This window comes from Microbacterium sp. NPDC057659, from assembly GCF_042799915.1.
GTDB lineage: Bacteria > Actinomycetota > Actinomycetes > Actinomycetales > Microbacteriaceae > Microbacterium.
In genome coordinates, this window is sequence record NZ_JBHVHU010000001.1 from 1,369,595 (window position 1) to 1,484,497 (window position 114,903).

The window sequence follows — 114,903 nt, forward strand, 5'->3', positions numbered from 1 at the left end:
TCAGGGCGCTCTCACTGCGCGAGTCGATGGCCGAGACGTGGCCGACCATGCGCTCGCTGCCGGCAGCGGTGAGCGGCCGCCGCGAGCTGGTACGGATGTTCGGCAAGGGCCTCGTACCGTCGACGCCGATGCTGCCGCTCCGCGGCGACCTGACGATCTTCCCCGTTCCTCGCGACCTGCAGGGGCCGGACGACCGGCTGGACGACACGTGCGTGTTCGTCGGGCCGACGGCCGATGCCGGTGCCCCGGCCGACCTGGACGACGGGCTGCGCGCCTTCATCGAGGGGCCCGATCCGATGATCCTCGTCTCGCTCGGCACGCTGCATGCCGCCGGCGAGGAGTTCTTCGAGGCCTGCGCCGCGGCACTCGGCGACCTGCCGGTGCGCGTCGTGCTTGCGACGGGGCGCGGCGATCTGGCGACCGCGCTGCCCGCCAACGTCCTGGCCCTGCCGCGCGTGCCGCAGACCGACCTTCTGGCTCGCGCCGACGTGTTCGTCACTCACGGCGGTATGAACAGCGCGCTGGAGGGCATCGCCGCCGGCGTGCCGCTGGTGGTCGTGCCGCAGCAGGTCGAGCAGTTCCTGATCGGGCAGGCGTTCGCCGATCGGCACGCGGCCCTGGTGCTGCGCGAGAACCTCTCCGGGCGCCCGGTTCCGGCCGACGAGCTGCGCGTGGCCGTGCGCACCGCACTCGACGTGCCGCGCTTCCGAGAGGCCGCCGCCGAGCTCGCCGAGCGCATGCGGGAGGAGGGCGGCGCCGACCGGGCCGCCGAGCTCATCAGGGCTTTCCTCACATCTAACCTATGAACATGGCGGCCCCTTCCGCCCATCCGCTCACTGACGATCGAGGAGCATCCATGGCACTGCAGCTCGCCCCCACCTTCCGCGCGCGACTCAACGGGAGCGATCGCGCCCTCGTCGGCATGTGGGCGTGCACCGGCTCGCCGCTGGTGACGGAGATCGCGGCCGGATCGGGGCTCGACTGGCTGCTGATCGACATGGAGCACTCCGCCAACACGCTGGACTCGGTGCTCGTGCAGCTGCAGGTCACCGCCGGCTACCCGATCACGCCCGTCGTGCGCGTGCCGGCAGGCGACACGGTGATGATCAAGCAGGTCCTCGACCTCGGCGCGCAGAACCTGATCGTGCCGATGGTGTCCTCCGCCGAGGAGGCGCAGGCCGCGGTGCGCGCGGTGCGGTACCCGCCGGCCGGCGTGCGCGGCGTGGGCAGCGCGCTGGCGCGCAGCGCACGCTGGAACCGCGTCGACGGCTACCTGCAGAATGCCGATGCGCACACCACTCTGGTGGTGCAGATCGAGACCGCCGCCGGGGTGGATGCGGCGGAGGAGATCGCCGCCGTCGACGGCGTCGACGCCGTGTTCGTCGGTCCCAGCGACCTGGCCGCGTCGATGGGCCACCTCGGTCAGCAGACGCACCCCGACGTGCTCGCCGCCGTCGCCCGCGCGTTCGCCGCAGTGAAGGGCGCCGGCAAGCCGGTGGGTGTGAACGCCTTCGACCCGGTGGCCGCCGAGGAGTACATCGCGCACGGCACCGACTTCATCGCGGTCGGCGCCGACGTCGCACTGCTCGCCAGGGCGTCCGAGGCGCTCGCGACGCGCTTCATCCCGGCATCCGACTCCGCGCAGCGCGCGTCGTACTGACGCGCGCGGCGCGTGTCAGAATCGACGGATGCCCCTCCTGAGACCCGCCCGATGAGCCGCGGCCTCGCGGCGCTGGGCGACCGCAACTTCCGCTGGTTCTTCCTCGCCCGCGCGATCACGCTGATCACCGGATCGATGTCGTCGATCGCGCTCGCGTTCGCGGTGCTCGCCATCGACAACCACCCGGAGAGCCTCTCCTACGTGCTCGCCGCTTTCACGATCGCCAACATCGTGTTCGTGTTGTTCGGCGGAGTGGTCGCCGACCGCCTGCCGCGAGCCCTGGTGATCCAGGTCTGCTACGTGCTGGACATCCTCTCGATCGGCACGGTCGCGGTGCTCCTGTTCACCGGCACCGCGAGCATCCCCGCGATGGTCGCCCTGGCTGCGGTCAACGGCGCATCGACCGCCTTCGTGCTGCCCGCGATGCAGGGGCTCATCCCGCGGCTGACCACGCCGGCGCACCTGCAGCAGGCCAACGCGATGCTGTCGTTCGTGCGCTCGGCGGTGACCATCGGCGGCCCGGTGATCGCCGGTGTGCTGGTCGCGACGGTCGGGCCGGCCTGGGCGATGGTCGTGCAGGTCGTCGGGTGGCTCGCCGCGATCCCGATCCTCGCGATGGTGAAGCTGCCGCCGCCGTCCGGCTCCGGCGAGTTCTCCCTGTTCGCCGATCTGCGCACGGGCTGGACCGAGTTCTGGAGCCGCTCCTGGCTGTGGACCATCGTGCTCGCGTTCATGATCATGAATGCGATCCACGTGGGGGCATGGGGCGTCGTCGGGCCGTACATCGCGAAGAACGACGACCGCCTCGGAATCTCCGGCTGGGGCTGGGTGGTCAGCGCCGAGGGGCTCGGCGTGCTCCTGATGACACTGATCCTGATGCGGTTCCCGCTGCGCCGGCCGCTGCGGCTCGGCATGGTCGGCATGGCGGTCTTCGCCATCCCGCTCACCGTGCTCGGGGTGCATCCCGTCGTCGTGCTGCTCGCGATCGCTGCGTTCCTCGCCGGCGCCGGCGGCGAGATCTTCAGCACCGGCTGGAGCGTCGCGATGATGGAGAACATCCCCGGCGACAAGCTCTCCCGGGTGTCCAGCTACGACATGCTCGGCAGTTTCGTGGTCATGCCCGTCGGGACGCTGATCTACGGCTGGCTGATCACACGCGCCGACCCGGCGACGGTGCTCGTGACCTCCGGCATCCTGTACGCGGTGATCGCGCTCTCGGCCCTCGCGGTGCCGAGCGTCTGGCGGATGGGACGCGCCGATGGCGCGATCGCGCCGCATTCATAGCGGGTACCGGGCACGTTCAAAGGCGCACAGGGTGCGATTCATAGCGTCCAGGCGCACACTGAGTGCATGACCTTCGATGCCCTGCGCCCGCTCGCCGCCCGGGCGGCACTCTTCTCCGCACTCCGCCAGGACCAGTTCGTGATGGCCGTCGACGCTCTCGGCGAGCACCGGTGGGACGCCGACCTGAATGCGGGGACGATCACCTTCACCTCGGTCGCCGATCCGTCGCGCCGCATCGCCGCGACCGCGCACCTCATCGCCTCGGTCGCGCCCGAGGCCCGGTCGGTGCTGTGGGGCTGGGCGCACCCGATGGGCGCGCCGGACGGCATCGCCGTGAAGCTGCGCGACTACGGCTCGCAGTACGGCCTGCCCGCGCTCGCCGAGGGCGAGACGCCGTTCCCCGAGGGCATCGCCGACGTCGACGCCTGGGTGATCGACGCCGCGCACGTCGTGGGCGGCGTGGCGGGCGAGCTCACCGGTCGCGCTCCCTACTTCGCCGCGGATGCCGGTGCCGGCACGCGCGTGGTCTTCGTGCTCGACGGGGTGCTCGGCCCGCTCACGGTCGCCGACGCAGTCATCGCACTCCCCCGCATCCTCGCGTCGACTGAGCTGCCCGACCCGCGCACCTCGGTGTGGGATCTCGCGCGGCTCGCCGCCTGGAACCTGCAGTGGACCGATGACGCGTTCACCGGCGCGACCGTGACGGATGCCACGGGCTCTGCGACGTTCCGCTTCGACGAGCGCGCACGCATCGCCGGGATCGAGAGCTCCCTCGTCGCGGCCTGAACCGCTCCCTCCGCGGGGTCCTGTGTGCGAAGCTGGGCGCATGCGAAACGCCATCGTCCGCTTCGCGGCGCTCTACGTGTTCAACGTCGCCGTGCTGCTCGTGCTCGGCCTGGTGCTGCCGTCGGTGCAGGTCGGCTGGAACGCGCTCTGGGCGTCCGTCATCCTCACCGTCGCGGCCCTCGCGCTGAAGCCCTGGCTGCTCAGGCGCTTCCGCTCCTCTGCCGCGAAGTCCGCCGATGAACGGTCCGGCTTCGGCGAGAAGCTCGTGCAGTATGCGATCGTCTTCCTCGTCGAGCTGATCGTCTGGGTGGCGACCGTCCTGCTCAGCGGCGTGTCCGTGCGCGGATTCTTCTGGGGCTGGGTGCTGCCGCCGGTCGTGCTGCTGATCGGCTGGGTCATCTACGACCGCTTCGACGACCGTCTTCGGGCGAAGGCCGGCGAGGTCTACGACGCCACCTCGGCGAAGATCACCGGCAAGTCCGCCCCCGCAGCGCCGACGGCGCCGGACTCGCCCGCCACGAAGGCCGGCCGGGCGGAGCTCGACGACGGGCTCACCCCTGAGCAGCGCCGGATGCTCGAGGACCTCTGAGCCCGGCGGCCGCCACGCCGCCCTCACCGGACGCCCGTCCCAGTCGTTGACGCGCGGTCTTCATCCCGGGTCCGACCGGCACGTGCGCCGTCGCTGCCGCGAGGCCGAACGCCGGCATGTCGACGTAGACGGCCTCGAGGTCGGCGACGGGAACCTGGTAGGTCTCGTGCCAGACGCCCACGCTTCCCGTGCCCTGCAGAGTGCGCATGAAGTCGCGCCAGGGCTGCAGGTGCGGTGCATCGCGGTCTGCGGCGAAACGCTGCAGGTGCTCCGGGCTCTCCCAATACGACAGCAGCAGGGTGGTCCGCCCGAACCAGCTGTGCGCACCGAGCATGCCGGCATCGGGATGCGTGGCGAGATGACGCAGCATGGGCGCCATCCTGCTCGCCGTCCACCCGACCCTCCCGACCTGCCACCAGCGGTTGGCGCGCATGCCGATGAGGAACACTGTGATGTCGGTGCGATCCGGCGCCGCGGTGAATCGTCCGGGGTACACGTGCTGAGCCATGATCTCTCCTCTTCCACAAGTTGTGTAACGCTGTTATGCAACAACGTTACGATAGGATGTCGTCCATGGCAAGACCGATCGCGCACACCGCGGAGCTCCGTGACCGCCTGCTCGACGTCACCGCCGACATGGTCGACGCGAAGGGCCCCGAGCGCATCAGCCTGCGCGAGATCGCACAGGCGGCCGACACCTCGACCTCGGCCGTCTACGCCCTGTTCGGCGGCAAGACGCAGCTGCTCGTCGCGGTGATCGATCACGGCTTCACGTCGTTCGGCATCGCCCAGGCGGAGAGCGAGTCCTCCGGACTCCGCGCTCTCGGGCGGGCCTATCGCTCCTGGGCGAAGGCGAATCCCGCGCTGTACCGGCTGATGTTCGGCGGAGCGATCACCGCCGCAGCGGACTGCGACACCGACAAGGACGCCACCGCCGGCGCGATGGCCCCCCTGGTTCGCACGCTCGCCCTGCGGGTCCCCGAAGCGCAGGTGATGCCTGCCGCGATGACCGTGTGGGCGCAGGTGCACGGTGCGGTCAGCCTCGAGCTCGCCGCCGTCGCGCCCGAGGTGGATGATTGGGACGCCGTGTACGACGCCGTGCTCGACGCCGTCGAGCGAGCGTTCCCTCCCACGGCGCCGTCCGCCTGACAGCCCGCGCCCGCTGGTCGTAGAGTGACGCCATGAGCACTCTGGATCTCATCCCCGCCGGCCGGACGTTCACCGAGGACGACATCGTCGTCTACGCCGATCGCGAGAACCGCTCGCTCGACGAGGCGATCCGCGACGCCGATCTGCTCATCAGCGCCCCGCACGCGGGGGCGGCGATCCCCGAGGAGATCGCCGAGTTCCTCTCCCCCGCTCTCACCCGTCGGCTGCAGTACGACTTCACGGATGTCGCGACCGATGCGATCGTCCGGCGCTGGGCTTCGCAGGATCCCCGTGTGGTGGCCGTGCTCAACCCGCATCCGCGCCTGGTGCGCGACCCGAACCGCGCGAAGCCCGCCGACGTCGCAGCCGACCTGTCCGCGGCCATCGCCCGCACCGCGGAGGCCGGCGCCTGGCAGCGCGTGGACCTGACCGGCGTCGACGCGATCCGCCCTGTGACGTTCTCGTTCTTCCCGATCCTCGAGGTGCCGAGCACCGAGGCCGAGCTGCATCGTCTGGTCGGCACCTTCGTCGAGGTCGCCGAGCGCGGTCTCGGCGTCTACGAGCGCATCCGCGACGACCTCACCGAACGGTTCCTCGCCCGCGGCCTCGAAGGCGGCGGGCGCTTCACACGGCTGTCGTTCCACGACACCATGAACACCACGACAACGCGGGACGGCGCGGTGAACGTCGCGCGCGACGAGAAGGATCGGCTGCCGCAGGTCGTGGCGCTCTCGAACCGCGGCGACGGCCGCGGCGAGGAGCGCACCCCCGACGACCCGCCCACGATGGACCCCGCGCGCCTGCGCCGGCTGGCGGAGGCGCACCGCGCGGGGTTCGGGGTGGCCGACCCTGCCGATGTCGCCCTGAACAAGCCCTACCTCGGCAGCCAGGAGATCCTCGCCGCCGGCGCCCGCTTCCGCGAGGTGGGCGAGCAGGCCCGCGCCGCGGGTCTCGAGCTCGACGCCGTGCAGGCCGAGTTCCTGCGCGAGTACCTGCTCGGCGACGCGGCCGTCGGCGAACTGCACCGGCCCGGCACGGAGTGGATCGCAGAGGACCCCGCTCACGTCGACGCCGTCGCGACATCCTGCCGGCGGGCGTGGGACCTCTACCGCGACGCGTGACCCGAGGCGTTCACCCGCCCCAGAGCAGCCCGAACAGAGAACCGGCCGCGATCGTCGTCACCGCGAGGATGAGCGACGGCAGGAAGAACGAGTGGTCGACGAGCTTGGTGCCGAGCTTGGTCGTGCCCGAAGTGTCGAAGTTCGCCGCCGCGATCTGCGAGCCGTTCGTCGGCAGCACGTAGATGCCCGCGAAGGCGCCGGCCCACATACCCGACAGCACGCCGAGCGGGATGCCTGCGGCCAGGCCGATCGGCACGATGGTGCGCGTCGCAGTGGACTGGCTGGTGGTGAGCACGCAGACCAGGAAGACGCCGAGCGCGAAGACCCACGGGGCTGCGGCGACGAGTCCGCCGACCGTGTCGGCGATCAGCTCCGCGTGCGCAGTGAGGAAGGTGTCGGTCAGCCAGGCCAGACCGAACAGCGCGATCGCCGAGACCATGCCGGCCCGGAACACCGTGGCCATCGGCACCTCGGCGACCTTGGGCCGTGACACCAGCAGGATGACGGTACCGGCGAGCAGCATGACGATCTCGATGATGGGGGTCATGCCGATCGGCGCACCGTCCGCGTCGACCGGGCGGAGTCCCTTGAACAGACCGAAGACGACGATCACCAGCACACCGGTCAGGAAGATGATCGCGGCGTTCCGGCCGGCCTTGGTCACGGTGACCTGCGCCTTGACCTCTGCTGCGTCTCCGCTCGGCGGGGCGAGTGTGCCTGCGGCGATCTTCGCCTGCACCTCGGGGTCGTCCGCGAGGTCCTTGCCGAGCCTGTTCACGACCAGAGACGAGAGCACGATGCCGACGACGGCTGCGGGGATCGTCACCTTGAGGATGTCGATGAGCTCGAAGTCGTAGGGCGCGACATCCGTCAGCGTGACCATCGCCGCCATCGCCGCCGAGACGGGGCTGCAGGCGAGCGCGACGCCGGTCGCGACGACCGAGAGCGACAGCGGACGCGACGGGCGGATGCCGTTGCGGTAGGACAGGTCCTGGATGACGGGCAGCAGCGGATAGAGGATGTTCGAGGTGCCTGCGCCGACCGAGAACAGGAACGACACCAGCGGGGCGACCAGCGTGATCTGCTTCGGGTTGCGGGCGATGAGCTTGGCTGCGACCGAGACCATCCAGTCGATGCCGCCGGCGACCTGCATCATCGACGCGGCCACGACGACCGCGAGCACGATGAGCAGCGCGTCGACGGGCGGCGAGCCGGGCACGAGCCGGAACCCGAACACCAGGATCGCGACGCCCGCGCCGCCCCACAGGCCCAGACCCACACCGCTGGAGCGGGTGCCCATCACGATGCATCCCAGCACGACCAGCAGCTGGGCGATGAAAAGGACGACCTCCATGACGGCTCCCCCCGACGCGAACGGCGTGATTCGGGGTCAGCCTAGCGGTGCGGGCCCCGTCCGCACACGCATACGAGGCGCTCAGCCCTCGGCGGCTGCCCGCTCCGCCGCCTCGACGACGTTCGTCATGAGCAGCGCGACGGTCATCGGGCCGACGCCGCCGGGGTTCGGCGAGATGAAGCCGGCGACGCCGGCGACATCCGGATGCACGTCGCCGTAGACCTTGGACTTCCCGGTCTCGGCATCCGTCTCGCGTGTGACGCCCACGTCGAGCACGGCGGCGCCGGGCTTGACGTCCTCGGCCCTGATGAGGTGCTTCACCCCTGCGCCTGCGACGATCACGTCGGCCATGCGGAGGTACGGCGACATGTCGGGGGTGCCCGTGTGCACCTGCGTGACGGTCGCGTTGATGACGCGGCGCGTCAGCAACAGCCCCATCGGGCGGCCGATGGTGACGCCGCGGCCGACGACGACGACGTGCTTGCCGTTCAGGTCGTAGTCGTTGCGCAGCAGCAGTTCGATCACGCCGCGGGGCGTGCACGGCAGCGGAGTGTGGATCGGCCCGTTGACGTTCAGCACCAGGCGCCCGAGGTTGGTCGGGTGCAGGCCGTCGGCGTCCTTGGCCGGGTCGATCCGCTCCAGGATCGCGTCGGTGTCGAGGTGCTTCGGCAGCGGCAGCTGCACGATGTAGCCGTGGCAGGCGGGGTCGGCGTTGAGGTCGTCGATCAGTGCCTCGACCTGCTCCTGCGTGGCGTCCGCCGGCAGCTCGCGCTGGATCGAGTTCATGCCGATCGCCTCGGACTGCCGGTGCTTCATCCCGACGTACAGCTGGGATGCCGGATCGGCGCCCACCAGCACGGTAGCGATGCCCGGAACGACGCCGCGCTCGCGCAGCGCCGCCACCCGCTCCGCCAGCTCGTTCTTGATCGCCGCCGATGCGGCCTTGCCGTCGAGGATCTTCGCGGTCATGGTGCGTCCTTTCCCGGTGGGCGTCCTTCGTCTCGTCGCTTCGCTCCTCGCTCAGGAGCCGGTTGACGGCCGGCTCCTGAGCGAGCGGAGCGAGACGAAGGGCGTCCGCTACGTATGCGAGAGGTCTTACTGCTGCAGGTCGGGGTACAGCGGGAAGGCTGCGGCGAGCGCGTCGATGCGGGCGCGCAGGGCGTCCACGTCGGCACCGGGCTGCAGCGCGAGCGCGATCACATCGGCGACCTCGGTGAACTCGGCGTCGCCGAATCCGCGGGTCGCGAGCGCCGGGGTGCCGATGCGCAGGCCGGAGGTCACCATCGGCGGGCGCGGGTCGTTCGGCACCGCGTTGCGGTTCACGGTGATGTGGATGTCGTGCAGCAGGTCCTCGGCCTGCTTGCCGTCGATCTCGGCGTCGCGCAGGTCGACCAGCACCAGGTGCACGTCGGTGCCGCCGGAGCGCACGGCGATGCCGGCATCCTTCACGTCCTGCTGCGAGAGGCGGTCGGCGATGATCGCGGCGCCGCGCAGCACGCGCTCCTGACGCTCCTTGAACTCCGGCGTGCCGGCGATCTTGAACGCCGTCGCCTTCGCGGCGATCACGTGCATGAGCGGTCCGCCCTGCTGGCCGGGGAACACGGCCGAGTTGATCTTCTTCGCGATGTCGGCGTCATTGGTGAGGATGAAGCCGGAGCGCGGGCCGCCGATGGTCTTGTGCACGGTCGACGATACGACGTGGGCGTGCGGCACGGGGTTCGGGTGCAGGCCCGCGGCGACGAGACCGGCGAAGTGCGCCATGTCGACCCAGAGCAGAGCACCCACTTCGTCGGCGATCGCACGGAACGCGGCGAAGTCGAGAGTGCGCGGGTACGCCGACCAGCCGGCGATGATGACCTTCGGCTTGTGCTCGATGGCCAGGCGGCGCACCTCGTCCATGTCGATGGTCGAGGTCTCGGGGTTCACGCCGTAGGCGACGATGTCGTAGAGACGGCCCGAGAAGTTGATCTTCATGCCGTGGGTGAGGTGCCCGCCCTGGTCGAGAGAGAGGCCCAGCAGGGTGTCGCCGGGGCGGGCGATCGCGTGCAGCACGGCGGCGTTCGCGGTGGCGCCGGAGTGCGGCTGGACGTTGGCGAACTCGGCGCCGAACAGCTCCTTGGCGCGGGCGATCGCCAGCTCCTCGGCGACGTCGACCTCTTCGCAGCCGCCGTAGTAGCGACGACCGGGGTAACCCTCGGCGTACTTGTTGGTCAGCACCGAGCCCTGCGACTGCAGCACGGAGACCGGCACGAAGTTCTCGGACGCGATCATCTCGAGGTAGGTCTGCTGGCGCTTCAGCTCACGGTCGAGGACCTGGGCGATCTCGGGGTCGACCTCCGAGAGAGGCGCGTTGAAGAAGCGGTCGGTCATGGCGTATTCCTGCTTTCTCACGGGAAAAGGGGATGGTTTCGCATCGGCCCAGGCGCGCGGTCGATTCCCATGAGAAGTCGCTCCCCGGTGGTGACCCACCCAGACGCCAGTCGCGACGAGGAAGAGCCTACCGGATGGGCGCGTCGGAGGATGTCGGAATTCCGTGGAATACGCACCGCCTGGGGCTCCCCCTGCGACGCGCCGTCAGGATAGATTTTGTTCATGGCCCTTCCTGATTCCCTGCCGCTCGTCCCGTACCCCTCAGACGTCCGCAGAGAGGAGGGCGTCTTCCCCCTGGCATCCGCACGCATCGCCGGCGACTCCGTCATCGCCGGGCAGCTGCGCGACGGCGTCGTCACGCGCACCGGCATCCGTTCGCAGGTGGTCGGCGAGGGAACGGACGCCGAGATCGTGCTGTCCCTGGATCCCTCCGCGGGCGGGGCCGAGGCCTACATCCTCGATTCGCTGGGGAGCAGCATCCGCGTCACGGGCGCCGATGCGGCCGGCCTCTTCTACGGCACTCGCACCCTGCTGCAGCTGCTGCACGAGTCGGATGCCGGGTGGGCGGTGCCGCGGGTGCGCATCGAGGACGCCCCGCGCTTCGCCTACCGCGGCGTGATGCTCGATGTCGCACGCCACTTCTTCGGGGTGGAGGACGTGAAGTCCTACATCGACCGTGCAGTGGACCTGAAGTACAACCACCTGCACCTTCACCTGACCGACGACCAGGGCTGGCGCCTCGAGATCGACGCCTGGCCGCTGCTCACCGAGCGCGCGTCCGGCAGCGACACCACCGGCGGCACCGGCGGTTTCTTCACGAAGGACCAGTACCGCGAGATCCTCGCCTACGCCGCTGACCGGCACGTGACGGTGGTGCCCGAGATCGACCTGCCGGGGCACACGCACGCGGTGGGCATCGCCTACCCCGATCTGGTCGAGGAGCCCTGGCTCAGCGAGCAGTCCATCGCCGAACAGGCGGCGCTCGGCATTCCGCTGCCGGTGCACGGCGAGTTCTACCGCGGTGCCGCGGTGGGGCACTCCTCGGTGCGCATCCACGAGGAGCGCACCTACGACTTCATCACCGACGTGCTGCGCGAGGTCGCCGAGATCACCCCCGGCCCGTACCTGCACATCGGCGGCGACGAGTGCCTCGGCACGCCCGCGGCCGACTTCGCCCTGTTCTTCGAGCGCGTCAGCCGCATCGCGGCCGACACCGGCAAGACTCCCGTCGCCTGGCACGAGGCCGGCGCCGTCGCCGGCATCGCGGAGGGGACGATCGGTCAGTACTGGGGCAGCGTCGAGCCGAAGGGATCGCATGCAGCGGAGGCCACCCACTTCGTGGAGCGCGGCGGCGCACTGATCATGTCGCCCTCGGACCGCACCTACCTCGACATGAAGCCGACACCGGACTTCCCGCTGGGGCTGGTCTGGGCGGGCATCGTGCCGGTGCGGACCGCGTACGAGTGGGAGCCGACCGCGGTCGTGCCCGGACTGGCCGACGACGCGATCCTCGGCGTCGAGGCCCCGCTGTGGACCGAGACCGTGACCACCATCGCCGCCGCCGACACTCTGGTGTTCCCGCGCATCGCCGCGCACGCAGAGACCGCCTGGTCGCCGAAGGAGGGCACGGAGCGCACCTGGGAGTCGTTCCGCACCAGGGTCGCGGGCCTCGCCCCCGCGTGGGAGGCTTCGGGTATCGAGTTCACCCGTTCGGAGGAGATCGCATGGGCATGACCGAGAGCTCCGCACAGGGTTCGCTGCTGATCCACTCCGCGCGGCTGGTGAACGACGGCCTCATCGCCGATGACGCCTGGGTGCTCATCGAGGACGGCCTGGTCGCCGAGCTGGGCATCGGCTCGGACCGGCCCGACGCCGAGAGGATCGTCGACGCGAGCGAGGTCGCCGGCCCCGGTGCGATCCTCACGCCGGGGTTCATCGACATCCACGGCCACGGCGGCGCCGGCGCGACGTTCGACGACGGCATCGCCGCCATCCGCACCGGCCGCGACATGCACCGCTCGCATGGCACCACCCGTGCCGTCATCTCGCTGGTGACCGGATCTCTCGACTCGCTCGCGGCTCGGGTGGGCGAGATCGCCGACCTGCGCGAGACGGACGCCGACATCCTCGGCAGCCATCTGGAGGGGCCGTTCCTGGACCCCGGCCACAAGGGCGCGCACGACCCCGAGCTGCTGCGCGAGCCGACCGCCGGCGATGTGCAGCGACTGCTCGACGCGGGCCGCGGCACCGTGCGGCAGATGACGATCGCACCGGAGCTGCCCGGCGGGCTCGACGCGGTGCGCGTCGTGGTCGCGAGTGGAGCGGCCGCCGCGATCGGCCACACCGATGCCGACGACGACACCGTGCGGGCGGCGATCGACGCCGGTGCGTCGATCCTCACCCACGCCTTCAACGCGATGCGTCCGATCCACCACCGCGAACCGGGTCCGGTGCTGACGGCGGCGGCAGACCACCGTGTGACGATCGAGGCCATCGTCGACAACATCCATCTGCACCCGAGCGTGACGAAGCTGATCTTCGACGAGGCGCCGGGCAGAGTCGCGCTGATCACCGACTCGATGGCCGCGGCAGGCTCCGTCGACGGCGAGTACTCGCTCGGAGGGCTGCACGTCACCGTGCTCGACGGCGTCGCGCGCGTGGACTCCGGCTCGATCGCCGGCTCGACACTGACGCAGGATGCTGCGCTGCGCAACGCCGTCGCGGCGGGTGCGACGCTCTCCGAGGCGGTGCGCGCGCTCACCGAGACTCCGGCAGCGGCCATCGGCTTCGACGAGGAGCTCGGCGCGCTGCGCCCGGGGATGCTCGGCGACGCGGTGCTCCTGGATGCCGACCTGCAGGTCGTGCGGGTGTGGACCGGAGCGCGCACCGCGCGCTGACCCCGGAGACGGAGCAGGCCGTCGCACCCCAGATGCGACGGCCTCAGTCCCTGTTCGGGCCAGGTCCCCAAAGTGAGAGCCGGTGGGGCCCGGGAGCTCCTCCCCCGAGGACCCCGAGCCCACCGACCGGCGCATTACCCCTGCACCGGCTGCCGTCCGCACCGCCCCCCGGTGGCACGTGCGACATGCTCTATGGATGAGACGACGGTCCACGCGTTTCATTACGCGGGTTCTGCAGAAACTTTTCCGGGAGATCGATCAGCAGTTCCCGGGAGTTCTCCCCAGGGCTTTCCGAATCGCGGAGTTGGGGTCAGAATGGATGAGGCGCGTGACGATTCCGGAGTTCACGCGTCTCTTCCTGTGAGACCGCTCCCGCGGACCGGGAAGCCCGACAGCCTTGGAAAGATCTGTGCACGACGACACCACTGACGATCTGACGGCAGATGCCGACCTCGTCCTCCGCACCCGCTCGGGTGACGCCGAAGCGTTCGGCGAACTCTGGCGTCGGCATTACCCCTCCGGCATGGCGGTCGCCCGCTCGATCACGTCCACGATCGATGCCGACGACCTCGTGCAGGAGTCCTACGCGCGCATCTACCAGGCGATCCTCAAGGGCGGCGGGCCGAACGGCTCATTCCGCGCCTACCTCTTCACGAGCATCCGCAACACCGCCGCGGCCTGGGGGCGTTCCCGTCGCGAGACGGCGATCGACGAGCTCGACACCGTCGTCGACCCTGCCAGCACCGACCAGGCCGCCGAGGAGGCGCTCGACCGGGGTCTCACCGCGCAGGCGTTCCGCAGCCTCCCCTCGCGCTGGCAGGAGGTGCTGTGGTACTCCGAGATCGAGCAGATGAAGCCGGGAGAGATCGCCCCGCTGCTCGGCATGAAGGCCGGCGCCGTCTCGCAGCTCGCGTTCCGCGCCCGTGAGGGTCTGCGCGAGGCCTGGATCCAGGCGCATCTGCGCAGCGCCGAGCCCGGTTCGGACTGCCAGTGGACGATCGAGCACCTCGGCGCCTACTCTCGCGGAAACCTCGGAGTGCGCGACCGCAAGCGCCTCGAGGCGCATCTGGACGACTGCGCACGCTGCATGATCGTCGCCGCCGAGGCGAAGGACGTGTCGAGCCGACTGGCCCTCGTGCTGCTCCCGCTCGTGCTCGGCATCGCCGGTGCAGGCGGCTACCTCGCCTCGCTGCAGGGTGGCGGAACCCCGATCGTGGCGCTCGCCGCGATGCCCTCCGGCGTCGTCGAGGGAGCGGTCGTCGCCGGTGGCACAGCGGCCGGTGCAGGCACAGCCGTCGCCGGCTCCGGTCAGGCCGGCGGAGCAGCCGGTTCCTCAGCGTCCGGCGGATCGCTCACCGGCATCGGTGCGCTCGTCGGTGCGGGCTCCGCGGCGCTGATCGTCGCCGGGGTCGTCGCCGCGGTCGCTGTCGTCCCCGGCATGCTGAACGGCTCCCCCGCGACCTCGCAGCCCTCGGCCGGCGACAACGATCCGTCGTCCATCTCGTCGGAGGTCGCCCCAGACAGGTCGGTGCTCGACCAGCAGCCCGTCGTCATCGAGGTCGAGGACCAGGCACAGCCGGTCGAGCCGCCCGCGCAGGATGTCGACGCTCCGACCGCTCCGTCCCCGGATGCGTCTTCTGCTCCCGCGCCGACGCCGCCGGCCGCGCCCGCGGAACCCGCTCCGCCGGTCGGCCCCACCCATCCCGGGCCTAAGCCGGGAACGGATCCCGGAACCGACCCCGGCACAAACCCCGGAACAGACCCGGGCACAGACCCCGGCACCGACCCCGGCACCGATCCTGGAACAGACCCCGGCACCGATCCTGGAACAGACCCCGGCACCGATCCTGGAACAGACCCCGGCACCGATCCTGGAACAGACCCCGGAACCGATCCTGGAACCACCGACCCGGCCCCCATCGTCCGCGGTGATGTCTCGGTCTGGTACGAGGGGACGAAGATCCACTACAGCGTTGCGATCACCGGCACGCCGAACGCGGTCGTCCAGGCCTGGATGGACGGCAAACAGCGCGGTGGAGACGAGATCACGCTCGACGCGCAGGGCAACGGGACGGTCGACCTCCGGCCGAATCTGCGGCAGGCGCTGGCCGGAGTGAGTCTCGACCTGCGGTATCTGGTCGCCGGGGTGCCCGGTGAGTGGTCGTCCAGCCGCCTGTCGCCGGGAGTCATCCCGACCGACGCCCCTGTCGCTGCACCGGCCGCAACGGACGCCACGGCAGAGACGGCCAAGGTGCTCGAGACCGCCGCCCCCGCAGCGGGAGCCTCGGTGCCGGCGCCTCCCGTGCCACCGACTGCGCCGACGGAGGCGACGGCGACACCCATCGCGCCGATCGAGGAAGCGCCTGCGGCTCTGCCTGCTTCGGCACCGGCCGCGGCAGCACCTGCCCCCGCACCCGCACCCGCACCGGCACCGGCTGCGGCAGCACCGACGGACGATGCCTCTCGGCCGGCTGCGCAGGCGCCCGCCGAGCCCGATATCGCTGCGGAGCAGGCGCCCGCCGTCGACGCCCCTGCCGCGCCCTGAGCCCTCGGTCCCGTCGGGACGACGCACCGACGAGAACGAACAGTGACGACGCATAGACTTGAGGCATGCCCCAGGACTCCGCCGCCGTTCCGGGCGTGAACCGCCCGAGCTTCACTCCCCTCGACGTCGTCCGCGCCATCGTGCTCGTTGTCGCCCTGTTCTCGCTCGGGCTGTGGGGCTTCGTGTCCTGGCCGGTGCCGATCAACATCGTGTTCGGCATCGTCCTGCCCGTGGTCGTGCTGCTGGTGTGGGCGCTGTTCCTCTCGCCGAAGCCCGTGCTGCGGCTGCATCCGTTCCTGCGAGCGATCGTCGAACTGCTGATCTACGTCGGCGTGACGCTCGCCTGGTGGGCGATGGGCCAGGGATGGGCGGGCATCGCCTTCGCCGTGGTCGCCGTCGGCGCAGGCCTGATCGCGGGGCGCCGCTCTCTGTCATGACGCCCCTGGAGCTGCTCCTGGAGGCGCTGGGCGGACTGGTCGACACCGATCCCGCCGCACTCGAGGCCGCCCGCTCCGACCGCTCCGGCCATGCCGCCGAGGGCACGCCGCTCGCCATCGTGCACGCCGAGACCGTCGAGCACGTGCAGCAGACGCTGCGCATCGCCTCCGCGACCGGCACGCACGTGGTCGTCCGCGGCGCCGGCACAGGCCTCGCCGGTGCGGCGAATGCCGGCACCGGCGAGATCGTGCTCTCCACGTCCCGGATGACGCGCATCCTCGACGTGCGCCCCGACGACCTGCTGGCGGTCGTGGAGCCCGGCATCCTGAACGCCGATCTGAACGCCGAGCTCGACCGGTACGGCCTGTGGTGGGCGCCTGACCCCGCCAGCCGGGAGATCTCCACTGTCGGCGGCAACATCGCCACCGGCGCGGGTGGCCTGCTGTGCGCCAAGTACGGCGTCGTACGCGATGCCGTCCTCGGCATCGACCTGGTGCTGGCCGACGGACGCCTGCTGAACCTCGGCCACCGCTCCGTCAAGGGCGTCACGGGCCTCGACCTCACCTCGCTGGTGATCGGCTCCGAGGGCACCCTCGGCGTGATCGTCGGCGCCACCCTGCGACTGCGCAGGCGCGTCGAGGGCGAGGTCTGCACACTCGCGGCGACCTTCCCGGACGTGCGTTCCGCAGCCTCGGCCTCGGCCGCGGTGACCGCCGCCGGTGTGCAGCCGGCGATCATGGAACTGATGGATGCCGCGAGCCTCGAGGCCGTGCATGCCCTGCTCGCCCTCCCCGCACCGCTGCCCGGCGCCGCGCAGCTGACGATCCGCACCGACGGACCCGCCGCCCGGGCCGAGGCCGAACGGATCGCAGAAGTGCTCCGCAGCGCCGGCGGCGGCGTGAGCTGGAGCGCAGACGCCGAGGAGGGCGACCGGCTGCTCGCGATCCGCCGTTCGATGCACGCGGCGATGGCGAGCCTGGGCACCACGCTGATCGAGGACGTCTCGGTTCCGCGCAGCGCGATGCCCGAGATGTTCGACGAGATCGCCCGCATCGAGCAGGCATTCGGAATCCGCATCCCCACCGTGGCCCATGCGGGCGATGGCAACCTGCATCCGAACTTCATCGTCGACGGCGACGAGGTGCCGCCTCGCATCTGGGACGCCGCGGGCGAGCTGTTCCGCGCCGCGCTGCGTCTGGGCGGCACGCTGACCGGCGAACACGGCATCGGCACGCTGAAGGCCCGCTGGCTGGCCGAGGAGCTCGGAGACGACCAGTGGGAGCTGCAGAGGCAGATCGTCCGCGTCTTCGACCCGCAGGGCATTCTCAACCCAGGAAAGGTGTTCGCTCCCCATGACTGACATCCACGTGAGCGCGGCCGTCATCACCGACAGCGAAGGGCGCGCCCTGCTGGTGCGCAAGACCGGCACCGAGCGCTTCATGCAGCCTGGCGGCAAGCCCGAGGCCGGAGAGACCGCCGCCGAGACGCTGGTGCGGGAGCTGCGCGAAGAGCTCGGTCTCGTCGTCTTCCAGGACCAGCTGCGGCCGCTCGGCACGTTCGTGTCGGCTGCCGCGAACGAGCCGGGACACCGCGTCGTCGCGACCGCGTTCGCCATGAGCGCCGAGCCCGAGGACGTCGTCGTGCAGGCCGAGCTCGCCGAGCTGCGCTGGATCACCGCGGCCGAGCAGGACTCGCTGCTGCTGGCGCCGCTCAGCTCCGAGCATCTGCTCCCCCTCGCCTGGGGCTGATCCCCCGACGGAACGGAAGTGGCCGCCTCCCCGGTCGGGAAGCGGCCACGGCAGCCTCAGTCGTGCAGGTCAGATGCCCTGCCAGGCGGGCTTGTTCTCGTACGTGTAGCGGTAGTAGTCGGCGAGCCTGAGCTTCGAGGCCGCGGCCTCGTCGACGACGACCGTCGCGTGCTCGTGCAGCTGGATGGCGGATGCCGGAAGGATGGCCGACACCGGCCCCTCGACGGCATCCGCGATCGCCTGTGCCTTGCCCTCGCCGAAGGCGAGCAGCACGAGGTGCCTGGCGCGCAGGATCGTCCCGAGGCCCTGCGTGATGCAGTGCCTCGGCACCTGATCGATCGAGTCGAAGAAGCGCGCGTTGTCCTCGCGGGTCTGCTCGGTGAGCGTCTTCACGCGGGTGCGCGAAGCGAACGACGAGCCGGGCTCGTTGAAGCCGATGTGCCCGTCGGTGCCGATGCCGAGGATCTGCAGGTCCACACCGCCGGCGGCATCGATCGCGGCCTCGTAGTCGGCGCCCGCGTGCTGGATGGTCTCGTCCGCGCCGTTCGGCACCTGCACGCGTGCCGGATCGAGGCCGAGCGGCTCGACGACCTCGCGGGTGATGACCGATCGATAGCTCTCGGGGTGCGCAGGATCAAGTCCGACGTACTCGTCGAGTGCGAAGCCGCGCACCTGCGACAGGTCGCGTCCGGCGACCCGCTGCGCGAGCGCCTGGTACACGCCCAGCGGCGTGGAGCCCGTCGCCAGGCCCAGCACGGCGTCGGTCTTGCGATCGAGCAGCTCGACGATCTCCTGGGCGACCAGCGCACCGGCGGCGGCGGCGTTCTCGACGATGACGACTTCAGCCATGAGCGGCGGTCTCCTTCACGGGGGTGGGGCACTCGGCCGGTGCCGCGTCGAGCAGTGCGGCGCCGAGGGCCGCGACCGGCGATCCGGTCGGCAGCAGTTCGATTCTCTCATCGAGGTGCAGCGAGCGCATGAAGGCCGAGTTCTCGGCATCCGCGCGCAGCGCCTGCTCGAGATCGCTCTGCAGTCGCGCGCCCAGCGCGGTCAGGCCGCCGCCGATGACGACGGTCTCCACGTCGACCGAGAGCACGAGGATCCGCACCGCAGCGGCCGCTCCCCTTGCCAGGTCCGCACGGAGGCCGGCTGCCACCGGGTCGCCGGCCTCGGCTGCGTCGAAGATGTCGAGGACGGGCAGCTCGCCAGGGCGTCCCCACGCCCGAGCCAGTGCTCCGCCGCCGCACAGCGTCTCGACGCAGCCGCGCTGGCCGCAGCCGCACACCCGGCCGTTGGGGTCGACCGAGATGTGTCCGACCTCGCCGGCGCTGCCGTGCTTGCCGCGCCAGATCCGGCCGTCGGTGATGACGCCGGCGGCGACGCCGGTGCCGAGGTTCAGGTAGGCCATCGAATCGTCGCCGGGCCGCAGTGACGCCGCTCCGAGCGCGGCCGCCTTGACATCGTTCTCGACGGCGAACGGCGCGTCGATCACGCCGCGGGCGCGCTCGGAGATGTCGAGCGACTCGACCCCGAGGTTCACGGCGTGCAGCACGCGGCCGGTCTCGCTGTCGACCATGCCGGGGATGCCCACGCCGACGGATCGGATGTCAGCGGCTTCGAAGCCCGCCTCTTCGGCGAGCGCGAAGGTGGTGTCCAGGATGCCCCGCACGACGGCGTCGGCGCCCCAGCCCGTGGGCCGGCGCACGCGTCCGAGGATCTCCCCCGAGTCGTCGATCGCGACGGCATCCGTCTTCGTGCCGCCGACATCCAGGCCCACTCGTATGGCCCGGCCGTCCAGCCGGGCGATTCCTGCCACCATCTACGAGACTCCCAGCTGACCTGACAGGACCATCACAGCGGCACCGCGCAGCACGATGTCGTCCTGATGGGTGAGACGGATGGCGACATCTTCGAAGATCCCCTCCAGGGTGCGGGCGCGCAGAGTGTCGATCGCCGAGTCGATGAAGACGTCGGCGAGCAGCTCCGGCGGGCCGGACAGCACGATGTCGGACAGATCGAGGGCGGCGACGATCGGGGCGATGCCGATGGCCATGCGGGCGCCGGCGTCGCGGAGGACCTCGTCGCGGGCGGAGGGGTTCTCCTCGATCGCGGCCGTGAGGCGGGTGACGTTCAGCCACGCCTCCAGGCAGCCCTCTTTGCCGCAGACGCAGCGCGGGCCGCCGTCGGTGCCGACCACGACGTGGCCGATCTCGCCTGCGGCGAAGCGGCTGCCGAGCAGCGGCTGACTGCCGGTGATCAGCCCGGCGCCCACGCCGCGGCCGATCTTGATGAGCATGAAGTCGCTGCGCTCCTCGCCGAACGTGTACTCGGCGAGGACGGCGGCGTTGGCGTCGTTGCGGACGATGACCGGCAGATCGAGGTCGAGACCGAGGCGCGCCTCGAGCGGGAAGTCGTGCCAGCCGATGTTCGGCGAACTGAGCACGACGCCGTCGGGGCGCACGATGCCCTGGGCGCCGATGCCGACGCCGAGCAGCGGGCGGTCGGATGCCGCGACGAGGTCACGGGCGATCTGGAGCGTGGCGGCGTAGGAGGCGTCACCGTCCTCCTCGCCGGGGCGGGCGATCGTGCGGCGCTCGATCACATCGCCGTCGAGGCTCATCACGGCACCCTCGAAGTGCGTGGGCCCGGAGAGGTCGATTCCGATGATCTGATGCCCGCCACGGTCGATGTCGACGAGGATCGGGGGCTTGCCCGGACCGAAGGTCTCGCGCACGCCGATCTCGACGACGATGCCGTCGGCGATGAACTCCGCGACCAGGTCGGAGATGGTCACCCGGGTCAGACCGGTCTCCCTGGACAGGTCCGCACGGCTCATCGCTCCGGAGTGGTAGAGCGTCTGCAGGACGAGGGCGCGGTTGTGTCCTCGGGCGTGCTCAGGGAGAACCTTGGCGCGGGAGCGGAGCCGCCGCACGGGTCCGAAGGCGTGCGCCGGTGCGCCGAGGTGATCCATCGACGTCGGTGTACGCAGTTCATCCGATTCGGACATGTTTGTTAGTAGACCTTACGAACAAAATTTATGCAAGCTTTGGCCCCCGCGAGCACAATCAGGGTTACCGAAACGTTACTTTACTCCGGCTGCCCGCCACCAGCGTCGGATCCACCAGAAAGATCCGCCACGAGATCCGCCACGATCGCCTCCCGCTGGGCGAGGGTCATCGGCTTGCCGGGGATGCCGGGTCGCCGCTGCGCGAGCGTCGGACCGTCCAGCGGACGATACTGCACGCCGGCCACGGCCAGCCGGCGCAGGTGCACCGGCAGCCGACGCGCGAAGTCGTCGTAGGACGGAGCTTCTCCCCCGTCCCAGAGCCGCTCCGCTATCGCCGAGAGCCGTGGGAAGACCGCGAAGTCCACGCGGTCGCGGGTGGGCAGGTGCTCGCTCCACACGTTCGCCTGCCCGCCCACGGCACGGTCCGGCACACGCAGCGTGTAGGCCCGCTCGATCGGCAGCGGAGGACCCACCCGGATCGGCTCGTCCTCGGAATCCGCCTGCGGGTAGTCCAGGTAGACCTCGAGGTCGGGGCAGGCGACCACCGGGATGTCGCGGCGCAGCGCGTCCGCCATCGCCACCGGGCCGCGCCAGGCCAGCAGCCGCACGCCCTCGGGCACATCGCCTGCGAGCACCTCATCCCAGGCCAGCGCGGTGCGCCCCCGCGAACGGACGTGGGCGACGAAGGCGCGCGTGAACCACGGCTGGACCTCCCGCGGCGACGAGAGCCCGACCTCGCGCATCCGCTCCTGCGCGGCCGGGCTCGCGGCCCACTCGTCGGTGGGAACCTCGTCACCGCCGATGCCGATCCACTCCGCGTCGAACTGATCGCAGAGGGCGTCGATGGCGGCACGGCCGAAGGCCAGCGACGCCTCCGTCGGCGCCAGCACGCGCCGGTTCACGCCGAAGCGCTCCCACGGACCCTCCGGCGCCGGCGACACGTCGGTGTTGCCGAGCTCGGGGTACGCGGCGAGCGCGGCCTGCACATGTCCGGGCAGCTCGACCTCGGGCACCACCGTCACGAACCGCTCGGCAGCGTAGGCCACCAGCTGTCGGATCTCGTCGGGGCGGTAGAAGCCCGCGTGCTCGCCCGGCTCCACGGTCGCCAGCGGGCCGTGCCCGCGCTGCGTGGCCTGCCGCACCGCGCCGATCGCGGTCAGGCGGGGATACCCGGGCACCTCGAACCGCCATCCCTGGTCATCGGAGAGGTGCAGATGCAGCACGTTCAACTGGTGCGCGGCGAGCAGGTCGATGATCCGCCGGACGTCCGCCACCGGCCGGAAGTGCCGCGCGACGTCGAGCATGAGACCGCGCCAGCCGAACGCCGGCTCGCCCCGCCACGTTCCTGCCGGGATGCGGCTGTCCAGAGGATGCTCCGGATCGCAGATCTGCCGCAGGATCGTCGCGCCCCGGAACACGCCCTCGGCCGAGCCGCCGGCGATGTCGACGCCGGACGCGCCCACGCGGATGCGGAAGGCCTCCGGGCCCCCGACCTCGGAGTCGACGCGCAGCGCGACGGCGGGCAGCGAGACGTCCGCATCCCGCAGGCCGAGAGTCTCGCGCAGCAGTGCTGCGACCGGCTCCAGCCCGTCCTGCGGGCGGATGGCGGTGCCCTGCTGCAGCACGAACGGCGGCGCATCGGCGTCGATCTCGTGCGCCGTGCGCGGCACGGTGGCGCGATGCGGCGGCGGCATCCTGCGCAGCATCCGTCCGGGGGCCGCCCCGGTCGGCTGGCCGTCTGCGAGCACGGGCACGCCCGCCACCAGCACCTCCCGGATGCCCGCGGCGAGGGCTCGCGGATCATCGAGCGGATCGGGGCCGATGAGGCCTGAAGGATCGAGCAGCACCAGGTCGGCGGCCGCGCCCTCGCGGATCACACCGAGAGGACGATCGCCGAGATGCAGGCCGAGCAGCTCCGCCGGCTCGCCGGTGCGGCGGTGCACGGCCTGCTCCAGCGTCAGCGCGGCGGTCGAGTGCTCCTCACGCACGCCCGGCATCCAGATCGCGCCGCGCTCCGCGACGACCCGGCGCAGTGCGTCGGACTCTGCCGTGGAGGCGGCCTCACCGGCGACACCGGCCGCGCCGGCGTCCAGCGCCTCGCCGAGCATCCGCTGCATGTCCGCGATCTCGGCGGATGGCACCGCGCGCTCCTGCGCCCGGAGCACGCGCCCGCGAAGAGCGCTCAGCGACACCAGCCCGACGAGATTGCCCGCACCGGTCTCCCCTTCGCCGAAGAGGGATGCGTCCTGCTCGACGACCTCGGTCGTCACGCCGCGGCGAAGGCCCGCGTGCGCGGCGCCGGACGACACGTCCGGATCGATGAAGCCGGGCGCGAGCACCAGGCCCGTGGCATCCGTCTCGGCAGCTCCCTCGGGCAGCACGAACGGGTCATCCCCCACCCTGCGAATGCCGACGATCCGCGGCCCCTCGACAGCGACATCGGCGACGTAGCGCGGCGCGCCGGTGCCGTCGACGACCGTGACGGCGCGGAGCACACGGACTTCACCGGCGGCGGACAGCACGGCGCTCAGAGTGAGAGGAGGCATCCGTCCACGCTACTGGCATCTTCGGTTCCGACTCATCGCACGAGGTGTGATTGACTTGGCGCCGTTCGTTTGCGCGGGGAGGTTCCCCGCGCGGGAGGGAAACGCACTCATGAACCGTCGTATCGCCGCCATCGCCATCGCCGCCGTCGCCGTCCTGGGTCTGACCGCGTGCTCGGGCGCCCCCGCATCCGACGACGCGTCCACGTCGGACAAGTCGAGCTCCGCCTCCAAGGAGGCCCCCAAGTCGAACGACCAGTCGGTCGCCGACGCCTGCAACATCATCCTGCCTGCGCTCCAGGAAGCCGGTAAGGACAGCCAGTCGGCCATGCAGGACGCCGCCTCCGACCCGAAGGGCACCGTCGAGAAGTTCTCCGCCGCGATCGGCAAGGTCGAGGATGCTGCGGCGAAGGTCACGAACCCCGAGGTGAAGAAGCCCACCGACGCCATCACCACGGCGTACGGCACGCTGCGCGACGCCGTCACCAAGGCGTTCGGCGAGCAGGACGCTTCGGCGATGGGCGACGTCAGCACGGTCATGAGCGACGTCACCGACGCCGCGAAGGAGCTGTCGACGGTCTGCACCGCCGGCTGACCCGGAACGACCCACGAGGGCGGGTGTCGCATCACGCGGCACCCGCCCTCGACCGTTGCCCCCTCGTTATCTTCCTTCCTTTATCATTGATGCCGGAGGGTTGTCCGAAGACACGGGGGGTGAGTTCGTGACCGATCTTGTTTCTGCACCGAACACTGGCGCGCAGGACGTCGTGGCCGAGGGGGCCGCGCCGACTGTTCCGCTGACCGGTGCACTGCCGCCGTCCGACGGCTCCGCGCACGTCGAATGGGCGCCGAACGAGCCTGCGCCGAAGAAGCGCCGGCTCGGACTGTGGATCGGAATCGGTGCGGGCGCACTGCTGCTCGCCGCCGCCGGCGCGTCGACGATCCTCATCGCACCGGGCACCACCGTCGCCGGCATCCCGGTCGGCGGGATGACGGTGGGCATGGCGGCTGACGCGATCAGCTCGCACCTCGCCGACACCGAGATCGTGCTCACCGGCTCCGGAGCTGATGCCACCGTCAACGGCGCATCGCTCGGAGTGGAGGCCGACGCGAAGGCCCTCGCCGACCAGGCCTTCTCCGCGCACCCGATGTGGAACCTCGGCTCCTGGGCAGGAGAGCCGATCAAGGCGGACATCACCCTCGACCCCACCGCGGCCGACCGCTCGCTGCGCGCCGCCGTGCCCGCTGCTTTCAAGGACGGGTCCGACGCCGTCGTCGCCTTCGACGCCAAGACCGGCAAGTACACCGTCACCGCTGCGGTCGACGGCAGCGGCATCGACCTCGATGCCCTGAGCAAGGCCTTCGTCGCTGCGGTCGCCGACGGCAAGACCTCCACGGACTTCGAGGCCGCCAGCATCCCGGTCGCGGCCGACATCACCACCGACGAGGCGAACGCGGCTGCCGAGAAGCTCAACAAGATGCTCGGCACGATCGGCTTCTACGTGGGCAAGGAGCGCACAGTCCCGGTCGCACCGGCGGTCGCTGCCACCTGGCTCACCGTCACCCCTGTCGACGGCGACCTCGTGATCGACGCCGATGCCGGCGCCATCCAGAAGACCGTCGCCACGCTGCCGAAGTCGGTCGACCGCGCCGCGGTCAATGCCACGACCGTGGTGGACTCGAACGGCAAGGTGCTGCGATCCCTGACCAAGGGACAGACCGGTCGCGCCCTCGGCGACACTGCCGGTATCGCGGCAGCCTTCGCCGCACAGCTCGGCCAGGGCAACAGCGCCTATGCGTTGACGGTCAACGAGACGCCCTTCGAGACCACGCCGCTGTACCGCCACGCGGTCGTCGACCTGTCGCAGCAGCACGCCTACTTCTACGAGAACGGCAAGCTCGTCCGCGACTGGGCCGTCTCGACCGGCCGCCCCGGCCACGAGACCGAGACCGGCAGCTTCCGGATCCGCGCCCACGTCGCGAAGCAGGACATGGGCAGCGCCAGTGCCGGCTACCTCACCCCGGACGTGCCCTGGGTCACGTACTTCAACGGCGACCAGGCCTTCCACGGCACGTACTGGCACAACAACTTCGGGCACGTCATGAGCCACGGCTGCGTGAACATGCCGATCTCGGCCGCGAAGTGGGTCTACGAGTGGGCGCCGGACGGGTTCCAGGTCACGGTCCAGCCGTAGCTTCCGCACATCACAGAAACGCTGCGGCCCGGCATCCTCTCGGATGCCGGGCCGCAGCGTTTCTGCTGTGCGGTGCTCAGATCGCGTCGATCACGGCGTTCAGCGTGGCGGAGGGACGCATCACCGCTGCCACCTTCGCAGCGTCCGGGCGGTAGTAGCCGCCGATGTCGGCAGCCGCACCCTGCGCGCCGTTCAGCTCGGCGACGATGGTCTGCTCGTCGGCCGCCAGCTTCTCGGCGACCGGAGCGAACGCGGCCGCCAGCTCGGCATCCTTCGTCTGCTTCGCCAGCTCCTGTGCCCAGTACAGGGCCAGGTAGAAGTGGCTGCCGCGGTTGTCGATCGTGCCGAGCGCGCGACCGGGCGAACGGTCCTCCTCGAGGAACGTGCCGGTGGCGGCATCCAGCGTCTCGGCCAGGATGCGGGCCTTCTCGTTGCCCTCGGCATCAGCGAAGTGCTCGAGCGAGGCGGCCAGGGCGAAGAACTCGCCCAGCGAGTCCCAGCGCAGGTAGTTCTCCTGCACCAGCTGCTGGACGTGCTTCGGGGCCGAGCCGCCCGCACCGGTCTCGAACAGACCGCCACCGGCGAGCAGCGGCACGATCGAGAGCATCTTGGCGCTGGTGCCGACCTCGAGGATCGGGAACAGGTCGGTCAGGTAGTCGCGCAGCACGTTGCCGGTCACCGAGATGGTGTCCAGGCCGTGACGCATGCGGGCCAGCGTGTAGCGGGTCGCCTCCTCGGGAGCGAGGATCGTCAGCGTCAGGCCGTGCGTGTCGAGCGTCGCGAGCCCCTGGTGCACCTTGGCGATGATCTGCGCGTCGTGCGAGCGGTTCGCGTCGAGCCAGAACACGGCCGGAACGCCGGTCGCGCGGGCACGGGTGACGGCGAGCTTGACCCAGTCCATGACCGGGATGTGCTTGGTCTGCGTGGCACGCCAGATGTCGCCCTTGCCGACCTCGTGCTCGATGAGCACGGTGCCCTCGCTGTCAAGCACCTGCACGATGCCGTCCGCGGCGATCTCGAAGGTCTTGTCGTGGCTGCCGTACTCCTCGGCCGCCTGAGCCATCAGACCCACGTTCGGCACGGTGCCGATGGTGGCCGGGTCGAGCGGGCCGTTGGCGATGACGTCGTCGATCACGGCCTGGTAGACACCGGCGTAGGACGAGTCCGGAATGACGGCCAGAGTGTCGGCCTCGCCACCGTCCTTGCCCCAGAGCTTGCCGCCGTTGCGGACCAGCGCCGGCATCGAGGCATCCACGATGACGTCGCTGGGGACGTGCAGGTTGGTGATGCCCTTGTCGGAGTTCACGTACGACAGGCGCGGGCCCTCGGCGATCGCCCTGTCGAAGGCGGCGGCGATCTCGTCGCCGCCGGCGACAGCGGACAGACCGTTCAGGATTGAGCCGAGGCCGTCGTTGGCGCTGAGGCCGGCGGCGGCGAGCTGCTCGCCGTACTGCGCGAAGACGTCCTTGAAGAACGCCTTGACGACGTGGCCGAAGATGATCGGGTCACTGACCTTCATCATCGTGGCCTTGAGGTGCACCGAGTAGAGCACGTCGTCGGTCTTCGCCGCCTCGAGCGTCTCGGCGAGGAACGCGTCGAGCGCCTTCGCCGACAGGAACGTGGCGTCGATGATCTCGCGCGGCAGGACCTTCAGGCCCTCCTTGAGCACGGTGACGGTGCCGTCTGCCGCCGTGTGGCGGAAGCTGAGGACGTCGTCGTGGGCGGCGACCCAGGAGCGCTCGTTGTTCTTGAAGTCGTCGTGTCCCATGGTCGCGACTCGGGTCTTCGAGCCGTCCGCGAACGGCTTGTTGCGGTGCGGGTGCTTCTTGGCGTAGTTCTTCACCGCGAGCGGGGCGCGGCGGTCGCTGTTGCCCTCACGCAGCACCGGGTTCACGGCGGAGCCCTTGATGCGGTCGTAGCGGGCGCGCACGTCCTTCTCCTCGAGCGAGGACGGCTCGTCCGGGTAGTCCGGCACGTCGTAGCCCTGCTGCTGCAGCTCGGCGATCGCGGCCTTCAGCTGCGGGATCGAGGCCGAGATGTTCGGCAGCTTGATGATGTTCGCCTCGGGCAGCGTGGCGAGTCCGCCGAGCTCGGCGAGCGCGTCGCCGACCTGCTGCTCGGGCGTGAGCTTCTGCGGGAAAGCCGCCAGGATGCGGCCGGCCAGCGAGATGTCGCGCGTCTCGACCTCGATGCCGGCCTTGCCGGTGAAGGCGGAGATGATCGGCAGGAACGATGCGGTGGCAAGTGCCGGCGCCTCGTCCGTGTACGTGTAGATGATGGTGGAGTCAGTCACCGCATGCCTCTTCGTTCGTCACGGGTATGGGTCGATTCAGCTTACCCTGCGCGCGGAGATATCTTGATATCGAGATATCTTCATCTGCCGGGCGGAACGCGAAAGGGACTAGCCTGGGTTCATGTCGGAACTGAGCCTGGTCGAACTCTCCGCCGCGACGATCGTCGCGGTCAACAACCTGTCCCTCAAGCCCGGACAGGAGCAGTTCCTCGCGCCTGTCTCGTACGGCATCGCAGCCACCGTCATCAACCCGCAGACCTCGTGGCAGCGCGTGGTCCTCGATGACGATCAGGTCGTCGGTTTCGTGAGCGCGAGCTTCGACCCGGACGCTCCCGAGGAGCACTTCCGCAGCATCCTGTGGCGGATCAACGTCGACGCCGACGACCAGGGTCGCGGCGTCGGACGATTCGCCGTCGAAGCACTCCTCGCAGAAGCGCGGAACCGTGGCGTGGATCACCTCGACGTGATCTATGAAGCCGGATCGGAGGGCCCCGAGGCGTTCTTCCGCCGCGTGGGCTTCGTCCCTGTCGGTGAGACCGAGTACTCCGAGGTCATCGCCGAGATCCGGATCGCCGACTAGAACGGCGGCGGGGCCTCGAATCCCCTCCCCCATCGAGGCCTCGTCGCCCCCTTTCTCTGAGAGCGCTCCCGCGCGCCCGGAATCAGGGGACAGCAGTGTCAGGGAGGGCGGGGTCAGCGAGGATCCTCGCGGCGTCGCGAGGTGCGATCGGTGACCGAGCGGATCGCCTCGGCACCCAGTTCGATCACCTGGTGGGCCGTCTCCTGCCAGGCCGGCCGCGGCTCGCGCACAGCGCCCGCCGCGCGCTCGGCGTCGACGAACGCGCGCTCCAGCTCGGTGACCGCGTCGCGATAGGCCGCGAACTCGGCGGGTGTCACGCGTTTCGCATCCGCGGAAGGACGCGCGTCGCGCGCGTGCCGCTGTGCAGCGAAGAACGCCGAGGTCGCCGGCGCCTTGACGTCGCTCATCTGCGGGAACGCGATCGCCCGTGCCGGGTCGGTCTCGTACTCCATCCATCGCACGTTGAGCGCATCATGGGCGGCCCAGAGCCGCTCCAGCGGATCACCGGGTGCGGCGAGCTCGGCGCGGGATGCTGCGACGCGGGCCCGCCGGGCGCGCACCAGAGCGGACGCCGCCTTCGCGCGCTGCTCGGCCTCGCGCAGCGCCCGTCTGGCACGGGTGACCTCGACGTCGGAGGCGCGCCCCGCGCCGCGCTCGGCGGTCGCGTGCGCGAGCTCGGCCCTGGCCGCCTTCAGCGCGGCGGTCGTCGCGACGGCACTGGTGCGGGCCTCGGCCAGCTGCATCCGCGCCGCGTCGAAGCCGAGGCGCTTGCGGCGGCGCCCGCCGCTGCGCGCACCGATCACGGCCGCCGTCGTCCCGCCTGCCGCCACCGGCACCACCCACCAGAGCTCGAGGAGCATGTCCACTCCTTCATGCTATGCCGCGCGGTCGATTCAGTGCCTGTCGGATGCGACACGGGGTGGGTGTGCGCCCACCCCGTGTCGAGCATCAGACCAGCGTCTCCTGCCAGGCCGCGTGCAGCTGGGCGAACTTGCCCGTGCCGCCGATGAGGGCGGCGGGAGTGTCGTCCTCGATGATGCGGCCGTGCTCCATCACCAGCACGCGGTCCGCGATCGCGACCGTCGACAGGCGGTGCGCGATGATGATCGCGGTGCGGTCGGCGAGCAGAGTCTGCAGGGCGTCCTGGATCAGGCGCTCCGACGGGATGTCCAGCGAGGCGGTCGCCTCGTCGAGGATCAGCACCGCCGGGTCGGCGAGGAAGGCGCGCGCGAACGAGATCAGCTGGCGCTGCCCCGCCGACACGCGTCCGCCGCGCTTGTTCACGTCGGTGGCGTAGCCGTCGGGCAGCGACTCGATGAAGCCGTCCGCGCCCACGGCCCGCGCCGCGGCGCGGATCTCATCGAGCGTGGCGTCCGGCTTGCCGAGCGCGATGTTGTCGGCGACCGTGCCGCTGAACAGGTAGGCCTCCTGCGTGACCATCACGATCGCGCGGCGGAGATCCTTCGGGTGCAGCATCCGCAGGTCCACGCCGTCGAGCGTGACCTGCCCCTTGGTCGGGTCGTAGAACCGCGACACCAGCTTGGCCAGCGTCGACTTGCCGGCACCGGTGGTGCCGACCAGCGCGATCGTCTGCCCGGCGGGGATGTCCAACGAGAAGTTCGGCAGGATCGTCTTCTCGCCGTTGTACCCGAAGGTCACCTCGTCGAAGCGGATGCCGCCGCGCGACTCCCACAGGTCGACCGGCTTCTCGGGGTCGGGCACCGTGGGCACCTCTTCGAGCACGCCGGACACCTTCTCCAGCGCCGCAGTGGCGGACTGGTAGGAGTTCAGGAACATCGCGATCTCCTGCATCGGCGCGAAGAAGTTGCGCACGTAGAGCACCGCGCTCAGCAGCACGCCGACGCCGATCGCGCCCGTGGACACCCGGATGCCGCCCCACAGCACCACGAACGTGGTGGTGAGCGCCGCGACCGCCATCAGCCCGGGCTCGAAGGTGCCGAACAGCACCATCGACCGGCGGTTCACGTCGCGGTAGTCGCCGGCGAGCTTCTGGAACGTCTTGTCGTTGCGAGGCTCCTTGCGGAACGACTTCACGGCGCGGATGCCGGTCATCGTCTCGACGAACTGCACGATCACCTTCGCGCTGATCACGCGCGACTCGCGGTACACCAACTGCGAGCGCCGGTAGAACCAGCGCATCAGGAACGCCAGCGGGATGCCGCCGAGCAGCAGAATCAGGCCGGACTGCCAGTCCGCGATCACCAGCGCGATGAACGTGAAGACGCCGAACAGCACACCGGAGACGAGGTTGTTCAGACCGCCGTCGAGCAGCTCGCGGATCGAGTCCAGGTCGCTGGTCTGCCGCGAGATGATGCGGCCCGACGTGTACGACTCGTGGAACTCGAGGCTGAGCCTCTGTGTGTGCAGGAAGATGCGCTTGCGCAGGTCGAGCAGCACCGCCTGGGTGATGCGCGCGGCGACGACGACGTACCAGCCGATCAGCGCGGCGGCTGTCGCGCCGGCAAGCAGGTACACGCCGCTGACCATCAGCGCCGGCATCCAGTCGTTCTGTTCGAGCAGCACCGGCAGCGCCTTGTCGATCGCGACCCCGATGAGGATGGGGCCCGCGACCTGCAGCGCCGTCGAGATGACCAGCACGGTCGCGGCGAGCGCGATCTGAGCGCGCAGCGGCGAGATCAGCGAGCCGAGCAGTCGCAGCGAACGCTGCCGGATGACACGGCTCTCCTCGCGGGTGTAGTTCGAGCGATCCTCGCCCTGGGTTCCCGTGATGGTCATGCCTGCACCTCCTCTTCCTCGGTTGCGGATGCTCTGTCTTCGACCATCTCCTCGGTGATGACCGGGATCGTCCCCGTGCGCGCCGCCTGTTCGGCCTCGAGGCTCGAGATCACGTGGCGGTAGTGCGCGCTGGTCTTCAGCAGTTCGGCATGGGTGCCGACCGCCGTGACCTTTCCGGCCTCGAGCAGCGCGACGCGGTCGGCGAGCGCGACCGTGGACGGCCGGTGCGCGACGATCAGCGCCGTGGTCTCGGCGAGCACGTGCCGCAGGGCCTCCTCGACGAGGGCCTCGGTGTCGACGTCGAGCGCCGACAGCGGGTCGTCGAGCACGAGCACCTTCGGGGCGGCGGCGACCGCGCGGGCCAGCGCCAGCCGCTGCCGCTGACCGCCGGAGAGGCTCAGCCCCTCCTCGCCGATGATGGTCTCGGTGCCCTCGGGCAGCGAGTCGACGAAGCCGGCCTGCGCCACGTCGAGGGCCTCGCGCATGACGCGCTCGCCCTCTTCGCTGTGCGGGTCGAGATCGGCGCGGCCGAGCAGCACGTTCTCGCGCACGGATGCCGAGAACAGGGTGGCGTCCTCGAAGGCCATGGCGATGTGCCGGCGCAGCTCCGCCAGCGGCAGATCGCGCACGTCGACGCCGTCGAGCGTGACCCGGCCGCCGGTGACGTCGTAGAGGCGTGCCGGGAGGGTGGTGAGCGTGGTCTTGCCGCTGCCGGTCAGGCCGACGAGCGCCATGGTCTCGCCCGGCTTGAGCACGAGGTCGATGCCGTCCAGCAGATCGCGCTCGGAGGCGCCGGCGTCCTGGTACCGGAAGTGCGTGCCCTCGAAGGCGAGCTCTCCGCGCGGCTGCTCGATGTGCGCGGGCTGCTCGGGATCGGTGATCGTGTTCGTCTCCTGGAAGATGTCGAACACGCGATCGGTCGCGGTGCGGGCGTCCAGCATGAACGAGAACAGGAATCCGATCGACTCGATCGGCCACCGCAGCACCGTGGCCATCGCGAAGAATGCGAACAGCTGCGCGGCGTCGATCTGGCCCTGCCAGATCAGCCAGATGCCTGTGAGCAGGCTGAGGCCGAAGGCGATCTGCGGCATGAGGTCGAGCCAGAACCAGATGGTTCCGACCGCGCGAGCCTTGCTGAGCTCGGTCTCGCGCAGGGTCTCGGCCTGCGAGCTGAAGCGGCGCAGGGCGTGCTTGCCGCGACCGAAGGCCTTGAGCACGCGGATGCCGTGCACGCTCTCCTCGACGCTGGTGGCGAGGTCGCCGGCCTGATCCTGGCTCTGCCGGGCGAGCACGCCGTAGCGCTTCTCGAACAGGAAGCCCTGGATCCACATCGGCACGCCGGTGACGAGGAAGATCGTGCCCAGCAGCCAGTGCCACTGGAACAGCAGCACGGCGCCGATGATGATGGTCAGCACGTTGACGACGAGCAGGATCAGGCCGAAGGCGATCCAGCGACGGATCAGGCCGATGTCCTGCATCATGCGGCTGAGCAGCTGCCCCGAACCCCAGCGGTCGTGGAACGCGACCGGCAGGGTCTGCAGTCGTGCGTAGATGTCGGCGCGCATGCGGTACTCGACCTCGGTGGCCGGGGTGAGCACGAACCAGCGGCGCAGCCAGACCATGGCGGCCTCACCGAGGCCGAGCAGCAGCACGATCGCGGCGCCGCCGACGATCGCCGCCACATTGCCGGTCGCGATCGGTCCGCGGATGATCTGCTCGAGCACGATCGGCACCATCAGTGCCAGCACGGCGGCGGCGAGCGCGCTTGCGGCGCCACCTGCCAGTCGGCCGATGATCGGCTGGATGAACGGCTTCAGACGCCAGAGCGCAGCCGGAGTGGACAGCGAGGAGGAAGGAGAAGGAGGGAGGGAAGACGCAGACATGTGACGTATCGATGATTCTGAGAGGAGGCGGAACGGCGACGATGAGGAGGCGGATGCCAAGGGGCATCCGCCGGTCGGTAGACGGTGACTGCGGAGGGTGCTAGCTCAGACGAGGAGCGTAGACCGAGCCGGGGACATCCGTGACGGCCGGCGAAGCGGTGGTCGTGAACATGGTGTCCTCCTCGAAACTCGGCGATGTCGGCCGATCGGCGCGACAGCCCTCCAGCGTATGCCTGTGAACTTGCTGATGCAAGCGTATTCCCGAACTCGCCTCTGCGTCGCCGCCCGTGCACGCAGAAGCCCCTCTGCTGCTGTCAGCAGAGGGGCCCCGGCGATTCAGGCGGACGCCTCCCTGGCGAGCAGCGCTCGCTTCACCTCGACGCCCCAGGCGAACCCGCCCATGCTGCCGTCGCCGCGCAGCACCCGGTGGCAGGGCACGAACAGCGCGGGCGCATTGCGCGCGCACACCGATGCGGCGGCCCGCGCCGCCTGCGGGTTGCCGAGCTCGATCGCGAACTCGGTGTAGGTCAGCGGCTCCCCCGGCGTGATGCGGCGCAGTGCGTCCCAGCCGCTGTGCTGCCGATCGGTGCCGAACTGCCGCACCGGCACGGTGTCGATCGCCGCGAGGTCTCCGTCGTAGTAGGCGCGGACCGCGACTGCGGCATCCGTCTCGCCCTCGGCGATCTCCGAAGGGCGGTGCGCCGGCGCCAGCCGCGCGAGGATCTCGTCGCGGGAGTCGGTCCAGCCGGATGCCAGCACGCGCTGCTCGTCGTCGGCGAGGATCGTGAACGGTCCGTCCGGGGTCTGGACGGTCTGGATGGTTGCGGTCATGGCTTCTTCTCCTCGATCTTCTTCTTCGTCGTCGGGCGCTTCGCGGGCGCATTGCGCCACAGGTGCGCGGTGAGGTAGCTGCGCCACGGCGCGGTGCGCCCGGCCCACAGCGCGAGCGGAGCGGGATCTGCGGGAAGACCCGCCGCAGCTCCCCCTGCCCGCGCGGCGACGTCGCCCGGCAGGAACACGTCAGGGTCGCCGATCACGCGCATCCGCACGTAGTCGGCCGTCCACGGGCCGATGCCGGGCATCGCCAGCAGCGCGGCGCGCTGCGCCTCGGCGTCGTCGCCGACACTGAGCGTCAGTTCGCCGCTCGCGAGCGCGGCGGCGGCTCCGGTGATCGCCCTGATGCGAGCGGCGGGTCCGCGCAGCACCTCCGCGCCGTGCTCGGCGATCGCGGTCATGGTCGGGAACAGGATGCCGCCCTCGGCGGTGCGCTCCCCCAGCGCGTCCGCCAGCGCAGTGAGCGCCGTGCGAGCCGCGACCACGGTGATCTGCTGCCCCACCATCGCGCGGATCAGCATCTCGTGCGGGTCGACGGCCCCTGGCACCCGGATGCCCGGTACGCGCGCCACGAGCGGAGCGAGCTCCGGATGCGCGGCGAGCGCGGCATCCACGGCCGCGGGATCGGCGTCCAGATCGAACAGGCGCCGGGAGCGCGCGACGAGCGGGGCGAGGTCGCCCAGACGCGCGAGGCGCGCTCGCAGGTGCAGTCGGGTTCCGTCATGCCGCAGCCTGAACCAGGCCGGCCCGCCGTCCAGGCGCAGGTGGCGCTCGAAGGACCGCGACCCCGCTTCCTCGACGCCGGGAAGCGCGCGTGCGGCCATCCAGTCGAACAGCCCGTCGAGGTCGATCGGGGGCCGGTACGGCAGCACCAGGTCGATCGTGCCGGGAACGGTCTCGCAGACGGGGGCCGAGCCGGTACGGCGCTTGGCGCGCAGCTCGGTGGGAGTCATGCCGAACACCTCGCGCACGGTGTCGTTGAACTGTCGCAGGCTGGCGAATCCGGCCGAGAACGCCGCATCCGCCACCGGCAGGTCGGTGCCGACCAGCAGCATCCGCGCGGTGTGCGCACGGTTCGCGCGCGACAGCGCGAGCGGTCCGGCGCCCAGCTCGGCGACCAGCATGCGGTTCAGATGCCGCGGCGAGTACCCGAGCCGGCGCGCGAGACCGGGCACGCCCTCGCGATCGACGACGCCGTCTCCGATCAGACGCATCGCACGGGCCGCGGCATCGCCGCGCAGGTTCCAGTCCGGCGAACCGGGGGCGGCCTCGGGCAGGCAGCGCTTGCACGCACGGTAACCGGCCTCGTGCGCGGCAGCGCTGGTCGGATAGAACGTGACGTTCGCGGGTTTCGGAGTCCGAGCGGGGCAGCTCGGCCGGCAGTAGATGCCGGTCGAGCTGACCGCCGTCACGAACTGTCCGTCGAAACGCGTGTCCCGCGCGCTGATCGCGCGGTACCGCTCGTCGAAGGTCATCGTCAGGGTCATGCCCCTACTCTGACACGCCCCGACGACGGTGGCTCGCGGAAATCGGACACGACTGTGCCCGCCAGCTCCTAGTGGAAGAAGTGGCGCTCTCCGGTGAAGAACATCGTGACGCCGGCCTTGAGCGCCGCGTCGACGACCTCGCCGTCGCGCACCGAGCCGCCGGGCTGCACGATCGCGGTCACGCCCGCGTCGATGAGCACCTGCGCGCCGTCGGCGAAGGGGAAGAACGCGTCGGATGCCGCGACCGACCCGCTCGCGCGGTCACCGGCGCGCTCGACCGCGAGGCGGCACGAGTCGACCCGGTTCACCTGGCCCATGCCGACGCCGACCGTGGCGTTGTCCTTGGCCAGCACGATCGCGTTGGACTTCACGGCGCGGCACGCCTTCCACGCGAAGATGAGGTTCTCCATCGCGGCCTCGTCGGGGCGCTCGCCCGAGACCAGTTCCCAGTTCTTCGCCACGGACGAGATGTCGTCGGGGAAGCGGTCCGCGTCCTGCAGCAGCAGGCCGCCCGACACCAGGCGCACGTCCATGCGCTCCTGCTGCCAGTCCTCGGGCAGCTTCAGCAGGCGCAGGTTCTTCTTCGCCTTGAACACCTCGAGCGCGGCGGGTTCGAAGTCGGGGGCGACGATGACCTCGGTGAAGATGTCCTTCAGGTTCTCGGCCATCTTCAGCGTGACGGTGCCGTTCGCGGCGATCACACCGCCATAGGCCGACACCGGGTCGCACTCGTGCGCGCGCAGGTGGGCGCTGGCGATCGGGTCGAGGGCGTTCGGCGCGGTGGTGGCGATGCCGCACGGGTTCGCGTGCTTGATGATCGCGACCGAGGGCAGCACCATGTCGTAGGCGGCGCGCAGCGCGGCATCCGCATCCACGTAGTTGTTGTAGGACATCTCCTTGCCCTGCAGCTGCGTCGCCTGCGCGATGCCGTGGCCGCCTGCGCGGGTGTAGATCGCGGCGCGCTGATGCGAGTTCTCGCCGTAGCGCAGCGTCTCGAGGCGCTCGGCCTTGATCGTCAGGTGCGCGGGCAGGTCCTCGCCCTCGCTGAGCGTGCCCTCGGCGAACCAGGCCGCCACGGCGGTGTCGTAGGCGGCGGTGTGCGCGAAGGCGCGGGCGGCGAGCTCACGGCGCTGCACGAGCGTCGTGCCGCCGGCACGAACGGACCCGATCACCGCGGGGTACGACTCGGGCGAGACGACGATGGCGACGTTCGCGTGGTTCTTCGCGGCCGCGCGCACCATGGCGGGGCCGCCGATGTCGATCTGCTCGACGATGTCATCGCCCTCGGCACCGGATGCCACGGTCTCGACGAACGGGTACAGGTTGACCACGACCAGCTCGAATGGCTCGATGCCGAGGTCCTGCAGCTGACGCTCGTGGTCCTCGAGGCGCAGGTCCGCGAGCACGGCACCGTGGATCTTCGGGTGCAGCGTCTTGACACGGCCGTCGAGCATCTCGGCGACGCCGGTCACGGCGGCGACGTCGGTCACGGCGTGGCCGGCCTCACGGATCGTGGCGGCGGTGGAGCCGGTGGAGACGATCTCGACACCGGCCTCGGCCAGCGCGGCGGCGAGCTCGAGCAGTCCGGACTTGTCGCTGACGGAGACGAGAGCACGGCGGATCGGGACCGTGTCGCGGTGGCGGTAGAGCGAGGGATCCTGACGGGGGCCGGCCATGGTGATGCTCCTTGGAATGCGGTGTCGGGTTTCGGGGGTGGTTCAGGACGTGAGTGCGAGCTCGCCGGTGGCGATGCGCTGCACCACTTCGATGAGCAGACGGCGCTCCACGGGCTTGATGCGCTCGTGCAGGCTGTGCTCGGTGTCACCCGGAAGCACGGCGACGCGCTCCTGGGCGAGGATCGGTCCGGAGTCGACCCCGTCGTCGACGACGATCACGCTGGCACCGGTCTCGGAGACGCCTGCCGCGAGTGCGTCGCGCACGCCGTGCGCGCCGGGGAACTCGGGCAGGTAGGCCGGATGCGTGTTGATGATGTGGGGTGCGTACTGCGCGACCAGTGCGGCGGGCAGCAGGCGCATGAGACCGCTGAGCACGATGAGGTCGGGCGACCAGACGGCCAGCTGGCGTCCGAGCTCTGCTCCCCAGGCATCGCGGTTCTCGTGCTCATGCCACGGCACGGTGAAGGTGGGGATGCCGAACTCCTCGGCATGCGCGAGCCCGTCGGCATCGCGATCGGCGCCCACGACGACCACCCGAGCCGGGAAGTCGGGGTGGCGGGCGGCTTCGAGCAGGGCACGGAGATTCGAGCCGGTGCCCGAGATCAGAACAGCGACCGTCAGCACGCGGTCAGTCTACCCGGGTGCCGGGCGTGTCCTGACCGGATGTCCGCTCGCCGGTGTGCGCGTGGTCGTACTCCGCCATCTCGGCGTGCCAGCGGTCGGTGCGCTCCTCCGCGAGCTCGTCGCGGTGCCGCGGCGCGAGCAGCAGGATCGCCGCGCCGACGAGCACCTCGAGTCCGATCGCGAGCGCGAAGCCGCCAGGCTGCGGCCCGGTCTCCGTAAGGCGGCCGGGGCCGATCGACCCGGAGGCCAGCACCGCGGCGAGCGCGGCGACGCCGGCCGAGATCAGGGCGATGCCTGCGGCGATCGCGGCGCGCGGGCCGTAGCCGACCGCGCCGCCCTCCCAGACCAGCTTCGAGCGGATCATCCAGCCGGCGAGGGCGCCGGCTGCGATGGGGATCAGCACGACGACGAGCATCCAGAACGAGTCCACCGGCGGCAGCAGGCCGAGCACCGGGATGCCGGGGACGACGCCCAGCTGAGTGCCGGCGGGCGACACCGCGGTTCCCGCTCCGACCGCGAAGCCCGGCCCGGCGATCCAGGCGACGGCCCAGACCACGAGGGTGGGCAGGTAAGCGAGCTGACCGAGCGTGATCACCGTCGCGCCGAGCGCATCGACGTGCGCGCTCTCGAAGAGGGCGATCACCTCGCCGCCGCGCAGCACGGTCATCGCGGCGACTCCCAGCGCCCCGACGCCGGTGAGCACGACGACGGTCACCGCCGCCCCGCGCACAGCCTCTGCGGGAACAGGCGCCCAGTCGCCCCAGCTGTCGACGACGTCGTGCAGGCGGTCGATCGGTCCGCCGTCGCCTTCGGACCAGGCGTGCTTGACCGCACCGGCGAGGAGACCGGCGAGGTAGACCGCGACCGGCAGCAGCGCCCCGACCCAGAACGCCACATGAGCAGCAGGAGTGCCGGCGGTGAGGGCGACCAGCAGCGAGACCGCCGCGAAGACGACGGTGCCGCCGACGACACCGGAGATCCACGCACCGGCGGCGGACGCCCGCCGGCCGGATCTCGCGGCGAACAGCAGCGTGAACAGCAGCAGCGCCAGCGGCGTGAGCGAGAGCGTGAACCGCGCCGCCGCGGGGGCGATCCCGGTCGCGCGGATCACCTCGTCGGGGATCTGGATCTGCATCGCCGCGCCGTGCCCGAACTGCCACAGCGTGCCGCTCGCCGGCCACAGCGCACCCCAGTCCGCGGTCGCGCCGATGGCGATCGTCCACAGCAGCGTCAGGGGCGCCAGAAGAACGGCGAGCCCGATGGCGGCGGCGATCGCGGCGTCGAGCGCGGCGAGGAGGGCGACGGTGAGGCGTTGCATGTCGGGAAAAGCCTACGATGTCCGCCCCTCCCCTTTCCTGCGCACCCCCGGCACACGATAGATTCTCCTGCGGAGGTCCCCCGATGACTACAGCCCCTGCCGCCCCCGAGACCGACGAGAAGGAGCCGGTGAACGCCGTCGACCGCTTCTTCGAGATCACCAAGCGCGGATCCACATTCGGCGCGGAGATCCGCGGTGGTGTGGTCACGTTCGTGACGATGGCGTACATCGTCATCCTGAACCCGATCATCCTGTCCACGCCGGATGTCGCCGGCAACACGCTTCCCGGCCCGGCCGTGGCAGCGGCGACCGCCCTCACCGCCGGCGTGATGACGCTGCTGTTCGCCCTCATCTCACGTCTGCCGTTCGCGTTCGCCGCGGGACTCGGCATCAACGCGTTCCTCGCCTTCTCCGTGGTCGGCACCGTGACGTGGCCCGAGGCCATGGCCCTGGTCGTGATCAACGGCCTGGTCATCGTGCTGCTGGCCGCGACCGGTCTGCGGAAGATGATCTTCGACGCCGTCCCCGTGCAGCTCAAGCTCGCGATCACCGTCGGCATCGGCCTGTTCATCGCCTTCATCGGCTTCGTGAACGCCGGTTTCGTCACGGCGACCGGAAATGCCTCACCCCCGGTCGACCTCGGCACCGGCGGATCGGTGGCGAGCATCCCGACGCTGCTCTTCGTGATCACCCTGCTGATCGGCGGCGCACTCATCGCGCTGCGCATCAAGGGCGCGATCCTCATCGCCCTCGCCGGCGGCACCGTGCTCGGCGCCATCATCAGCGCGATCTGGAAGGTCGACGGCCTCGGGTTCGATCTCTCCGGCGGTATCGTCGGCGTGCCCGACCTCAGCCTCATCGGCGCCGTCGACTTCTCGTTCGACCTCGGCAAGGTGAGCGTCGTCGCGCTGGTGATGTTCGTCTTCACCCTGGTGTTCTCCAACTTCTTCGACGCCATGGGCACGATGACCGGTCTCGCGAAGGAAGCCGATCTCGCCGACGAGAAGGGCGATTTCCCGCGCATCAAGTCGGCACTGATCGTCGAGGGTGTCGGCGCGGTCGTCGGCGGTGGCACGTCGTCGTCCTCGGCGACGGTGTTCGTCGAGTCGGGCGCGGGCATCGGCGAGGGTGCGCGCACCGGCTTCGCCACAGCGATCACGGGCGTGCTGCTGCTCCTGACCATGTTCTTCACGCCGCTGACCTCGCTGGTTCCCAGCGCGGTCGCCGCCTCGGCGCTGGTGCTCGTCGGCGCGATGATGCTCGCGCAGATCAAGAACATCGACTTCAGCGACTTCCGTGTGCTGCTGCCGGTGTTCCTCACCGTCACCGTCATGCCGATGACGTACTCGATCGCCAACGGCATCGGGGCGGGCTTCGTCAGCTGGGTGGTCGTGAACGCGGTCTCCGGCAAGGCGAAGACGATTCATCCGCTGCTCTGGATCGTCGCCGCCGGCTTCGTGCTGTTCTTCGCCCGTGGCCCGCTGGAGGTCGCCTTCGGCGTGGCCTGAGCTCGTCGCCCGACCCGTCGGGCCGACACGAAGGGGACGGATGCCGCGGCATCCGTCCCCTTCGTCGTCTCCCGGCCGCGCGGTCGTCCCGGCGGGCCGTCCGTGCGCTCAGGCGTAGGCCGCGGCGAACTCCGCCGAAGGCTCGATCGGCTCGATCACGTCGAGCAGCACGCCGCCGGGCGCCTCGACGATGAAGTGCCGCTGCCCGAAGTCCTCGTCCCGCAGGGTCAGACGCTCCGGCAGGCAGAGTTCACCGACGAGACGGGCGTGCTCGGCCGCGGCGTCCGTCACCTCGACGTTCAGCAGCAGGCCGGTCACCGGCCGGCGGAAGCCGTGCGGGATCGTGTCGTGCATGCTGTCGAGCACGGCGAGCTCGCCGCCGTCGAACCGCAGACTGACGTACCAGTCGGCCTCGAAGGTCGTCTCGAATCCCAGCACCTCACGGTAGAAGCGTGCTGAGGCCTCGACGTCCTCCACCATGAGCACGGGGTAGAACGAGGTGATCTGCATGTCGCCATCCTTTACGTACGCTGTGTTTGTATCTTGCGGAGCTAGGATACATGCACACCGTACGTAAAGGAACGTCCATGCCGAGAACCACCGCTGCAGAGGCCGCCGCGACCGCCGAGCGCGTGCTCGAAGCCGCGACCGTCCGCTTCGCCTCACAGGGCTTCGCCGCGACCTCGGTCGACGAGGTGGCGGCGGACGCCGCCGTCACCCGCGGTGCCGTCTACCACCACTACTCCTCGAAACCCGGGCTCTTCACCGCGGTCGTGCAGCGGACGCAGCAGGATGTCGCCGCCGCGGTCGTCTCAGCCGCCGGAGACGCCTCCCCTGCCGAGGCGCTGCGCCTCGGCAGTCATGCGTTCCTCGACGCGATCACGCACGGCGGTCACGCGAGGGTGCTGCTATTGGATGCGCCTGCCGTGCTGGGCTGGGATGCCTGGCGACAGGCCGACGCCGAGGCATCCGCCGTGCATCTGCGCGAGGCTCTGACGGGCGCCGGCGTCACGGACGCGGACGCGGATGCCGCGACCGCGCTGCTCTCCGGAGCGATGAACGAGGCCGCGCTGTGGCTCTCCGAGCGGCCGGATGACGCCGCAGCACGGGCATCCGTGCATACTGCGCTGGACCGGATGCTGGACGCCGTCGCGCCGCGGTAGCGGGTCAGCGGCGCTCGAGCAGGAACAGGGCGATCAGCCGGTCGGTGCGGGTCTGGTAGTTCGCGTAGTCGGGCCAGGCCTCGACGGCGCGCTCCCACCACACCGAGCGCTCGTCGCCGGCGAGCTCGCGGGCCGTGTAGTCGTGCTTCTCCGCGCCGTCCTGCAGCTCGACGTGCGGTTCGCGGCGCATGTTGCCCGCCCACTTCGGCTCGTCGTGCGCACCGCCCTTCGACGCGACCACGACGTAGTCGCCACCGTGCTCGACGCGCATCAGCGCGGTCTTGCGCAGCGCGCCGGTCTTCGCACCGACCGTGGTCAGCACGATGATCGGCTTGCCCCGCATGTCGTTGGCCTCGGCGCCGTCCGACGCCTCGAACGTCTCGGCCTGTGTGCGGGCCCAGTCGGCGGTGGAAGGAAGGTAGTCTCCGGAAAGCGGCATGCCTCCAGCCTATGCGCGCCCGAACGGAGGCGGACCGAACTGCCATCCGCAAGACGGCCGTCGGGTACGACGAAGGGCCCGGATGCCTGGCATCCGAGCCCTCCGCAGAAAGCAGTGCTCACAGACCCGCGATGTACTTCGACTCGTCGCTGCGCTCCTCGCTCAGCAACCGGTCGGAAGCCGCTTCGCGACTACAGTGCTGCAATGATTTCGCGCATCAGCGAGGCGGTCTCGGACGGCGTCTTGCCGACCTTCACCCCGGCGGCCTCGAGGGCCTCCTTCTTGGCCTGAGCGGTACCGGCCGAGCCCGAGACGATGGCGCCGGCGTGGCCCATGGTCTTGCCCTCGGGAGCGGTGAAGCCAGCCACGTAGCCGACGACCGGCTTGGTGACGTTGGCCTTGATGTACTCGGCCGCGCGCTCCTCGGCGTCGCCGCCGATCTCGCCGATCATGACGATCGCCTTGGTCTCGGGGTCCGCCTCGAACGCGGCGAGCGCGTCGATGTGCGTGGTGCCGATGACCGGGTCGCCGCCGATGCCGATGGCGGTCGAGAAGCCGAGGTCGCGCAGCTCGAACATCATCTGGTAGGTCAGGGTGCCCGACTTCGACACGAGGCCGATCGGGCCCTTGCCGGTGATGTTCGCCGGCGTGATGCCCGCGAGGGCCTCACCGGGGGTGATGATGCCCGGGCAGTTCGGGCCGATGATCCGGGTCTTGTTGCCCTTCTCGATCGCGTAGGCCCAGGCCTCGGCCGAGTCGCCAACGGGGACGCCCTCGGTGATGACCACGAGCAGCGGGATCTCGGAGTCGATGGCCTCGATCATCGCGTCCTTGGTGAACGCCGGCGGCACGAACGCGACGGACACGTTCGCACCGGTCTTCTCGATGGCCTCGGCGACCGACCCGAACACGGGAAGCTCGACGGGGTTGCCGTCCTTGTCGACGTGCGACACGGTGGTGCCGGCCTTGCGCGCGTTCACGCCGCCGACGACGTTGGTTCCGGCCTTCAGCATCAGCGCGGTGTGCTTGGTGCCCTCGCCGCCGGTGATGCCCTGGACGATGACCTTGGAGTCGTTGTTGAGGTAGATCGACATGTCTCTAGTCCTATTCGTCTCAGGCGTTGGCCAGCTCGGCGGCCTTGTCGGCGCCCTCGTCCATGGTGGCGGCGAGCGTGACGAGCGGGTGGTTCGCGGCCGCGAGGATCGCACGACCCTCATCGACCTGGTTGCCGTCGAGACGCACGACGAGCGGCTTGGTCGCCGAGTCGCCGAGGATCTCGAGGGCCTTGACGATGCCCTCTGCCACGGCCACGCAGGAGGTGATGCCGCCGAAGACGTTGACGAACACGCTCTTGACCTGCTCGTCGCCGAGGATGACGTCGAGGCCGTTGGCCATGACCTGCGCGTTCGCGCCGCCACCGATGTCGAGGAAGTTGGCGGGCTTCACGTTGCCGTGGTTCTCGCCCGCGTAGGCGACGACGTCGAGGGTGGACATGACCAGACCCGCGCCGTTGCCGATGATGCCGACCTCGCCGTCGAGCTTGACGTAGTTGAGACCGGATGCCTTGGCCTTGGCCTCGAGCGGGTCCTCGCTGGCCTTGTCGGCGAGCTCCTCGTGCTCGGGGTGACGCACCTCGGAGGCGTTGTCGTCGAGGGTGACCTTGCCGTCGAGGGCGATGATGTCGCCGTCCTCGGTGCGGACCAGCGGGTTCACCTCGACGAGCGTGGCGCCCTCGCCCTTGTAGACGTCGTAGAGCTTGACGAAGACGTCGGAGACCTTCTCGACCAGGTCCTCGGGGAAGTTCGCGGCGCGCGCGATCTCGACGGCCTTGGCCTTGTCGATGCCGGTCAGCGCGTTGACCTCGACCCGGGCGAGCGCCTCGGGCTTCTCGACCGCGAGCTGCTCGATCTCCATGCCGCCCTCGACGCTGCACAGCGACAGGTAGGAGCGGTTGGCGCGGTCCAGCAGCACCGAGAAGTAGAACTCCTCAGCGATGCGCGCGCCCGCGGCGACCATCACACGACGGACGACGTGGCCCTTGATGTCGAGACCGAGGATCGCCTTGGCCGCCTCGTACGCCTCCTCAGGGTTCTTCGCGACCTTCACACCACCGGCCTTGCCGCGGCCGCCGGTCTTGACCTGTGCCTTGACGACGACGACGCCGCCGAGCTTCTCGGCCGCTGCCTTCACCTCCTCGGGGGTGTCGGCGACGATGCCGGCGAGAACCGGCACCTCGTACTTCTCGAAAAGGTCTCGTGCCTGGTACTCGTAGAGATCCACAGTGCAGTCCTTCGCTGGTTGCGGCGGGTGGGACGCGACAAGATTGTCGGGTGTCGATATCATTCGACCCGGTTGACAAGCGTACTACCGCGGAACACGCCCGCCTGACCGCTGGCGTTAGGCTCTCGCTATGCACGAATCCGTACAGCCCCCCAACGGTGTCGTCGGGGCAGCACTCGAGCTGTTCGCACAGCAGGGCTTCGAGCAGACCTCGGTCGAGCAGATCGCCAAGGCCGCCGGTGTCTCCCGTTCGACCTTCTTCCGCCAGTTCGGCGGCAAGGAGGATGTCGTCTTCGCCGACCACGAGGCGCTGATCGGCCAGCTGCGCTCCTTCCTCGACGAGCCTCACGACGACCCCTGGCAGGCCGTGTGCGAGGCATCCGAGCGGGTCTTCTCGTACTTCGCACGCGATCCGGAGCTCGCCCGCCGCCGGTACCAGATCGTGCGCGACGTGCCCGTGCTCCGCGAGCGCGAGATCATCACGGTGTTCCGCTACGAGCGTCTCTTCGACGACTACCTGCGCGAATCGCTGCCGGGCATCGACCCGCTGGATGCGGTCGGCTTCGCCGCCCTGGTCACCGCCGTGCACAATCATGTGCTGCGCCAGCTGCTGCGCGGCAGGAAGGTGCCCGTCGCGGTGCTGCAGAAGGCGCTCGCCGACGTGCGGCGCCGGTACGGCGTGCTGGAGGATGCCGCAGACGCGGCATCCGACGACGTCGTCGTGGCGGTGTTCCCCCGGTCGATGCCGATCGCGGAGATCACCCGGCGGGTGCAGGCCGAGCTCAGTTGACGCGAATGTCCTCCGGCCGCCCCGCGAGCGGAGCGACCGGGAGCGCGATCAGTCGCAGCCGCAGCCGCCGGAGGGCGTCTTGACCATGAAGCAGACGTCGCAGACGCCGTAGTCCCGCTCCTCCTTGGGCGTGACCTTCGGGGCCTTCGGGGCGGCCGGAGCCGAAGTGCGAGGAGTCGTGGTGCGCTTCGGCTTCGCCGGCGCCGCCTGGACGAACTCGCTGGGGTGCATCACGTAGAAGTACGGCGGACGACCCTCGCTGGGCTGCAGCCGCTGCGCCGCCGAGCCGACGACGACGATCTCGTCCTCGGTGAAGCCGTTGGTGTAGGTGCGGCCGATGTGCAGCGCGGCGCCCGGTCCGCGGCGGATCGCCTCGATGTAGCGCCCTCGGTCGATGAAGCTCGAGATGCCGACCGCATCGACGATCTGAGCGATGAACGCGTGGTTCTCCTCGGGAATGCGCTGCGCGCGGAGCGCCTCGGCGAGATTGCGGTAGGGGCGGGAGGTTCCGGCCGGGGTGGGGCCCTGTACTTCGTTCATCACTTCAAGGATCCCACGTCCGGGGGTGCCGCGGATGCCGCTTCAGTACGCTGGGGGCATGGCGCGCGCAACGGTGATCGGAAGCGGGCCCAACGGACTCTCCGCCGCAGTGGCCCTGGCCCGCGCGGGCTACGCCGTCGAGGTGCTCGAGGCGGCCGAGACGATCGGCGGCGGCGTGCGGACGCTCGACGGCCCGCTGCCCGGCTACCGGTACGACGTGTGCTCGGCCGTGCACCCGGCGGCGCTGACCTCGCCGTTCTTCCGCGCCTTCGGACTGGCCGACCGGGTGGACTGGATCCGCCCCCAGATCTCGTATGCGCATCCGCTCGACGACGGCCGCGCCGGCATCGCCTGGCACGACCTCGAGCGCACCGCCGACGGTCTCGGTGTCGACGCCCGCGCCTGGAACGCCCTGCTGCGTCCGCTGGTGCGCCGGCTCGACGAGGTGGTCGAGTTCACGGGCGGGTCGATGCTGCGCGTGCCGCGGCATCCGATCACCGGCGTCCGATTCGGCCTGCGGATGCTGGAGCAGGGCAGCCTCCTCGGGCCGCGCGCGTTCCGCACCGCCGAGGCGAACGCGCTGCTGGCCGGGGTACTCGCGCACGCGGCGACGCCGCTGCCCTCGCCGTCGTCGGCCGCGGCGGGCCTGCTGCTGGCCGCGCAGGCGCACGGCACGGAGGGCTGGGCGTATCCGCGGGGCGGCGCGCAGCGCATCGCCGACGCCCTGCAGCAGGATCTCGAGGCGCACGGCGGACGCCTCCGCACCCGCGAGAACGTGCACGATCTGTCCGACCTGGACTGGGGAGACCCCGCCCGGGGCGATCTGCTGCTGCTGAACTGCTCGCCGCGGCTGGCGCTCACCCATCCCGGGATCCCGGCGGCGTATGCCCAGGGGCTCACCGAGTACCGCTACGGGCCCGCAGCCGCGAAGGTCGACTTCGCACTGAGCGGGCCGGTGCCGTGGACGAACGCACAGGTCGCGCTCTCTCCGACCGTGCATGTCGGCGGAACCCGCACCGAGATCGCCGAGAGCGAGAACGCCGTCGCCCGCGGCACGGTGTCGGAGCGGCCGTACGTGCTCGCCGTGCAGCCGTCGGTGCTCGACGACTCGCGTGCGCCGGACGGCGGAGCCGCGCTCTGGGCGTACATCCACGTGCCGCTCGGCTCGGACCTCGACCCCACCGAGCTCGTCACCCGGCAGATCGAGCGCTTCGCTCCGGGTTTCCGTGACGTCATCCTGGGCAGTCTGGCTGTGCCGGCATCCGAGCGCGAGGCCCTGAACCCGGCCGAGATCGGCGGCGACATCTTCGGTGGTGCGTTCACGATGGCGCAGGCGTTCCGCCGGCCCGTCGTCTCGCCGGCGCCCTGGCGCACTCCGATGCGCGGCGTGTACCTGGCGTCGGCCGCGACGCCGCCGGGGCCCGGTGTGAACGGCATGGCAGGCTGGCACGCCGCTCGCACCGCGCTGTCGGATGCCGGCACGCCGATGACGCTGGAGGAGCTGTTCGCCTGACCCCTCGTGGGATGGCGGCGGACGGGCCAGGATGGACGCATGTACGAGATCCCCGCGCCCATGCTCGCCAAGGCCGCCGCTGCCGTGCCGGACCCGGCGAAGACGCCGATGCTGTTCGAACCGAAGTGGGACGGATTCCGCGGTCTCGTCGCCTGGGACGGCGAGACCCTCGAGATCGGCTCCCGCGGCGCGAAGCCACTGACCCGCTACTTCCCCGAGCTGGTCGAACAGCTCCCCGGCATCCTGCCCGGCCCCTGCCTGCTCGATGGCGAGATCGTCGTCGCCACCGGCCCTGCAGGCTCGCAGCGTCTGGACTGGGAGGCGCTCAGCCAGCGCATCCACCCCGCCGCCTCCCGCGTCGCGAAGCTCGCCGCCGAGACGCCGGCGATGTTCATCGCCTTCGATCTGCTCGCCGAGGGAGACGACGACCTGCAGCAGCTGCCGTTCCGCGAGCGGCGCGAGCGACTGGAGCGGATGCTGGCCGGTGCCGCGGCTCCGCTGCACCTGACCCGCACCACCGGCGACCGCACGACGGCGCAGCGCTGGCTCGCCGAGTTCGAGGGCGCCGGGCTCGACGGCGTCGTCGCCAAGCCCCTCGACGAGCCCTACGCCCCCGGCAAGCGCACCCTGATCAAGATCAAGCACGCCCGCACGGCGGATGTCGTCGCACTCGGGTACCGGGTGCACAAGAGCGGCTCCGGCGTCGGCTCGCTGCTCGTCGGGCTCTACTCCGACGACGGCGTGCTGCGGCAGGTCGGCGGCGTCGCGGCCTGGAGCGATGCGATGCGGCAGCAGCTCGTCGAGGACCTCGATCCCCTCGTGGAGCGGGATGCGGACGGTGCTGCTGTCACCGGCGAGGGCGAGCGCTCACGGTTCAGCGGATCGAAGGACGTGTCCTTCGTGCGGCTGCGTCCCGAACGCGTGCTCGAGGTCAGGTACGACCAGCTCGAGGGCGCCCGGTTCCGGCACACCGTGCAGTTCGCGCGCTGGCGTCCGGATCGGGATGCCGCATCCTGCACCTACGACCAGCTTGACACTGTGGCAGGGTACGACCTGGCGGACGTGCTGACCTGAGCGCCCTTCGTCTCGTCGCTGCGCTCCTCGCTCAGGGTGCGGTCTCGGGCGGGGTGAACTCCACGATCGGGATGTCAGCCTCTCCCCCGGCCGCGTAGTCCATGGCCGCGCTGAGGTGCTTCCATGCCTCCGGATGCTCGGCCGCATAGACCTTCAACCGTTCCGCTGACTCCTCGGGTCCCAGCATCCGCACCGCCGCGCGCGCCCTGCGCGCGTGTCCTGTGCTGAGGTAGGCGACGCCGTTGGCCTGCAGGTTGCGATACCACTGCGCCTTCTTGCCGAAACCGGATGCCACCCGGATCACGTTGTGCTCGCGCTCTGCGACCTCGACGACGACGAAGCGGCGCTCGTGCGACTTCCGTCCGAGGTGCTCGATCATCACGAGCCGGTCGCCGAAGATCCAGCCGAAGCCCGACCGGTACAGCCAGATCGGCGCGCGTACGAGCCAGGGCGTCGCCAGCAGACGGGCGACGAGACGGTCGGTCATCCCGGCCGTCCTACTCATCGTTCTCCCAGTTCGCGGCGACCTTCTTGCTCGGCTGCACGCGCGGCGGCTCGCCGGGCATCTTCGGGAACTCCGGTGGGAAGGGCAGCTCGCCGAGGCCGTTCTCGACATCGCGATCCCACCACTGGAGCAGGGTGTCGATGCGACCGGGTGCGTCCTGCATGCCCGCCCACGGGTCGCCGACATCGGCGAGCCTGGCGGGGATGCTGCGCACCGTGAAGCGCTTCGGATCGACGTCGTCGAGCTCGTCCCAGTGCAGCGGCGTCGACACCGGTGCGCCGACCAGCGCGCGTGCGCTGTACGCGCCGGCCATGGTGCGGTCCCGGTTCGCCTGGTTGAAGTCGACGAAGATGCGCTCCCCGCGTTCTTCCTTCCACCAGTTCGTGGTCACCGCCTGGGGCATCCGTCGTTCGAGCTCGCGCCCGGCGGCGATCACCGCGTGCCGCACCGTGAGGAACTCCCACTCCGGCACGATCGGGCAGAACACGTGCAGACCGCGGTTGCCGCTGGTCTTTATGAAGGGCTCCAGACCCGCCTCGCGCAGCACCGCGCGCAGCTCGCGCGCGGCGGGGATCGCCTCGGCCATGCCGGTGCCCGGCTGCGGATCGAGGTCGATGCGCAGTTCGACGGGGTTGTCGGTGTCGGCGGCGAGCGATGCCCACGGATGGAAGACGATCGTGTTCATCTGGACGGCCCAGACGATGGCGCTGGTCCGGTTCAGCACGATCTGCGGATGCTTGCGACCGCTGTTGTACGTGCACATCACCGAGTCGACGAAGTCGGGCGTGCCCTTCGGCGGATTCTTCGAGAAGAAGCTCTCGCCCTCGACGCCGTCGCGGAAGCGCTCCAGGGACACCGGCCGGTGTCCGTTCGCGTTCAGGAACGGCACCGACACCGTCTGCACGTAGTCCGCGTACTCGGCCTTCGTGATGCCGTCACCGTCCGGCACCGGCCAGACGACCTTGTTCGGGCTGGACAGGCCGATCTCTCGCTCGACGTCCTCGCCGGAGTCGGTATCGGTCACGGTCAGCGTCACGCGCTCAGAGGCCATGCTCCGAGACTAGGACGCGCGCGCCCAGATGTCAGGCCCCTGCGCCGATCAGTCGCCCAGGTCGACGGCCAGCACCAGCACCGGTCCGAGCGAGTCTCGCTCGACCGCGAGCGACGGACCGGCGGAGTCGACGATCACGCCCGCGAGCTCGCTGTGGCTGCTGAGCACCTTGGCGAGCTGCTCCGGCTCGAAGGGCATCGGCCGGTCGTCACGGCCCAGTGCGACGACCTCGAGCGGGTGCGAGAACACCTGCAGGAACCGCTTGCCGTCGGCCGTGTGCGCCTCGGCGATGCCGACGGGCGCGCCGTTGGTGCCGTCGCTGACAGCGACCCAGACCTTCTTCTTGGCAAGCGCCTCACCGACCCGCGCGGCCGTATCGGGCTCGCGGGGCGCCGACACCAGGCTCTTCAGGACCATGGCGGGGTCGCCCTGGTCGAGCGCCTGCTGCAGCAGCTCCGTCGGGAAGACGACGCGGTGCGGCGCGGAGGCGTTGTCGATGATGATGCCGGTGAAACCGCCGTCGATGACCTGCTGGTAGATGAGCCCCACCGGCTGCGCCATCGCGGAGGTCGCTGCGGGGTCCTCCTCGGCGTCGACGGCCGCGCGCAGCGCCGCGCCCGAGGTGAAGGCGAGCAGGAACGACTTCTCGTCCTCGCGGATCACGGCGACCGACAGTGCCTCGCCGTCGTTGATCTGCTGGCCGGCGTCGCCGTAGACGCGCAGGTACAGGTGTCCCTGCATCGACTGGCGCATCACGCCGAGCAGCTCTTCGTTGCTCGCGCCCTCGGCGATCTCGGCGAGGGCCTCGCGCAGCAGCACGTTGTCCTTCAGGCCCTCGATGGTGTGGGTGTCCTCCGGCGGCAGCGCCGAGGCGAGCGGAAGGCGGGGCTTCTCGGTCTCGATGACGTTGATGGTGGGCTCGCGGCGGGGCGCCACGACGGGCTCCTCGGGAGCGTCGTCCTCCAGGCCGGAGGACGACTGCTCATCCACGGGGGCGGCCACCTCGGGGCCGGCATCCGCGCCGACTCCGCGGAACGCCTGCACCGAGATGCCGACGTTCGGAACGGTCTCCTCGGGTGCCCCCGTCGCTGCGGCGTCCTCGGCGGGAGCGCTCGGGACCGCGGCATCCTCTTCGACGGTGGAGGGATCTGCGGTCTTCTTGCGGCGGGAGAACAGGGCCATATGCAGAAGCCTAACCGCCCGCAGTGCAGGTCGTTGAGCGAGCGACGAAGGAACGAGTCGAAACGCACCAGGTCGCGCGAGAGCGTTTCGTCTCGCTTCGCTCGCTCAACGACCGAAGAGCGTCAGAGCTTGACGATCGGGGCGATCTTGATCAGCAGCTTCTTCTGCCCCGCGGTGTCGAAGCGCACGTGCGCGATGCGCTTCGCACCCTCACCGGTGACGGCCTCGATGCGCCCCTCGCCGAAGTCGTCGTGCCGGATGCGGTCGCCCGCTTCCAGTTCGAGGTCGCCGTTGTCGCGCACCTTCGCGGTGACCTTGTTCGGGAACTTGTCCATCGAGGTGGACAGCGGCGTGAGGCGCTTCTCGAGCGGCTGCGCGGCGAACCGGTCGCGTCCACCGCCACCGCCGAAGCCGCCCTGGCGCCGGGCGTTCAGTGCCCGCGACTGGGTGCCGCCGCGGGAGTTCACGTCTCCGGGCGACTGCCGCCAGTCGATCAGCTCAGCGGGGATCTCCTGCAAGAACCGGCTCGGCATGGCGACCGACACCTCGCCGAACTGCGCGCGGGTCATCGCCAGCGACAGGTGCAGGCGCTTACGGGCGCGGGTGATGCCCACGTAGAACAGTCGACGCTCCTCCTGCGGTCCGCCCGGCTCGCCCGCGGAGATGCGGTGCGGGATCAGGTCCTCCTCGACGCCGGTCACGAACACCGCGTCGTACTCGAGGCCCTTCGCGGTGTGCATCGTCATCAGCGAGACCGTGCCCGACTCGTCGTCGAGATCGTCGGCGTCCGACACCAGCGCGACCTCGGTGAGGAAGTCGACCAGGGTGCCGTCGGGATTGTTGCGCGCGAAGTCGCGCGTGACCGCCACGAACTCGTCCAGGTTCTCGAGCCGAGCCTCGTCCTGCGGGTCGCGGCTGCGCCGCAGCGAGTCGAAGTACCCGCTCTTCTCGAGCAGCAGCGAGAGCCCCTCGGCCACGGAGCTGGCCTTCGGCACCTCGCCGGATGCCGGCATCATGATCGCCGTCGCCTCGGTCAGCACCTGGTCGAGCTGCCCGATCGCGGCCTGCAGCTTCGGGCCCACGCCGAGCTGCGACGGATGCGACAGCGCCTCGCGGAACGTGATCCCCTGCTCCTCCGCGAAGCGCGCGATCGCCGTCTCGGTGACGTCGCCGATGCCGCGGCGCGGCTTGTTCAGGATGCGGCGCAGCGCCATCTCGTCGGAGGGGTTGGCGACCGAGACGAGGTAGGCCAGGGCGTCCTTGATCTCGGCACGCTCGTAGAACTTGGTGCCGCCCATGATCTTGTACGGCACCGCGGCGCGGATGAAGATCTCCTCCAGCGCGCGGGACTGCGAGTTGGTGCGGTAGAACACCGCCATCTCGGAATACGGCATGCCCGCACGGCGCAGCGACTCGACCTCGTCGGCGACGAACTGCGCCTCGTCGTGCTGCGAGTAGCCGGTGAACCCGACGATCTTCTCGCCGTCGCCCTTGTCGCTCCAGAGCTTCTTGTCCTTGCGATCGAAGTTGTTGCCGATCACCGCGTTGGCCGCCGACAGGATGTTCTGCGTCGAGCGGTAGTTCTGCTCGAGCAGCACGACCTTGGCGCCGGGGAAGTCGCGCTCGAACTCGCTGATGTTTCGGATGTCGGCGCCGCGGAAGGCGTAGATCGATTGGTCGGAGTCGCCGACCACGGTCAGGGAAGCACCTGCCTCTTGACCGGTCCCTGAGCCTGACGAAGGGTCCGGTTCGAAGATCATCATGCCGTTCGAGGCATACGGGTCGGGCGCATCCCCCTGCACGGGGCGAGTGAGCTCATGGATGAGCGCGTACTGGGCGTGGTTGGTGTCCTGGTACTCGTCCACCAGGATGTGCCGGAAGCGGCGCCGGTAGGTGTCGGCGACGTGCGGGAAGGCGCGGAACAGGTACACCGTCTGCCCGATCAGGTCGTCGAAGTCGAAGGCGTTGGCTTTCTGCAGGCGGCGCTGGTAATCGGCGAAGATCTCGGCGAAGAGCCTCTCCGCCGGATCGTTCATGTTCGCGTCACGGGAGTACGACTCGGCATCCTGCAGCTCGTTCTTGAGCTTCGAGATGCGGCCCTGCACGGCTGCCGGGGTGAGGCCGTACGCGTCGGCCTCGTGCTCCTTCACCAGGCGCTTGATGAGCGCGCGGGAGTCGCCGGAGTCGTAGATCGTGAAGTTCTGCGTGAAGCCGAACTGCCCGGCCTCACGGCGCAGGATGCGCACGCAGGCGGAGTGAAAGGTGGAGATCCACATGCCGCGTGCAGCATCGCCGACCAGCGCACCGACGCGCTCGCGCATCTCTCCGGCGGCCTTGTTGGTGAAGGTGATCGCCAGAATCTGGCTGGGCCATGCCTCGCGGTTGCGCAGCAGCAGCGCGATGCGCCGGGTGAGCACGCTGGTCTTGCCCGACCCCGCGCCCGCGACGATCAGCAGCGCCGGGCCACGGTGCGTCACCGCGTCGAGCTGCTGCGGGTTGAGGCCTGCGAGCAGGTCGTCGGAGGCCTGCGGGCCGGCGGATGCGGGAACGATGAGAGGTGCTTCGGTCATGTCCCTTCGAGTCTAGGCGCGGGCCCCGACACCGGCCCCGTCGCCGGTGAGCGCGAGTACCATCGAGGCATGATCGGCGTGCTCGACGAGAAGGAGTGCTTGGCCCGGCTGGCGACGTCCACCGTCGGGCGCATCGGCCATGTGATCGACGGGCGGGTCGAGATCATCCCGGTGAACTACCGGATCGACGGCAGAGAGCTGTACCTGCGTACTCGCGAGGACGGCATCTTCTCCGGTCTCCCGGATGAAACGGACATCGCCTTCGAGGTGGACCACTTCGAGGCGCTGGATGGCTCGGGCTGGAGTGTCCTGCTGGGTGGACACGTCAAGAGCGTGGATCCCGACGAGGCCGTGACGATCGATGCCGCCGCACATGTGCGCCCGTGGGCGGGTGGCGAGCGGACGCTCTGGCTGCGCTTCGTGATCGAGCGCATCTCGGGACGCTCGGTGCGCCGCCCGACGGCCTAGCGTCAGCGGAAGAACACCACTCCGAGGTCGGGATGGTCGACGAAGACGCCGTCCACGCCGGTGCGCGCGATCGCATCCCACTCGGCCTCGTACTCGCCGAACGCGGCCTTTCCGCCCGGGCCGCGGTACGCGGCATCCAGGAACTGGTTCTCCGGTCGGCAGGTCCAGGTGAAGACGCGCAGGCCCCTGGCATGCGCGTGATCGACCAGCCCGGCATCCCGGCCCAGCAGCATCCGCTTGTTCACGCTGATGCCGTCGACGGCGCCGACGAGGCGGTCGAGACCGGCGGGTTCGACCTCGGAGCGGTAGGTGGGTGCCGCGCGGCCCAGTGCGGCGACCTGGTCGAACGGCTTGCCGCTCGCCTCGATCAGGTAGATGTACGACGCGGCGATGCCCTGCGCGCGCAGCCGGTGCAGCACGGTCTGCTCGAAGGACTCCACGATCAGCGGTAGCTCGCCGTCCGCCCAGCCCGCCGCGCGCAGGTCGCGCACGATGAGCGGCACCAGGTCGAGTCCGACGCCCTCGAAGTACGTGGCGTGCTTGACCTCCAGCACGACGCCGATCTCCCGGCCGTGCTCGATCGAGCCGGCCCGGACCAGATCGAGCAGGTCGATCAGCCGCAGGATCGGCTGGGCTCCGTCGAAGCTCGCACTCGAGGGCCGCAGCTTCGGCAGTCGCTCGCGGGTGCGCAGCGTGCTCAGCTCCGCCCAGGTGAAGTCCTCGGTGAACCATCCGGTGTGCGCCTCACCGTCCACCTTCTTCGTGGTGCGGCGGTCCGCGAATTCCGGATGATCGGCGATATCCGTCGTGCCGGAGATGTCGTTCTCGTGGCGGACGACCAGCACTCCGTCGCGTGTGGCGACGACATCGGGCTCGACCGCGTCGACGCCCATCGCGAGTGCCAGCTCGTATGACGACCGGCTGTGCTCGGGGCGGTAGCCGGGCGCACCGCGGTGCCCGATGACGAGCGGAGATCTCCTGGCCACGCTTTCAGCGTAAAGCACCCCGTTCATAGGGAGATTCCGTAGACTTGTCTGACATCGACCGATCCCCCGGGACCGATCCCCTTTGGAGTGATCCACAGCATGAGCAACTTCGCGTTCAACAACCCGGCGTTCCAGCAGCAGGACCCGCGCAACGCCGCCACGTATCCGGGCGCGCCGCAGCAGGCCGCGCCGCAGGCCGGCACCTACGCGCCGCCGCCTGCTCCGACCGCGGCCCAGGCCGCCGCCGTCAACGCGAACCTCGAGGGCATGTACGCCGCGCCGTCGGCCGGTGCCATCGAGACTGACCGGATGACGGTCGAGGACACCATCTGGAAGACGGTCGGCCTGTTCGCCGTGCTGCTCGCCACCGCCGTCGTCGGCTGGGTGTGGACGGCGTCCACCGCGCGCGTCGATGCTTCCGGCAACCTGACCGCTGACCTGACCCCGTGGATCGTCGGCGCGCTCGGTGGCTTCGTCCTCGCGATGGTCGTCACCTTCACCTCGCGCAAGAAGGTCCGCCCCGCGCTGATCTTCGGCTACGCGGCCTTCGAGGGCCTCTTCATCGGTGCGATCTCGGCCTGGTTCGAGACGATCTGGCCTGGCATCGTGATGCAGGCCTCGCTCGCGACGTTCGCCGTCGTCGGCGTGACCCTGGCGCTGTTCGCCAGCGGCAAGATCCGCGCCTCGGCGAAGATGACCAAGATCGTCATGATCGCCATGCTCGGCTACCTGGTCTTCTCGGTGCTGAACCTCATCCTGATGTGGACCAACGTCCTGCCCGCAGGCCAGATGTTCGGCCTCTACAGCGCGAAGATCGCCGGCATCCCGATCGGCCTGATCATCGGCATCCTCGTCGTCTTCATGGCGGCGTACTCGCTGGTGATGGACTTCGACCAGATCCAGCAGGGCGTGCGCAACGGCGCTCCCCGCAAGTACGGCTGGCTCGGCGGCTTCGGCATCATGGTCACCGTCGTGTGGCTGTACGTCGAGATCCTGCGCATGATCGCGATCCTGCGCGGCAACAACTGATCTGACATCGCGAAAAGGGCCGCTCTCCTCGGAGAGCGGCCCTTTTCGCATCCTCAGCCGCGCGCTTTCGCCTCCAGCAGGGCGCGCTCCCGGTCGTTTCCCGCGAGCCGCGCGGCGACGGCGAACTCGCTGCGTGCCTCGTCGATACGGCCCAGCCGCAGCAGCAGTTCGGCGCGGGTCGCCGGCGGCAGGTGATAGCCGCGCAGCGCCCCCTCCTCGGTGAGCCGGTCGAGGATCCGCAGAGCGTTCGCCGGGCCGGTGGCCATCGCCACCGCAGCAGCACGGTTCAGTTCGACCACCGGCGAGGGTGCGATGCGTCCCAGGGCCTCGTAGAGCAGGACGATGCGCTCCCAGTCGGCCTCGTCGACGGATGCCGCCACCGCATGGCATTCGGCGATCGCGGCCTGCAGGGCGTACGGCCCCCGACCGCGCCCGAGCGCATCGGTGCGGGCCAGCGCAGCGCGGCCACGCGAGATCGCGCCGCGATCCCAGCGCCGGCGGTCCTGGTCGGCGAGCAGGATCGGGTCGCCGTTGGCGTCGACCCGAGCGGGGAAGCGTGCCGCCGTCAGCTCCATCAGGGCGACGAGCCCCAGAGCCTCGGGCTCGCGGGGCGTGAGCGAGGCGAGCACCCGCCCCAGTCGCAGAGCTTCCCGTGCCAGGTCAGGCCGCATCCAGTCGTCGCCCGCGCTGGCCGCGTGCCCCTCATTGAAGATCAGGTAGAGCACGCCGAGGACGGCGCTCAGCCGCTCCGCATACTCTTCCCGCGGCGGCACCTCGAAGGGCACGTTCGCCGCGCCGAGGGTCTTCTTCGCACGCACGATGCGCTGCTGCACGGTCGCCACCGGCACCAGGAACGCCCGGGCGATCTCCTCGCTGGACAGACCTCCGACGACCCGCAGGGTCAGGGCGACGCGGGCTTCGCGGGAGAGCACCGGGTGGCAGGCCACGAAGACCAGCCGCAGCACGTCGTCGTCGATCGCATCCGGATCCCACGGCTCGCCCTTATCGATCTGCGCCTGCTGCTCGTCGGCGAGGTCGTGCGCGATCGCCGCCAGACGATCGTCGTAGCGCTCCCGCCGGCGCCAGCCGTCGACAGCGCGGCGCTTGGCCACGGTGGTCAGCCAGGCGGCGGGATTGCTCGGAACACCGGCATCCGGCCACTGCTCGAGTGCTTCGGCCAGTGCATCCTGCGCGAGATCCTCGGCGAGAGCGAAGTCACCTGTCATTCGGGTCAGGGTCGCGACGATCTTCGCCGACTCGATGCGCCAGACGGCGGCGACGGCGCGCTCCGCGGACTCGCGGGAGCGCGCCGTCGCGGCATCCTCAGCTCTGGGCACGGCGCTCGTTCTCCTCGCGCCAGCCGGCCTCCTTCTGGATCCACTCGTTGTCCTCGGGGAAGTCCGACAGCTCCGTCACGCGACGCACCTCGAGGTAGGCGCCCGGTCCGAGCGGCGCGCGCTTGGCCCACTCCGCAGCTTCCTCACGCGTGGACACCTCGATGATCCAGAAGCCGTTGAACAGCTCCTTGGTCTCGCCGTAGGGGCCGTCGGTGATCAGCGGCGCCTCGCCGGAGAAGTCCACGACGAACCCCTCCTCGGCATCCGTCAGCCCTTCGCCGCCGATCATCACGCCGGCCTTCAGCATGGACTCGTTGTACTTGCCCATGGCCTCGATGACCTGCTCGAAGGGGATGTTCTGGTATGCCTCGACGCCGGAGTCGTCCGCGCGCATGATGAGCATGTACTTCATGATGATCTCCTCGATCTCGGGGCCGTGTCTCGACCCTCTCATTCAGGACGTCGAACGAGAAGACCACGGATCGACATCGGCTCAGAACATTTTCTAGGATTCCTGGATGAGCCTTGTCGAGGAAGTGCGGGACGCGCTGCGTGAGACCGCCGATCCGGCGCTCGCGCCGGGGCAGCAGGCCTACATGAAGTCGGCGATGCCGTTCCTCGGCGTGCGGGTCCCCGCGGTGCGACGGCTCGTGCGCGGGGTCGCGCGGTACGAGAAGGAGGTCGGGGCGCTGCGCTCCGCCGCCCTGGTGCTCTGGCGGGATGCCGGACATCGCGAGGAGCGGTACGCGGCGCAGGCGCTGATGGCGCTGCCGCCGCTGCGCGGGCGGCTGGACATGCTGGACGTGCACGAGGAGATGGTGCGCACAGGAGCCTGGTGGGACCACGCGGACGAGGTCGCGCACCGGCTCGCCGACCTTCTCGACGCGCACCCGGCCGAGATGGCGCTCGAGCTGCGGGTCTGGTCGGGCGATGACGATTTCTGGATGCGTCGCGTCGCGATCATCTCCCAGCTGGGACGGCGGGACCGGGTGGATCGCGCACTGCTGACGGATGCGATCGAGCCGAACGTCGCCGATCCGGAGTTCTTCATCCGCAAGGCCATCGGCTGGGCGCTGCGGGACCTGGGCAAGCACGACCCGGACTGGGTATTGGCGTTCGTCGCGCGGCATCCGGATCTGTCGCCGCTGTCACGGCGCGAGGCGCTCAAGCACCTCTCCCCCGGGTCCTGAGCCCCGGGTCCTGAGCAAGCGCCCTTCGTCACTTCGTCTCGCTCCGCTCGCTCAGTACGGCGCTCGTCGCTGCGCTCCTCGCTCAGGATCCGGCATCCCAGGGTTGTCAGCCGAGCAGCTCCACGGCCGCGCGGATCGCGTCGGCGGATGCCGCGAAGCGGGCCTCCTCGTCGGCGGACATCGGCGTCTCGGTCAGCGGCATGGCGCCCGAGGCCGAGACCACCGACGGGACCGACAGCGCCACTCCGCTGACACCGTGCACGCCGTCGAGCACGGTCGAGACCGGCATCACGGCGTGTTCGTCGTGCAACACGGCCTCAGCGATGCGTGCGGCGCTCAGACCGATCGCCAGGTTGGTCGCCCCCTTGCCGCGGATCACCGCGTAAGCGGCATCCCGCACATCGACCGCGATCGCATCGAGCTCGGCCTGTGTGAAGACCTCGCCGCCGCGCCAGTCCAGGATCGGCACCGGGCCGATGCGCGCGTTCGACCAGAGCGGGAACTCGGTGTCGCCGTGCTCGCCGACGATATCGGCGTGCACGCTGGCGATGCTCACTCCCGCGCGCTGCGCGAGGCGCCAGCGCAGGCGCAAGGTGTCGAGGACGGTACCCGATCCGAAGACGCGGGATGCCGGCAGGCCGGTGATGTCGCGTGCGACGACGGTCATCACGTCGGCCGGGTTGGTCACGATGACGAAGACGGCGTCCGGCGCCTGCTCGAGCAGCACCGGCATCAGGCTGCCCAGGATGCGTGCGTTCGTACCCGCGAGCTCCATGCGGGTCTGCCCGGGCTGCTGCTTGGCGCCGGCGGTCACGACGATGACGTCGCTGCCCGCGACCACCGCGGGATCGGAACCGCCCGAGACGAGCGACTTCGTGAACTGTGTGCCGTGCGAGAGGTCGAGCACCTCGGCATCGACCTTCTCGGTCGCGATGTCGTAGAGGGCGATCTCGGAGGCGCTGCCGCGTGAAAGAGCTGCATATGCGACGCTCACCCCCACGCTCCCCGCGCCGACGACGGTCAGTTTCGTGCGTCCGTTAGCCATGCCCTCATCCTGCCGGAATCACACCGTCCACGGCATCCCTCGCGCCGCGGAAAACGGCTGGTGACGCCGCATGCCATGATGGGCCGGGTCGTGTTTCAGAGGGGGGCCATATGAGGATTCGACGCGCTGCGGCCATCGGCACAGCCGCCCTGTTCGCCGCGCTGGTCGTCGGGCCTGCCGCGACGGCGAACGCGCAGACTCCGCCCGATCTGGATCAGGGCCATGTCGCCGACTACTCCGACGTGCTCACCGATTCGCAGGAGACCCATCTCGAGCAGCGCCTCGGGGATCTGGCCACCGCGGACGGGCTTCCCGAGCTCTATGTGGTTCTGGTCCCCGACTTCGAGGACCCCGACAATGCTCTCGCCTGGGCGGATGCGACCGCACTGCGCAACAACCTCGCACCGGATCAGTACCTGCTCGCGATCGCCACCGACGGGCGCAGCCTCGCCATCTCGGCGGAGTACGGCGGCGATGGAGTCGACGCCGGGCCGCTCACCGAGAGCCGCGTCCTGGCGATCGAGAACGATCTCGGTTCGAAGTATCTCGCGGACGACGACTGGGCCGGCGGCATCGCGTTCGTGGCCGACGAGTTCTCGAAGGTGCCGACGCCGTGGTGGGTGTGGCTGCTGGGTGCGGCCGGACTGGCGCTGCTGATCTTCGCCGTCGTGCGCCTCGTACTCTTCCTGCGGCGCAGGGCTGCGCTGAGGGCCGAGCTGCGCACCTTGGAGGGGCAGAAGAAGGCCGCCGCCCGCCGCCTGGTGCAGACCGATGAGGCCGTGCGCACCAGCGAGCAGGAGCTCGGCTTCGTGACCGCCGAGTTCGGCGAGGAGACGACCGCCTCGTTCACCGCCTTGCTCGCCACCTGCCGAGCCCGCCTGCAGGAGGGCTTCCAGCTGCTGGAGAAGCTTCAGGACGCCGTGGAGGACACCACCGCGGAGACCAGGGAGTGGACGGACACGATCCTGCGGCTCTGCCATGAGGTCGATGAGAGCCTCGACGGTCGCACGCAGGAGCTCGCGTCGCTGCGGGCGCTGGCCGAGAGCGCACCGGACACGCTGGCTCGGCTGCGGGCGGCGCGGGCCGACGCCGCCGCGCTGCAGAGCGAGGCCGCCGAGCGTCTCGCGTCGCTCGTCGCCGCATTCACTCCCGCCGATCTCGTCGGCGTCGTAGACAACGCGGATCAGATCGGCGATCGACTGCGCGCGGCGGATGCGCAGCTCGAGACGTTGCAGAGGGCCGTGGATGCCCGCAAGCCGAAGGCCATCACCGATGCGGTGCACGAGACGGAGCGGCTGCTGGCCGAGGCGAAGGAGCTGCGGAACGCGATCGAGGCTCAGGCGGATGCCCTCGCCACGCGGCCCGCACCTGTCGACCGCGGAGCCGTGGATGCGGGGAGCACCGGCGCGACGCCGACCGAGTCGCGAGCGACCGGTTCGGGAGCGACCGGGTCGGTGCTCGACCAGGCGACGGCTGCCGTGCGGGCGGCCGAAGCATCGGTGCAGGCGCGGCCTGGCGGGGTCAGTGCGTTCACGCTGGCTCGTCTGCATTCCGCGCAGCAGCTGCTCGCCGGCGCCACTGCGGCGACCATTCCCGCGGATGCGGATCGCCAGGCGGCATCCGCCCTCGCCGCGGCCGAGCAGGTGCAGGGTCTCGTCGGCGGCACTGCGGCGTCAGAGGGGCGCCGTTTCGTGCGATCGGCGCCTTCTCGGCATCCGGCGGACAACGGCGCCGTCATGTACGACTCGGCCGTCAGCGGCGCCGCAGCGGAATCGTCGTGGCAGAGCTATGCCGATGACGAGGGCTCAGGCGAAGGAACAGGCGGGAAGGCCGTCGTGGGCGCGCTCAGCGGTGGCGTCATCGGACTCATCAGCGGCTTGGGCCTTGCCGACGGGAACGCCGGGGTGGTCGTGATGTTCGTGATCGGGGGCGGCGCTTTCGGCGCGCTCATGGGCGCGTTCGGCAGCTCGGGAGGAGGCGGCGGCTCATCCTCGGGCTGGGGCGGCTCGTCGCGATCGTCGTGGGGCGGCTCGTCACGGTCGTCCCGCTCGTCGTTGAGCAGTCGGTCATCGTCCAGCCGCTCCTCCGGCGGCAGCCGTTCCTCGGGCCGCTCCGGCGGGCGTCACTTCTGACTCCCCGCCCTCCATCTCACGTCCTGCGAGCGCTGCGGTCGGCATCGAGAAGCCGAATCCGCTGCTGTTCGCGCACGCGCTGCGCGTGAGCGATGCCGGTGACGACACCTGGATGGTCGGGACAACCCGATCGCCGATGGCGCGGGCGCCCGTCGCGCCGGCATCCGCGCCCTCCGCGCCGACGGCTGGTACCCCGACTCCCGAGGTCTGACCGTCCTCCAGGTCGCCCACCACATCACCACGCCCGGCGACTGACCGCGCAGCACTCTTACTTCCCACAAACGCCTTCCGCCCTCACACCAGAGGCATGAGGGCGGAGGGATCGTCGCGGGAGCGAGCATCGGGGAGGAGCGAAGCGGAGGGGCTCGGGCCGCGGTTCCTGAGCGAGCGAAGCGAGTCGAAGGGCTGCGAGCGCAGGCGACGATCCCTCCGCCCGCCACCACGCATCAACGAGGGGCGCGGAAGCCCCCTAACTCACTCCCACTCGATCGTTGCCGGCGGCTTCGACGTGACGTCGAGCACGACCCGGTTGACCTCGCTCACCTCGTTGGTGATGCGGTTCGAGATCTTGGCGAGCACGTCGTAGGGCAGGCGCGTCCAGTCGGCCGTCATCGCGTCCTCGGACGACACCGGGCGCAGCACGATCGGGTGACCGTAGGTGCGGCCGTCGCCCTGCACGCCCACCGAGCGCACGTCGGCGAGGAGCACGACGGGGCACTGCCAGATCGTCTGATCGAGGCCGGCCGCGCTGAGCTCTTCGCGGGCGATCGCGTCGGCCTCGCGGAGCACGTCGAGACGCTCGCGGGTGACCTCGCCGATGATGCGGATACCGAGGCCGGGGCCGGGGAACGGCTGGCGGCCGACGATCGCCTCGGGGATGCCGAGCTCGCGGCCGATCGCGCGGACCTCGTCCTTGAACAGGGCGCGCAGCGGCTCGATGAGCTCGAAGTCGAGGTCGTCGGGCAGGCCGCCGACGTTGTGGTGCGACTTGATGTTCGCGGTACCCGCTCCGCCGCCGGACTCGACGACGTCGGGGTACAGAGTGCCCTGCACGAGGAACTTCACCTTCTCGCCAGAGGCCTTGGCCTCTTCGACGAGGTCGCGCTGGACCTGCTCGAACGTGCGGATGAACTCGCGACCGATGATCTTCCGCTTGGTCTCGGGGTCGGTGACGCCGGCGAGGTGGCCGAGGAACGTGTCGGCCGCGTCGACGGTGATCAGGCGGACGCCGGTGGATGCGACGTAGTCGCGCTCGACCTGCTCCCGCTCGCCCTTGCGCAGCAGGCCGTGGTCGACGAAGACCGCGGTGAGCTGGTCGCCGATCGCCTTGTGCACGAGTGCGGTGGAGACGGCCGAGTCGACGCCGCCGGACATCGCCGAGATGACGCGCGCGTCGCCGACCTGCTCGCGGATGCGCTCGACCTGCTCGGCGATGACGTTGTCGCTGTTCCAGTCGGCGGCCAGACCCGCGCCCTTGTGCAGGAAGTTCTCGATCACGGCCTGTCCGTGGTCGGAGTGCTTCACCTCGGGGTGCCACTGCACGCCGTAGAGGCGGCGCTCCTCGTTCGCAAAGGCGGCGACCTTGGTGGCGGCGGTGGTGGCCAGCACCTCGAAGCCCTCGGGGGCGCGCGAGACCTGATCGCCGTGGCTCATCCACACGTTCTGCTCCGCGGGCTCGCCGCCGAGCAGGGTGCTGTCGTTCTGCGGGATCATCGCATCGGTCGCGCCGTACTCGCGCAGACCGGTGTTGGCGACCTCACCGCCGAGAGTGCGCGCCATGTACTGGAAGCCGTAGCAGATGCCGAGCGTCGGCACCCCGAGGTCGAGCACAGCCGGGTCGAGCTGCGGCGCGCCCTCCTCGTACACCGACGACGGACCGCCGGAGAGGATGATCGCGACCGGATTCTTCTCGGCGATCTCGGCTGCGGTCGCGGTGTGCGGCACGATCTCGCTGTACACGCCGGCCTCGCGGACGCGACGGGCGATCAGCTGCGCGTACTGCGCGCCGAAGTCGACGACGAGCGCCGGCCGCTGAGCGGTGTCCGCGCTGGGTGCGGCGGCGGAGTTCTGTTCGGTCACCGGGTGCCTTCCGTGGTGGGTGCGGGGGCGGATGCCGCGGCATCCGCCTGTTCGCGGGTCGTGAGGTAGGCCCGCACTTCGCGTGCGACGCGGGTCTCCATGAAGAACGAGAGCAGCGGGATGACCCCGCCGAGGGCGAGCATGATGAGCCGCGGCAGCCGCCAGCGCATCAGACTCCACATGCGGAAGCATGCGAACAGGTAGACGACGTAGAACCAGCCGTGCGCGACGAGGATGCCGAGTGACAGGTTGAACCCGTCTCCGGTGGAGATCAGCCCGCCGTCGGGGCCCTCCACGACGGGGGCGAACCACAGCGGTCCGCCTGACCCGCCGGCGAAGAGCTCGAGGTGGATCGGCGTGTACTTCAGCACCATCTCGGTGACCAGCAGCAGCAGCATGACGCCGGTGATGATGGAGGCGATCTGATAGAACTTCAGCGCACCGCGGATCGCCGGGAAACTGGCGACTTTCGGTTCGGGCATGCATTCATTCTACCGGCGGCACAAGGGGACGACGGAGGGCCGCCGGCTGCTGCACTCAGCACCCGACGGCCCTCCGCTCGAGGATCAGCCGAACAGCTTCTTCAGGAAGTCCAGCACGGCATCGATCGCGTCGCGGATCACGTCGCCGACGCCGTTGCCGCCCGCGCGGTTCACGTGCACCGTGGCGGTCGCCTCGTCGCCGTCCGCCTGGGACACAGCGAGGGTGTACTTGCCCGGCTGGGTGCTCTTGGGCACCGTCACCGAGGCGGAGAACGCCCCCTTGCCGTCGACGGTCACAGTTCCGAGCGAGACAGGCTCGCCCTTCTTGCCGCGCAGTTCGACGGTCACCTTCTCGCCGGCCTCGTAGCCCGATCCCGTGATCGCGAGCTTCTTGCCCGCGGCCACCTTGCCGGATCCGACGTCGATCCTGCCGTCGAACACCGGCGGCTGGCCACCGTCCTCCGCGAAGGTGATCGGGAGGTGCGCGGTGGTGCCGGTGCCCGCCACGTTCACGGTGAGCAGCTGGGGCCCGAAGGCCCCCTCCGGAACCGTGAAGGTGAGGGTCGAGCGACCGACCTCGTCGCCGGCGTCGACGACCGTCGGGTCGACCGCGCCGGTCGCCAGGACGGCGTCGCCCAGCGAGAGGCTGACCTCACCCGGCGCCTGCTCGCCCGCGCTGAACGCGAGCGACGAGAGCGCCACGGTGACCTGGTCGCCGGCCTTGTAGCCGCCCTCAGGTGCGCCCGGCGTGATCGTCGCGCCGACGGCACGCTGCTTCAGGTCGGGTGTGGCGGTCTTGTTGGCCGAGAACCAGTCCACCATCGACTGCAGGTCGACCTTGCCGGTGTCCTTCTTGTTCACGCCCTTGGCGAGGGTGAAGAAGTTGTCACCTCCTGCGGCGAGGAACGAGTTCGCCGCCACCAGGTAGGACTTCGCCGGGTCGATCGCGGTGCCGTTGAGCGTCATCGAGGTGATGCGCGCGCCGGCCGCCGCAGTCGGGTCGTAGGTGTACTCGAAGCCCTGCGAGACGCCCAGCTTCAGGAACGGACGGCTCGCACCCGCCGGCTGCCACTGCTCCTCGAGCACGCTCTTCAGCTGCGCGCCGGTGAGTTCGAGCGTCACCAGGGTGTTGGCGAAGGGCTGCACCGTCGCCGCCTCGCGGTACGTCAGGTTGCCGTCGGGGTCGGTCGCCCCGCTCGACGCGTACGTGAGGTTGGTGCGGATGCCACCCGGGTTCATCAGCGCGATCTGCGCGCCGGTGGACCACTGCTGCACGTCAGCGACGAAGTTGCCGATCGTCGACTCGCCGCCGCGGTTCTCGGTCTTGCCGTCGCTCTGACGGGCCCGGTTGAAGTCCGCCGTGATGTCGCCGACCTTCTCGGCGCCGATCACGTCGGCCTCCTTCTTGGCGGCGTCGACGATGGACTGCACCTCGGGCACGGGCGGGTAGTTGCCCACCCAGATCTTCGAACCCGGCTTGTTCGGGTCGTCGATCTGCTTCGCGAGCGGCTTGATCTCGTTCGAGATCGAGAGCAGCTCATGGGTCTTCGGGTCGACCTTCAGGTTCATCAGACCGAAGTTCTCGCCGTACTGGCCCGCCGAGACGACCGGGCGGCCGTCGATGACGTGGTTGTAGGCGAGGTGCGTGTGCGCCGAGACGATCGCATCGACATCGGAGTCGACGCCGTAGACGATCTTGCCCAGTGCCGAGTCGGGCGTGATGCTCGACACGTCGGTGGTCGTCGCGCCCTCGTGCACGAGCAGGATGACGACGTCGGCCTCACCGTTGGCAGGGTCGCCGTCGCTCAGCGCGTCGGCGGCCTTGTTCACGGATGCCGCGATGTCACGGACGTCGAGGTCCTTGATGCCCTCGGGCGAGACGAGGGAGTCGAGCTCCTCGGTCACCGCGCCGACGAAGCCGACCTTGACCCCGTCGACGTCCTTGACCCAGCTCGGGGCCACGGCGGTCGTGTCGGTGCCCTTCAGGAACACGTTGGAGTTGATGTACTCCCAGTCCGCGCGCTGCTGGATGCGATCACGCAGATCCTCCCAGCCCTGATCGAACTCGTGGTTGCCGGTCGCGCTGACCTCGAGGCCGGCGGCGTTCAGCGCGTCGATCGTCGGGTTGTCGTCCAGGATGAACGAGGTGAAGGTCGATGCTCCGACCAGATCGCCGGCGGCGGCGAAGACCGTGTTCGGGTTCGCCTCGCGCACCTGCTTGATCGCACCGGCGAGGACGGCCGCGCCGCCTGCCGCGCTGTCGGCCTCGATGCGCCCGTGGAAGTCGTTGATCGTGGCGATGTCGATGCTGATCGGCGGCTGCGTGGCGGACACGCCCACGACGATCGGGTCGTGGTCGCTGGAACGGTACGGGGTGCCCGACTCGGTGGCGCCGAACGCGTAGCCGCGGTCGCTCCACTCCGGCGAGTTGATGCCCCAGACGCCGGCGCCCGTGACGGATGCCGCCACCGAGGGCGACGCGATCACGTGGTCGAGCGAACCGAGCTCACCGTCGAACGAGTAGGTGTACTGACCGTCGGTCTCATCGGCCACCAGGTCGGACCAGCCGGCCGAGGTGAACACGTCGATCGGGTCCTCCTCGCTGTACGCGTTGAAGTCGCCGACCAGGAACACGTCGTCGCTGCCGGAGGCCTTCTGCACGTCACCGGCGAGCGCGAGCACGGACTTCGCCTGCTTCACGCGGTCGGCGTTGAAGAAGCCCTGTCCGTCTGCCGGCTCCTTGGTGCCGTCCTTCGGGTCGGACTTCGACTTGAGGTGGTTCGCGATGACGCTGAAGGTGCGCCCCTCCGCCTCGAAGGTCTGCGCGATCGGCTCGCGGGCGTTGCCCCAGATCGTCTCGTCGGAGACCGTCGTCGCGTCGCCGACCGTCTTGACGGCGGCCTTGCGATAGATGATCGCGCTGGTGATGTAGTCGGTCGTCGCCGCGTTCTGCAGCGCGGCCGGGGTGGAGACGTAGCCCCACACGTCGGAGCCGGCGGCGGCGTTCAGGCCGGACACCAGGTCCTTCAGCGCGCTGTCGACGGGGTTGCCCAGCTTGACCGAGTTCTCGATCTCCATGAGCGTGACGACGTCGGCGTCCAGTCCGTTGATCGCCGCGACGATCTTCGACTTCTGGATCGCGAACTGCGCGGCATCCTTCGCGCCGCGCGCGTTGGAGTTCTCGCTGCTCAGCGTCGTGAAGTAGTTGTACACGTTGAACGACGCGACCTTGAAGTCACCGCCGACGGCCGGCGGGGCCGACGTGCGCGGGTTCTCGTCGTTGAACGTGACCTTGTACGACGCGTCGCTGGAGTCGTCGATCGGCACGACCGGCTGCAGGCGCCAGTCATCGAAGCCGTACTGCAGCACGTAGCCGTGCTCGGAGAAGTTCACCGTGTCGCCGTTGCGAACGACGGTGCCCTTGGTGAAGTAGGGCTGGTCGCCGGGGTGCGCGGCATTCGTGACCTGGGTCGACCATCCGTCGTCGAGCAGGATACGGCTGGCGCGGTTCGCCTTCGCGATCGCGTCGGCCTCGGCGCCGGGGCGCTTCACCTCGGTGCTCTTCACGTTCAGCTCGTTCGGGTTCAGCCACAGCGTGCCGAAGTTGTAGAGTTGGTGGCTGGACGCCAGTGCGTAGCTGCCGGTCGGCGCCACGAGCATGTTCTCGTAGGCCTCGCGCGCGCCGCCGACGACGTCGGCGGGCAGCGGCGTGGCAGCGGGGACGCCGACGCCGGCGGTGACCAGCGAGACGCCGGCCTCGGATGCCGGGTTGATCTGCGTCTGGCCGAAGTACTCGCTGACCGGGCCGGTGACCGAGACGAGGTCGCCGATCTTCACCCCGGAGGCCTTGAGCGCGTTGAGGTACACGAAGACGCCGTCTGATGCGCCGGGAGTGGCGTCCGACGCGCCGCCGGAGCCCTGCGTCTGGATGCTGACGCCCTTGTAGCCGCCCGTGCGGTAGTCGCCGGTGACGACGCCCTGGACGGTGACGGTCTTGCCCTCGAGCGGCGAGACGTCGGTGGTGCCCTGCACCTCGGCGATCGTGGCCTTCACCGGGTCGGTGCCCGGCTCGGGGTCGGTGCCCGGGTCGGTCTGCCCGCCGGAGTTCTGCGGCGTGATCGTCGCCGAGAGCGCGAAGTCCTTGCTGTTGTCGTCGGTGTCGGCCCCGCCCGTACGGTTCAGCGACTTCACGTCGGTGTTGCCGGTCGGAGCCTTCGCGACGGCGGTCTCGAAGGTGTTCGAGGTGCCGTAGCCGAGCAGGTCGACGACGTCGCCGCCCACGACCGATCCGGTCGGCAGCGTGACGGCGCTCGTGCCCTTCACCAGGGCGAGCGTGCCGGTGGTGCCGCTGGGGTTGAGGCTGCCCGTGGCATCCGGCGCCGGCAGTGCGCTGCCGTTGGCGCCGTTGCTGCCGCCCTGCACCAGGTAGTAGCCCTTCGCAGGGATGGAACCGGTGAGCGGAACGACGCCGTTGGCGGCGCCGGTTCCGGTCGCGGAGCGGTACTGCAGCGACATCCCACCGAGCGAGATCGGGGCGGAAGTCGGGTTGTAGAGCTCGACGAACTTGTTGACGAACGCCGCGCCGGTGCTGCCGCCGGACAGGTAGGCCTCGTTGATGACCACCCCCGTTCCGGTGCTGTCGGCGAAGGCGGGTGTCGCGACGATCGAGCCGAAGCTCAGAGCGACCGCGGCGGTGGTGACGAGCGCGCAGGTGCGCACCCTTCTGCGCGGGACGGGGACCTTGCGGTTCCCGTCGTCGGGGGCGGACATCATCGGTGCTGTCTCCTCGGGTCGGGCGGCGGATCTTGTGGAGCCGCCGATCACGTGCGCCAGGCTGCGCACGCACATGATCAGACCCTATGACTCGGCTGGGACATTCCTCAACGAGGTTCGCGATTCGGTCACCGAATCGTCATCTGATGACCGCTCAGGACGCTGCAGGCGCGCTCGAGCGGTCCTCGAACTCCTCGACCTCGCGCTCCCAGGCGTCCTTGGCGAGCCGGTACCAGAGGTAGAAGGCGAAGCCGGCGAAGATCGCCCACTCGATCGCGTAGAAGATGTTCAGCCAGTTCACCGAGGACCGCTCGTCGGGAGCGGGCGAAGAGATGTCGACCAGCCCGGAGGGGGCCTCCGTGGACGCCAGATAAGGGCGGTACACGTTCAGCTGATCGACGTCGTGCCAGCGGCTGAGCAGTGCCGCCGGCGACATCCGGTTCAGGTCGAACGGGTCGGAGGTGACGACCGGCCCCTCGTCGGAGATGACTCGGCCGATCAGCTCGGCCTGCTCTGCCCCGCGCGAGGCCAGGGCGGATGCCGCGGCATCCGCCTTCTCGCGGGTCGGCGCGAACCCGATCGCGACCGCGATCGAGGTGCGCTCGGCGACGCGCAGCTGGCCCGTGACCCAGTAGCCGGCGACGCCGTCGTTGAAGCGGCCGGAGACGACGATGAAGTCCTCCGGCACCCAGGCGCCGCTGGTGGTCACCTTCTGGCCGACCAGGGGCTCGGCGAGGTACTCGCCGGGCTGGACCACGTCGGTGAGCGGCTGCACCTTCTCGGTCATGCCGGGCTCGGGCGGCGCGGTGTCGATCGCTCGGCCGAGCTGCCACTGCCCCAGCCAGGCGAAGACGCCGGCGACGACGAGGCAGAGCGCGAGCATGCCCAGCCAGCGCCCGCGCAGCATCACCTCCCGCAGAGTGGGAGGGAAGTCGTGCGGAATGGTCATCCGGCCTCGTAGGGCGCCAGCACGACCTCGACCCGCTGGAACTCCTTGAGGTCGGAGTAGCCGGTGGTGGCCATCGACTTGCGCAGCGCGCCGATCAGGTTCGCGGTGCCGTCTGCGACCGGAGCCGGTCCGTACAGCACCTCCTCGAGCGTGGCGACGCCGGGGACCGGCACGCGGCGGCCCCGGGGCAGCTGCGGGTGGTGCGCCTCGGCGCCCCAATGGAAACCGCGGCCCGGGGCATCCGTGGCGCGCGCGAGGGCGACGCCGAGCATGACGGCGTCGGCGCCGGTCGCGAGAGCCTTGACGATGTCGCCGGAGGTGCCCACACCGCCGTCGGCGATCACGTGCACGTAGCGGCCGCCCGACTCGTCGAGGTAGTCGCGGCGCGCGGCGGCGACGTCGGAGACGGCCGTCGCCATCGGGGCGTGGATGCCGAGCGTGGCCCGCGTGGTGGACGCCGCTCCCCCGCCGAAGCCGACCAGCACGCCGGCCGCGCCGGTGCGCATCAGGTGCAGGGCCGCGGTGTAGGTGGCGGCGCCGCCGACGATGACGGGCACGTCGAGGTCGTAGATGAACTTCTTCAGGTTCAGCGGCTCGGCGACGCTCGAGACGTGCTCGGCCGACACCGTCGTGCCGCGGATGACGAACAGATCGACGCCCGCCTCGACGACGGTCTGGTAGAGCTCCTGAGTGCGCTGTGGTGTGAGCGAACCCGCGACCGTGACGCCCGCCTCGCGGATCTCCGCCAGGCGCGACTTGATCAGCTCGGGCTTGATCGGCTCGGAGTACAGCTGCTGCATCCGCACCGTGGCGCGGTCCTCCGGGAGGCCGGCGATCTCGCCGAGCAGCGGCTCCGGGTCCTCGTACCGGGTCCACAGCCCCTCGAGGTCGAGCACGCCGAGACCGCCGAGACGACCCAGCATGATCGCCGTCTGCGGGCTGACCACGGAGTCCATCGGCGCGCCGATGACCGGGATGTCGAACGAGAACGCATCGATGGTCCACGCCGTCGAGACGTCCTCCGGGTTCCGCGTGCGTCGCGAGGGAACCACCGCGATGTCGTCGAACGTGTATGCGCGACGAGCGCGCTTGCCTCGGCCGATCTCGAAGTCCATGCTCACCCCTTCAGACTACCCGGGTTGCTCTGAGGTCATCGGGCGCGCGCCACTCGGCGCTCGTCCCAGACCGGAGCATCCGACTCGTAGACGCCGCCGTCCTCGCCGAACACGAGGAACCTGTCGAAGGAACGGGCGAACCAGCGGTCGTGCGTGACCGCCACGACCGTGCCCTCGAATCGCGCGATCGCGTCCTCGAGCGCCTCGGCCGACTCCAGGTCGAGGTTGTCGGTCGGCTCGTCGAGCAGCAGCAGCGTCGCGCCCGAGAGCTCGAGCAGCAGCACCTGGAAGCGCGCCTGCTGTCCGCCGGACAGCTGCGCGAACTCCTGCTGCGCCTGGCGCACCAGGCCGTAGCGGTCCAGCGCCGAGCTCGCAGCGTCGCGCGGCATCCCGGCGCGGCGGTCGTCGCCCCGGTGCAGGATCTCGAGCAGCGTGCGGCCGGCGAACTCCGGATGCGCGTGCGTCTGCGCGAACAGGCCGGGGACCACGCGCGCGCCGAGCACGGCTGCGCCGGAATGCGCGACCTCGTCGAGCCTCTCCCCCGCGCCGGTCAGATGCCCGAGCGTCGGGTCGGGGTCGCTGCCGCCACGGGCCAGCAGCCGCAGGAAGTGCGACTTGCCCGAGCCGTTCGAGCCCAGCACCCCGACGCGGTCGCCGAACCAGATCTCCGCGTCGAACGGACGCATCAGACCGGTCAGTTCGAGCCCGGTGCACACGATGGCGCGCTTGCCGGTGCGCGAGCCGCGCAGCCGCATGTCGAACTCCTGCGCCGGCGGACGCTCCTCGGGAGGCCCCGCCTCCTCGAACTTCCGCAGCCGAGTCTGCGCGGCCCGGTAGCGAGAGGCGAAGCCGTCGTTCGCCTCGGCCTTGACCTTGAGATTCGCGACCAGGGTCTTCAGCTTCTCGTGCTGCTCGTCCCAGCGCCGGCGCAGCTCGTCGAGGCGGTCCATGCGATCGCTCCGGGCCTGGTGGTACGTGCGGAAGCCGCCGCCGTGCACCCAGGCGGTCGCCCCGGCACCGCCGGGCTCGAGCGTGACGATACGGTCGGCCGCGCGGGCGAGCAGCTCGCGGTCGTGCGAGACCAGCAGCACGGTCTTCGGCGTCTCGCGCAGCCGCTCCTCCAACCAGCGCTTGCCCGGCACGTCGAGGTAGTTGTCCGGCTCGTCGAGCAGCAGCACGTCGTCCGGTCCGCGCAGCAGCGCCTCCAAGGCGAGCCGCTTCTGCTCGCCGCCGGAGAGCGTGGACAGGTCGCGGTAGCGAGCGCGTTCGAAGGGCACGCCGAGCGCCGCGACGGTGCACTGGTCCCACACCGTCTCGTGCTCGTAGCCGCCCGCGTCCGCGTACTCGGCGAGCGTCGTGGCGTACCGCATCTGGGTGCGCTCGGTGTCGTCCTCGATCAGGGCGTTCTCGGCGCTCTCGAGCGCCTCGGCCGCCTGCCGGATGCGCACGGGGGCGACAGAGGTCAGCAGGTCGTGCACGGTCTGGCCCTCGCGGCCGTGACCCACGAACTGATCCATCACCCCGAGCGATCCGTCGATGGTCACGACCCCGTCATCGGCGGCGAGGTCGCCGCGGATGATGCGCAGGATCGTGGATTTGCCCGCCCCGTTCGGCCCGATCAGGGCGCTGGTCGAGCCGGCGCCGACGCGGAACGTCGCCTCGTCGAGCAGGGGGCGGCCGTCGGGCAGGGTGAGTGAGACGCCGGCGACGTCGATGTATCCCACGGTGGTGGTCCTTCCGCCCGCCGCATCCTTCGCGAAGGCGAGCCGACCAGGCTATCAGGTCAGCGCGGCTCGGAGAACCTCGCCAGCAGTTCGGTGAGCAGCGCCTCCGCGACCGGCGCGGGAAGCTCTTCGATCAGGGCCATCAGCGTGGACATCGGCTGGTCGGGCTTCACGCTGCCCGCACCGGCGATCCGCAGCAGGCGCCAGGACGCCTCCGGCCCCGGCACGCGGTCGGCGCCGTAGCCGAGCATCCGCACCGCGTCGGCGAGCAGACGCCCGTCGGCCGGCCCGCGACCCCGCACCGCATCGGATGCCGCGGTGAGTGCCCTCCGGAACCCGCGGAGGTTCCGCTCCAGCACCGGGGTGAGCGTCAGGTGCGCGCTGCGCGGAAGCTTCGATCCGTCCGCCTGCGCGAACCCCGGCTGATGCTGGATCTTCCAGCCGTGCTGCGCGAGTTCGTCGGCGAGCCGATGCGGATCCACCCGCTCGGACGCGGGCACCGATGTGTCGGCGATCAATGCGATCGCGGGTCCGACCGGATCGCCCATCACTGTCAGCCCGCGGATCCCCTCGACCTCGGCGCGGATGTCACGGGCGACGCGCGCGATGGACGCGGTGAGCTCGGCGAACCCGGCATCCCCCAGCCGCTGCACGATCGCCCATGCGGCGGCCAGCGGCGACGCCGACTTCGAGCCGAGCAGCGTCGGGTTCACGACCGGATACCCCGGCCAGCGCGTCGTCGCGAAGAACTGCGCACGGTGCTGGCGGCGGCCCCGGTGCAGCAGCACCGAGACCCCCTTCGGCGCATAGCCGAACTTGTGCAGGTCGGCCGAGATGCTGGTCACGCCGTGGATCCGGAAGTCCCACACCGGAGCATCCGGCCACCAGGGCAGCACGAGACCGCCGAAGCAGGCGTCGACATGGCATCGGATGCCGCGCGCCTTCGCCGCCGCGGCAACCGGCCGGATCGGGTCGAGTGCCCCGCTGGGATATGCCGGCGCCGAGACCACGACCAGCGCGACGTCGTCGTCCATCCTGACGATCAGGTCATCGGGGTCGACGGTGCCGTCAGGCCGGCACGGCACGGAGTCGTACTCCAGGTCGAACATCCGCGCGGCCTTCTGGAACGCCGCGTGCGCGGTCGCCGGTGCGAGCAGCCGAGGGCGGCCGGTGCCGCCCTCCGAGCGCCAGAGATCCCGCGCGGTCTTCACGGCGAGCAGGCAGCTCTCGGTGCCGCCACTGGTCACCGATCCGACCACGTCGCGACCGCCGTGCACCGCGTGCCGCACGAACCCGAGCACGTCCCGCTCCATCGCGGCGATCGACGGGAACACCGTCGGGTCGAGTCCGTTGACCGGACGGGCGAGTGATGCCGCGGCATCCGCCAGTTCGTCCAGCTCGGGCATCCCCGAGTCGTAGACGTACGCGAGAACGTGCCCGCCGTGCGTGGGAGCGTCGCCGGCACGCAGCGCGCGCAGCCGGTCCAGGATGCCGGTCATGCGGTCGTCCCGACGATGTCATGCTCGCGCAGGCGGTAGCGCGACAGGGCGACCAGGCTCAGCACCATGAGTACGGCGGGAAGGGCGCTGAACGCGACGGCGATGCCTGCCACGGCAGCCTCGGGCTGCTCGACGACGACGCCGGCGGCCGACTCCACGTAGCCGGTCATGGCGAGCACGATCGACAGCACGGTCGCGCCGAGCGCCATGCCCGTGGTCTCGCCCGCCGTCCACACCCCGCTGAAGACGCCGGAGCGGTTCTCCCCGCCGCTGGTGGTGCGGTCGTGCGCGATCACGTCGGGCAGCATCGCCATCGGCAGCGTCTGCATACCGGCGTACGCGGCACCGGCGAGCGCGACCGGGGCGAGGATCCACCAGCCCGGCAGCCACACCATGACCATCAGCACGAGGGTCGCGAGCAGGAACACCACGCTCGCGAGACGGAAAGCGCGCTCCTTGCCGATGCGGTCGGCCACGAGCTTCCACACCGGCGCCATCAGCAGCGCGGGCGCGATCAGCGCGACGAACAGCGGCGTGACAGCCCCTTCGTCGTGCAGCACCCAGCGCGCCACGAACTGCGCGGCGGCCAGCATGAGCCCGGTCGCGAGGCCCTGCAGCATGAACGTCAGCAGCAGCACGCGGAACGGCTGGCTCTGCCGCAGCACCCGGATGCCGTCCTGGTAGTGCGTGCCGATCGTGGCGCCCGGCGCCACCGGCAGCGCGGGCCGCCGCGGCGCGACGGTCGACGAGACCAGCATCCCGATGCCGAGCACGATGCCGGCGACGATCGCCATCACCAGGTAGCCGAGCAGCTCGTCTCCGGGGAACATGCCGCGCAGCTCGGGTCCGCCCGCGCCGAACAGCAGGATCGCCAGCGTCAGCACCATCACCCGCCAGGTCAGCAGACGGGTGCGCTCACGGTAGTCGTCGGTGAGCTCGGCGGGCAGGGCGATGTACGGCACCTGGAACAGGCTGAAGCAGGTGGCAGCGAGCACGAACGCCACGAACACCCACAGCGCCGCCGGCAGCGCCCCGAAGGACGCCGGCACGGCGAAGGTCAGCACGAAGGCGAGCGGCAGTCCGACACCGCCGAGCACCATGAACCAGCGCCGGGTGCCCGTGCGCGCGTACGAGCGGTCGCTGAGCCCGCCGATCACCGGGTCGATCAGCACATCCCACACCTTCGCGGCGGTGACGATGGCCCCCGCGGCGAGCGCGGTGACGCCGAGCGAGTCGGTCAGGTAGTAGACCAGGACGAGCCCGGGCAGCGTGGCGAAGCCACCGGTGCCGAGTGAGCCGATCGCGTACCGCGCGACCTGACCGCGAGTGAGTGACGACGCTGACCCCATGCGCTCACTCTAAGGGAGCGCTCGAGGCCGTCCTGACCGCCGGCGGACGGACGATTCAGACGAGCTCACCGGATGTCGGCACCGTGTTGGCGAACAGGTCCAGCACCGGGCAGTGCTCCTCGACGACGACGCGGAGCCGCTCGTAGTCCTCCGCACTGTCCGGACCGGTGATGTCGACGCGCACCCGCACGTCGTGGAATCCGGCGCGGCGGGACTCGTCGATGCCGAACAGCTTCCGCACGTCGAGGTCGCCCTCGGCCGTGATCGCGATGTCGTCGATCGTCAGCCCGAGCGCCTGGGCGTAGAGCCGGAAGACGACGACCTGACACGACACGAGCGCACCGAGCGCGTACTCGACCGGGCTGGGCGCGGCATCATCGCCGGCCAGACCCGCAGGCTCGTCGACGAGGAAGCGGTGCTTCCCCGACGTGATCTCCGTGCCGACGGAACCGACGCCGCGACCGGTCACGGTGTACGTGAGCCTGGCGTTGGCGACGTCGTCCGCGATGCGGCTGTTCCACGCCGCGCCGGCGGCCTCGAGGCGCTGCGCGCGCTGTTCCGCGGTGATGTCGGCGATTGCGGTGCTGTCCTGAAGAAGAGTCATGCCCGCGACGCTAGCGACGCACTCGGGCGGCGTCGAGGGACTCCGACACGCGCCGAAACGAGCCGTCACACGGTGACATGCAGCGGGCGAGTACGCCGCTCAGGCGGCGTATCGCCCGGAGGCGATGGCCCTGGCGCGCTTCTTCTCCGCCTCCTCCTCGCGATTCTTCGGCGGGGTCGTGGCGACGAGGTCGTCGAGCAGGTGCTGCGTGATGTGCGCGATCTCGGCCACCGCGTGATCGAAGGCCTCCTGGTTGGCCTTGGACGGCTTGGTGGTGCCCGCGATCTTGCGCACGTACTGCAGGGCGGCGGCGTGCACCTCGTCCGAGGTGGCGGCCGGTTCGAAGTTGTGAAGGGTGTGGATGCTGCGGCACATGCCGTTCACGCTACGCGCGGCCCCTGACATGCGGAAGGGCGGATGCTTCGCAGCATCCGCCCTTCGGAGGCAGCCGAGGTTTCGACTCGCTGCGCTCGCTCAACCTGAGCCGGGCCGCGTCGAGTCCGCTTCGCGGCCGTGACCCGATCCCGGCTCACTTCTTGTAGTTGGGGGCCTCGACGACGATCTGCACGTCGTGCGGGTGCGACTCCTTCAGGCCCGCCGCGGTGATGCGCACGAACTTTCCGCGGGTCTTCAGCTCTTCGATCGTGCGAGCGCCGACGTAGAACATCGACTGGCGCAGGCCGCCGACCAGCTGGTACGCGACGGCCGACACCGGGCCGCGGTACGGGACCTGCCCCTCGATGCCCTCGGGGATGAGCTTGTCGTCACTGGGGACGTCGGCCTGGAAGTAGCGGTCCTTCGAGTACGAGGTCTGCTTGCCGCGGGTCTGCATCGCGCCCAGCGAGCCCATGCCGCGGTACTGCTTGAACTGCTTTCCGGCCTGGAAGACGATCTCGCCCGGCGACTCGTCGGTGCCGGCCAGCAGCGAGCCCAGCATCACGGCGTCCGCACCGGCGACCAGCGCCTTGGCGATGTCACCGGAGTACTGCAGACCGCCGTCGGCGATCACCGGCACGCCGGCCGGACGGGCCGCGAGGGATGCCTCGTACACGGCGGTGACCTGCGGGACGCCGACGCCGGCGACGACGCGGGTGGTGCAGATCGAGCCGGGGCCGACGCCCACCTTGACCGCGTCGACGCCCGCGTCGACGAGCGCCTGGGCGCCCTCGCGGGTCGCGACGTTGCCGCCGATGATGTCGATGTGCGCGAAGGACTCGTCGGCCTTCAGTCGCTTGACCAGGTCGATCACGCCCTGGGACTGGCCGTTCGCGGTGTCGACGACGAGCACATCCACGCCCGCGTCGCGCAGCGCCTCCGCGCGCTCCCACGCATCGCCGAAGAAGCCGATCGCCGCACCGACGCGCAGACGGCCCTGCTCGTCCTTGGTTGCCAGCGGGTACTTCTCGCTCTTGTCGAAGTCCTTGATGGTGATGAGGCCGGCGAGCTTGCCGTTCTCGTCGATCAGCGGCAGCTTCTCGACGCGGTGCTTCGCGAACAGGGCGATGACCTCGCCCGCGGCGACGCCCACCTTGGCGGTGACGAGGTTCTCGCTGGTCATGATGTCCTTGACCAGCGTGGTCTGGCGCTCGAAGCCCGAGACGAAGCGCATGTCGCGGTTGGTGACGATGCCGATCAGGCGGCCGTCGGCGTCGACGACGGGCAGGCCGGAGATGCGGTACTTGGCGCACAGCGCGTCGACCTCTTCGACCGTGGCGTCCGCCGTGGTGGTGATGGGGTCGGTGATCATGCCCGACTCGCTGCGCTTGACGCGGTCGACATCGGCTGCCTGGTCGGCGATCGAGAGGTTGCGGTGCAGGATGCCGATGCCGCCCTCACGGGCGATCGCGATCGCCATCCGCGCCTCGGTCACGGTGTCCATCGCACTGGAGAGCAGCGGTGTCGCCACGGAGATGCGACGGGTGACCCGCGACGAGGTGTCGGCCTCGCTCGGGATGACGTCGGTATGCCCGGGAAGCAGCAGAACATCGTCGTAGGTGAGTCCGACGAAACCGAACGGGTCGTGCTGCTCCATGAATGGCTCCTCTGCGCCGGTGGCGCGGTAGATGGCTGATGCGCGGGGACGACGGTGGCCTGGCGGGACACGCCCGCCTATACAGATTCTAAGCGCGTGCGGCTGTGCAGTATTCCAGGTTGGTTCCAGCTTCGTCACTCGAGGTGCGCGCAATGCGCTCCGCGGGTTACGCTCGGTGCGACGTCCGTCACCCGAGCGGCGCCGCTGCCTGCTCGGACGCTCTCGATGTGGAGGCCCTGTGGGACTCAGAACCCCGGCGCTGAGCCGACCCCGGCGCGGGTTCATGGCGCTGCTGGCGATCCTGGCAGCACTCATGCTCGCGATACTGATCACACCCCCGGCGCACGCCGACCCCGGCGACGACCAGGAGAAGACCGACTTCTACTTCGGCGGGGTGATCACGAACAAGGACGAACCGGTCAAGGGCGTCGTGATCGGCGTCGAGGGCGACGGCTTCGACGCGGAGACCAAGACGGATGCCGACGGCAAGTGGCGCCTCTACGTGCCCAAGAAGGCGACGTACACGCTGATCGTCGACGAGGACACGCTGCCCAAGGGTGTGATCATCGATCCCGCCCAACTGCCCGAGGGCATCAAGGCCGTGCAGGGCAAGACGGGTGAGTTCGAAGCCGAGTTCGGCCTCACCGGCACGAAGATCGTGAACCTCTTCCTCGGAGCCGGCGAGAGACAGACCACCTCGTTCTTCGACCAGCTGCTGAATCGAACGATCGGCGGCATCAACTTCGGCCTGCTGCTCGGTCTCGCCTCGATGGGCGCCGCGCTGATCTACGGCACCACGCGGCTGTCGAACTTCGCACACGGCGAGATGGTCACCTGGGGCGGCGTCGCCGTCGTGATCGTGACCTCGTTCCTGCATCTGCCGCTCTGGCTCGGCATCATCGTCGCGATCGCCGCGGGCGGGCTGCTCGGCTGGGCACTGGATGCCGGGCTCTGGCGCCCGCTGCGCAAGCGCGGACTCGGCGTCGTGCAGCTCATGATCGTCAGCATCGGCCTCTCGCTCGCCCTGCGCTACGCGCTGCAGTACATCATCGGCGGCGAGACCTATCAGCTGCCTGGCGCGAGCCCCGCACCGATGACGTTCGGCCCCGTCTCGCTCTCCTGGATCGACATGGTGGGCATGGGCGTCAGCCTCGCGGTCATCATCGGCATGGCGGTGTTCCTGACCCGCACGCGGATCGGCAAGGCCACCAGGGCGATCTCCGACAACCCGCAGCTGGCGGCGGCATCCGGAATCGACGTCGACAAGGTGATCCGCATCACCTGGATCATCGCCGGCGTGCTGGCCGCGATCTCCGGCATCCTGTGGGCGTACTTCCGCCCCGGCGTGAAGTGGGACATGGGCATGCAGATGCTGCTGCTGATGTTCTGCGCCATCACCCTCGGCGGGCTCGGTTCGGCCATGGGCGCTCTGATCGGATCGCTCATCGTCGGCATCGCGGTCGAGATCTCCACCCTGTGGATACCGACCGACCTCAAGTACGCCAGCGCCCTCGTCGCGCTCATCGTCGTCCTGCTGGTGCGCCCGCAAGGACTCTTCGGCCGCAAGGAAAGGCTGGGCTGACCATGGACTTCGGAACCATCTTCGGCAACACCGCCGCATACCTGCTCAGCCCCGTCACGATCGCCTACGCGCTGGCCGCCACCGGCCTCGCCGTGCACTTCGGCTACGCCGGCCTGCTGAACTTCGGCATGGCGGGCTTCATGGCCGTCGGCGCCTACGGCTACGCGATCTCGATCCTCAGCTTCGGCGCGCCCTGGTGGGTGGGCATGCTCGTCGGCCTGCTCGGCGGCGCTCTGTTCGCGTTGATCCTCGGCATCCCGACCCTGCGCCTGCGCGCGGACTACCTGGCCATCGCGACCATCGCGGCCGCCGAGATCGTGCGCCTGATGTTCCTCACCGAGCTGTTCCAGAAGTGGACCAACGGCGCGGGCGGCCTCAGCGGTTACAACGGCGGATTCCGCGACATCAACCCGTTCCCCCCAGGGCAGTACGGCTTCGGCCCGTGGACCTTCAATGAGGTCGGCCTGTGGAACCGGGTGTTCGGCATCGGCATGCTCGCGATCGCGATCCTGCTGGTGTGGGCCCTGATGCGCAGCCCGTGGGGCCGTGTGCTCAAGGGCATCCGCGAGGACGAGGACGCCGTCCGCTCGCTGGGCAAGAACGTGTTCGCCTACAAGATGCAGGCGCTCGTCGTCGGCGGCGTGATCGGCGCCCTCGGCGGCATCGTGTTCGTACTGCCCAGCGCGGTCGTGCCGGGCAGCTACTCCACGTCGCTGACCTTCTTCCTGTGGACGATCCTGCTGCTGGGAGGCGCGGCGACCGTGTTCGGCCCCACCCTCGGTGCGGTGCTGTTCTGGATGGTGTTCGCGTTCCTCGGCAACCTGCTGCCGCAGATGGCGTCGGCGGGACTGCTGCCGATGAGCAGCGCGCAGGCCGATGTGGTGCGCTACATCCTGGTGGGCATCGTGCTGATGCTCATCGTGATCTTCCGCCCGCAGGGCATCCTCGGAGACAAGAGGGAGATGACCTTTGTCAAGTGACAGCACGCCCACGACCGGCAGCATCCGTCGACCGAAGACCACGGGGCTCACCAAGGGCCCTGCGGCCCCCGGCGTCGCCAAGGTCGACCCGATCCTCGTCGCGGATGCCGTGCAGCGGCGCTTCGGCGGACTCGTGGCCGTCGACGTGGATCATCTGGAGATCCCCCGCGGCGCGATCACGGCGCTGATCGGCCCGAACGGCGCGGGCAAGACCACGCTGTTCAACCTGCTCTGCGGCTTCGACAAGCCGAACACCGGCACCTGGTCGTTCGACGGGAAGAACCTCGCAGGGGTCCCGTCGTTCAAGGTCGCCCGCATGGGTCAGGTGCGCACCTTCCAGCTGACCAAGTCGCTCTCGCTGCTGACCGTGCTCGAGAACATGAAGCTCGGCGCGCCCGGTCAGAAGGGCGAGCGGTTCTGGTCGAGCCTGTTCCCGGGCGCCTGGCGCAAGCAGGAGAAGGAGATCGAGGCGCGCGCCCGCGAGCTGCTCGCCCGGTTCAAGCTCGATGCCAAGGAGAAGGACTTCGCCGCCTCTCTGTCCGGCGGCCAGCGCAAGCTGCTCGAGATGGCGCGCGCGCTGATGAGCGATCCGACGCTGGTCATGCTGGACGAGCCGATGGCCGGTGTGAACCCTGCCCTGACGCAGTCCCTGCTGGACCACATCCTCGATCTGAAGGACCGCGGCATGACCGTGCTCTTCGTCGAGCACGACATGCACATGGTGCGGCACATCGCCGACTGGGTGGTCGTGATGGCCGAGGGGCGCGTGGTGGCCGAGGGGCCGCCCGAGGAGGTCATGGAGGACCCGGCAGTGGTCGACGCCTACCTGGGCGCCCACCAGGACGTCGACCTCGGGGTCGTGACCGGCCGCCTCAGCGTGGTCGATCAGGAGTCCGCCGAGCGGGCCCTGCGGCTGCGCGAGAAGATCGAGACCGAGGCGGAGGCCGAGATCGAGGCCGAGGATGCCGCTGAGGAGGAGAAGTCATGACCGACGCCACCGGACCCGCATTCGAATCGGCGAAGGACGACCGGAAGGTCATCGTCGAACTGAGCGACGTGCACGCCGGCTACCTGCCAGGTGTGAACATCCTCAACGGCGCGAACCTGGTCGCGCGCGAGGGCGAGCTGATCGGCATCATCGGTCCGAACGGCGCCGGCAAGTCGACGCTGCTGAAGTCGATCTTCGGCATGGTCAACGTGCGCTCCGGCGACATCACGGTCAACGGCGAGAGCATCGTCGGCCTGAAGGCCGACAAGCTCGTCCGGCGCGGTGTCGCCTTCGTGCCGCAGACGAACAACGTGTTCCCCTCGCTGTCGATCGCGGAGAATCTGCAGATGGGGCTCTACCAGAATCCCAAGATCTACAACGAGCGGCTGGAGTTCGTCACCGGCATCTTCGCCGAACTGGGCAAGCGCCTGAACCAGCGCGCCGGATCGCTCTCGGGCGGTGAGCGGCAGATGGTCGCGATGTCGCGCGCACTGATGATGGACCCGTCCGTGCTGCTGCTGGACGAGCCGTCGGCCGGTCTCTCGCCGGTGCGCCAGGATGACGCGTTCATCCGCGTCTCGGACATCAACAAGGCCGGGGTGACGACCATCATGGTCGAGCAGAACGCCCGCCGCTGCCTGCAGATCTGCGACCGCGGCTACGTGCTCGACCAGGGCCGCGACGCCTACGAGGGCACCGGCCGCGACCTGCTGAACGATCCGAAGGTGATCGGACTGTACCTGGGCACGCTGGGTCAGGAGGACGCCGCGTAGGTCACGCAGATACGAAGAAGGGGGTTCGGATGCCTGGCATCCGAACCCCCTTCTCGTGTCAGCGGGAGTTACTTGATCCGCTTGAAGGTGTTGCCTGCACCGTACTCGTAGACGCCCATCGCGGCACCCTGCGGGTTGTGGTCCTTGTCGAAGGTCACGTCACCGGAGTAGCCGTTGTAGTCGATCTTCTTGCCGTCGTTGATGAGCTTGGCGCAGTCGGCGAACGACGTGCACGCCTCGCCCTTGCCCGAGCCGCCCGAGACTTCGATCAGCTGGTCGGCGATGTCCTTGCCCTTGTCGGAGTTCGCCTGCAGCGCGCCGAGGGCCATCAGGATGACGGCGTCGTACGCCTCGGCCGAGTAGGTCTGCGACTTGAGCTCGCCGTTGCCCTTGGCCTTCCAGACGTCGTTGAGCTGCTTGATGAAGTCCTCGGGCAGATCAGCGCCGGCCTTCGTGCCCTTCGACCCGGTCAGGTCGACCGGCAGGTCGGGGTAGTCGTACAGGTTGCCGTCGACCAGGTACAGCGCGCTGGTGTCGATGCCGGCGTTCTTCAGCAGTGGCGCGATCGTCTTGAACTGGTCGTACGAGACGACGGCGACGGCGTCGGGCTTTGCTGCGGCGATCTCGGCGACCTGCGCGTTGAACTGTCCGTCGCCCTGGTTGTACGACGCCTCGGCGACGACCTTGCCTCCGGTGCCCTCGAAGACCTCCTTGATGGCGCCTTCGAGACCCTTGCCGTAGGGGTCGTTCTGGTAGATGATGCCGAGCGACTTGTGCTCGTCCTCGGCGATCGTGTTGGCCAGGACCTCGCCCTGCAGGTAGTCGCTCGGCGCGGTGCGGAAGTACAGCGGGCTGAGGCCTGCGAAGTCGACGCCAGTGTTCGACGGCGAGATCGCGAGGATGCCGGCGCTGGTGTTGCCGTCGACGATCAGCTTGGTGACGCCGGACGATGCGGCACCGACGAGCGTGGTGATGCCCTCGCTCTGCAGCTTCTGCATCGAGGTCTCGTACGCCTTGTTGTCGAGGTCGCCCTCGTCGGCCGTGCTGAGCTTGATGGTGACGCCGGCGTCGGCCTTGTTGACCTGGTCGACGGCGAGCTGAACGCCGGCCTCCATGGGCGGGCCGAGGAACGCCAGTGCCCCGGTCGACGGAAGCAGCGATCCCATCTTCAGCGTGACGTCCGCCGCTGCGGGCTTGTCCCCGCCCTTGTCGCCGTCGCCGCTGTCGCTGGGCGTGCTGCAGCCCGCCAGGACGAGCGCTGTGGCGCTGGCCAGCGCGATGCCGGCGAAGATCCGCGTCTTTCGCGAAGTCTTCAATGCGTTCATGGTGCTCCCTTGCTAAATGAACGTGGTCGACCCACCTTCGGGTGTCTCCACCCTAGGCGGTCGTGCTGAAGACGACGACGGGATCAGGTTTCAGTGCGTTAACGATCCGTCACACGAGTTCGACGGTGCCGGTCTCCGCAGTGGGACGTCCGCGACGCGAGGCGAGGACCAGGTCGACGACGAACACCGCGATCGCGATCCACACCAGGATGAACCCGGCCCAGCGCTCCGGCGGCATCGGTTCGCCGAGCAGCAGCCATCCGACCAGGAACTGCATGATCGGGGTGATGAACTGGATCATCCCGACCAGGCTGAGGGCGACGCGGCGGGTGCCGGCAGCGAACAGCAGCAGGGGGATGGCGGTGGCGACGCCGGCGAACGAGACCAGCACGGTGTTCAGCGTCCCGGAGCTGCCGTAGGTGATCCCGCCGTCCTGCGCGACGAAGAACAGGATGACCCCGGCGATCGGGATCAGCCAGAACGACTCCAGCGTCAGTCCGCTGGTGGCGTCGACCGCAGGGCCGATCTTCTTCTTGACCAGCCCGTACAGGCCGAACGACGCGGTCAGCGACAGGGCGATCCACGGGAAGGTGCCGTGCGCGACGATGATGACGATCACCGCGAGCGTGGCGATGCCGATCGCGATCCACTGCAGCCTGCGGATGCGCTCGTGCAGCACGAGCACGCCGAGCAGCACCGTCGTGATCGGGTTGATGAAGTACCCGAGGGCCGATTCGACGACCTGGCCGCCCAGAGTGGCCAGCACGAAGACCTGCCAGTTGATGTAGATCAGCACGCCGGCGAGTGCGGTGAGCCCGAGCAGCTTGGGCTGCCTGACGATCGCGATCAGCGCGGGCCAGCCGCGCGTGACGGTGAGCAGCAGCAGACAGAAGACGAACGAGAGCAGCACGCGCCAGGCGACCAGTTCCCAGGGCCCGATGGGCTTGAGCAGGATGAAGTAGAGCGGCAGGACGCCCCAGATCAGGTACGCACCGACCGTGTACAGCACTCCGGCGGTCTTCGAGTTCACCGGTAAAGCCTACGGGTACGACGAAGGGCCCGGATGCCGTGGCATCCGGGCCCTTCGTGAACGTCAGTGCGTCAGCGGACGACGACCGCGAGCACGTCGCGGGCCGACAGGACGAGGAACTCGTCCGCGCCGAACTTGACCTCGGTGCCGCCGTACTTGCTGTAGAGCACGCGGTCGCCCACGGCGACGTCGAGCGGGACGCGGTTGCCGTTGTCGTCGATGCGGCCGGGGCCCACGGCCACGACCTCGCCCTCCTGGGGCTTCTCCTTGGCGGTGTCGGGGATGACCAGGCCACTCGCGGTGGTCTGCTCGGCCTCGACCTGCTTGATGACGATACGGTCCTCGAGCGGCTTGATGGAAACCGACACGGTCTACCTCTTTCTCGGCTGAACAATCAGAAGACTGGTTCGCACTCTCAGGGGGAGAGTGCTAATCCCAGTGTAGGCGGTCGGCTGGCACTCACGCAATGCGAGTGCCAGCATCCGGCGCCTCCCTCGCTGCCCCGGCTGCTCACCTGCGCCGGTCGAGGTAGGTGAGGACGGCGAGCACGCGGCGGTGCCTGCTCTCGGTCGGGTCGAGCCCGAGCTTCGTGAAGATGCTGCCGATATGCTTGTGCACGGCGTTCTCCGTCACGTACAGGCGTTCGCCGATCTGCCCGTTGCCCTGCCCCGAAGCCATCAGCGCCAGCACCTCGAGCTCACGCGGCGTGAGCCGGTCGAGCGGATCATGCGGACGGGGGGCCAGCAGCTGCCTGACGACCTCCTCATCCATCACGGTGCCGCCTTCCGCGACCGTGGTGACGGCGTCGACGAAGGCGCTCACCCGCGACACACGATCCTTCAGGAGGTAGCCGACGGCGCCGCGCTCATCGGCGATCAGCTCTCGCGCGTACTCCTGCTCGACGTACTGCGACAGCACGAGGACCGCGAGCTGCGGATGCCGCGCGCGGGCCTCGAGCGCGGCGCGGATCCCCTCGTCCCGGAAGTCCGGCGGCAGACGGACGTCGACGACGGCGACATCCGGCCGGTGCCCGTCGACGGCGTCGAGGAACGCCGGAGCGTCTCCGGCGACGGCCACCACCTCGAGCCCGCGGGTGGTGAGGATCAGCTCCAGTCCCTCGGCCAGGAGCACGTTGTCCTCGGCGATCACGACCCGCACGGCAGCTCCACCCGGACGACGGTGCGGCCGTCCTCCCGCCCGAACTCCGTGGTCCCGTCGAGCGCCGCAATCCGCCGCCGGATGCCGCGGAGCCCGGATCCGCTCTCCTCGTCGAGCCCGCCGGTGCCGTCGTCGCTCACCGACGCCGCGAGGATGCCGGTAGGCCGGCGCTCCACGACGACCTCGGCGTCGGTCGCGCCGCTGTGCTTGCCGATGTTCGCGAGGGCCTCCGCGATCACGAAGTAGGCCGCGGCCTCCACGGCCGCCGGCAGCTGCCCGAGGTGTTCGATGCGCACGCGCACGGGGACGGCCGACCGAGTCGCCAGTGAGCGCACGGCGCCCTCGAGTCCGCGATCGACGAGGATCGGCGGGTAGATCGTCCGTACGACGTCGCGCAGCTCGACCATGGCGCCCTCCGCGACCTCGTGCGCCTCCGCGAGCAGACGCGACACGGTCTCGGGGTCGTCGGCCTCGCGCGCCAGGCCGATGCGCATGGACAGTGCGACCAGCTGCGCCTGCGCCCCGTCGTGGAGGTCGCGCTCGATGCGACGGAGCTCTGCGCCGTGCGCGTCGATCACGCCGGAGCGCGTCTCCTCGACGCGGCTCACCCGCTCGGCGAGCACCTCCGTGCGGGACGGCGTCAGCAGACGCCGCGTCATCCGCGCGTGCGGCGTCGCAAGGAGCACCACGACGACGGTGAGGAGCAGGCCCGCCGCGAGCTGGATCGCGCCGAGCCCCAGTGCCTCGCCCCATCCGGTCAGGGGGACACCGAGGAACTGCGACGCACCGGCGGGCAGCGCCCACCACAGCGCGAGCGTCGCGATCGTGCCGAGCACGATGCCGACCGCCGCCAGCGCGAACACGCCGAGTGCTGTGGCGGTGACAGCGTCCACGGCGAGCCAGCGCACGTCGCGCCAGGTCGCCGGGTCCTGCAACTGAGCACGGAGCACGGCGGGTCCGTAACCGGGGTGCGGTTGGCGCGCGGCCGTGCGCGGCTGCCCGATCACGACGCCGGCGCGGTCGTCGTTCGCATCCGCCCAGCGGGCCAGCAGCCGCAGCAGCACGGGCAGGACCGCGAAGCCGATCAGCACGAGACACAGCACTGCGCCCGTGATCAGCACCGAGAGCGACACCATGCTGATCATCCCGGCGCCCAGCCCGATCAGCGAATATCCGATGGCTCCGGCAGCTCTCCGAAGTCGTGTACGCATGTCTCTCCTCATCGCATCGCGGCCGTTCTCGGCCGCGGGAGTATCCAGCGTGACATCGGGCTGCACTCCGGCACACTACAGCTGACTGGAGCATCTCCGCTCCGGTCTGCTGCCCGTCGAATCGCGCACCTTGCCGCATCCGGAGGCCGGAATGCGCCCGTTGCGCGATTCGGAACGGATGGGATCCGTAGGCTGAAGGGGTGGAGATGACCGAGCTGACCGCGCTGCTCACCCGCGACGGACTGGCGCTGCTCGACGAAGTCGGGCAGATCACGGCGGCGGCGGAGGTCGCGAAGACCGTGTCGTGGCTGCGCGCCGCCGGGCACTCCCCCGACCTCGTCTCGGCCGTCGTCGGCCAGGCGCACCTGCGTGCCAGGGCCCAGGCCAAGTTCGGCGAGTTCGCCGACCGGATGCTGTTCACCCGCGCCGGCCTCGAGCAGGCGACGCGCCTGAACGTGGCGACGCTGCACGCGGTGCGGATGCGGCAGGCCGGCATCACTCACGTCTCGGATCTCGGATGCGGGATCGGCGGCGACGCCCTGGCGTTCGCCGGCGCAGGACTGGCCGTGCACGCCGTCGACGCCGACGACGTCACCGCGGCGATCGCCGCCTACAACCTCGCCCCCTTCGGCGAGGACGTGACGGTGTCGCACGGCACGGCGGAGGAGCATGCGGATGCCGCAGTGGGCGCGGTGTGGCTCGACCCGGCCCGGCGCACGGCGGGGCACTCCGAGACGCAGCGCACCGCGGCATCCGACTGGTCGCCGTCGCTGGACTGGTGCTTCGACCTGGCCGCGCGGGTGCCCACCGGCATCAAGCTCGGCCCCGGCCTCGACCGGGACCTCATCCCCGACGACGTCGAGGCGCAATGGGTCAGCGCAGACGGCAGCGTCGTCGAACTCGTGCTGTGGAGCGGGGCGCTCGCGCGCCCCGGCATCCGTCGCGCCGCGCTCGTGGTGCGCGGCGACGCGATGCACGAGCTGACCGGCCAGGCAGACGCCGAGGACGTGCCTGTGCGCGAGCTCGGCGCGTACCTGCACGAGCCGGACGGCGCGGTCATCCGCGCCCGCCTCATCGGCGACGCGGCCCGGATGCTGGAAGCCGGGATGCTCGACGAGCAGATCGCATACCTGACCGGGGATGCTGCGCTCACCAGCCCGTTCGTGCAGTCGTTCCGGGTGCGCGAGACGATGCCGGCGCACCCGAAGACCATCAACGCCGCGCTGCGCGCGAACGACATCGGCCGGCTCGAGATCAAGAAGCGCGGCATGGACATCGATCCGGCTGCATTCCGGAAGAAGCTCACGCTGAAGGGGTCGCAAGAGGCGACGCTGATCCTCACACGCACTCCTGCGGGGCGGATCGCGATCCTCGCCGACCGGGTCTGAGGCTATTCCGAGATCTCGCCGGTCGTGTCGTCGATCGACGGGTCGGCCGGATCGCCGCCGCGGATGACCGTGAGCACAGGTCCGCGCTCCGTCCCTCGCACGCTGTACGTGACTCCGTCGCCGCCGAACTCCGTCGTGCCGCCGAACATGTCGACGCCGCAGCCTTTCAGGAGCACCTTCGAGGTGTCGGCGACGTACACGCAGTTGTTGCCGTCCTGTGCGAACCAGATCGGGGTGTCACCGTCGTAACCGATGATCTGCAGAGCGCCGCCATCGACCCCGGTCTCCTTCACGATTGCCTTGGCGATGTCGAGCTCCGTGCCCTGGAACATGTTCGTCCAGCTGTCCTGCGGACCGGGGTCCCATCGATCCAGCACGGCGACGGGCTCACCACGGGTGTCGCGCACGATGGCCGCCTGCACCATCGTCCCCTTGGGCTTGTCGAGTTCCAGCTGCACACTGAGCTGACCCCAGTAGCCCTCCTCGTCCTTCTTCGGATCCGGCGGCGGAGCGCAGCCCACGGTGGCAGTCGGCGCGGGGGTGAGCATGATGCACTCCAGCGCGAGTTCCTTCTTCGTGGCGTACCAGGCGGTGATCCCGTACCGCTCGCCCACCATCCGGATCGATCCTTCGTCGTACTTGCCGGATGCCTCGAACTCGGCCCAGGCCTTCTGCTGCGCGGCCGACATCGCCGGGCCGGCATCGCGACCGAACAGCAACCAGCCGGCGCCGACACCGATGAGGAGGGCGGATGCCGCGACCGCTGCCGCGAGCAAGACGCTGCGTTTCCTGGTCGCCGCGCGGGCAGAGCGAGGGAGGTCCGTCTCAGAACCCGCGCCCGCCTCCCGCACCTCTTCGGAATCCGCTGCTTCCTCCGCTCCGGTCTCACTGGTTGCGGGTGTCCCCTGCGTCTCAACGGCTTCCCCCGCTCCGGTCTCAATCGTTGCGGGTGCGTCGACCTCAGCACCCGCAACCGTTGAGACCGGAGCAGGGCCGACAGCGCCGCGTGGTGCGACTCCTTCCGCAATCGGGGAGGGACGCTCAACGGCCGGGAACGAGCCGCCGCGAGCTGCCGCCTGCAACCCGGCGAGCTCTTCCGCCTCGGCCGCGCTCAGCTCGCCGCCGGGGCCGTAGGCCCGGCGCTGCAGTTCGCGAAGACGTTCCTCAGCAGGCATCCTCACTCCGATCCCTGCACAGCGGGGTCAGCGGCTTTCACGCCCTTGCCGTGGAGCGTCGTGAGCCGCGTGCCCTGTGTGGTGTCGATGAGCCCGAAGACCGCGTTCGGCCGCTCGAGGAGCACATCGGCGGTGTCAGGGGCGCAGGACTTCTGGGTGATCCCCCCGAGGTCCGCGACGTAGAGGCAGGTCTCGTTCTCCTGGGTCATCCAGATCGGCGACGTGCCGTCGTAACCGGCGATCTGCAGGAATTCTCCCTGGATGCCGGACTTCGCCACGATGACCTTCGCGATGGCCAGCTCGTCGCCGTCGTACATCTGGGTCCAGTCGTAGGTGTTCGTGTTGTCCCACTTCTGCATGATGACGGTCGGGACGCCCCGTACATCCCGCAGGACGACTCCACTGACGCCTGTGCCCCTGTCATCGCCGAGGTCGATCTGCGCCGACAGCGGACTCTGCTGCTCTTCCTCGCCTTTCGGCCGCTCGGTCGGCTGGCAGGCGATCGACCCGTCCTTGGTGGGGGTGAGCATGATGCACTCCGTCTTGGCGTTCTGCTGCGTCGCGTACCAGGCGGTGATCCCGTACCGCTCGCCGAGCATGCGGATCGACCCGGCGTCGTACTTCCCGGAAGCCTCGAAGTCGCTCCACGCCTCCTGCTGCTTCGCATCCATCGCCGGGCCGCTGTCCCGACCGAACAGCAACCAGCCGGCACCGAGACCGATGAGCAGAGCGGATGCCACGGCGGCGAACACGAGGGAGACTCGGTGCTTTCGGGGATCGCTCCGTCCTTCGTCTCGTCGCTGCGCTCCTCGCTCAGGATCCGGGCAAGGCTCTGATTCCTCGGGCTGGTCGTGCCCTTCGTCTCGTCGCTGCGCTCCTCGCTCAGGATCCGGGGAGGGCTCAGGGTCCGGGACGGTCTCGACCTTCGTGGAGAGTCCGGTCTCTTCGGTTCCTGAGCGAGCGGATCGAGACGAAGGACGCGCCTGCAGTTCCGCGAGTTCCGCCGCCTCTTCGGCGTTCAGCCCGCCGCCGGCGCCGTAGGCCCGGCGCTGCAGTTCGCGAAGGCGTTCACCGTCCGGCATCCTCAGACCAGTCTTTCGAGCTGCGAGACCGCCCAGATCAGCCAGCCGGCGCTGAAGACGGTGGCGGTGATCCCGAGCACGAGAGCCCAGATCGCGACGGCTCGGTTCTCGACCGGCCGGCGGATCGACATGATCGCCGCGATCACGGCGATGATCGCGACCGGGATGCCCCATCCGACGAACAGCGATGTGCACAGCGCGACGATGGCCGCGAACAGCGCCCACGGGGCCAGGCGGGTCTTGTCCTCGGCGTAGGGCTCGCCCGCGGACGGCTCCCACTCCGTCGAGATGCCGCCCGGGTCGGCATCCGGTCCTGTCATCACCGGTTCGACGCTGACCGGGCCGGTGGGCAGCTTGCTGTAGGTCTTGCGCGCGCCGGGCAGAGCCGCCGAGCCCTCCGGGCGCTCGACCTCGGGGCTGGGGTCCTCGACGTGCGGATCGCTCATGCCGGGCTGACCTGGATCTCGGTGACGGGCAAGGTGGAATCGGCGCCGAAGGCGAGGGTCGACGGCCCGCGGCCCGAGGCGATCAGTTCGGCGGCGAGCGCAGCGATCATCGCCCCGTTGTCGGTGCACAGGCTGAGCGGCGGGATGCGGACGGTCACGCCCGCCGCCTCCGCGCGCTCGAGGGTCACGTCGCGCAGGCGACGGTTGGCGATCACGCCGCCGCCGAGCAGCAGCCGCGGCACGCCCAGATCCTCGCAGGCGGCCAGCGCCTTGGACACCAGGACGTCGACGACGGCCTCGCGGAAACTGGCGGCGACATCCGCCACCGGGATCTCCCGGCCCTCGGCCTGCGCCCGCTCGATCCAGCGCGCGACGGCGGTCTTCAGCCCCGAGAACGAGAAGTCGTAGCGGTGCTTCGCCATGTCGGATGCCCTGGACAGGCCGCGCGGGAACCGGATGGCCGTCGGATCGCCGTCCGCCGCCGCGCGGTCGATCTGCGGGCCGCCGGGGTACGGCAGTCCGAGCAGCCGGGCGACCTTGTCGAAGGCCTCCCCCGCCGCGTCGTCGACGGTCTCGCCGAGCAGTTCGACGTCGGTGGTCAGGTCGCGCACGTGCAGCAGCGAGGTGTGCCCCCCGCTGACCAGCAACGCGATGGTCGGGTACTCGAGCGGCTCGGTCTCGGGCGTGAGGATGTCGGCGGCGATGTGGCCGACGAGATGGTTGACCGCGTACAGCGGCTTGCCGAGCGAGACGGCAAGGCCCTTCGCGGCGCCGACGCCGACCATGAGCGCGCCTGCGAGACCGGGCCCGCTGGTCACGGCGACCGCGTCGAGGTCGTCGAGGGTGACCTCAGCCTCTGCGAGCGCGGCCTCGATCGAGGGCTGCAGCGCTTCGAGGTGCGCGCGGGCGGCGACCTCGGGCACGACTCCGCCGTAGCGCGCGTGCTCGTCCATGCTCGATGCGATCGTGTTCGAGAGCAGCGTGCGGCCCCGGACGATGCCGATGCCGGTCTCGTCGCAGCTCGTCTCGATGCCGAGGACGAGCGGTTCCCGGATGGTCGAGGGTTCAGGCATCCGCGTTCCCTTCCGGCCGGACCTTCAGTTCGATCTTCATGATGATCGCGTCGACTCCGCCCTTGTAGTACCGCGGGCGGCGGCCGATCTCGGCGAATCCCTCCGACAGGTACAGCGCCTGGGCCACCTCGTTGTCGTCACGCACCTCGAGGAACGTGTCGCGCGCGCCGCGCTCGCGCGCCAGGTCCAGCAGCAGGCGCAGCATCCGCCGGCCCCTGCCCTGCCCGCGGTAGGCGGGGTCGAGCGCGATGGTCTGGATGTCGGAGTCGGGTGCGCCCCGGAGGGCGCGCACGCCGCCGTACCCGATGACGCGACCGTCCTCCTCGTCGACGAGATAGTGGTTGTGCTCGCTGGCGACCTCGGCGGCCATGGTCTGCTCGCTCCAGGCGTCGTCGGGGAACGACGAGTTCTCGAGGGCCATGATCGCCTCGAGGTCACTCGTCTCGGCAGTGCGGATCACAGCCGCACCTGCTTCGGCACCTTCACGTCCGGATGCCGCAGGTACAGCGGCTCCTCGCCCGCGAGTGCGCGTCCGGCGGCGAGCGCCGCGGCACCGACCCTGGCGAGCGCGGCGGCGTCGATCGTGGTCACGACGACCGTGGGGATGTCGAACACGGCATCCTGCGGCTCGAGACGGGTCGGCTCGACCAGGATCGGGATGCCGTCGGCATCCGTGCCCTCGAAGACGCTGACCGCGATCTCGCGGCGGCGCGCGTCGGTGACGATCGCGAAGCGGTCCTCGCGCCCCTGCGCGAGTGCGGCGGCGTAGTGGCTCGGGACGGGGATGACCGGGATGCCGCGGCCGAGCGCGAAGGTGCGCGCTGCGGCGATGCCGATGCGCAGTCCCGTGAACGGACCTGGGCCCATCCCGGCGACCACGTGCGTGATGCCGGGGCGGCTGACGCCCTGCAGCAGGTCGCCGATCACCTCGGCATGTCCGAGAGGGTTGGCGCTGCCGGCGTCGGCGACGGTCGTGCCGTCTTCGGCGACGACTGCGACGGCCGAGCCCAGCGAGGTGTCGACGGCGAGGATCACGCTGTCCAGCGTAGTCGGGGCGGGGTGGGAGAGCCCTGCGCGGCGCCCCGGCTCAGATCTCGACGCGGGCGACCGTGACGATGCGGGGTGCGTCGGCGTCGAGGTCCTCGTCGGCGAGGTCGTCGTCACCGCCGACCGGGCGCTCGAGCTCGATGTCCCACCAGGCGTCCGCGACGGCGGCGGCCATCGGCCGGCCCCACTCGATCACGACGACGGAGTGGGCGAAGTCGATGTCGAGGTCGTCCAGCTCGTCGGCCGATCCCAGCCGATAGGCGTCGACGTGCACCAGCGGCGCGCCGCCGGTCAGGGACGGATGCGTGCGGGCGATCACGAAAGTCGGGCTCTGCACGGGGCCTCGGACGCCGAGGCCCTCGGCGAGGCCCCTCGTGAACGTCGTCTTGCCGGCGCCGAGCGGGCCGGTGAGCACCAGCACGTCACCTGCCTGCAGCCGCGCACCGATGCGATGACCGAGCGCCTCCATGTCGTCGGAGGTCGCAATCTCGCGCCGCCCGACGAACTCCTCGAGCCCGCTCATCGGGCGTCCCGGCGCGGAACGCGGCTTCCGATGCGGGTCACGATCTCGTAGTTGATCGTGCCCGCGGCATCCGCCCAGTCGGTCGCCGAGGGCTGGCCGAGCGTCGGATCGCCGAAGATGATGACCTCGTCGCCCGGGGCGACCTGCGCGTCGCCGACGTCGACGACGAACTGGTCCATCGCGATGCGGCCGGAGACCCGGAATCGCCTGCCGCCGATCTGCACCGGTCCGCGATCGGATGCCTGCCGCGGAATGCCGTCCGCGTACCCGAGCGGCACGAGGGCGAGCGTGGTCTCGCGCTCCGTGCGGTAGGCGTAGTCGTAGGAGACGCCGGTGCCGGCAGGCACCCGGCGCACGGCATCCACCGCGGCGCGCAGCGTCATGGCGGGCCGCAGCCCGAGGTCGGCCGAACTGCGGTCGTCGAACGGCGACAGCCCGTAGAGCCCGATGCCGATGCGCACGGCATCGAGCCGCGCGTCGGGCCGGTCGATCGCGGCAGCCGTCGCTGCAAGGTGCCGAACCTCGGGACGGATGCCGACGGACGACGCCTGCTCGACCGCCGCGTTGAACACGGCGAGGGCGGCCGCGTCATCCTCGGCCGAGGCGTTGGACAGGTGGCTGAAGATGCCCACGATGCGGATGTGCCCGATGCGCTCCAGCCGCGCGGCCTCCGCGAAGGCCTGCGTGCGCTCCTGGGGCGACAGACCGTTGCGGCTGAGGCCCGTGTCGAGCTTGAGGTGCACGGCGGTCGTGCCCGGTGCGGATGCCGCGGACTGCAGCTGCTGCATAGACGAGACGCCGATCTCGATGCCGGCCTCGGCCGCATCGTCGAACCGGCGGTCGGCCGCGTGCAGCCAGGCCATCAGCGGGGCGTTGATGCCGGCCCGGCGCAGTTCGAGGGCCTCCTCGACGGTCGCCGTGCCGAGTCTGCTGACCCCGCCCGCGAGCGCCGCCGTGGCGACATCCACGGCGCCGTGGCCGTAGCCGTTCGCCTTGACGACGCCGATGATGTCGGTGCCGGTGAGGCGCCGCAGGTGACGCACGTTGTCCGAGATCGCGTCGAGGTCGATCGTGGCCTCGCGGAACGGCGCGCTCATTCGAGATTCCTTTCGTGGCCGGCATCCGGCCCCTCGGCGATGACCTGCGCGATCGCGAGGCCGGCGTCGTGGCTGAGGCTCAGATGGAGGGTCCGGATGCCGCGCTCGGAGACGACGCCCGAGGTCGACCCGGTGAGCACGAAGTAGGGCTTGCCCGAGGGCTCGGAGGCGATCTCGATCTCGGTCCAGTGCACGCCGTCCGAGCCGCCGAGCGCCTTGATCAGCGCCTCCTTCGCGGCGTAGCGCGCGGCCAGCGACCGCAGATGCAGCTGCTGCTCGGACGCGGTGAACAGGCGCTCCAGCAGCTTCGGCGTCCGAGCGACCGAGCGCTCGAACCGCGGGATGTCGACGAGGTCGATTCCGGTCCCGATGATCACCGGATCAGCCTACCGGGGGACGAAAGTCGCTCCCCGGTACGAATGCAGGCTGATCGCCCGGATGCAGGCGGATCCCACGGCGTTTCCGCCGCCAGAGCGCAGATCCTGCCTGCATCCCCTCCCGGGAGCCGCGCCTCAGAGTGCGCCGAACCGTGCCTCGTACTGCGGGGAGAGTTCGGCGAAGCGGGCATCCCAGTCCTGCGCGAACGACTCCCCCGCGACATCCGCCGCGAGCCGCTCGAGGTACGTCTGCCAGCCGGCACCGTAGAAGATCGAGCGGATGCCGGTGTGCACGAGGCGCATCCGGGTGCCGCCCTCGACCTCGTCGAGCGTGACGACGAGCTCGGTGGGCTCCTCCTCGATCGCGTGCCAGGTGGTGCTGAACGTGCGCGGTGCGTCGCAGGCGGTGATGGTGCCGGTGGCCCACGACGGCTCGTCACCCTGGGCGACCACCGACCAGGTGCCGCCCAGTCGCAGCTCGCCGGTGAGGTCGACCATCCAGCGCGCGATCCGGTCGCGGTCGGTGACCGCCTGCCAGAGGTCGTCGATGCCGGTGGCGTAGACGTCTTCGTAGACGAGCCGGTACCCGGACGGATGCTTCTCGATGACGGGACTGGTGATGCTCATGAGATCTTCCTCTCCCTGTTCTCGTTCTCACGATCGGATGCCGCGCGCCGAGCCCGTGCGACCTCGGTGTGCAGGGCGTCCAGGCGCTGCGCGAGCGGATCTGTCAGCTGCGCGAGGGCTCGGGATGCGGCATCCACTCCCGCGCGATCCAGCGCGTAGATCCGGCGCGTGCCCTCGGCGCGCACCATCGCGAAGCCGTTCTCGCGGAGCACCCGCAGGTGCTGCGACACCGCCGGTTGCGAGATGCCGAACTCGCTGCGCGCGATGTCGGTCAGCACCCCCGCCGGCTGCTCGCCCAGGGCGAGCACCGCGAGCAGGCGTCGTCGCACGGCATCCGCGAGCACCTCGAACTCATGCACATTCGAACTATATAACTCTGTGCTTATATTCACAACGGGTGCAGAACGGGGGCCGACACGCCAGATGCAGGACGCACTCCGCAGAAGCGTCCGACATCTGGCGTGTCGGCCCCCGAAGTGTTCAGTCGGGATGCCCGACCGCCGAGACTCACTCCACCGTGACGGACTTGGCCAGGTTGCGGGGCTGGTCGACGTCGAGGCCCTTCGCGGTGGCGAGCGCCATCGCGAAGATCTGCAGCGGGACGACCGCGAGCACCGGCTCGAACAGGGCACCGGCCAGCGGGATGCGGATGACCTCGTCGGCGAAGGGCAGCACGGCGGCATCGCCCTCTTCCGCGACGACGATCACACGGGCACCGCGGGCGCGGATCTCCTGGATGTTCGAGACGACCTTCGAGTGGATCAGAGCCGAGTGCCGCGGCGACGGCACCAGGACGAACACCGGCTGACCGGCCTCGATCAGGGCGATCGGGCCGTGCTTCAGCTCGCCGGCGGCGAAGCCCTCGGCGTGGATGTACGAGATCTCCTTGAGCTTGAGCGCGCCCTCGAGCGCGATCGGGTAGCCGACGTGGCGCCCCAGGAACAGCACCGAGCGGGTGTCGGCCATCCAACCGGCCAGCTGCGAGACGTGCTCCTGCTCCTCCGACAGCACCTGCGCGATCTTGTCGGGCAGTCCCTGCAGTTCGGAGACCTCGGCCGTGGCATCCGCATGCGTGCCGCGCACGCGACCCATGTGCAGGCCGAGCAGCAGCAGCGCGGTGATCTGCGCCGAGAACGCCTTGGTCGACGCGACCGCGACCTCGGGGCCGGCGTGCGTGTACACGACGGCGTCGGACTCGCGCGGGATCGTCGCGCCCTGGGTGTTGCAGATCGACAGCGTGCGCGCGCCGCGCTCGCGGGCGTACTTGACCGCCATGAGCGTGTCCATGGTCTCGCCGGACTGACTGATCGAGACGACGAGCGTGTCGTCGCCGATCACCGGGTCGCGGTAGCGGAACTCGTGCGCGAGCTCGACCTCGACGGGCACGCGGGCCCACTGCTCGACCGCGTACTTGCCGACCAGGGCGGCGTAGGAGGCGGTGCCGCAGGCGGTGATGATCACCCGGTTGATGCCGGTGAAGAGCGAGTCGAGGCCCTCCAGCTCGGGGATCACGACCTGCCCCTCCTGGATACGGCCGCGGATGGTGTTCGCGACGGCCTCGGGCTGCTCGGCGACCTCCTTGGCCATGAACGACGACCATCCGCCCTTCTCGGCGGCGGCGGCGTCCCAGGACACCTCGAACGGCTGCGCCTCGACGGCGTTGCCCTCGAAGTCGGTCACCGTGACGGAGGAGGGGGTGATCGCGACGATCTGGTCCTGCCCGATCGCGAGCGCGCTGCGGGTGTGCTCGACGAACGCGGCGACGTCCGACCCGAGGAAGTTCTCCCCCTCGCCCAGCCCGATCACCAGCGGCGAGTTGCGGCGGGCGCCGACCACGAGGCCGGGCTGGTCCTGGTGCATCGCGAGCAGCGTGAACGCGCCGTCCAGTCGGTTCACGACGGTCTGGAACGCGGTGGCCAGGTCGCCGGTGCGGCGGTACTCCTGCCCGAGCAGCGCGGCGGCGACCTCGGTGTCGGTCTCGCTGAGGAAGGTCACGCCCGCCTCGGCCAGCTCGGCGCGCAGGGCCGAGAAGTTCTCGATGATCCCGTTGTGGATGACAGCCAGCTTGCCGTCATCGGCGAGGTGCGGGTGCGCGTTGACGTCGGTCGGGCCGCCGTGGGTCGCCCACCGGGTGTGCCCGATGCCGGTCGTGCCATCCGGAAGCGGCGCGTCGGCGAGCGAGCCCCGCAGCACGGCGAGCTTGCCGGCCTTCTTGCGCATACCGAGTTCGCCGGCCTCGTCGATCACGGCGATGCCGGCGGAGTCATAGCCGCGGTATTCAAGACGGGCGAGCCCGGCGAGCAGGATGTCCTGGCTGGGCCGCGGGCCCACATATCCGACGATTCCACACATGGAATCAAGGGTAAGGGCGCGGATTTGCGAGGGTTCCGTACCAACCCTTCCTCTCCCGCGGATCCTGAGCGCCCTTCGTCTCGTCGCTGCGCTCCTCGCTCAGGATCCGCGGAGCGAGACGAAGGGCGGTCAGGGACCGAAGCAGGATGCCGGAGGTCGTCAGACCTTCCGCAGCTGCACCGACTCCACCGCGTGGTCTGCGCCCTTGCGCAGCACGAGGGTGGCGCGATGCCTGGTGGGGAGCACGTTCTCGAGCAGGTTGGGCATGTTGATCTCGTTCCAGTACCCCATCGCGGTGGTCACCGCCTCGTCGTCGGTGAGGTGCGCGAACACGTTGAAGTACGACGACGGGTTGGTGAACGCGCCCTTGCGCAGCGCGAGGAACCGGTCGACGTACCACTGCGCGATGTGCGCGGGATCGGCGTCGACGTAGATGGAGAAGTCGAACAGGTCGCTGACGGCGACGTCGTTGGGTGCGGGCGGCGGCTGCAGCACGTTCAGCCCCTCGACGATCACGACATCGGGCCGGCGCACCACGACCGTGGCGTCCGGGATGATGTCGTACCGCATGTGCGAGTAGAAGGGGGCGCGCACCTCGGCCGCGCCGCTCTTGACCTCCGTGAGGAACGACAGCAGCGCGCGGCGGTCGTAGGACTCCGGGAAGCCCTTGCGATCCATCAGCCCGCGCCGCTCGAGCTCGGCGTTCGGATAGAGGAATCCGTCGGTGGTGACGAGCTCGACGCGCGGAGTGCCCGGCCAGCGGCTCATCAGCTCGCGCAGCAGACGGGCGATCGTCGACTTGCCGACGGCCACGGAGCCGGCGACGCCGACGACGAAGGGCGTGGTCGAGTCGGGTTCCTGCAGGAACGCGCTGGTCGCGGCGCCGAGTCCCTTCGACGAGGTCGCGTACAGGCTGAGCAGCCGGCTCAGCGGCAGATACACCTCGCGGACCTCGGTGAGGTCGAGCCGGTCGCCGATGCCGCGGAGCTCGACGACCTCGGTCTCGGTGAGCGGCTGGTCGAGTCCGGCCGCGAGCCGCGACCACTCCGCACGATCGATCGCGCGGTACGGAGACAGCGGCTGTGTCGGGGCGTTCACGGGTTACATGGTATCCGCGCGGCGACGGGGGACGCGTTCCGGGACCGGGATGCCGGATGCCGCGGATGTGCGGCTCTAGGCTGTTCCCATGTCAGAGGATGCCGCCAGCACGACGCCGCGTCCGCTCTGGCGACGCATCACCGGGAGCACCTGGTTCCACCTGATCGCGGCGTTCATCGTGGTCGGTGCTCTGCTGTCGTTCGTCGCGAAGCCGTACTGGGTGCCGTCCGGGTCGATGGAGCAGACGCTGCAGGTCGGCGACCGCGTGCTGGTGAACCGGCTCGCCTACGTCGGCGACGCGCATCCCGGCGACGGCGACATCATCGTGTTCGACGCCGACGAGACCTGGGGAGCACATGCCTCCGCCGACGAGAACCCGATCAAGGGCGCACTGCGCTGGCTCGGCGAGGTCAGCGGGTTCGGACCGTCCGGAGAGCACACGCTGATCAAGCGCGTGATCGCCGGCCCAGGGCAGACCGTGTCGTGCTGCACTGCCGACGGACGGATGCTGGTCGACGGCGAGCCGATCGACGAGCACTACATCTTCGAGGACTTCCCGTTCGAGGCGGGGACGCTGGACTGCGACACCACGCCGATGTCGATGCGCTGCCTGCCGGAGGTCACGGTGCCGAAGGGCTCGTACCTCGTGCTCGGCGATCACCGGTCGAATTCGGCCGACGGTGCGTTTGCGTGCCGGGGGCAGAAGGACCCCGATCCCGGCTGCTGGCGCTGGGCGCATGACGACGACGTCGTGGGTCGCGCCGTCGTGATCCTGTTCCCGTTCGACCGCTGGACGGGTCTCTGAGTTCCAGCCGCTCAGGCGGGCGGGCGCTCGCCGTGCAGGCTCTCGTAGATGTCGGCGATGAACTCCGTGATCGCCTCCGTTCCGGTCACGGGTCCGCCCGCGAGCATCCCGTCGGCGCCGAGCAGCACGGCACTGGGCGTGACCGTGAGGCCGAGCGAGTCCTGCGCGTAGCGCTCCGGATCGTGCAGCGACATGGGCTCTTCGAACTCTGTTGCGGCTGAGAACTCGGGCGCTTCCCGCAGCAGCAGCCGCACCGACACCTCCGGCAGCAACTCGCGCCAGGCGGGCGTCTGCGCAATGACGTCGGTGCACGACCCGCATCCGGGGCGCACCGCGAGCAGCAGCAGCGCCCGCTCCATGCTGAGGGTGCGCAGATTGATCTGCTCACCGTCAGAGCGGACGAGCGGCACCGCGGGGGTCAGCGAGCGGATGTAGTCGAGCTCCTCGTCATCGTCCCCGGCCGCGGGTCCGGCTGGTGCGGCCCCTGTGTCCGGAGCAGGCCACATCGTCAGCGCGACGGTCACGGCCGCCGCGAGCATCCCGACCGCCCACGGCCAGTCGCCTCCGCCGAGCGCGGCAGCCGGCCCACCCAGCAGCGGGTTCGCCCAGGTGGTGGCGACTGCGACAAGCGAGATCAACACGTACCAGCCGTTGCGCACCACGGTCATCCGGGTGACGCGGCTGCGAACGCCGAAGCACGCGCAGGAGGCGTCGGCGCCGGCCAACAGGGTCCGCGCGACGACCACGAGGTACCCGATCATGAGCCCCAGTGCGGCGAGGGCGACAAGCATGCCAGGAACACCGCCGAGCACGATCAGTGCGAGGCCGAGGACGAGCTCGCCCCATGGCTGCAGCCGCAACAGCCAAGCGCGACGGAGCACTGCCGGCACTCCCAACTCCGCCCAGGAGGACAGATCGTCGGGATGGCGGAGCTTGGCAGCCCCGCTCGCGATCAGCACTGCCGCGACGAGCACGGCGGGGACGATACTGAGCGGGCCTGGCACCCTCCCACCCTAGGTCGGATGACTCGCCGAGGATTCTACTTTCCTCCTGGCGCGCGATGGACTAGAGTCGGCAATGTTCGCACCGTTGTCTGCGAGCCAAGCCGTGTGGGAACGGCGACGGTACTTCGTGATGTGGGATCACGTTGGCAGGCAGCACCGAGGGGTCGGTGGTGTGCGGCGAACCGCGTGTCGCTTTGCGCGCGGCTGGGGAACTACTGGGGAATGAAGATGCGCTGGAACATGCGTGTCGTGCTGGGTCGGGGAGCCCGGGCATGACTTCCGTCGAAGACGCCGTGAGCGTCGCTCAGGTCGGATCCGTTCACATGAGGCTGGCTGCGTCGCCGAGCCTGCGTGTGTCCGTTCCGACCATCTCTCTGCCGGAAACGACTGCGGCGTCTGCCGACGCCCTTCCTGTCGTACAGGCATCCGTCGCTCCGCGCGCTTCAGCGACGCTGGAGCACCGGCTGATGTGGGAGCGACGTTATCGACGACGGCTCGGGCTGACCGATGCCGTCGTTCTCGTCACCGCATCCAGCGCAACCGCCATCAGCAGCATGCTCACCGGCGGTTCCGTCGCCGGCGTCCTCCTCCTGAGCATGTTGCTGATGGCGACCTGGTTCGCTCTGCTGAGCGGACTGCACACGCGTCAGGCGGCGCTGTTCCGCACCAGCATCTCCGAGTACCGCGGTGTCGTGCACGCCACCGGACTCGCCTTCGGATTCATGGCGATCGTCGCGGTGGGGCTGCGACTGCCCGACATGCAGACGACGATGCTCGTCGCATTGCCGGGCGGGCTGTTCGCCCTGCTGATCACACGCTGGTCATGGCGGCGCTGGCTGACCGGCCAGCGGAGCCTCGGCCGACTCGCCTCTCGCACCCTGGTGGTCGGCAACCGTGTCGACGTGGAGTATGTGCTTGACCGGCTCAGCCCGATCGAGCAGTCGGGCTACCTCGTGCTCGGTGCGACCCTGCTCGACGGCAACGCCACCGAACTCGAGGTGCATGGCACACGGTTCCCTGTGCTCGGCAACGTGAACACCGTGTCGGATGTCGCCGCGCAGCTCGGCGCCGACACCATAGTCGTGGCGAGTCGCCCCGACGGCGATCCCGACTTCATCAAGCGGCTCAGCTGGCAGCTCGAGGGCACCGCCGCGCAACTGGTGCTGTCGAACCCGCTGACCGATGTCGTCGGCCCTCGGATGACGTTCTCGCCCATAGACGGCCTGCCGCTGATCCAGGTGGAGATGCCGTCCTATGAGGGTGGCCGGCACGTGCTCAAGCGCGCCCTCGACATCGTGGTCGCGACAGCCGCGTTGATCCCGATCGCGCTGATCACCCCGTTCCTCGGGCTGCTGATCAAGCTCGACAACCACGGTCCGGTGTTCTTCTTCCAGGAGCGCGTCGGGCGGGACGGCCGCACGTTCAAGATGGTCAAATTCCGCTCGATGCGCACGGATGCCGAAGCGCAGCTCGCCGCGCTGAAGGAGCAGAACGAAGGCGCCGGCGTGCTGTTCAAGATGAAGGACGATCCTCGAGTCACCCGCGTCGGCAGGGTTCTGCGCAAGCTGTCGCTGGACGAACTGCCGCAGTTCTGGAACGTGCTCACCGGAGACATGAGTGTCGTCGGACCGCGCCCTCCGCTGCGCAGCGAGGTGGATGCATACGAGCAGATCGTGCACCGCCGCCTGTACCTCAAGCCCGGCATCACGGGTCTCTGGCAGGTGTCCGGCCGCAGCGACCTGTCGTGGGATGAGAGTGTGCGCCTCGACCTGCGCTACATCGAGAACTGGTCGGTTCTGGGCGATCTGCAGATCATGTGGCGCACGGCCAAAGTCATGATCCAGCCGAGCGGCGCGTACTGATGCGCCGACTCGACGGGGACGGCGGCCCCTGAGACCGGATCCGCGGCCACGCCCCTCCCTCGCCGGGCCCCTCCCCCCAGTAGCCCGGCGAAAGTGTGGCCGCGGGTCCCTTTCCCCGACACCGAGCAAAGGCATACTGAGTTGATGGATGAGGGTAACGTGCTCACGATCGCCATGGTCGGCACGCGGGGTGTTCCGGCGGCGTACGGCGGGTTCGAGACCGCGATCGAAGAAGTCGGTCGTCGGCTCGTGGAACGTGGACATCGCGTCATCGTGTACACCCGCGGGTCGGAGCAGTCCGACCGCACCTATCTGGGCATGCAGATCGTCCACCTTCCCGCCATGCCGGTGAAGCAGCTGGAGACCCTCAGTCACACCGGGCTGTCCGCGATGCACCTGGTCGGCCATCGCAAGCCCGATGCGGCCTTCGTGTTCAATGCGGCGAACTCACCTTTCGTGCCCGTGCTGAGGATGCGCGGCGTCCCCGTCGGGCTGCACATGGACGGGCTGGAGTGGCGCCGCTCGAAGTGGGGGCCGCGCGGTCGCGCGTACTACCGCTGGGCCGAGCAGCTCGGCGTGCGCACGGCAGACGCACTCATCGCCGATGCGCCCGGCATCGCGGACTACTACCGGCATCAGTTCGATGTCCCGACTGAGCTGATCCGCTACGGCGCGCCGATCCTGACGTCATCCCCGGGGCGTGATCTGCCGGGCGACGACGTCTCTCCTGGCGGTTTCCACGTGGTCGTCGCCCGCTTCGAGCCGGAGAACCACGTGCTCGAGATCGTCGAGGGCTATCACCGCAGCTCCGCAGCCAAGCCCCTCCTCGTCGTGGGCTCCGCGCCGTACAGCGCGGAGTACACCCAGCGCATCGAGCAGATCGCGGCGTCGGATCCGCGCATCCGTCTGCTCGGCGGGGTGTACGACCAAGAGCTGCTGGACACGCTCTATGCCGACGCGTACACCTACGCGCACGGACACTCCGTCGGCGGCACCAATCCCTCCCTGCTGCGCGCCATGGGAGCGGGAACCGCCGTGATCGCGTACGACGTGGACTTCAACCGCGAGGTGCTCGGCGGACGGGGATGGTTCTTCGGGTCTCCGGAGGAAGCGGCAGCGGCCTTCGAGTCGGCCGAGTCCGCCCCCGAGCAGGTGTCGTCTCTGTCCCTCGCGGTGCAGGAGCGCGCCCAGGAGCGGTTCCGCTGGGACGACGTCGCGACCGCCTACGAGGATCTCGCGCGTCGACTCTCGGAAGGATCGACCATTCATCCGTCCGCGCGCTCGGCCCGCCGCCGTGACGAGGAGTGGGCACCAGTGGGGTCCGCTTCATGAACGTCTGCCCGCGGGTGCGGTCATGAGCGGACGGCGAGAGCGCACCGGCACTGTGCTGGTCGCCAACCCGTCGGCAGACCTCTACGGCTCCGACCGGATGATCGTCGAGGCGATCAGAAGCCTCGTCGCCGTGGATCGCCGGGTGGTGTTCACCAGCTCCGTCGACGGTCCGCTCCTCCCGCTGGTGAGCGCGGCGGGCGCAGAGACGCGAGTGCTGCCGGTGCCCATCGTGCGCAGAAGCATGCTCACGCCCCGCGGCCTGGTGGCGACGATCGCGACGATCGCCCGCTCCTGGCCACGGATGCGGCGGCTGATCCGCGAAGTGGACCCCGATGTCGTGATCGGGAACACCCTCACCATCCCGTTCTGGACCCTCGCGGCACGCGTGCGCCGACGCCCGGCCCTCGTCTACGTGCACGAAGCAGAGGCGGGTCTTCCGTGGGCGGCTCGCACGATGCTGACCGCCCCGCTCGGTGCGGCGACGGGCGCCGTCTTCAACTCGAAGACGAGCCGGGATGTCTGCCGTCCCCGGGGCCTGTCCCGACGCGGCCGGGTGCGGGTGGTGCCGAACGGCGTGACAGGCCCCGACGAGGTCGCACCGCCACGGCAGCGGATCGATGGCCCGTTCCGCCTGCTCTACGTCGGCCGACTCTCACCCCGGAAGGGCGTCGATCTGGTGCTCCGCGCGGTCGCCCTGCTGCGCGACCACGGGGTGGACGTCGCCGCCGACGTGGTCGGGGACGTCTTCCCCGGTTATGAGTGGTACGAAGAAGAGCTGCGGACCCTGGCGCACGATCTGGACATCGCGGATCAGATCCGGTTCCAGGGCTTCCAGCCGGTCGTCTGGGATGCGATCAGCGCTGCGGACGCCGTGATCGTGCCCTCCCGCGCCGACGAGTCGTTCGGCAACGTCGTCGTCGAGGCCCTGCGCTGCTCCCGCCCTGTCGTGCTCGCCGACCACAGCGGCCTGCACGAAGCCGGCGAAGGCTTCTCGGCGGTCATCCGCGTGCCGGTCGACGACGCCCCTGCCATCGCGGAGGCCGTCCGACGCCTCATGGACGAATGGCCTGCCTACGCTGCTGCGGCACGCACCGATGCAGCACAGGCGGCAGAGCGCTTCGGCGTCGAGCACTACCGTTCCCGATTCGTCGCCGCCGTCGATGAGTTGAGCGATTCCCCGCGCGGGGCGCAAATCACTTGAAGGTGGCGCCGACCCTCGCCTTCGCGCCCAGCGCCGCGACGGCGGCGGATGGCGTCACGGGCTTGAGAAGGAGTCCGGGGAGGATACGACCGCTCGCATCTGTGACGGCTCGGCCGTCGACGGCCACGGCGGACTTCTCCTGACCGGTCCCCGCGATGAACGCCTTGACCGACGTGTAGACCGCAGGATTGACGTTCACCGAGCCCCGCGACCACACGTAGACCCAGGCGGGCGAGGTGGAGGAGGTGCGCTGCACCAGGTTTCCGTTGGTCGAGATCTTCATCTGCGCGGCGGTGAACCGCACCGAGTAGTCCTCGACGCAGTACGTGCAGTTGCCCGAGGACGCCGCGATGACGTTGTTCCCCACCGTCACTCCGCTCACGAGCCACGGCATGGTCGGGTCGGGGAACGGGCGGCGCTTGTCATGACCGGGCACGGCCGGGTCGTCGGCGCGGCGGGAGTCCTGCACGATGTTGAGCGTGCGGTTCCCTCCCACGATCGTGTTGTTCCAGATCTGCACGCTGCCGGTGTTGTTGACCTTGACGCCATTGCCCTTGTTGTTGAGCACGACGTTGTCGATGACGTCAGCTCGCTGGGACAGCTCCAAGAACACCCCGGTCCCGGTGTTGGCCACCACGTCGTTGCGAAGGATGTCGATGTCATAGACCGACTCGTCCACCCAGATGCCGGGGCCGTTGTTGCGCAGGAAGGCGGAGTCGGTCACGGAGAACACCCGGGATTTCGTGATCTTCAGGCCACCGGAGACGGGGGCGTTGTTGAAGCCCTCAGTGTTGTTCTGCACCACGAGCAGACCGCTCACGCGCAGATTGTCGGCGTAGTTGGCGCTCACTCCGAGCATCCCGTTGCGCGCGACGGTCAGCTTCGTCAGCTTCGCGTTGGCCGCACCGACGAAGATTCCCGTGGTCGCGGAGTCGTAGATCGCGACGTTCTCGAAAGTCGCGTTCGGGGCCTCGATCGTCACGGCGCCCATCATCCAGACTGAGGTCGCGTACTTGCGGATGCCGATGCCGCGGACGGTGACACCGTCACCACGCAACGACATCGCCTTCGTCAGGACAGCGGCACGGACTTCCTTGCCCACGGGAGTCGATCCGATGTAGAGCCGCTTCGCCGCCTTGTCGGCGAAGAACGTCCCCGCCTTCACCTGCGCGAGGCTCGCCACCTCCTGCAGCGGCACGCCGTCGATCCACACCTGCTCGGGATGGGCCGCCATCGGTTTCGCGGGGTTGACCCACTGCCATCCCGCACTCGTGCCGTCCGGGGCGCCCTTGGTGTCGGTGGGGGACGAATCGAAGTTGTAGTTCCATCCCGGTGCATACCAAACGGTCCCGGACGAGTACCACTGCGTCAGCGGCTTGGAGCCGTCAAGCCAGACCGCCTCGCCGGGATATGACTGGATCGTCAGTCTCTTGCCCGTCGGGACCGTGAGCGACTCGTTGTATGTCCCGCCGCGCAGCACGATCGTGCTGCCGGAGGGGGCCTTGCCGATCGCGTCCTGCACACTCGCGTACGGCGCGGTGGCCGAGCCGGTGCCGGCAGCCGATCCGCGCGAGCTGTCGACGTGGATCGCTCCGGCCGGCACGGCGTATCGGGCGGTGCCGACCGGCGCCGAGCCCTGTGGCGCGCGAGCGCCGCTTGTGCTCCAGGCCGGCATCGGAGCCGGAACGGCGGTCGCCGCTGAAGCGGCGGGGGCTGCAGTGAGGCAGAAAGCGGCCATGATCGCGAGCGTGAAGCTGCTCGCCAGTGCTTTGAGACGCATAGGAACGGGATCCTTGCTGCCGCGGGTGGCGGGGCCACCCTTCCTGAGAACCAGCTGGGGGTCTGGTGGGTGTCACCATACCCCAAGCGACCTCAGGTTCCTAGGCTCGGCAAGGATCCCGTGCCTCAGAGCACGACGTACGTCACATGAGTCACTTCCCTCACTGCGGACCGCCGGCGCTCGGGCCGGCCCACAGGTTGTCGAAACGGGTCACGAACGGCAGGTTCGTCGCGGCTCCGCCGAGGTACACGCCCAGGCCGATGTCGCCTGCGGCCTGCATCGCGGCAGTGGCGTCCGTGGTCGACGCCGTCCATGCCGTCGGAGGGGTCGTGCCTGCCTTCCAGGCCTTGACTCGCAGCGTGGTCGGCGACGTGCCCGTTGCCTCGGCGCGCACGTGCACGGCATCGCCTGCGGCGAGGGTGATCGTGGTGATCACGTTGGACAGCACTGTGTCATCTCGCATCAGCTGCACGGTCACCACGCCGGAGGGAGCGACGATCAGCCGCGCGATGTACTCCCCCGTGCCGACTCGCCGCACGTGCACCGTGCTGTACGAACTGCCGCCGACCGGCAGCGCCGGAAGAGCCACATCGACCTCGACCGCCGTGTCCGTGGACGACACGCTCGGCAGATACGCGAACCGCTGCGAACCGCCGGCCGGCTGCACGAACTCCGCCGCCGAACCGTTCACCCTGTAGTTCGCCGCACTCTGCTTCAACGACCACGCCCCACCGAGGTCCGCAGACCCCAGTCCCGACGCCACCGTCCTACCGAACGCATCCTGTGCGAATGCCACAGGGGCCGGCGGAACGACGTCGGACACCGTCACCGAACGGCTGACGGAGTCCGTGGCCCCGGCGTCGTCCGTGACGGTGAGCTTCACCGTGTAGGTCCCCGCTGCGGCGTAGGTGTGCGACGTCGTCCTGCCCGTCCCGTCGGCGCTGTTGTCGCCCCAACTCCACACATACGAGGCGATGGTGCCGTCGGTGTCAGTGGAGCCGGATGCGTCCACGGATGCCTTCAGCGCGGAGACCGTCGACGTGAACGCCGCAGTCGGCGCCTTGTTCGGCTCCGGATCCGGTGCCGGCCCGGGGGTCGCGGCCGTCGACCCTGCCCAGAGGTTGTCGAAGCGGGTCACGAACGGGACGTTCGTCGCCGTAGACCCCAGATAGACGCCCAGGCCGATGTCGCCCGCAGCCTGCAGCGCCGCCGTGGAGTCGGTGGTCGATGCGGTCCACGATGTCGGCATCGCTGCGCCGACCTTCCACGCTTTCACCCGCAGTGTGGTCGGCGAGGTGCCCACAGCCTCCGTGCGCACGCGGATCGACTGCCCCGCGGCGACCGTCCAACCGGTCACCGCGACGTTGGACAGGACCGTGTCGTTCCGCGTCAGCTGCACGGTCACGCCGCCGGAAGGCGACACCACCAGCTGCGACTTGTACTCATCGGTGCCCACGCGTCGCACGTGCACGGTCGTGTACGAGCTGGCACCGACCGGCAGCGCCGGAAGAGCCACATCGACCTCGACCGCCGTGTCCGTGGACGACACGCTCGGCAGATACGCGAACCGCTGCGAACCGCCGGCCGGCTGCACGAACTCCGCCGCCGAACCGTTCACCCTGTAGTTCGCGGCACTCTGCTTCAACGACCACGCCCCACCGAGGTCCGCAGACCCCAGTCCCGACGCCACCGTCCTACCGAACGCATCCCGCGCATAGGTGGCGACGACGGGCGGGTCGGTCGCTGTGACGTCCTGGGTCAGCACACTCGTTGCCCCGTCGTTGTCTGTCACGGTCAGCTTCACCGAGTACGTGCCGGCAGCGGCATACGTGTGCGATGCGATCTTCCCCGTGCCCGTCGCACCGTCGCCCCACTCCCAGGCGTACGAAGCGATGGTGCCGTCAGTATCGAGAGATCCCGATGCGTCGGCGCTGATCTTCAGATCGGTCGGCGTCGTCGCGAAGGCGGCAGTCGGCGCGACGTTCGCGACGGCGGTCACCGGGGTCGAGCTCGTTCGACTTCCGCCGTCGTTGTCGGTGACCGTGAGAGTGACCGTGTAGTCCCCCGCGGCGGCGAACACGTGGTTCGCCGTCTTGCCCGACCCGTCAGGAGTCCCGTCGCCCCAGTTCCAGGCGTAGGACGCGATCGTCCCGTCGGTGTCAGCCGATGCCGAGGCGTCGACCGACAGCGCCAGCTTCGCGACCGACGAGGTGAACGACGCCGTCGGCAGGACGTTCGGCGCCTTGCCGGTCGTCCCGAGCGAGTAGTGCAGCGCGACGTCGTCGGCCGTGATCGGCACTGAGTAGACTGCGGCCTCGTCGACCGCGCCGGCGAAGGCGTTGCCACCGGGCCCCCAAGTGACGTCACCGCCGATGTGCCAGTAACCCGTGTAGGACTGGGCGCCGGTGGTCGTGTTCGCCCCGGCCTGTACGCCGTCGACGTAGAGCCGCATTCCTGCCGGTCCCTGCGTCGCGACGACCTGGTGCCACTTGCCGTCGTTGTAGCTCGCCGTCGTGGTGAGCTTCACCTGTGAGCCCGGGTATGTGCCGTAGACGAGCTGGCCGGTGTTGGTCATGTACACATGACGATCAGTGCTTCCCGAGTTCGTGGTCGAGCTGCTCGAACCGAACCCGATGATCTTGCCGCCGGCGGTGGAGGTCGTGTTGAACCAGGCCTCCAGCGAGTAGGTCTTCGGGTCGACGAACGACTTCTCGCTGATCAACTGTCCCCCGGTGAACCTCACCCCTGGGTTGCTGACTCCGAACAGGGGTCCTGCGACACCCTTGGTGTTGCCGTTCAGGTAGCGTCCGCGCTGGTTGTTCCCCGAGTAGTCGGTCGCGAAGCTGCCCGTCGTCTCGTCCATCCGCCAGTACAGGTCGGGGTGCAGGCCGAAGACGGCGGCGCCGTAGGCGTCGGCGGGGCTGACCGCCACCGGCGCGGTGCGTCCGGACGCCGTGTAGTGCGCGGCGATGCTCTGCGGCGAGAGCGCGGAGTCGTACACGGCGACGTCCTCGAGGTAGCCCCTGAAGTAGGTGTTGCCCGCCCAGGTGCGGTCGCCGCCCACGCGCCAGTACCCGTAGTAGTACTGACCGCTGTAGACGTCGGACCGCTGTGCGACGCGCGCACCGTCGACGTACAGGCTCATCCCGCTGCCGCTCAAGGTCGCCACCACATAGTGCCACTGCGCGTCGTTGTACGTGCCCGAAGAAGTGATCGTCTGCGTGGATCCGGGATAGGCGCCGAAGGTGATGCGACCGTTCGTCTCCATGTAGATGTGGCGGTCGTAGCTCGAAGACAGTCCGGTCTTGGCGTCGCCGAATCCGACCATCTTGCCGCCGGGGCCGCCGTTGGTGTCGGTACGGACCCATGCCTCGATCGTGAACTCCTGAGGCGCCACGATCTTCTCGGAGGATGCTCCGTATGCGTTGCTGCCGTTGAAGCGTGTGCTCGTCTTCCCCGACTCGCCGCTGACGGCGCCGGACTGGTTCCGTGTGTAACTCCCGTTGAGCGTCAGATCCGATCCGCCCGCCCAGTCGTAGGCGGTCGCACCGGATGCCTCGCCGAGCGGCCAGTAGTTCCGCGGCGAGTCCTTCAGCACGGCGGTGCGGTAGGCGCTGCCGGCCAAGGTGCCCGAAGCCGTCGCGGTGACAGTGCCGCTCATCGCGGCGTGCCCCTGCTGATCAGTGGCCCGCACCCTGTACGAGTACGACGTTCCTGCCACCACGGTGGCGTCCACCCAGGCGAACGCAGGCACCGCCCAATCGGCCTTCTTCGAACGCAGCGAGTCGAAAGTCTTCACGACGGCGCCATCGCGGAGCACCTCATACTTCAGGTACTCGCTGTCGCGGTCCCAGTTGGACGGCCAGGAGATCCGGAGAGCCCCGCCGGCGACGCCCGCCGCGGTGGGCATCCATTCGGCGTTCCACATCTGCGGGCCCTGCTGGTTCGTGGACTTCGACGGAATCGCGAACCGCACGAGGCCCTGTTGACCCTTGTCGTTGACGCGCGTGAACTCGCCGCCGTAAACGACGTACTCCGAATTGCCGTTGACGGTCCAGGGCCCCTGGTACGCACCGCTGACAGTGCCGGTGTTCATAGCCGGGAACCAGTGCAGCAGCTTCGGCTGCGGGTTGCCGGCGAACTCCGCATATCCGTTGTTCAGGCCGGGAGGGGTGATCCGCTGCACGTCCTTGCTCACGGCCAGCGCCCGGTAGAAGTTCCAGTCCGGGTCGCTCTGCGGGAAGCCGTCCACGAGGCTGCCGCAGTAGTGGGAGTGCCCGGCCTGGTAGAGCGCGTCGCCGAAGGGCTGCACGTCGTACGTGTCGCCGTGGCAGTCGTTCACCCACACCAGATCGCCGGACGCCCAATCGGTGCGGAAGCTCCCCTCGAGGTTGCCCCCGTCACCGAAGACGTAGCCGGAGCCGTAGAGGGACTGGCCGTCGCTCTTCAGCGAGAGGATGGCGGAGTCGTTGCCCGCGTCCCGGACGACACCGTTCGTGCCGAAGGGAAGCAGCGCTCCGGTCTGGGCATCGACCATGCCGAGCCCGTAGCCGGGGTTGGCGCTGCCGTTGAGCGTCGGGAAGCCGCCGCCCAGGACGACCTTGCTCTGGTCGGGCGACACCAGGACGACCTTGCCCTGCCTGTCGCCGAGCACCGGAGCCCATGGCATCAGCGCTCCGGCCTTGGTCAGCGCCGCAGCGCCCTCGCGGTCCTGCCCGGAGACCCTCCAGAACGAGCCCGTGATGTACACCGTCGAGTTCGTCGCGTCGACACCGGAAGCGGACCCGCTGACGTTCGGATCGAAGTCGGACAACGCGCCGCTGGGCAGATCGAACGCCGCGACCCGGTTGCGGGTCTGCCCGTTGACGCTCGTGAAGTCGCCCACGATGTAGAGACGCGTGCCGTCGGGGGATGCCGCGACCTGACGCACCTGGGCGTTGATCGTGGGCGCGAACGACGTGATCAGCTCACCGGTCGTCAGGTTGTACGCGAGCATGTTCGAGCGAGGCGTCTCGTTCGTGCCGGCGGCAGCGCCGGCCGGCCGAGCCGAGCTGAACTGCCCGACCGCATAGACGACGTTCCCGACGATCTCCTGGTCCCAGACGATGCCGTTGATCTGAACCGTGGGCAGGGCGTCGGCGGTGACCGTCGACGCCTCCCCGTCCGGTGGGCTCACGTCGGCCCGTGCGGGCTCCCCGACGATGAGGAGGGTCGCGATCATGGTGACCACCGCCACCAGTGCCAACCCCACAGAGACACTGCGCCGCCGCGCAGATACGACGAAATCGCCCATCAGCATTCCCCAGCTACTCAGACGTGCGACGCTTCCCAGGGCGTCTCACGCATCTCCCCTATGCCGTCGTTTTACGGGCGTGGCCCCACGAACACGACGTCGGGACCCGACGGCAACAGGTCGACAGTAACACGCACATCCCCTGTCACCGCAAGAGGTACTGCGAAGAAATACACGGCAGTCGCTTTCGCCCCTGGCTTGATCTGAGCGGGCCAGTTGACCGCCTTGTCGTCTGTGAGGACCACAGCGGGCGTACGATCGTCGCCGCCGTACGTCAGCGTGACCCCCGAGTTGCCCGTGTCGATGGGCTTGTCGGAGTCGTTGACGAGCTGGACCGCGACCTTGACGGCGGGCCCCGACTTCTCACCCGGGATGTCTCGGCCGGCTGTCACAGCCTCGATCGACGCGAGCGTCACGAAGGCTCCCGGCTTCGGTTGAGCCGTCTCCGTGGGCGACACCTCGATGGGCGCAGCGGTCTTCTCGACCGGGGTGGTGGCGCCCGCCGTCGGCGTCGGAAAGACCGAGGGAGTGGCAGGCGCCGGGGTTCCGGCAGCAGTGGGAGGCGCCGAGGGTCCCGCCGCCGTCGGGCCGTTCGCCCCTGCGATGACGGCCCAGACGATCCCGCCGGCCACGAGCACCACGACGACGACGATCACGGCGATCAGCCACCCGCGTCGGGGGACGTCGTCGTCAATTGAATCGGGCACCGCGCCACCTCGTCTCGTGCCGCGCAGGGTGCGCGATGCCGAAAATCCTACGCCAGTGCAGCGGCGCGGGAGCGATGGGTGAGCAGAGTGGCGACGGTGAGGAAGACGACGAACGGCATCGCGCTGTCAACCAGACCGCTCTCGGTGAGCGAGCCGACGAGGATGAGCGTGAGCAGGGGCAGCAGCACGCCTCTGCGCTCCCGGGACAGCAGCGCGTTCAGCACGCACCACACCAGCAGCGCGGCCGTGATCACGAACCCGATGATCCCGCCCTGTGCGAGAAGCGACACCCAACTGCTGTCGAGCACCTGAACCGGGACCCACTTGTCGTCGACGGCGACCTCCTTGACCGAGAGACCGACGCCGATCCACTTCTCCCAGGAGGTCCATGCCCACGCGAGCACCGGTCTCCAGGCGTTGAACCTCGAGTCCAGGGTGCCCGTCGCCTCGGTCGCGCCGCCGCGCGAGGCGAGACTCTCGAAGACGTCGGTGAACGCCGCGATGGCGTACGAGACCGGCAGGGCCACCAGCAGGGCGATCACCACGCCGCGCCCGAGTCTGCCGTTCGACAGCAGGGCGACGACTGCGGCCAGCGCGACCGCGAGCAGCGCCGTCCGCGACCCGGAGGCGACGACGATGACGAGCAGGACCGCCACCACCGCCAACGCCCACAGCCGCACGCCTCTGCGCAGCACGAGCACGATGCCGCCGATCAGCGGCACCGCCGAGAGCGACGCCAGCTCGTTGGGATGGATCTCGGGCATCCCGCCGCCGAGGCGACCTTCGCTGAGGAGCGTCCCGACTCCGGTCGCTGCGGCGACCATCGCAACGACGGCCATCGCCGAGAGCAGGCAGAAGACGGCGTGCGCCCAGGGCACCGAGGTGAGGAGCAGAAGCACGGTGAGCATCACGATGAACATGCGGATGATCAGCACCGCTGTAGCCGCGGCGTTGCCCGCGACGACGGAGCCGAGCAGCGAGACCAGAAGCACCAGGGAGATGACGAACGCCGGACCGACTCCGATCGGCACGTGCACGCGC

General features: G+C 69.8%; 98 protein-coding genes (2 of these 98 only partly in view). 34 read left to right on the top strand and 64 right to left on the bottom strand.

Annotation, left to right across the window (positions count from 1 at the left end):
• From ACFVAE_RS06530 to ACFVAE_RS06550, 5 genes are all read left to right on the top strand, one after another.
• On the top strand, positions 1–806 hold the 3' portion of the coding sequence (locus tag ACFVAE_RS06530; protein WP_378889348.1) for a nucleotide disphospho-sugar-binding domain-containing protein. It extends 409 nt beyond the left edge of the window; 806 of the gene's 1,215 nt are visible here — the last part of the coding sequence; its start codon lies beyond the left edge, outside the window; the stop codon is at positions 804–806.
• Between the two features lie 50 nt (positions 807–856).
• Positions 857–1,660: an HpcH/HpaI aldolase/citrate lyase family protein gene (locus ACFVAE_RS06535; RefSeq protein WP_378889351.1), complete on the top strand. Its 804-nt coding sequence runs from the start codon at positions 857–859 to the stop codon at positions 1,658–1,660.
• A 51-nt stretch (positions 1,661–1,711) separates the two neighbouring features.
• Positions 1,712–2,944 (top strand): MFS transporter, encoded by a 1,233-nt coding sequence (locus ACFVAE_RS06540; RefSeq protein ID WP_378889354.1) that lies wholly within the window; start codon positions 1,712–1,714, stop codon positions 2,942–2,944.
• Positions 2,945–3,010: 66 nt separating this feature from the next.
• On the top strand, positions 3,011–3,730 hold the full coding sequence (locus ACFVAE_RS06545; RefSeq protein ID WP_378889357.1) for a DUF6882 domain-containing protein: 720 nt from the start codon (positions 3,011–3,013) through the stop codon (positions 3,728–3,730).
• 40 nt (positions 3,731–3,770) lie between these two features.
• Positions 3,771–4,319: a hypothetical protein gene (locus tag ACFVAE_RS06550; protein ID WP_378889360.1), complete on the top strand. Its 549-nt coding sequence runs from the start codon at positions 3,771–3,773 to the stop codon at positions 4,317–4,319.
• Here ACFVAE_RS06550 and ACFVAE_RS06555 read toward each other — a convergent pair.
• A complete protein-coding gene (locus ACFVAE_RS06555) occupies positions 4,282–4,827 on the bottom strand; it encodes a DUF4188 domain-containing protein (protein ID WP_378889363.1) in 546 nt (181 codons plus the stop codon). The two genes, ACFVAE_RS06550 and ACFVAE_RS06555, sit on opposite strands and share 38 nt — an antisense overlap.
• A gap of 65 nt (positions 4,828–4,892) precedes the next feature.
• On the opposite strand from ACFVAE_RS06555, the gene ACFVAE_RS06560 reads away from it, so the two are divergent.
• Positions 4,893–5,468 (top strand): TetR/AcrR family transcriptional regulator, encoded by a 576-nt coding sequence (locus ACFVAE_RS06560; RefSeq protein ID WP_378889366.1) that lies wholly within the window; start codon positions 4,893–4,895, stop codon positions 5,466–5,468.
• Between the two features lie 32 nt (positions 5,469–5,500).
• A complete protein-coding gene (locus ACFVAE_RS06565) occupies positions 5,501–6,589 on the top strand; it encodes an N-formylglutamate amidohydrolase (RefSeq protein ID WP_378889368.1) in 1,089 nt (362 codons plus the stop codon).
• 10 nt (positions 6,590–6,599) lie between these two features.
• On the opposite strand, the gene ACFVAE_RS06570 is transcribed toward ACFVAE_RS06565, so the two are convergent.
• The 3 genes from ACFVAE_RS06570 to glyA all read right to left on the bottom strand — a co-directional run bounded on the left by ACFVAE_RS06570 (position 6,600) and on the right by glyA (position 10,313).
• Positions 6,600–7,943, bottom strand: coding sequence for an anaerobic C4-dicarboxylate transporter (locus ACFVAE_RS06570; RefSeq protein ID WP_378889371.1), 1,344 nt, complete (start codon positions 7,941–7,943; stop codon positions 6,600–6,602).
• An 81-nt stretch (positions 7,944–8,024) separates the two neighbouring features.
• On the bottom strand, positions 8,025–8,912 hold the full coding sequence (locus ACFVAE_RS06575) for a bifunctional methylenetetrahydrofolate dehydrogenase/methenyltetrahydrofolate cyclohydrolase (RefSeq protein WP_378889374.1): 888 nt from the start codon (positions 8,910–8,912) through the stop codon (positions 8,025–8,027).
• 126 nt (positions 8,913–9,038) lie between these two features.
• A complete protein-coding gene (gene glyA, locus ACFVAE_RS06580; protein WP_378889376.1) occupies positions 9,039–10,313 on the bottom strand; it encodes a serine hydroxymethyltransferase in 1,275 nt (424 codons plus the stop codon).
• Between the two features lie 222 nt (positions 10,314–10,535).
• On the opposite strand from glyA, the gene ACFVAE_RS06585 reads away from it, so the two are divergent.
• From ACFVAE_RS06585 to ACFVAE_RS06610, 6 genes are all read left to right on the top strand, one after another.
• Positions 10,536–12,047 carry a family 20 glycosylhydrolase gene (locus ACFVAE_RS06585; protein ID WP_378889379.1) on the top strand — a complete coding sequence of 504 codons (1,512 nt, stop codon included), beginning with the start codon at positions 10,536–10,538 and terminating at the stop codon, positions 12,045–12,047.
• Complete coding sequence (gene nagA, locus ACFVAE_RS06590; protein ID WP_378889381.1) at positions 12,044–13,210, top strand: N-acetylglucosamine-6-phosphate deacetylase; 1,167 nt, start codon at positions 12,044–12,046, stop codon at positions 13,208–13,210. The genes ACFVAE_RS06585 and nagA overlap by 4 nt, the downstream gene beginning before the upstream one ends.
• 409 nt (positions 13,211–13,619) lie before the next feature.
• A complete protein-coding gene (locus ACFVAE_RS06595) occupies positions 13,620–15,755 on the top strand; it encodes a sigma-70 family RNA polymerase sigma factor (RefSeq protein WP_378889384.1) in 2,136 nt (711 codons plus the stop codon).
• A 65-nt stretch (positions 15,756–15,820) separates the two neighbouring features.
• On the top strand, positions 15,821–16,192 hold the full coding sequence (locus ACFVAE_RS06600; RefSeq protein ID WP_378889387.1) for a DUF2568 domain-containing protein: 372 nt from the start codon (positions 15,821–15,823) through the stop codon (positions 16,190–16,192).
• Complete coding sequence (locus tag ACFVAE_RS06605; protein ID WP_378889390.1) at positions 16,189–17,553, top strand: FAD-binding oxidoreductase; 1,365 nt, start codon at positions 16,189–16,191, stop codon at positions 17,551–17,553. The genes ACFVAE_RS06600 and ACFVAE_RS06605 overlap by 4 nt, the downstream gene beginning before the upstream one ends.
• The gene (locus ACFVAE_RS06610; protein ID WP_378889393.1) at positions 17,546–17,941 is read left to right on the top strand and encodes an NUDIX domain-containing protein; all 396 of its coding nucleotides are present in this window, start codon (positions 17,546–17,548) and stop codon (positions 17,939–17,941) included. The genes ACFVAE_RS06605 and ACFVAE_RS06610 overlap by 8 nt, the downstream gene beginning before the upstream one ends.
• A 69-nt stretch (positions 17,942–18,010) precedes the next feature.
• On the opposite strand, the gene nagB is transcribed toward ACFVAE_RS06610, so the two are convergent.
• From nagB to ACFVAE_RS06630, 4 genes are all read right to left on the bottom strand, one after another.
• A complete protein-coding gene (nagB, locus tag ACFVAE_RS06615) occupies positions 18,011–18,790 on the bottom strand; it encodes a glucosamine-6-phosphate deaminase (RefSeq protein ID WP_378889395.1) in 780 nt (259 codons plus the stop codon).
• On the bottom strand, positions 18,783–19,760 hold the full coding sequence (locus ACFVAE_RS06620; protein WP_378889398.1) for an ROK family protein: 978 nt from the start codon (positions 19,758–19,760) through the stop codon (positions 18,783–18,785). The genes nagB and ACFVAE_RS06620 overlap by 8 nt, the downstream gene beginning before the upstream one ends.
• Positions 19,761–20,948 (bottom strand): ROK family protein, encoded by a 1,188-nt coding sequence (locus ACFVAE_RS06625; protein ID WP_378889400.1) that lies wholly within the window; start codon positions 20,946–20,948, stop codon positions 19,761–19,763.
• 80 nt (positions 20,949–21,028) lie between these two features.
• Positions 21,029–23,494 carry a family 20 glycosylhydrolase gene (locus ACFVAE_RS06630; RefSeq protein ID WP_378889403.1) on the bottom strand — a complete coding sequence of 822 codons (2,466 nt, stop codon included), beginning with the start codon at positions 23,492–23,494 and terminating at the stop codon, positions 21,029–21,031.
• Positions 23,495–23,603: 109 nt separating this feature from the next.
• On the opposite strand from ACFVAE_RS06630, the gene ACFVAE_RS06635 reads away from it, so the two are divergent.
• The gene (locus ACFVAE_RS06635; protein ID WP_378889406.1) at positions 23,604–24,086 is read left to right on the top strand and encodes a hypothetical protein; all 483 of its coding nucleotides are present in this window, start codon (positions 23,604–23,606) and stop codon (positions 24,084–24,086) included.
• Positions 24,087–24,213: 127 nt separating this feature from the next.
• The gene (locus ACFVAE_RS06640; protein WP_378889409.1) at positions 24,214–25,686 is read left to right on the top strand and encodes a L,D-transpeptidase; all 1,473 of its coding nucleotides are present in this window, start codon (positions 24,214–24,216) and stop codon (positions 25,684–25,686) included.
• Between the two features lie 76 nt (positions 25,687–25,762).
• On the opposite strand, the gene ACFVAE_RS06645 is transcribed toward ACFVAE_RS06640, so the two are convergent.
• Complete coding sequence (locus tag ACFVAE_RS06645) at positions 25,763–27,979, bottom strand: NADP-dependent isocitrate dehydrogenase (protein ID WP_378889411.1); 2,217 nt, start codon at positions 27,977–27,979, stop codon at positions 25,763–25,765.
• 121 nt (positions 27,980–28,100) lie between these two features.
• Between ACFVAE_RS06645 and ACFVAE_RS06650 the strand changes: the two genes are divergently transcribed.
• The gene (locus ACFVAE_RS06650; protein WP_378889414.1) at positions 28,101–28,559 is read left to right on the top strand and encodes a GNAT family N-acetyltransferase; all 459 of its coding nucleotides are present in this window, start codon (positions 28,101–28,103) and stop codon (positions 28,557–28,559) included.
• Positions 28,560–28,672: 113 nt separating this feature from the next.
• On the opposite strand, the gene ACFVAE_RS06655 is transcribed toward ACFVAE_RS06650, so the two are convergent.
• The 8 genes from ACFVAE_RS06655 to ACFVAE_RS06690 form a co-directional block, all read right to left on the bottom strand.
• Positions 28,673–29,419 (bottom strand): hypothetical protein, encoded by a 747-nt coding sequence (locus ACFVAE_RS06655; RefSeq protein WP_378889417.1) that lies wholly within the window; start codon positions 29,417–29,419, stop codon positions 28,673–28,675.
• 88 nt (positions 29,420–29,507) lie between these two features.
• On the bottom strand, positions 29,508–31,316 hold the full coding sequence (locus tag ACFVAE_RS06660) for an ABC transporter ATP-binding protein (protein ID WP_378889420.1): 1,809 nt from the start codon (positions 31,314–31,316) through the stop codon (positions 29,508–29,510).
• Entirely contained in the window at positions 31,313–33,199 is a 1,887-nt protein-coding gene (locus ACFVAE_RS06665; RefSeq protein WP_378889423.1) for an ABC transporter ATP-binding protein, read from the bottom strand. The genes ACFVAE_RS06660 and ACFVAE_RS06665 overlap by 4 nt, the downstream gene beginning before the upstream one ends.
• Positions 33,200–33,535: 336 nt before the next feature.
• Positions 33,536–34,030, bottom strand: a complete 495-nt coding sequence (locus ACFVAE_RS06670; protein WP_378889425.1) for a methylated-DNA--[protein]-cysteine S-methyltransferase — start codon at positions 34,028–34,030, stop codon at positions 33,536–33,538.
• Positions 34,027–35,520 (bottom strand): AlkA N-terminal domain-containing protein, encoded by a 1,494-nt coding sequence (locus tag ACFVAE_RS06675; protein WP_378889427.1) that lies wholly within the window; start codon positions 35,518–35,520, stop codon positions 34,027–34,029. Before ACFVAE_RS06675 ends, ACFVAE_RS06670 begins: the two co-directional genes overlap by 4 nt.
• 68 nt (positions 35,521–35,588) lie before the next feature.
• Positions 35,589–37,196, bottom strand: a complete 1,608-nt coding sequence (gene purH, locus ACFVAE_RS06680; protein WP_378889430.1) for a bifunctional phosphoribosylaminoimidazolecarboxamide formyltransferase/IMP cyclohydrolase — start codon at positions 37,194–37,196, stop codon at positions 35,589–35,591.
• 42 nt (positions 37,197–37,238) lie between these two features.
• The gene (gene purN / locus ACFVAE_RS06685; protein ID WP_378889433.1) at positions 37,239–37,820 is read right to left on the bottom strand and encodes a phosphoribosylglycinamide formyltransferase; all 582 of its coding nucleotides are present in this window, start codon (positions 37,818–37,820) and stop codon (positions 37,239–37,241) included.
• Between the two features lie 4 nt (positions 37,821–37,824).
• The gene (locus ACFVAE_RS06690) at positions 37,825–39,138 is read right to left on the bottom strand and encodes a DUF6350 family protein (RefSeq protein WP_378889435.1); all 1,314 of its coding nucleotides are present in this window, start codon (positions 39,136–39,138) and stop codon (positions 37,825–37,827) included.
• Positions 39,139–39,221: 83 nt separating this feature from the next.
• Here ACFVAE_RS06690 and ACFVAE_RS06695 point away from each other — a divergent pair, with 83 nt between their 5' ends.
• Positions 39,222–40,646, top strand: coding sequence for an NCS2 family permease (locus ACFVAE_RS06695; RefSeq protein ID WP_378889438.1), 1,425 nt, complete (start codon positions 39,222–39,224; stop codon positions 40,644–40,646).
• A 108-nt stretch (positions 40,647–40,754) separates the two neighbouring features.
• Here the strand turns inward: ACFVAE_RS06695 and ACFVAE_RS06700 are convergent, their stop codons facing one another.
• Positions 40,755–41,156: a VOC family protein gene (locus tag ACFVAE_RS06700; protein WP_378889440.1), complete on the bottom strand. Its 402-nt coding sequence runs from the start codon at positions 41,154–41,156 to the stop codon at positions 40,755–40,757.
• Between the two features lie 77 nt (positions 41,157–41,233).
• On the opposite strand from ACFVAE_RS06700, the gene ACFVAE_RS06705 reads away from it, so the two are divergent.
• The gene (locus tag ACFVAE_RS06705; RefSeq protein WP_378889443.1) at positions 41,234–41,809 is read left to right on the top strand and encodes a TetR/AcrR family transcriptional regulator; all 576 of its coding nucleotides are present in this window, start codon (positions 41,234–41,236) and stop codon (positions 41,807–41,809) included.
• 4 nt (positions 41,810–41,813) lie between these two features.
• Here ACFVAE_RS06705 and ACFVAE_RS06710 read toward each other — a convergent pair whose 3' ends face one another.
• The 3 genes from ACFVAE_RS06710 to sucC all read right to left on the bottom strand — a co-directional run bounded on the left by ACFVAE_RS06710 (position 41,814) and on the right by sucC (position 44,528).
• The gene (locus tag ACFVAE_RS06710; protein WP_378889446.1) at positions 41,814–42,248 is read right to left on the bottom strand and encodes a nitroreductase family deazaflavin-dependent oxidoreductase; all 435 of its coding nucleotides are present in this window, start codon (positions 42,246–42,248) and stop codon (positions 41,814–41,816) included.
• 191 nt (positions 42,249–42,439) lie between these two features.
• The gene (gene sucD, locus ACFVAE_RS06715) at positions 42,440–43,342 is read right to left on the bottom strand and encodes a succinate--CoA ligase subunit alpha (RefSeq protein ID WP_378889448.1); all 903 of its coding nucleotides are present in this window, start codon (positions 43,340–43,342) and stop codon (positions 42,440–42,442) included.
• A gap of 19 nt (positions 43,343–43,361) precedes the next feature.
• Positions 43,362–44,528, bottom strand: coding sequence for an ADP-forming succinate--CoA ligase subunit beta (sucC, locus tag ACFVAE_RS06720; protein ID WP_378889450.1), 1,167 nt, complete (start codon positions 44,526–44,528; stop codon positions 43,362–43,364).
• Between the two features lie 130 nt (positions 44,529–44,658).
• Between sucC and ACFVAE_RS06725 the strand changes: the two genes are divergently transcribed.
• Positions 44,659–45,318: a TetR/AcrR family transcriptional regulator gene (locus ACFVAE_RS06725; protein ID WP_378889452.1), complete on the top strand. Its 660-nt coding sequence runs from the start codon at positions 44,659–44,661 to the stop codon at positions 45,316–45,318.
• Between the two features lie 48 nt (positions 45,319–45,366).
• Here ACFVAE_RS06725 and ACFVAE_RS06730 read toward each other — a convergent pair whose 3' ends face one another.
• A complete protein-coding gene (locus tag ACFVAE_RS06730; protein ID WP_378889455.1) occupies positions 45,367–45,858 on the bottom strand; it encodes a hypothetical protein in 492 nt (163 codons plus the stop codon).
• A 58-nt stretch (positions 45,859–45,916) separates the two neighbouring features.
• On the opposite strand from ACFVAE_RS06730, the gene ACFVAE_RS06735 reads away from it, so the two are divergent.
• Together ACFVAE_RS06735 and ACFVAE_RS06740 are read left to right on the top strand one after the other, a co-directional pair.
• Positions 45,917–47,371, top strand: coding sequence for a phytoene desaturase family protein (locus ACFVAE_RS06735; RefSeq protein ID WP_378889457.1), 1,455 nt, complete (start codon positions 45,917–45,919; stop codon positions 47,369–47,371).
• A gap of 39 nt (positions 47,372–47,410) precedes the next feature.
• Entirely contained in the window at positions 47,411–48,445 is a 1,035-nt protein-coding gene (locus ACFVAE_RS06740) for an ATP-dependent DNA ligase (protein ID WP_378889460.1), read from the top strand.
• Positions 48,446–48,476: 31 nt separating this feature from the next.
• Here ACFVAE_RS06740 and ACFVAE_RS06745 read toward each other — a convergent pair whose 3' ends face one another.
• The 4 genes from ACFVAE_RS06745 to ACFVAE_RS06760 form a co-directional block, all read right to left on the bottom strand.
• Positions 48,477–48,932, bottom strand: a complete 456-nt coding sequence (locus ACFVAE_RS06745; RefSeq protein ID WP_378889463.1) for a nitroreductase family deazaflavin-dependent oxidoreductase — start codon at positions 48,930–48,932, stop codon at positions 48,477–48,479.
• Between the two features lie 10 nt (positions 48,933–48,942).
• Positions 48,943–50,001, bottom strand: coding sequence for a non-homologous end-joining DNA ligase (ligD, locus tag ACFVAE_RS06750; protein WP_378889466.1), 1,059 nt, complete (start codon positions 49,999–50,001; stop codon positions 48,943–48,945).
• A gap of 48 nt (positions 50,002–50,049) precedes the next feature.
• Positions 50,050–51,183: an SseB family protein gene (locus ACFVAE_RS06755; protein ID WP_378889468.1), complete on the bottom strand. Its 1,134-nt coding sequence runs from the start codon at positions 51,181–51,183 to the stop codon at positions 50,050–50,052.
• 122 nt (positions 51,184–51,305) lie between these two features.
• Complete coding sequence (locus ACFVAE_RS06760; protein WP_378889471.1) at positions 51,306–53,753, bottom strand: ATP-dependent helicase; 2,448 nt, start codon at positions 53,751–53,753, stop codon at positions 51,306–51,308.
• 69 nt (positions 53,754–53,822) lie between these two features.
• Between ACFVAE_RS06760 and ACFVAE_RS06765 the strand changes: the two genes are divergently transcribed.
• The gene (locus tag ACFVAE_RS06765) at positions 53,823–54,221 is read left to right on the top strand and encodes a pyridoxamine 5'-phosphate oxidase family protein (protein WP_378889474.1); all 399 of its coding nucleotides are present in this window, start codon (positions 53,823–53,825) and stop codon (positions 54,219–54,221) included.
• 2 nt (positions 54,222–54,223) lie between these two features.
• Here the strand turns inward: ACFVAE_RS06765 and ACFVAE_RS06770 are convergent, their stop codons facing one another.
• Positions 54,224–55,207: a glycerophosphodiester phosphodiesterase family protein gene (locus ACFVAE_RS06770; RefSeq protein WP_378889476.1), complete on the bottom strand. Its 984-nt coding sequence runs from the start codon at positions 55,205–55,207 to the stop codon at positions 54,224–54,226.
• 99 nt (positions 55,208–55,306) lie between these two features.
• On the opposite strand from ACFVAE_RS06770, the gene ACFVAE_RS06775 reads away from it, so the two are divergent.
• Positions 55,307–56,236: a Bax inhibitor-1/YccA family protein gene (locus ACFVAE_RS06775; RefSeq protein WP_378889479.1), complete on the top strand. Its 930-nt coding sequence runs from the start codon at positions 55,307–55,309 to the stop codon at positions 56,234–56,236.
• A 53-nt stretch (positions 56,237–56,289) separates the two neighbouring features.
• On the opposite strand, the gene ACFVAE_RS06780 is transcribed toward ACFVAE_RS06775, so the two are convergent.
• The gene (locus tag ACFVAE_RS06780; RefSeq protein ID WP_378890527.1) at positions 56,290–57,462 is read right to left on the bottom strand and encodes an RNA polymerase sigma factor; all 1,173 of its coding nucleotides are present in this window, start codon (positions 57,460–57,462) and stop codon (positions 56,290–56,292) included.
• Positions 57,463–57,559: 97 nt separating this feature from the next.
• A complete protein-coding gene (locus tag ACFVAE_RS06785) occupies positions 57,560–57,985 on the bottom strand; it encodes a YciI family protein (RefSeq protein WP_378889482.1) in 426 nt (141 codons plus the stop codon).
• 106 nt (positions 57,986–58,091) lie between these two features.
• Between ACFVAE_RS06785 and ACFVAE_RS06790 the strand changes: the two genes are divergently transcribed.
• Positions 58,092–58,763, top strand: coding sequence for a DNA alkylation repair protein (locus ACFVAE_RS06790; protein WP_378889485.1), 672 nt, complete (start codon positions 58,092–58,094; stop codon positions 58,761–58,763).
• A gap of 106 nt (positions 58,764–58,869) precedes the next feature.
• On the opposite strand, the gene ACFVAE_RS06795 is transcribed toward ACFVAE_RS06790, so the two are convergent.
• The gene (locus tag ACFVAE_RS06795) at positions 58,870–59,808 is read right to left on the bottom strand and encodes an L-lactate dehydrogenase (protein ID WP_378889488.1); all 939 of its coding nucleotides are present in this window, start codon (positions 59,806–59,808) and stop codon (positions 58,870–58,872) included.
• A 110-nt stretch (positions 59,809–59,918) separates the two neighbouring features.
• Here ACFVAE_RS06795 and ACFVAE_RS06800 point away from each other — a divergent pair, with 110 nt between their 5' ends.
• Entirely contained in the window at positions 59,919–61,940 is a 2,022-nt protein-coding gene (locus ACFVAE_RS06800) for a TPM domain-containing protein (RefSeq protein ID WP_378889491.1), read from the top strand.
• A 474-nt stretch (positions 61,941–62,414) separates the two neighbouring features.
• Here ACFVAE_RS06800 and guaA read toward each other — a convergent pair whose 3' ends face one another.
• The 11 genes from guaA to guaB all read right to left on the bottom strand — a co-directional run bounded on the left by guaA (position 62,415) and on the right by guaB (position 78,546).
• On the bottom strand, positions 62,415–64,019 hold the full coding sequence (guaA, locus tag ACFVAE_RS06805) for a glutamine-hydrolyzing GMP synthase (protein ID WP_378889494.1): 1,605 nt from the start codon (positions 64,017–64,019) through the stop codon (positions 62,415–62,417).
• A complete protein-coding gene (locus tag ACFVAE_RS06810; protein WP_378889497.1) occupies positions 64,016–64,501 on the bottom strand; it encodes a DUF3817 domain-containing protein in 486 nt (161 codons plus the stop codon). The genes guaA and ACFVAE_RS06810 overlap by 4 nt, the downstream gene beginning before the upstream one ends.
• 84 nt (positions 64,502–64,585) lie before the next feature.
• Entirely contained in the window at positions 64,586–69,349 is a 4,764-nt protein-coding gene (locus ACFVAE_RS06815; protein WP_378889500.1) for an ExeM/NucH family extracellular endonuclease, read from the bottom strand.
• A gap of 79 nt (positions 69,350–69,428) precedes the next feature.
• Positions 69,429–70,223: an SURF1 family protein gene (locus tag ACFVAE_RS06820; protein ID WP_378889502.1), complete on the bottom strand. Its 795-nt coding sequence runs from the start codon at positions 70,221–70,223 to the stop codon at positions 69,429–69,431.
• Positions 70,220–71,338, bottom strand: a complete 1,119-nt coding sequence (locus ACFVAE_RS06825) for a GuaB3 family IMP dehydrogenase-related protein (protein WP_378890530.1) — start codon at positions 71,336–71,338, stop codon at positions 70,220–70,222. The genes ACFVAE_RS06820 and ACFVAE_RS06825 overlap by 4 nt, the downstream gene beginning before the upstream one ends.
• 35 nt (positions 71,339–71,373) lie before the next feature.
• Positions 71,374–73,062 (bottom strand): ABC-F family ATP-binding cassette domain-containing protein, encoded by a 1,689-nt coding sequence (locus tag ACFVAE_RS06830; protein ID WP_378889505.1) that lies wholly within the window; start codon positions 73,060–73,062, stop codon positions 71,374–71,376.
• Positions 73,063–73,121: 59 nt separating this feature from the next.
• Positions 73,122–74,561, bottom strand: coding sequence for a pyridoxal phosphate-dependent decarboxylase family protein (locus ACFVAE_RS06835; protein WP_378889507.1), 1,440 nt, complete (start codon positions 74,559–74,561; stop codon positions 73,122–73,124).
• A complete protein-coding gene (locus ACFVAE_RS06840; protein ID WP_378889510.1) occupies positions 74,558–75,910 on the bottom strand; it encodes an MFS transporter in 1,353 nt (450 codons plus the stop codon). The genes ACFVAE_RS06835 and ACFVAE_RS06840 overlap by 4 nt, the downstream gene beginning before the upstream one ends.
• A 55-nt stretch (positions 75,911–75,965) precedes the next feature.
• Entirely contained in the window at positions 75,966–76,514 is a 549-nt protein-coding gene (locus ACFVAE_RS06845; protein WP_378889512.1) for an OsmC family protein, read from the bottom strand.
• Between the two features lie 99 nt (positions 76,515–76,613).
• The gene (locus tag ACFVAE_RS06850; protein ID WP_378889515.1) at positions 76,614–76,889 is read right to left on the bottom strand and encodes a DUF2277 domain-containing protein; all 276 of its coding nucleotides are present in this window, start codon (positions 76,887–76,889) and stop codon (positions 76,614–76,616) included.
• 154 nt (positions 76,890–77,043) lie between these two features.
• Entirely contained in the window at positions 77,044–78,546 is a 1,503-nt protein-coding gene (gene guaB, locus ACFVAE_RS06855) for an IMP dehydrogenase (protein WP_378889517.1), read from the bottom strand.
• Positions 78,547–78,829: 283 nt separating this feature from the next.
• On the opposite strand from guaB, the gene ACFVAE_RS06860 reads away from it, so the two are divergent.
• Genes ACFVAE_RS06860 through ACFVAE_RS06875 form a run of 4 tightly spaced genes read left to right on the top strand, consistent with a single transcriptional unit; the run spans position 78,830 to position 82,869 of the window.
• A complete protein-coding gene (locus ACFVAE_RS06860; RefSeq protein WP_378890533.1) occupies positions 78,830–80,128 on the top strand; it encodes a branched-chain amino acid ABC transporter permease in 1,299 nt (432 codons plus the stop codon).
• A gap of 2 nt (positions 80,129–80,130) precedes the next feature.
• Entirely contained in the window at positions 80,131–81,108 is a 978-nt protein-coding gene (locus ACFVAE_RS06865; RefSeq protein ID WP_378889520.1) for a branched-chain amino acid ABC transporter permease, read from the top strand.
• The gene (locus ACFVAE_RS06870; protein WP_378889522.1) at positions 81,098–82,096 is read left to right on the top strand and encodes an ABC transporter ATP-binding protein; all 999 of its coding nucleotides are present in this window, start codon (positions 81,098–81,100) and stop codon (positions 82,094–82,096) included. Before ACFVAE_RS06865 ends, ACFVAE_RS06870 begins: the two co-directional genes overlap by 11 nt.
• A complete protein-coding gene (locus ACFVAE_RS06875) occupies positions 82,093–82,869 on the top strand; it encodes an ABC transporter ATP-binding protein (protein ID WP_378889525.1) in 777 nt (258 codons plus the stop codon). Before ACFVAE_RS06870 ends, ACFVAE_RS06875 begins: the two co-directional genes overlap by 4 nt.
• A gap of 68 nt (positions 82,870–82,937) precedes the next feature.
• Here ACFVAE_RS06875 and ACFVAE_RS06880 read toward each other — a convergent pair whose 3' ends face one another.
• The 5 genes from ACFVAE_RS06880 to ACFVAE_RS06900 form a co-directional block, all read right to left on the bottom strand.
• The gene (locus ACFVAE_RS06880) at positions 82,938–84,194 is read right to left on the bottom strand and encodes an ABC transporter substrate-binding protein (protein ID WP_378889528.1); all 1,257 of its coding nucleotides are present in this window, start codon (positions 84,192–84,194) and stop codon (positions 82,938–82,940) included.
• A gap of 109 nt (positions 84,195–84,303) precedes the next feature.
• Complete coding sequence (gene rarD, locus ACFVAE_RS06885; RefSeq protein ID WP_378889531.1) at positions 84,304–85,224, bottom strand: EamA family transporter RarD; 921 nt, start codon at positions 85,222–85,224, stop codon at positions 84,304–84,306.
• A gap of 71 nt (positions 85,225–85,295) precedes the next feature.
• Positions 85,296–85,592 carry a co-chaperone GroES gene (gene groES, locus ACFVAE_RS06890; protein WP_017203655.1) on the bottom strand — a complete coding sequence of 99 codons (297 nt, stop codon included), beginning with the start codon at positions 85,590–85,592 and terminating at the stop codon, positions 85,296–85,298.
• A gap of 142 nt (positions 85,593–85,734) precedes the next feature.
• The gene (locus ACFVAE_RS06895) at positions 85,735–86,382 is read right to left on the bottom strand and encodes a response regulator (protein WP_378889534.1); all 648 of its coding nucleotides are present in this window, start codon (positions 86,380–86,382) and stop codon (positions 85,735–85,737) included.
• Entirely contained in the window at positions 86,370–87,593 is a 1,224-nt protein-coding gene (locus ACFVAE_RS06900; protein WP_378889536.1) for a sensor histidine kinase, read from the bottom strand. The genes ACFVAE_RS06895 and ACFVAE_RS06900 overlap by 13 nt, the downstream gene beginning before the upstream one ends.
• Before the next feature lie 200 nt (positions 87,594–87,793).
• On the opposite strand from ACFVAE_RS06900, the gene ACFVAE_RS06905 reads away from it, so the two are divergent.
• Positions 87,794–88,981, top strand: coding sequence for an SAM-dependent methyltransferase (locus ACFVAE_RS06905; protein ID WP_378889539.1), 1,188 nt, complete (start codon positions 87,794–87,796; stop codon positions 88,979–88,981).
• Positions 88,982–88,983: 2 nt separating this feature from the next.
• Here ACFVAE_RS06905 and ACFVAE_RS06910 read toward each other — a convergent pair whose 3' ends face one another.
• The 13 genes from ACFVAE_RS06910 to coaA form a co-directional block, all read right to left on the bottom strand.
• Positions 88,984–89,757, bottom strand: a complete 774-nt coding sequence (locus ACFVAE_RS06910) for a hypothetical protein (RefSeq protein ID WP_378889542.1) — start codon at positions 89,755–89,757, stop codon at positions 88,984–88,986.
• A gap of 401 nt (positions 89,758–90,158) precedes the next feature.
• The gene (locus ACFVAE_RS06915; protein WP_378889545.1) at positions 90,159–91,238 is read right to left on the bottom strand and encodes a hypothetical protein; all 1,080 of its coding nucleotides are present in this window, start codon (positions 91,236–91,238) and stop codon (positions 90,159–90,161) included.
• A 2-nt stretch (positions 91,239–91,240) separates the two neighbouring features.
• Positions 91,241–91,684: a hypothetical protein gene (locus ACFVAE_RS06920; protein WP_378889548.1), complete on the bottom strand. Its 444-nt coding sequence runs from the start codon at positions 91,682–91,684 to the stop codon at positions 91,241–91,243.
• Positions 91,681–92,757, bottom strand: coding sequence for a tRNA (adenosine(37)-N6)-threonylcarbamoyltransferase complex transferase subunit TsaD (gene tsaD, locus ACFVAE_RS06925; protein ID WP_378889551.1), 1,077 nt, complete (start codon positions 92,755–92,757; stop codon positions 91,681–91,683). Before tsaD ends, ACFVAE_RS06920 begins: the two co-directional genes overlap by 4 nt.
• Entirely contained in the window at positions 92,750–93,217 is a 468-nt protein-coding gene (rimI, locus tag ACFVAE_RS06930) for a ribosomal protein S18-alanine N-acetyltransferase (RefSeq protein ID WP_378889554.1), read from the bottom strand. The genes tsaD and rimI overlap by 8 nt, the downstream gene beginning before the upstream one ends.
• A complete protein-coding gene (gene tsaB / locus ACFVAE_RS06935; RefSeq protein ID WP_378889557.1) occupies positions 93,214–93,792 on the bottom strand; it encodes a tRNA (adenosine(37)-N6)-threonylcarbamoyltransferase complex dimerization subunit type 1 TsaB in 579 nt (192 codons plus the stop codon). The genes rimI and tsaB overlap by 4 nt, the downstream gene beginning before the upstream one ends.
• A gap of 52 nt (positions 93,793–93,844) precedes the next feature.
• Positions 93,845–94,327, bottom strand: a complete 483-nt coding sequence (gene tsaE, locus ACFVAE_RS06940; protein WP_378889560.1) for a tRNA (adenosine(37)-N6)-threonylcarbamoyltransferase complex ATPase subunit type 1 TsaE — start codon at positions 94,325–94,327, stop codon at positions 93,845–93,847.
• Positions 94,324–95,424, bottom strand: coding sequence for an alanine racemase (gene alr / locus ACFVAE_RS06945; RefSeq protein WP_378889562.1), 1,101 nt, complete (start codon positions 95,422–95,424; stop codon positions 94,324–94,326). Before alr ends, tsaE begins: the two co-directional genes overlap by 4 nt.
• Positions 95,421–95,801 carry a holo-ACP synthase gene (locus ACFVAE_RS06950; protein ID WP_378889565.1) on the bottom strand — a complete coding sequence of 127 codons (381 nt, stop codon included), beginning with the start codon at positions 95,799–95,801 and terminating at the stop codon, positions 95,421–95,423. The genes alr and ACFVAE_RS06950 overlap by 4 nt, the downstream gene beginning before the upstream one ends.
• Before the next feature lie 135 nt (positions 95,802–95,936).
• A complete protein-coding gene (locus ACFVAE_RS06955) occupies positions 95,937–96,428 on the bottom strand; it encodes an SRPBCC family protein (protein WP_378889567.1) in 492 nt (163 codons plus the stop codon).
• On the bottom strand, positions 96,425–96,787 hold the full coding sequence (locus tag ACFVAE_RS06960; protein ID WP_378889569.1) for an ArsR/SmtB family transcription factor: 363 nt from the start codon (positions 96,785–96,787) through the stop codon (positions 96,425–96,427). The genes ACFVAE_RS06955 and ACFVAE_RS06960 overlap by 4 nt, the downstream gene beginning before the upstream one ends.
• A 148-nt stretch (positions 96,788–96,935) precedes the next feature.
• Positions 96,936–98,780 carry a glutamine--fructose-6-phosphate transaminase (isomerizing) gene (gene glmS / locus ACFVAE_RS06965; RefSeq protein ID WP_378889573.1) on the bottom strand — a complete coding sequence of 615 codons (1,845 nt, stop codon included), beginning with the start codon at positions 98,778–98,780 and terminating at the stop codon, positions 96,936–96,938.
• Between the two features lie 159 nt (positions 98,781–98,939).
• Complete coding sequence (gene coaA / locus ACFVAE_RS06970) at positions 98,940–99,878, bottom strand: type I pantothenate kinase (RefSeq protein WP_378889576.1); 939 nt, start codon at positions 99,876–99,878, stop codon at positions 98,940–98,942.
• 88 nt (positions 99,879–99,966) lie between these two features.
• On the opposite strand from coaA, the gene lepB reads away from it, so the two are divergent.
• Entirely contained in the window at positions 99,967–100,683 is a 717-nt protein-coding gene (lepB, locus tag ACFVAE_RS06975; RefSeq protein WP_378889579.1) for a signal peptidase I, read from the top strand.
• Positions 100,684–100,694: 11 nt separating this feature from the next.
• On the opposite strand, the gene ACFVAE_RS06980 is transcribed toward lepB, so the two are convergent.
• On the bottom strand, positions 100,695–101,687 hold the full coding sequence (locus ACFVAE_RS06980) for a MauE/DoxX family redox-associated membrane protein (protein ID WP_378889581.1): 993 nt from the start codon (positions 101,685–101,687) through the stop codon (positions 100,695–100,697).
• 272 nt (positions 101,688–101,959) lie between these two features.
• On the opposite strand from ACFVAE_RS06980, the gene ACFVAE_RS06985 reads away from it, so the two are divergent.
• From ACFVAE_RS06985 to ACFVAE_RS06995, 3 genes are all read left to right on the top strand, one after another.
• Positions 101,960–103,549 (top strand): sugar transferase, encoded by a 1,590-nt coding sequence (locus ACFVAE_RS06985; RefSeq protein ID WP_378889584.1) that lies wholly within the window; start codon positions 101,960–101,962, stop codon positions 103,547–103,549.
• Between the two features lie 144 nt (positions 103,550–103,693).
• Positions 103,694–104,881, top strand: coding sequence for a DUF1972 domain-containing protein (locus ACFVAE_RS06990; RefSeq protein ID WP_378889587.1), 1,188 nt, complete (start codon positions 103,694–103,696; stop codon positions 104,879–104,881).
• A gap of 22 nt (positions 104,882–104,903) precedes the next feature.
• A complete protein-coding gene (locus ACFVAE_RS06995) occupies positions 104,904–106,082 on the top strand; it encodes a glycosyltransferase (protein ID WP_378889590.1) in 1,179 nt (392 codons plus the stop codon).
• Here ACFVAE_RS06995 and ACFVAE_RS07000 read toward each other — a convergent pair.
• The 4 genes from ACFVAE_RS07000 to ACFVAE_RS07015 form a co-directional block, all read right to left on the bottom strand.
• The gene (locus ACFVAE_RS07000) at positions 106,075–107,862 is read right to left on the bottom strand and encodes a right-handed parallel beta-helix repeat-containing protein (RefSeq protein WP_378889593.1); all 1,788 of its coding nucleotides are present in this window, start codon (positions 107,860–107,862) and stop codon (positions 106,075–106,077) included. The two genes, ACFVAE_RS06995 and ACFVAE_RS07000, sit on opposite strands and share 8 nt — an antisense overlap.
• Before the next feature lie 160 nt (positions 107,863–108,022).
• Entirely contained in the window at positions 108,023–113,113 is a 5,091-nt protein-coding gene (locus tag ACFVAE_RS07005; RefSeq protein WP_378889595.1) for a PKD domain-containing protein, read from the bottom strand.
• 113 nt (positions 113,114–113,226) lie between these two features.
• Positions 113,227–113,862 (bottom strand): hypothetical protein, encoded by a 636-nt coding sequence (locus ACFVAE_RS07010; protein WP_378889597.1) that lies wholly within the window; start codon positions 113,860–113,862, stop codon positions 113,227–113,229.
• Positions 113,863–113,909: 47 nt separating this feature from the next.
• Positions 113,910–114,903, bottom strand: the 3' portion of a protein-coding gene (locus ACFVAE_RS07015) for an O-antigen ligase family protein (RefSeq protein ID WP_378889600.1). Its footprint extends 269 nt past the window's final position; only the last 994 of its 1,263 coding nucleotides appear in the window; its start codon lies beyond the right edge, outside the window; the stop codon is at positions 113,910–113,912.

Bases quoted from the DNA above. Each gene is read 5' to 3' on its own strand.
- ACFVAE_RS06535 (WP_378889351.1), top strand. From the start codon at position 857: ATGGCACTGCAGCTCGCCCCCACCTTCCGCGCGCGACTCAACGGGAGC.
- ACFVAE_RS06540 (WP_378889354.1), top strand. From the start codon at position 1,712: ATGAGCCGCGGCCTCGCGGCGCTGGGCGACCGCAACTTCCGCTGGTTC.
- ACFVAE_RS06545 (WP_378889357.1), top strand. From the start codon at position 3,011: ATGACCTTCGATGCCCTGCGCCCGCTCGCCGCCCGGGCGGCACTCTTC.
- ACFVAE_RS06550 (WP_378889360.1), top strand. From the start codon at position 3,771: ATGCGAAACGCCATCGTCCGCTTCGCGGCGCTCTACGTGTTCAACGTC.
- ACFVAE_RS06555 (WP_378889363.1), bottom strand. From the start codon at position 4,827: ATGGCTCAGCACGTGTACCCCGGACGATTCACCGCGGCGCCGGATCGC.
- ACFVAE_RS06560 (WP_378889366.1), top strand. From the start codon at position 4,893: ATGGCAAGACCGATCGCGCACACCGCGGAGCTCCGTGACCGCCTGCTC.
- ACFVAE_RS06565 (WP_378889368.1), top strand. From the start codon at position 5,501: ATGAGCACTCTGGATCTCATCCCCGCCGGCCGGACGTTCACCGAGGAC.
- ACFVAE_RS06570 (WP_378889371.1), bottom strand. From the start codon at position 7,943: ATGGAGGTCGTCCTTTTCATCGCCCAGCTGCTGGTCGTGCTGGGATGC.
- ACFVAE_RS06575 (WP_378889374.1), bottom strand. From the start codon at position 8,912: ATGACCGCGAAGATCCTCGACGGCAAGGCCGCATCGGCGGCGATCAAG.
- glyA (WP_378889376.1), bottom strand. From the start codon at position 10,313: ATGACCGACCGCTTCTTCAACGCGCCTCTCTCGGAGGTCGACCCCGAG.
- ACFVAE_RS06585 (WP_378889379.1), top strand. From the start codon at position 10,536: ATGGCCCTTCCTGATTCCCTGCCGCTCGTCCCGTACCCCTCAGACGTC.
- nagA (WP_378889381.1), top strand. From the start codon at position 12,044: ATGACCGAGAGCTCCGCACAGGGTTCGCTGCTGATCCACTCCGCGCGG.
- ACFVAE_RS06600 (WP_378889387.1), top strand. From the start codon at position 15,821: ATGCCCCAGGACTCCGCCGCCGTTCCGGGCGTGAACCGCCCGAGCTTC.
- ACFVAE_RS06605 (WP_378889390.1), top strand. From the start codon at position 16,189: ATGACGCCCCTGGAGCTGCTCCTGGAGGCGCTGGGCGGACTGGTCGAC.
- ACFVAE_RS06610 (WP_378889393.1), top strand. From the start codon at position 17,546: ATGACTGACATCCACGTGAGCGCGGCCGTCATCACCGACAGCGAAGGG.
- nagB (WP_378889395.1), bottom strand. From the start codon at position 18,790: ATGGCTGAAGTCGTCATCGTCGAGAACGCCGCCGCCGCCGGTGCGCTG.
- ACFVAE_RS06620 (WP_378889398.1), bottom strand. From the start codon at position 19,760: ATGGTGGCAGGAATCGCCCGGCTGGACGGCCGGGCCATACGAGTGGGC.
- ACFVAE_RS06625 (WP_378889400.1), bottom strand. From the start codon at position 20,948: ATGTCCGAATCGGATGAACTGCGTACACCGACGTCGATGGATCACCTC.
- ACFVAE_RS06630 (WP_378889403.1), bottom strand. From the start codon at position 23,494: ATGCCTCCTCTCACTCTGAGCGCCGTGCTGTCCGCCGCCGGTGAAGTC.
- ACFVAE_RS06635 (WP_378889406.1), top strand. From the start codon at position 23,604: ATGAACCGTCGTATCGCCGCCATCGCCATCGCCGCCGTCGCCGTCCTG.
- ACFVAE_RS06650 (WP_378889414.1), top strand. From the start codon at position 28,101: ATGTCGGAACTGAGCCTGGTCGAACTCTCCGCCGCGACGATCGTCGCG.
- ACFVAE_RS06655 (WP_378889417.1), bottom strand. From the start codon at position 29,419: ATGCTCCTCGAGCTCTGGTGGGTGGTGCCGGTGGCGGCAGGCGGGACG.
- ACFVAE_RS06660 (WP_378889420.1), bottom strand. From the start codon at position 31,316: ATGACCATCACGGGAACCCAGGGCGAGGATCGCTCGAACTACACCCGC.
- ACFVAE_RS06665 (WP_378889423.1), bottom strand. From the start codon at position 33,199: ATGTCTGCGTCTTCCCTCCCTCCTTCTCCTTCCTCCTCGCTGTCCACT.
- ACFVAE_RS06670 (WP_378889425.1), bottom strand. From the start codon at position 34,030: ATGACCGCAACCATCCAGACCGTCCAGACCCCGGACGGACCGTTCACG.
- ACFVAE_RS06675 (WP_378889427.1), bottom strand. From the start codon at position 35,520: ATGACCCTGACGATGACCTTCGACGAGCGGTACCGCGCGATCAGCGCG.
- purH (WP_378889430.1), bottom strand. From the start codon at position 37,196: ATGGCCGGCCCCCGTCAGGATCCCTCGCTCTACCGCCACCGCGACACG.
- ACFVAE_RS06690 (WP_378889435.1), bottom strand. From the start codon at position 39,138: ATGCAACGCCTCACCGTCGCCCTCCTCGCCGCGCTCGACGCCGCGATC.
- ACFVAE_RS06695 (WP_378889438.1), top strand. From the start codon at position 39,222: ATGACTACAGCCCCTGCCGCCCCCGAGACCGACGAGAAGGAGCCGGTG.
- ACFVAE_RS06700 (WP_378889440.1), bottom strand. From the start codon at position 41,156: ATGCAGATCACCTCGTTCTACCCCGTGCTCATGGTGGAGGACGTCGAG.
- ACFVAE_RS06705 (WP_378889443.1), top strand. From the start codon at position 41,234: ATGCCGAGAACCACCGCTGCAGAGGCCGCCGCGACCGCCGAGCGCGTG.
- ACFVAE_RS06710 (WP_378889446.1), bottom strand. From the start codon at position 42,248: ATGCCGCTTTCCGGAGACTACCTTCCTTCCACCGCCGACTGGGCCCGC.
- sucD (WP_378889448.1), bottom strand. From the start codon at position 43,342: ATGTCGATCTACCTCAACAACGACTCCAAGGTCATCGTCCAGGGCATC.
- ACFVAE_RS06725 (WP_378889452.1), top strand. From the start codon at position 44,659: ATGCACGAATCCGTACAGCCCCCCAACGGTGTCGTCGGGGCAGCACTC.
- ACFVAE_RS06730 (WP_378889455.1), bottom strand. From the start codon at position 45,858: ATGAACGAAGTACAGGGCCCCACCCCGGCCGGAACCTCCCGCCCCTAC.
- ACFVAE_RS06735 (WP_378889457.1), top strand. From the start codon at position 45,917: ATGGCGCGCGCAACGGTGATCGGAAGCGGGCCCAACGGACTCTCCGCC.
- ACFVAE_RS06740 (WP_378889460.1), top strand. From the start codon at position 47,411: ATGTACGAGATCCCCGCGCCCATGCTCGCCAAGGCCGCCGCTGCCGTG.
- ACFVAE_RS06745 (WP_378889463.1), bottom strand. From the start codon at position 48,932: ATGACCGACCGTCTCGTCGCCCGTCTGCTGGCGACGCCCTGGCTCGTA.
- ligD (WP_378889466.1), bottom strand. From the start codon at position 50,001: ATGGCCTCTGAGCGCGTGACGCTGACCGTGACCGATACCGACTCCGGC.
- ACFVAE_RS06755 (WP_378889468.1), bottom strand. From the start codon at position 51,183: ATGGCCCTGTTCTCCCGCCGCAAGAAGACCGCAGATCCCTCCACCGTC.
- ACFVAE_RS06760 (WP_378889471.1), bottom strand. From the start codon at position 53,753: ATGACCGAAGCACCTCTCATCGTTCCCGCATCCGCCGGCCCGCAGGCC.
- ACFVAE_RS06765 (WP_378889474.1), top strand. From the start codon at position 53,823: ATGATCGGCGTGCTCGACGAGAAGGAGTGCTTGGCCCGGCTGGCGACG.
- ACFVAE_RS06775 (WP_378889479.1), top strand. From the start codon at position 55,307: ATGAGCAACTTCGCGTTCAACAACCCGGCGTTCCAGCAGCAGGACCCG.
- ACFVAE_RS06780 (WP_378890527.1), bottom strand. From the start codon at position 57,462: ATGACAGGTGACTTCGCTCTCGCCGAGGATCTCGCGCAGGATGCACTG.
- ACFVAE_RS06785 (WP_378889482.1), bottom strand. From the start codon at position 57,985: ATGAAGTACATGCTCATCATGCGCGCGGACGACTCCGGCGTCGAGGCA.
- ACFVAE_RS06790 (WP_378889485.1), top strand. From the start codon at position 58,092: ATGAGCCTTGTCGAGGAAGTGCGGGACGCGCTGCGTGAGACCGCCGAT.
- ACFVAE_RS06795 (WP_378889488.1), bottom strand. From the start codon at position 59,808: ATGGCTAACGGACGCACGAAACTGACCGTCGTCGGCGCGGGGAGCGTG.
- ACFVAE_RS06800 (WP_378889491.1), top strand. From the start codon at position 59,919: ATGAGGATTCGACGCGCTGCGGCCATCGGCACAGCCGCCCTGTTCGCC.
- ACFVAE_RS06810 (WP_378889497.1), bottom strand. From the start codon at position 64,501: ATGCCCGAACCGAAAGTCGCCAGTTTCCCGGCGATCCGCGGTGCGCTG.
- ACFVAE_RS06815 (WP_378889500.1), bottom strand. From the start codon at position 69,349: ATGTGCGTGCGCAGCCTGGCGCACGTGATCGGCGGCTCCACAAGATCC.
- ACFVAE_RS06820 (WP_378889502.1), bottom strand. From the start codon at position 70,223: ATGACCATTCCGCACGACTTCCCTCCCACTCTGCGGGAGGTGATGCTG.
- ACFVAE_RS06825 (WP_378890530.1), bottom strand. From the start codon at position 71,338: ATGGACTTCGAGATCGGCCGAGGCAAGCGCGCTCGTCGCGCATACACG.
- ACFVAE_RS06835 (WP_378889507.1), bottom strand. From the start codon at position 74,561: ATGACCGGCATCCTGGACCGGCTGCGCGCGCTGCGTGCCGGCGACGCT.
- ACFVAE_RS06840 (WP_378889510.1), bottom strand. From the start codon at position 75,910: ATGGGGTCAGCGTCGTCACTCACTCGCGGTCAGGTCGCGCGGTACGCG.
- ACFVAE_RS06845 (WP_378889512.1), bottom strand. From the start codon at position 76,514: ATGACTCTTCTTCAGGACAGCACCGCAATCGCCGACATCACCGCGGAA.
- ACFVAE_RS06850 (WP_378889515.1), bottom strand. From the start codon at position 76,889: ATGTGCCGCAGCATCCACACCCTTCACAACTTCGAACCGGCCGCCACC.
- guaB (WP_378889517.1), bottom strand. From the start codon at position 78,546: ATGGAGCAGCACGACCCGTTCGGTTTCGTCGGACTCACCTACGACGAT.
- ACFVAE_RS06860 (WP_378890533.1), top strand. From the start codon at position 78,830: ATGGCGCTGCTGGCGATCCTGGCAGCACTCATGCTCGCGATACTGATC.
- ACFVAE_RS06865 (WP_378889520.1), top strand. From the start codon at position 80,131: ATGGACTTCGGAACCATCTTCGGCAACACCGCCGCATACCTGCTCAGC.
- ACFVAE_RS06875 (WP_378889525.1), top strand. From the start codon at position 82,093: ATGACCGACGCCACCGGACCCGCATTCGAATCGGCGAAGGACGACCGG.
- ACFVAE_RS06880 (WP_378889528.1), bottom strand. From the start codon at position 84,194: ATGAACGCATTGAAGACTTCGCGAAAGACGCGGATCTTCGCCGGCATC.
- ACFVAE_RS06900 (WP_378889536.1), bottom strand. From the start codon at position 87,593: ATGCGTACACGACTTCGGAGAGCTGCCGGAGCCATCGGATATTCGCTG.
- ACFVAE_RS06915 (WP_378889545.1), bottom strand. From the start codon at position 91,238: ATGCCGGACGGTGAACGCCTTCGCGAACTGCAGCGCCGGGCCTACGGC.
- ACFVAE_RS06920 (WP_378889548.1), bottom strand. From the start codon at position 91,684: ATGAGCGATCCGCACGTCGAGGACCCCAGCCCCGAGGTCGAGCGCCCG.
- tsaD (WP_378889551.1), bottom strand. From the start codon at position 92,757: ATGCCTGAACCCTCGACCATCCGGGAACCGCTCGTCCTCGGCATCGAG.
- tsaE (WP_378889560.1), bottom strand. From the start codon at position 94,327: ATGAGCGGGCTCGAGGAGTTCGTCGGGCGGCGCGAGATTGCGACCTCC.
- alr (WP_378889562.1), bottom strand. From the start codon at position 95,424: ATGAGCGCGCCGTTCCGCGAGGCCACGATCGACCTCGACGCGATCTCG.
- ACFVAE_RS06955 (WP_378889567.1), bottom strand. From the start codon at position 96,428: ATGAGCATCACCAGTCCCGTCATCGAGAAGCATCCGTCCGGGTACCGG.
- glmS (WP_378889573.1), bottom strand. From the start codon at position 98,780: ATGTGTGGAATCGTCGGATATGTGGGCCCGCGGCCCAGCCAGGACATC.
- lepB (WP_378889579.1), top strand. From the start codon at position 99,967: ATGTCAGAGGATGCCGCCAGCACGACGCCGCGTCCGCTCTGGCGACGC.
- ACFVAE_RS06985 (WP_378889584.1), top strand. From the start codon at position 101,960: ATGACTTCCGTCGAAGACGCCGTGAGCGTCGCTCAGGTCGGATCCGTT.
- ACFVAE_RS06990 (WP_378889587.1), top strand. From the start codon at position 103,694: ATGGATGAGGGTAACGTGCTCACGATCGCCATGGTCGGCACGCGGGGT.
- ACFVAE_RS06995 (WP_378889590.1), top strand. From the start codon at position 104,904: ATGAGCGGACGGCGAGAGCGCACCGGCACTGTGCTGGTCGCCAACCCG.
- ACFVAE_RS07000 (WP_378889593.1), bottom strand. From the start codon at position 107,862: ATGCGTCTCAAAGCACTGGCGAGCAGCTTCACGCTCGCGATCATGGCC.